Raw genomic sequence first — 113,324 nt, 5'->3', positions numbered from 1 at the left:
GATACTCCAGAACTTTTTGAAAACTGGTCAATCGCTATACCATGGGGACCAGAACGGCGCTATGCTGCTCCTGGGACGTGCACAAAAGAAAGTGCAGAAGACATTCTAAATGCCATAAGAGACAAAGAGCATGGCGTACTTTCCTGGATAAAGAGATATTGGTAATGGAACTTGGTAAATTCTTAATTAAGCTGGAAAAAATTGCTGGCCCTGTGCATCTATTGATGGTTGCAGGGAATAGCGCAGGAATGCAATCATTGAATCTTATTGTGAGTGCGAAAAAATTTAATGATATCCCCGTATCATCTGCGATTAAACAAATTACTGCGGCCCTACGCATACATGTAAAGTCAGAAGAGCTTAATAAACTTTCAAAAATAACGGTGCTTAAATCAACTGAGCCAGTTGTGCGTGCAATTAATTCCGCATTCCATATTGAGGGTGGATCAATTAACCTTCAGAACTGCGACATCAATGGTATCAATATAGAAAATGCAATCATATATCAATCAAAACATTGATATTCAATTTTAGCTCGTACACATCACAAGCCACAACTCGCTAACACCACCTCCAGTTCTAATTCATACTTCCGGCCGCGCGGCCAGTCCCGCGCCAGCGCGAGGATGATCTCGCCATCCGTTGCCTCAGGTGTTAGCTGGTCGAACTCATAGGGCGGCCGCTGCGGCATCGACTTTACACATGGTGTAAAGACGGGAATTTCGACCAACTGCGGCGCCAGCGGCGCGCTGCCGCAGCCGGCCAGCACCAATACAAGCATCCATTTCATCGCACGCCCTCCAGTAGCAGCCTGACGGCCGGCATAGCCTCGTCGCAGGTCGTGGCGCGCGCGCCAGCGATCTGCGCTAGGGCAGCGTCATACTTCTTGCCCTTGGCAGCGGCCGCCGCCTGTGCCGCCGCGCCACGCTCCTGCGCTGCAAGCGTTGCCTTTGCCATGCCATCGATGGCGCGGTTTTGCTCGCTGATCGAGGAGCGCAGCTGCGCGCTGGCGCCCTGCTCCTGCACCAGCGCCGCGCGCGCGGCGTCACGGTCGCCAGCGGCCAGCCACCAGCCGGTCGCGGTGGAGCTGGCCACCAACAGCAGCACGGCGACCAGCACGATGGCGGCCGCCTTCCAGATGCCGCTGACGGCGGCGCCCGCCAGCGTGCCCAGGGCGCTCATACGATGCCCGCCACGTAGCTGACGCCACCGCCGGCAAACTTGGCCGTCAGGACTTGGCGCCGCGGCGCGCCAGCCGACAGGGCGATGTGCACCCACGTGCCTTCGTAGATCAGCTGATCGAAGGCGATATCGCTTTGCCGGATCAGCTGGGCCAGCGCCTTGGGCGCCAGCTTGGCCGTGCTGATATCGGCGGCCAGGCCCAGCACGTGGGCGCTATTGGCCGCGCCTCCCACGGCCTTGTTCAGCGCCGGCGAGCGGTAGCCGCTGGAAATGGCGATGGGCGCACCGAGCAGCGCGCGCACCTGCTCGAGCAGCGCGGCCAAGCGCGTGAGGTTGGCGACGATGGCGGGCTCCGGCGCGTTGTCGATGCCCTTACGGGTGGCCACCTGCGAGGCGACCAGTTCGGCCAGCGAGAAATTTTTACTCAGTTGCATGACGATCCCTTCCAGAACGATGAGCGCCGGTTGACGCAGACTAGCGCAGCGATGCCACAATGGAGCAGCACCTCGGGCCAGGCCGGTGTCACGCCAAACAGCAGCACTGCGGCGGCGCCGGCCGTCAGCGCGATCCAGGTAATGCGGATTGCGTTGCTGGTGCAGGGCTGCATGTGGTTGAGCTCGGCGAACAGGCCGCGCGCCAGCACGATGGCGGCAGCCGCCATGTCGATGGAATACAGGAGGTTCATGGGATGTCTCCTTTTTTGCGGAGCCACGCGAACGCGGCCGGAATGATGACCTGGGCGCACAGGCCCAGCCCGGCGGCGGCGGCGATGCGAATGCCCGATTCTCCGGCTGCGCTGATGAATGGGAAATAATTGCCTGCGGTGACGCTGGCCACCGGCGCGAACCAGCCGGCGATCAGGGCCGATCCGGCCACGCTGCTGGCGATCCGCGACCAGCGCATGGGTGGCAGGTAGGACAGCGAAACTAGGCCGCCAGCCAGGCCGGCCAGCAGCGCGTCATACTGCACGCCCAGGATGGACCCGGTCAGGGTGATGGTGCCGGCGGCGATTGCGATGCCGACGGTGCTGCTTGCAGGTTCAGCCATATTGGCCTTTCGGGTTGGGTATGTGGGTGGATTGCTTTAGAGCAGCGGCTAGCGTTGACATTACGAGCATGGCTGTCTCATTTCTAGGGAAAGGTGAGACAGTATTTTTCTGATGGTGGAAATGAAAAAACCCGCCGAAGCGGGTTTGTGGTGGAGTGCTGCTGTGCTACACGGCCTTGACCATCACATAGGCCCGCCCATCCGGCTCGATGGCGATCACGCGCCCAACCGCGCGCAGGTACTGCTGCATGTTGATATCGTCCGCGTGCACGGCGATGCCCGTGATGCCGGCACCGTCCTGCACCGGCACGATGTAGTCGCCCGGCTGTGCGCCCAGCACGTTCACCGGCACGCGGCCGGCGATGGCAATACGGTCGACCTTCTGGCGCTCGACCTCCAGGGCAGCGTCGAAGGCGGCCATGGCCTCGGCATCCTGCCGCACGGCGGCGTCATGCGCGGCCAGGGCTGCAGCGTAGGCAGCCTGTTTGACCGCCAACGCGGCATCGGTATCGCCGGGAGTTACATCGTCCTCCTCGATCAGCTCGGGACGGCGCACTGGCGGCAGAGGGGCCGGGCCGGCCTTTGGCTCAGGGCGCGGTCCGAGGCTGCTGGCCCAGGTATCGCCGCCGACGAACGACGGCGCCGTTGATTTGATGGCGAACATGACGGCATCGGCCCAGCGGTCGGTGATGGTATTGCCGGCGGTAATACCGACAATAGTGCCCTTGGCAACCGGACCACAGCCCAAGCATTTATGCACGTATTCAGCATAATCGTTGCCTAGTGTATTGACCGTACCCAAGGTGGAAATGCCGCGATCAGTATTCGAGTTTTTCCCCAGGTACATCGTGGAGGCAGCAACTGGCAGTAATGCACCATTGCCAGCGCGCAGCACGAGTGTCTCTACGCTGCCCGACAGGCCAGCCCGGAGTAGCGCCGTCCCCTGAGCGCCAGTAGGAACAAACCCACCTGAGCCGGCCACCTGCATGAGGTCGACGGCATTGTCCGTCGTTGTGCCGACCAGCACGGAGCCGCGTTCTGTGATTCTCATACGCTCCAGATAACCAGACGGACCGTCACCAGTCTCAAATGACGTATATCCAGCGTACCCGACTGTGGGATCACCGCCACTGACGATGCGCGTGCCGTAGCCATCTGCGTAGTACCCCATTTTAATCACTGTTTTGGCAATACCGGTCGCGCCAGAGACGACACTCAGTTTTAGAACCTCCTGCCCCGCCACTCCGACGACGGCCGCATTGAGGCTGCCGGTTGCGGTGACTCGCGGTGCCGTCAGCGGTCCGGTCATCGTGCCGCCCGTCAGCGGCACCGCGTTATACGGCCCGGCCGCAAACGCCGCCCACATCTGGTTCAGCACCTCGAGCACGTTGGTCATGCCCGGAAAAAATTTTGATGCCATTTTTAAATCCCCTCAATTTCTAGTGGTGTGGAGTAGCCGTCGTAATACGGAGTGCTGACCGCGCCCAGGTTGGCGACGCGGCCGTAAATCATGTGGTCCTGCTCGAGCACCGAGTCCGCGTTCTCGGGGAACAGGCTGAACATCAGTGGCCGGGATGGGCCGCACGCACGCAGAATCTGCATCAGCCGCGCACGGTCCGGCGGCGTCAGGTGCTCCAGCTCCACGGACAGTTTTCTGCTGGCCGTGCCCGACGTCGTTTTCGTGGTGCCGGCGCTGGTGCGGTATGGCTCGCTGGTGTTCTGCAGCTGCACCGATGCGCCGTAGGACGCGTTGTATTCGGGCGTCCAGTAGTTGCCCACCACCAGGCGCGACATTTCGATATAGCCGCCAGGCGTATCGATGCCGGTCACCTCGATTACCAGCTGGCGCACCAGCACGGCGGCAAACCAGGCGACCAGGTCACTGCCGGCGCCGGCGCCCCAGTTATTTGCGCCGCCCCACGTATAAGCATTCCAGCCCAGCGGCAGCTCGCCGAATGGGTAGGTGCCCAGCGGCGCCTCGCGGCAGGGCTGCGTCCAGCCGGTATCGAGCACCGCCACAGCGTCGCCGGGCTGGGCATAGCCACGCACGCGCATACGGGCCGTGCTGGTCAGGTTGGTATAGAACAGCGCCACGCAGGCCATCACCTCCTGCGTGGGCCAGGTGGCCGTGATGGTCTGCGTGATGCCGGCGGCGCGCAGCACGGCTGATTTACGGTCCATCTGCAGGTTGGCCGGGCCGAGCGCTGCGACCTGGCTCGACGCTGTCAGCACAGCACGGTCGGCCACGTTGCTGTGGATAATGCGTAAATTTGTCATGTCATTCCATTGTCACAATGGTGGTGCGCTGGTCGTAGTCGCCTGTGATATCGAGGCCCGACGGCGCGCCCGGTTTTTTCGTGTACGTGAAATTCTGGAGCGTCACGGCCGCGACGAGCCGATAGGTGCGATTCAAATTTGACTGTACGGGATCGGTAAATGTGAATGAGCCGTTAATACTGCGCGTGGCGGTCGACTCGCTACCGATGCCCTCTGGATCGTACGAACCAAAATTATTAAATGTCTCGGAGCCAGCCAGGTAGAACGTATGGACTGCTGCCTCAGCGCCGCCTGCCAGCGTCCGGTACAGCGTGAAACTGCAGCCGGTAGTGCCGGTTCCATGCGAAAACGTGTAGCGGTTGGATTGCTCCTGCGAGTACAGTGCAATACTACCGATCACTGTAATCGCCCCGCCATTGCTGCCAAATGGCCCCGTGATCACCTGCTCGATTGGCCCGAATGTCGGATTTGTTACCGAGGTGCGCAGCATGCCAGCCGACAACGAACCGCCGAAATAGCCGGCACCGTTTCGTTTCAGGAAAAAAATAGCATTGGCGTCTGTTTTGGCGCCGCTACCGGCCCACATCGCATACACCGGGTCATCTGGCCCCTGCTCAATCCGGAATCCAGGGGCGACACCTGAGACCACATTGCCAGAAAACGTGGCCTTCCCGTCGATGATAGTAAAACCCGGGGCGATTACGTTGCCGTTGCCAGCCACCTCAAAATATTTACCGCTGGCATAGTTGCCCATACGAAACACATCCGGACCCAGGTAGTATCCGGTGCCGGCCGATGGCCAGTTGACGTCGACAAATGCACCGCCGAGCACGTAGCCCCGCGCCCGCAAATTATTAATCTCCATATTGCCACTGCGATACAGTCTCCAGCCGGACGCCCCAGCCACGAAATTGCTCGACCAGATATCGCCGCCGATTTTGGCATTGGTGATCGCGGCGTTCTGGATAAACGCGTTGGCGATATACACCCCGATGGGGATCGTCACGCCATCGATGACGGACTCGGTCGTGCGTACAATAAACGGTACGGCCGACGCAATGCCGCTGCCGGCCGGCGCCGCAATCGAGAACGTGCTGGCGCGCACGCCGAAGTCGATGCGGCCGCCGCCGCCGATCAGCTCAAAGCCGCCGGCCACACCGTTGACGTCCACCTGCACGCCATATTTCGCCTGCGCCTGGCCCATCGACTCGGCGGTGGCATCGGCCAGCACCTTGATGGCGGCGTACTTGTCGACCAGGCCCGTCACCGGGTCGCGCAGGGTTGCCTGTGCCTGCTGCAGGAACGAGGCGGCCGCCTGCGCGCTGCCGTCAGCATTGGCCTGCGAACTGGCCGCCTGCGCCGCGTACACGCCCGCATCCGCCGCCCGGGTCGTCGCCGTCGTGGCTGCATTATTTGCGGCAATGGCCCACTGACCCGCCTCGTTGGCCTTGGCGCTGGCCGTGCCGGCCGAGCCTGACGCCGCCTGTGCCGCGTTGGCGGCGCCGTCGCGCGCTGCCTCGGCGCTGACCTTCGCAGCGCTCGATGCGGCCGATGCCGTCTCGGCGGCGTTCGCGTAGCTGGCGGCGTTCTGCTTGCTGTCAGCGGCGGCAGCGGCGCTGACGCCGGCGCCTTGCGCCGACTGTGCAGCAGCCGCTTGGGATGCCTGGGCGGCCGATGCCGATTCATCCGCGCCGCTAGCCGCCTGGGATGCCTGGCCTGCCGAGGTGCTGGCGCGGCCCGCATCCGCATTGGCGGCCGTGGCTGACTGGCTGGCCTGGCTGGCGTACTGCCCGCCCTGGCCAGCTGCAGCCGCCGCCTGCTGCTTGGACAGCAAGGCCGCAGCAGCCGCCTCCGTGGCAGCGGCGGCCGACGCCGCCGCGCTGGCCGTATCCCCGTAGGCCTCGTCCAGCACGTCGATCAAGTCGATCTTGGCCCCCAGGTCGGCATGTAGCTGCGACTCGGTAATCTCGCCCGTCAGCACGCCTAGCAAGTGCTCGACTTCCGCATCGGACGAGCCGATGGTGCCGCTGCTGGCGTTGTACGGACCAGGGATGGCCGCGCGCGAGACGTAGCGTATCCAGTAATATCGGGTAACGCCCGGCCCCACCGGATCGACGTATTCGCGGCCATCGGCGCGGCCCGCCAGCGCCGCCTGGGCAAAGTTATTGACCGGCGCGCGCCACACCTCCGTGTGCGACAGGTTGCTGTAGTTGGCTGGCGACGCGTCCCATGCCAGCGTAATCGTCGCCGGATGCCCGGTGGTAGCCAGGCCCGTCGGCGCCGGCGGCGGGCGCAGGTCCAGCGCCTGCTGCTTGGCCACCGTCTGGCGGGCGACATAGGTCAGCCCATCGATGACCGTGGTGGCCGTCACCGTCACGATGCTGGCGGCCATGTCGGCAAACTTCAGCACGGCGTCGCCGTTGGCCACAGTCAGCGGCACGGTCGGATCGCTGGAAAACGTGATCTCGCCCACCGCGCCCAGCATCAGCGCCGAAAACGTGATCGCGGCCGGCGTCGGCGCGCCCGCCACCGACACCTCGAAGAGCGTGGCGCTGGGCGTGAGCAGCAATGCGCGGTCTATCGGTGCCGCATAGCGCGGCACGGTATTCATGATGAGTGTGTCGCGCGTGCCGCCCATGACGCTCATACCAGCACTCCCACGGTCACACGGCCCGTCAGCCAGAAGCGCGACAGCAGCACCACCACGCCCGGTGCGCCATCCTGCAGGCCATAGCGCGCATCCGTCAGGGTCACGGCCTGTCCCAGTTCCAGCAGCATCATTTCCGGCTCTCCGTCAAATTCATAAATGGTGCGCGGCACGCTGTTCAAGGCCAGGCGCCGCGCCGCTTCCGCATGCGCGTCGGCACGCGTTTTCAGGCAGGTGTCGTTCTGCACCGGGTCGTCGCTCAGCCGGTAGCGCGTGCGCACGGCCGCGTCGACCACCGTCTCCGTCAGCCACTCGGTGGCATACAGGTCGGCATGCTCCGGGGGGATGCTGGTCGTCAGGCCAGCCTGCACGGTCCAGTTTTTGTCGAAACCGATCTTCACGGCCGCCACGACAGGCAGGCACTGCACCGGGTGCAGCGAATGCTCCTTCATCTGGTCCGGGCCGATGTCCACGGGCACGCCGGTGCCCGGCAGCGCGATCTGCACCAGGCGCAACTGGCCGGCGCGCGACATGATCGCCTGGGCGCCCACGCTGGCCGCCAGCTGCTGGATAGCCTGCGCCTGGTTGCCCCGGTCCGCCAGATACAAGCCCACCAGCTGCGGGTGCGCCGCGTCGAAGGCGGCCAGGTTGACCAGATCCAGGTCGTCCAGGGTGAAGCGGTCCGCATCCTTGCCAAAGCCCGTGGCGATGCGCTGCACCAGCGGGGCGATGCGCGGCGCGTAGCCGGCGCCCTTGTCGCCCTGCACGCTGACGGTGATCACCTGGGCCTGCGGGTTGGTGATGGGCTGGAAGCGCCCGGTGGCGTTGTCGACGGTCACAGCGACCGGCTTGCCATTGGCGCGCACCTCGGCGATGGACTCCACGCTGCCGAGAAAGCCGTATTCCAGGGTGGCCGGATTGGTCAGCAGCGGCGACACGTTGTGGCATTCGCCAAACGGAATAGGCAGGATGGCGTCCTTGTTGGGCGACGCGCCGCCCAGCTTTGTTTCCGTGATCTGCGTATTCAGGCGCTGCAGCTTGTCGCGCAGCACCATGGTCAACGATTCGCGGCTGGTGCTGACCACGCTGTCGAGGATGCCATCGAAGACCAGACGGAAGTCCGCACGCGGCCAGGATGGGTCGCCGGTCCAGACCTTGATCGCGCGATTGCGCCACACGTCGGCCAGCCAGCCGTCGAGTGCGCCATCGGCATTGTCAAGCTCGATATCGCCGCCGGACAAGCCTGCCTCGCCCGACAGGCTGACCTGCTCGGTGAAAGCCAGGCCGCCGGTGGCCCACGGCATGTACTCGATGTTGGCTGGCACGTCGCCCTCCCCCGTAACGTAGGGCCGGGAGGAAAGGTAGCGGGTCGTTTCCTGGCCCGCCACGTTGACCTGCGCCTCGATCAGCACCATGCGCGCGGCAGTCGGGTGCTGCAGCCACTCCAAAAACTGCGTTTCCGTCATTTTTCATACTCCGGTTGTTTTACCCGGGCAGATGCCTTGGTGGATTTGTCAATGCCGGCGACCACGCGATTGGCGGCCTTATCGTTCGATTCGACGGTGGCGCGGATTGCGGCGCCAGTCTGCTTATCCTGGTCGGCACGCAAGCCTTTGACCTCCTCGCGCAGGCTCTTGATCTCGACTACCAGGGCATCGGTGTTGCCACCGCCCTGGCTTGGCGCGCCACCGAAATAGCGGCGCATGGCCGCCGCCGCTGGCGCGTCGACCACCACCTCGCCCCGGTGCAGCTCGGCCGCGTAGCCGTCAAACGGCACGCTGGCCAGGCCGCCAGCATGCGAGCCATCGAACCTGACGCCCAAGCCCGTGGCCGTGCCCATCGCCGCCTGCAGGTTGGCGATGGCCTGCGCCACCGTCAGCACGCTGTCGTTGATGGTGATCAGGCCCGACACCGACGCCGTAAGCGCATCCAGGCTGGCCTGCTGCACGTCAACCTGCGCCCCAGCCCAGCGTAGCGCCTCGTCATTGGCTGCCATCACGCGGGCGTAATCGGCCGCGTATTTGGCGTCCGACGCGTTGACCACCTGCGAAGCCGTCAGGAATGCTTGCTCGGCGGCCGACAGGCCAGACTGCGCCGCCGTGTCGCCTGCATTGGCCGCCGCCAGGGTCTTCTCGAACTGGGCCCGCGCCTCGGCATACTTCTGCTCTGGCGTCAGCGTCGACTGGGCGCCAAGAGCCAGGCTGGGGTTCAGCCCGTTGAGGGTGGACACCCACGACTTCGATTTATCCAGCGCGGTTTGGGTCGCTGCCGCCTCTCTGTCGTAGGCCTTGCCCAGTGCGTCCTTGGCCGAGACCACGGCCTTGGCGGCCTGCACCTGGTCGAACAGCGCGCGATTGACGGCGGCGATGCTGGAGCGCTGGATGGCCAGCAGTTCCGTGTCGCTGTTGGTCAACTCGTTGAGCTGCTTTTGCAGGTCCATATGCTCGCTGGCGATCTCGCTGGCCGACTTGACCACGGCGGCATAGTTGCCGGTCGCGGCGGCCAGCTGGTTGCTGTATTCGCTGGCGGCCTTGAATGCCGGCGCCAGGGCCAGCAGCTTGATGTACAACTCTTGATCCGCCGCGCTGGCCAGATTCAGGCCCAGCACCTTCTTCTTATAATCCTCCATGGTCGTGGTGCCCGCCATGCCCAGCTTGCCCAGCGTATCGGCCACGGTCGACAGTACCGGCGCCATCTGCTCCGCTTCCGTCAGGAAGTTTTCAGCAAAGAAGCTGGTCCCGCTGGTGAGCGAGTCCAGGCTGCCTGCCAACTTGATAAGGTTCTCGCGCGCGCCAATGGTGGCCACGCCCACGGTGCCAAAGGCGTCTTGGGACGTACGGCCGATCAGCTGCAGCGCCGCGTCGACGCCAGCGTAATCACCGGCCACGCGCTGCAGGGTCGTGCTCAGGTCTTCGTTGCCGACCTTGAACTGACCGAGACTCGGGACCAGTTCCAGCGCAATCGCATTGCCCACACCCTCAAAAAACTTGGTGACGGCGCCCAGCCTGTCCGCTTCCGTGGTGAGGCCGGTCAGGTTGATATTCAGCGCCTGGGCGCGCGTGGCCAGGCTGGCCGTGTCAACGCCGAGCGTATTAGCCAGCGTGGCCGAGACATTACGGATGGCGGCGTATGCTTCCACAAACGCATTGGACGTCGTGGCATCGACGGCTTTGCGGTCCGTATCTTTCTTGTCGCTGCGGAACCAGCCGCCTTTTTGCGTCCAATTGGCATACTCGTTGCCAGTGAATCCGCTGCCCGACAGCGTCCCGGTGATACCCGTTTCCCCATACTTCTTGTCGCCCATGCCGAAGGCGCGGTTTGCCAGGCCACCGATCACGCCACCGATGGCGCCACCAATGGCCGCGCCGATAGGGCCGCCCATAAATGCACCAGCGACGGCGCCAATACCGGTACCGGCATTCACCGTCGCGTTGCTGCCGTACTGGCCAGAAATTGCTCGCCCACCCAGCACGCCCGCTGCAATGCCTGCAGCCGCAGCAACCAGCGGCCCAGCCGCTGCACCGGCAGTCAGCGCCGAGCCGGTACCTGCCATACCCGCCGAACCATAGGCCGCCGCAGCAGTGCTGGCCTGCGCAGCGGTCAGACTCATGCCCGTACCGAACGCAGATACCGCCGATGAGCCGAAAAGATTACCCAAGGTGGCAATGCTGCCGCCGATCCCGGCGGCTACGCCGGAAAATCCCTGTGTGGCGATGGTGTAGGCCGTTTTGGCGCTCTGCGCCAAGCCGGCAACGCCACCCAGGCCGCCACCTGCCGCGCCACCAGTCAGGCCCAGGCCCTCGGCCGAAGCCAGGCCGGCTGCCCCGGTCCCGGACACTGATGCGCCGATATTCAGGATCCACTTCTTGATCGTCATCTGGTACAGCAGGTCGAGCAAGCCGTTTTTCAGGGTGTCGCGCAGGCGGTCGAAAGCCGACTTGCCCGAATCGAAGATGGACACGAACGTATCGTGTGCAGTCGTATCGATCGATTCCCACATCTTGCGGTTGGCTTCGATCTCGGGCTTGGCCAGCTGGTTGCTGTACCAGGTCGAGTATTGTTCCTGCAGGCGCTTCTGGGCCTCGGTACCATCACCTGCCATGGCAATGCGCTCTTGCCACATGGCGGCGTCGATTTTCAACAGCGCGGCAGCGCGCGCCTTTTCGTCAAACAGCGATTCGGCAGCAAAGCGGCGGTTCTCGTCGGCCAGCTGGGCGGCATAGCCCAGCGCCTTGGTCTGCGCCAGTGTGGCCTGCTCGACGCGCACGCGCGCGGCCGCCTCTTCCGTCAGGCGCTTGATCTGGTCATCGGTGACCGCCTTGCCGGCCAGTTTTTCCTGAAGCAGGAACTTTTCCAGCGCCGTCTGCTCGCGCACCGCCACCATGGCCAATTCACGTGCGTCGCTGGACTTGCCCATCATTTGGTATTCCACCGCCAGCGCCGCGGCGGAGTCCTGGCGCGCCAGCGTGCTTTCCTGAATGCGCGCGGATACGTCCTTTTCCGTGGCACGGGCCTTGGCGATCTTTTCCTCAGCTGCCAGCTCGTCCAGCGCCGCGCGCGCCACAACCAGGTGCGCGTCAGCCAGTTTCAGCTTGCCTGTCTTGATTTCCTCTTCCAGCTTGATGCGCAGCTTCTGGCTCTCGGTCGCATCGACGTCGGTGGCGTTCTCCAGGCGTCCGGCCTCGATCTTCTCGCGGATGCTGGCGATCAGGGTGGCATAGGCCTGCTCTTCTTTCTTCAGGCCTGCAGCAGCGCCCTTGTCGGCATACTTCAAATTGATGCGACCCAGGATGTCGGCGTACTGCTCCGCATTCAAATTACGCGATTTCAAGTCGGCGATCTCGGCGGCGCGCTGCTCTTCGCGGGTGGCGTAGGTCTTTTTCCACTCGTTATAGGCTTCAGCACCTGTGACTTTTGCAACATCGGCCGCGCCCTTGGTGGCTTTTGCTTGCTTTTCAATCAATTCGTTAACCTGTTTGTTCAACTCAATCCGCTTGAAAATCGCATCGTCGTTGCTGATTCCTGCAAAGTCACCGGTACGCGCATTAAGGTCGCCCATCCTTTTCGTTGCCGCCTCCAGTTGCTTGATGATGGGCAGTTCTTTTTCCGCCTGCTGATTGGTCAAGCCGAGATTTTTAAGCTGCAGCAGGTTTTTCTGCTTATCAATCTGGGTATCAAGGGCCTTGATAATGCGGGCGTGGGCCTCCTCAAAAGACTCGGCCGCTTGTTCGTTGGCTTCTTTGGCTGTGTTGCCAAAATGATGCCAGGCCAACGTCAGCGCCCCGATCAGCAGGATTGCCGCACCAAGTGGGCCACCAAGAAATGCTGTGGCCGCGCTGAGACCTCGCATGGCCCCCGCCAGTACACCGGTGGCCCCGGCGAGGCGCGCTTTTGCTGCCGCCTGCGTGGTATCCGCCACTGCAATCTGTTCGCTAATCCTTTTTTGTTGCACACCAAGAATGGCCAACTCTTTCAGCATGGCCGAACGGGCCGCTTCCGCTACAGCTAGTTCCGCCGTAGAAGTGCGCAGCACCATCAAAGCGTAGCTCTGTGCGCCAGCGGCTTCTGCTGCAACGATAGCGGCCTGGGCCGCACGAATATTTGCCTGAGCTTGGGACAGGCGCGCAATGGCTTCCGCGCGCGCTTCAACTATCGCCACCTGCGTGACGGCAAGTTGCGCCACTTTCGCGTCGGCTGCTACTACATCAGCCTGCATTTGCGCCACCGTTGCAGCACGCAGCGCAATGCTCGCCGAAACCTGCTGATACGTTTTAGTCACCCATGTTGTCAACCAGGTACCGATCTGGTACGCAGTCAAAGTCTTGAGGATAATGACCAAGCCGCCCAAATTCTCAGAAAGAAATCGAATGGCGCCAGTAATAAGCGCCACAGTACCGTTGGCCTGAGCCTGCATGCCGAAAAACTCCAGCATTTCGTTTTTGAGCACGGTAAAGGCGCCGGAAATCGTTTGAATATTCTTGCTTTCCTCGCGCAGCGACTCCAGCGCCTTCGGCAGCACCGTGGCCATGATAGTCGACGTGATCAGCCCCTCGCCGGCCATGGCCTTGAGCGCACCCACCGGCAGGCCCATGCCGTCAGCCAGCGCCTTCATCAGGCGCGGCGCCGCCTCGTTCACGGCGTTGAATTCCTCGCCACGCAACGTGCCCGATGCGAACGCCTGCGACAACTGCAGCTGGGCCGACGCCGACTCGGTCGCCGTGGCGCCACTCACGCGCAGCGCCAGGTTGACGGTCTCGGTAATCGCCGCCACCTGCTTTTGCGTGGTGCCGAGCTCACGCGTGCCATTGGCAATGCGGGCGTACAGCACCCCCGTGCTGGCCAGGTCCTGCTGCGAGGTTTTCGCAATGCGTTTGACGGCGTCGTACGACGCGGCATAGTCGGCGACCGACGTCGACGCCAGGCGCAGCTGCGCCGTGAACTTGGCGTATTCATCGGCCATCTTGATGATTTCGGCCAGTCCGGCGCCAATGCCGATGCCGGCCAGTGCCGTCTTCATGGCATTGGCGGCCGCGTTGATCTTGTCCTGGGTTTCCGTGACAGTACGGCGCGCCTGCGTCATGTCGGCCTGCAGCCGGGCAATATCTGCCCGCAGGCGAATTTCAAGATCACCGACGATCATCGCGTTTCCAATAAAAAAGCCACCTCATGGGCGGTAGACGAAAAAAAAGACCGCCACGTGGACGGTCTATGCAAGAAACAACTCAAGGGCGCGCGCTGCTGCGCGGTCATGGCTGACGCGCACGGCAACCGATCCACCCCACGGCGGCGAGCAATTCCTCTCGGTAGCGCGGTGCGATTCGGCCAGGTAGTCGACAGACAAGCGTCGCAGCAGGCGCGCCTCCCACGGTTCCAGTTCGAAGCCGCGCGCCGCTTGCCATGCGGCCATCTCGGCAAAGGTCACCGGCCCGGCGCCCATGCCGGCCGCTACGGTCGGGCCCAGCTCGTACAGGTAACCGATCAGGTATTCGCCGTCGTCAAAAGGCGGCATTTCGATCTCGCCGCCGTCACGCTCGATGCGCTCGCGGCGCGACAGCTTGGCGGCATCGGCGCGCGCGCCGGGCGCAGCCTCGGGCACGGCGCCGAGCCAGGCGCTGTGCCGCACGAACTGGCTTAGTTCGTCGCCGAGGCCTTCGTAAAATTTGCCCAGTCATTCAGGTGGGTATTGACCTGGGTGGCGATGAAACCGATGCTGGTATCGAGGTAGACGGCCCGGTGCAGCGCTTCGCCGGCCAGTGCGTCGTAGTTGATGTTTTCGAACGAATGCGTCAGCGCGGTCAGGGTGTCGGCGCTTTCCTGAGCCTTATCTTCGGCGGACTGGTCTTCCTTGCCCTTCTTCTTCAGGCGGGTGAACAGCTTGTTGTTGTTGGCCGCATGTACCTTGGCGTATTTCTTCGAGCCGGGGCCATACAGCTTGATGCGCATCGGCTTGCTGGTGTCGGGCTCGCCATCGGCGCCGTCGGCGTACATCAGCTCGTCATTGGCGTCTTTCAAGTGCAGGACGGCGGTTTCTTCTACTGCGAATTTGCGGATATCCATGGTGTACCTTTCGAGGGAAATAAAAATGCCCGTGCCAAGCCCGCCCGCCCCTCGAAGGGCGAAGCGGACCAGGTCGGTGCTGGGGCGGCCTGTGGCCGTGGTGGTTGCCGCTTACGCGGTGAGGGTGTCGGTCTGGCGCAGCAGGGTGAAGGCGCCCTTGACGGTGTCGTTACTGGTGCCCAGGTTTTCGATGAACTTGGAAACCTGCGCCGTGAAGTAGCGCACGCCGCCGCCCTGTTTTTCCACCTTGAAGGCGGGGACGGTGTAGTTGTTGGCCGCCGCTTCGATGATGATCTGGCCAGCGTCGTCTTCGACCCAGGCGCATTCCATTTCGGCGTTCGGCAGCTTGTAGCTGCCTTTTTTCTCGCGGTCGTGCGCACTGCCCACCGTCGCCAGTGTGGAGGTGCTGTATTCGCGGCCTTTTACGCCGCCAACACTGGTGATGTCACCGACTTCGACCCAGGCGAGCGCCGCGAAGGCGGCCACCGTATTGTCTGCCGGCCGGGTCGCGCAGACAAACAGCTTGGTGCCGGCGACTGTCTCAAAATCATTGGGAAATGCCATTTTGATACCTTTCAATAAAAAAGCCCGCACGCAGATTGCGATACGGGCGGGCTGGAAAACCTGTGGATCTGGCTAATTTTCTTCGACGTAGACCACCTTGAAGTCGCGCGACTGCTGGTAGATACTGGCATCGACGTCGCTCATGTCCGGGCCGACTGCATCGCGCATCACACTACGTACGGCAATGCCGGCGACATTGCCGGTGTGCGCGCCCGCGCCCAGCCTGGCCGCCTGCAGCACGGCTTTTTGATCCGGATAGGTGCCGGCGTGCACCGTGACCTGCACGCGTGCGGTAACCTGGACGGAGCGCTGGCCCAGCGACACGGTCGGTAGCTCGACCCGGCTGATTTCGGTCAGGCCGATGGCAGGCAGCGACGTGCCCTGCGGCACGGTACCGGCTACGATGCGCGCCGCCGGCACTAGGGCCAGCACCGGCGCATGCGCGACCAGCAGCGCGCGGATCACTTTGATGGCGCTCATTTCTTGGCGCGGGCCTTGCGGGCGAGCGCGGCCGGCGCCTGGTCGCTGGCGGTGGCGGCGTCGATGACTTCGGCGGCCTCGGCGCGGCGGATGTAGGCAGCAGCACGGCGCTGGCCGCGCGCGGCGTCGGTCATGGTGTATTCGGTACCGGCCTGCAGCTCGATCACGGTCACGCCGTCGATCGAGCCGGGAATGGTTTTCAGCATCTTGATTTTCATGGTGGTCCTAATCGGTTTCAGCCGCAGGCACGTTGATGCCCTCGGCAGTCAGGCGCTTGCGGATCTGCGCGCCCACGGCGGCGATGGCGGCGTCGGGCTTGGTATCGAATGCAGGCCGGATGAACGGATGCGGCTTGGCGCCCGGGTGGTCCACCACCATGGCACGCGTCTGGCCGATGACCAGGGCGCCCTTCTTCTTCGGCACGATCTTGTGCGGCTTGGTGCCGAACTCGACCATGTGGCCGTACCAGGCGCGCTTGTTTCCCACGCGCACGGATGCCGTAACCTGGCCGCCCTTTGCCTTGGTGACCACGCGCACGCTGCGGCGCAGCTCGCCGCTGTCGACGGGAATGTTTTCGCGCACCTCGGCCTTGAATACGTTGGCGCCTTGGCGCAGGGCCGAGCGCATGATGTTGCTCTCGATCTTGGCCGGCAGGGACTTGAGGAAGTCGTCCAGCGCCTTGCCGCCGGTGATGTTACGGTCGTCAGCCATCAATGCCCCTAGGTTGAATATTGCTCAATTGTCATTTCCAGCCATTCCCGGCGGCCAATCTCGGCCTGGCCGCCGACGATCTGGAAAAACTCGTCGATGTCACCATGCAGCGTGATGCGCATGTCGGAAGTGATGCCGCGCAGGTAGCGCATGCGCAATCGCGCCCGGCGCGTGGCCACGGCCAAGCCCTCTTGCACGGTTTCCGACTTGCTGGGCAAGACATCCTGCACCTGGACCGGCACGCGCACGGCGAACGGGACCCAGCCACCAGGCTGCGGGCCGTAGCCGTCACCGGCATCAGCCGATGTTGGCCGCTCGATGGTGATCCGGCTGTCCAGTTGGCCGGCGCGCATCAGACGCCATTCCCGATGCGGTGCGGGCGCAGCAGCTCTTTCGAGCTCAGCGGCAACCGCGCCACCGACACGGCCAGCACGCTGTCCTCGCGGTTTTCGTACATGTCGCCGAACAGCTTCAGGATGCCAAGCTTGATATCGTCCTCGATTACCATCGGAAACTCGCCGGCGGTACCGGCCGTGATGGCCGCATCCATGGCGGCAATGTTGACGAACACCTGGCGGTTCAGGTAGGCCAGCGCGGCGCGCTCAGCGGCCGAAAGGATCAGGCCGATCACTTCGTCCTCATCGTTGCCGACGATGCGCTGGTAGCCCTTGGCCAGTTCAGGTGTCAGGAACATGGATTACTTGTCCTTTTTCTTCGACTCGACCGGCTCAGGCACTTCGAGCACTTCCAGGCTCAGCGCCGCGTCGACCAGCTCTGGCGGGCATTCGTCACCTGGCTGGAACGTTTCGGGGTAGATTTCGCCGTCGCGCACGCCACGGAACTCTTTGCTGAAAATCATGGTGATTCCTTTCAGGGGTCGCACCGGGCCAGGCAGTCCCGGTGCTGGTGGTTTAGGCTGCGACCGTCAAGGCCTTGAGCACATCGGGGTTCATCAGGCCGCCGCCGACGCGCTTGGTGGTGTAAAAGTGCACGTACGGCTTATTGGTGAACGGATCGCGCAGCACGCGCACGCCGGTGCGGTCGACGATCATGTAGCCGCGTTTGAAGTCGCCAAACACGATCGGTTTGGAGTTGGCGGCGACGTCGGGCATGCCCGCCATCTCGGCAATGCCATAACCCAACACAGTCGCAGGGGCGCCCGCTTCGAAGGATGGCTGCCACAGGTAATTGCCTTGGCCGTCTTTCAGTTTGCGGATGGCCGCCTGCGTGTTGCGGTTCATCGCCGCACGTGCATTGGCCGTATACTCGCCCGGCAGGGCATACACCAGGTCGATCAGGCCGTCGGCCGTCAGCGCCGCTGCCGCGCCACTCTTGACGGTCTTGATGTCGCCCCAGGGGTGGGCCGCCGCGTTGGCGCCGCCGGTGATGTAGGTCAGCAGGCCGTTCGGCTTATTGGCGCCATTACCGGTCAGGAATGCAACACCTTCCTGAATCGAAAACTCGGTTTCGACTTCCGACGCCAGCCATGCTTCCAAGTTCACAGCGGAATCATCAAGCATCTGCTGTGTGGCGGCCGGGTTCGCGTACAGCTCGCCCGTGTTGTAGGCCAGGCTGCCCAGCGTCGGTCCGTTGGTTTCAGGACGTGGCGCCGTTTCGCCCACCCAACCAGAATTCGTGCCACGGTTGTTGAACAGCTTGCTGAAACCATTGGTGCTGATGTTCTGGATGAAGCACAGAGCGCGCATCGGCGAGACCACCAGCAGGCGATCGGTGATGGTGCGATCCCACTCGACCGGCGCCAGATAGCCGCCTTCGCTGGCCGTGCCCTTGTTCAGCGACGCCTGCACTTCGCCTTTTTTGAAGTGCGCACTGAAGGCTTCCGTGTATTCCTTATCTTTCAGCTGATTACCGCCGCCATTCATGGCGGCTGCCACCATGCGCTCATTGGCCACGTCGACCGATGCCTGCAGCTTGGCGATTTCTGCATTGATGTTATCGACTTTCAGCGCCTGCAGGGCGTCAGCATTGCCCTTTTTGATATCTGCCAGTTGCTGGGTGTGCTCTTCCTTGAAAGCGTGAAATGCCTTGTTCAGATCGGTGATCAGGGCATTCACGTCGCCGTCAGCGCGCACGGCGACGATGCCGCGCGGGATGGGTTGGCTGGCCTGGCCGGCGTGCGCCGCCAGGGCGCTGGCGATCATCGCCGTGGCGATGCTGGTCATCATTACTTTTTTCATTACTTGCCTTTCAGATTATTGATCAGGGTTTGCAGTGACGCTGCTACTTCTTTGGTGCCAGCGCTCGGCGTGGCGGTTTTTCCAGCAGCGCCCGGCATGCCAGAAAACAGGGACTTGATGGCTTCGCGGCGCACGGATCGGGAATGCCCCGCCCGGGCCATGGCCGCTTCCACCATCGCAAGATATTTCGTGTCGGCGCTGGCCTCGGGATCGTGACCCATCTGCTCGCGCGCCAGGATGCCGCTGGCGAAGCCCTGCTCGACGGCCTGGGCCGCGCCCAGCCAGCTTTCCTTGTCCATCATGGCCGCCGCTTCCGCCGCACTCAGCCCGGACCGGGCGGCGTAGACGGAGGCCATAGCGGCATCGAAGGGGGCCAGCTGCTCGGACGCCTTGATCATGTCGTGTCGGTTGCCGATCGCCATGGCCCAGGCGTTGTGGATCATCAGGAAGGCGCCATCGCCCATCAGGATCTCGTCGCCAGCCATGGCAATCACGGACGCGGCCGAGGCGGCGATGCCCATCACCTTGACTGTGACCTTGGCCTTGTGCTCGCGCAGCAGGTTGTAGATGGCCACGCCCTGGAAGAAGTCGCCGCCGGGCGAATTGACGTTCACCACTACGTCGCGCGCGCCGATATTGCGCAGCGCGGCGGAAATGCGCTTGGTGGTGACGCCCTCGCCGTCATACGACTCGCCGATGCGGTCGTAGATGGAAATGGTGGCGGCACCGTCGTCGGCCGCAGCGCGGATGCCCGGTTCCCAGCGCTCGAGCGCATCAGGGCGCATGTCGAACTGGATATTGCCCAGGCCCTGGGCGGCGTTGATCTCAGGCAGTTTTAACAGGGTCATTGGGTGTCTTCGCTTGGTTGGCGGGCGCGCGCAGTTCGTCGGCGCCCTTGTCATTGGAGCGGGCCAGATCTTGCAGCCCGCGCACTTCGTTTTGTGTCATCCATGGCGCGTGGCCGCCACTGCCCAGCGCCTTGGTGAAGAATTCGGCCTGGTCTTTCAGGGTCCCGCGCAGCAACGCGCGCTCATTGAACTTGGCGCGCAGCTTCTTGTTGTCGTCCTTCGACAACAGGGTGCGCTCGATGCCCTGCTCCCAGATCGTGAACCAGTGCTGCAGCGAGAACTGGATGAAAAGGATGGCCAGCTGCTCGATGCCGCTGCCCCAGGACGTGTCGTCCATCATCAGCAGCGGGCGCGGCACACCCATGGCGCGGGCGATTTCCTCGATCTGGTGATTGCGGTTTTCAAGGTGCTGGGAATCGGCGGCCGTGTTGGCAAACTGTTCGGCCTTCAAGCCCTCTTCGAGGATCATCCATTTGCCGGCATTCTCGGCGCCGGTTTTGTCGTTGATCGAGTCTTGCAGGCGGCCAAAGGCCTTGTCGGTGAGGGCGCCAGCCGCCGACAGCGCGCCGCCGGCCATCACGCCGTTTTTGAACAGGCGCGCGGCGGCCTTCTCGGCCTGCTGCGCGATGCCAATGGCTTCATGCGCCAGACGCACGCGGGACAGCCCCGTAACGCCGTCCTCCGACAGGTCGCGCAGGTGGAACACTTCTTCCGCCTTCAGCGGGACCTGGTTACCATCCTTGCGGGTGTATGTATAGACCATGTTCCAGCTGTCGTCCAACTCGGCCTTGACACGGCCCGGGCACATCGGGATCAGGCGCAGAACCTGGCCGCGCGACCAGATCACGCGGGCATAAGCATTGCCGTGCATCATGACGCGCAGCTGCATCAGCGCCTTGAATTCGTAGGCGGTCTGCCAGCTGTTCGGCTTGGCCTTCAAAATGTCGTACAGCGGGTGCTCGGTGGCATAGCGCTTTTCGTCCCCGCGCTCGACCAGGTTGAGCGGCAGCATGCCGATCGATTCCGAGATCAGCGTCACGCAGCGCAGCAAGGCCATGTTTTGCAGCGCCTTCGACGCATTGACATAGGCGCCCGACGCTGTGCCGCTACCGGTGCGCATGAAGGCCAGCAGGTCGGGGTCATCCAGGCCGGCAAACAGGTGTCCGGTCGACGCCTGGATACTCGGCGCCACCGGTGCTGCGGCGGCCGGCTCCGGGACTTCGCTCACATCGCTTGGGCGTGACTGTGCCTCCGGCGCTGCAGCTGGCCGGAAGAAATCTAAAATGCTCATGGGTTAAACAGTCCTTATGCCGCGCGATTCGTACACCGAGCCACATTGCGCCGGCGGATTCAGTTCCATCAGGGAGACGGCGTCGAATGTCGCCATCAGCGGGTCGATCTTGGCGGACCCAGACGCCTGCTTGGTAATCAAAATGGCATTGCCTCTCGGCTCAACCTTGGCATTGCCCACACACCAGGCCATCATCGGCTGGCCGCCGTGTTCGATCACTCCCTCGGCCAGCTTGCGCTCGGTGGTCTTGATCGCGCCGCCGAGGCGCCAGCCTTGTGAGATGGCAACGATCTTTTCCTGCGGCACGCCGGCTTCGACCATCGCATCGAGGATGGCGCCAATGCCGGCCGAGTCCGCTCCCACCTTGTCGAGTAGTCCGGATTGCTCCACTTGCAGCACGGCAGCCGCTACCTGCTCGACGTCCTCGCCGATACGCTCGACCAGTACCAGGTCGCCCTGCTTGGCGAAGTCTTCGAAGCGGGCGGCCTCGCTTTTTCGCCGCTCCATCACCGAGGGGTGCGCCCAAGCCCTGGTCCACAGCAGCCAGCGGCGCGTCTCGCGCTCGCGGCCGATCACCGCCAGGCCCAGCAGGTCGTCCAAGCCGCCGCCATCGATGCCGACGGTAGCCACTTCGCTGCGCGCCAGCAGATCGTCCAAGGTCAGCGCCGGGCGCAGGCCCTGCTGCTCCCAAAAATCGGCGCCCGGCCAGCGGTTCGACATCAGCGCCAGGCCGATCTGTACATTCAAGTGCTTGGCCAGGAAGCCGCGGAACTCCACTTCGCCCTTTTCCTGCGCCTGGCGGAAGCCGCGCGCGATGAATTCCTCATCGACCGATGTGCCCATGTTCGGGTTCGTCACATAAGCGTTCGCCACATCCCGATGCGCGCCAGCCTTGAGCATGTGCTCGGGAAATTCGTACAAGATCGGGTAATGCTGCGGGTCATGGATCCGCCCGTCGCGCACGCCGCGCGCATACAACAGCCGCGACAGGAACGCGCCGGCCGGCGGATCGTCCGACTGCGTCGTCGCAAAAATAACAAATCCCTCGGGCCGCGAGGCCAGGCCACCAGTCGCTTCCAGCAGCATGGCGTCGGCGCGCGGGTTTTTGCCGAACAGCCACAGCTCATCGATGAAAACTCCGATGGCCTTTTTCCCCGACACCGTCTCGCCGTCGGCAGCCACCACTTTGAGCGTGGCGTTGGTCGTCAGGTGAGTGATGGTGCGGATATGGTCCTGGACCTTCAGCATCGCGGCCAACTCATCGTCAGCCTTGATCATCGCCGCCATCGGCTTGTAGCTGTTGTCTGCAATCTCCTTCGTTGGCGCCAGGACGATGTACTCGCCCTCCAGACGCCAGTTCAGCAACAACGCCGTCAGCATGATCCCGGCGGCAATGGTCGACTTGCCGTTCTTCTTGCTGATCAGGAGCATAAACTCCTTGATCAGCCGGCGCCCGGTCTCGGCGTTGTAGGCGCCGAAGATGGCGGCTACAAAGTCCAGCACCCACTCGCGCACCACGTCGCCCATGCGCGGGCTGCCCGGCGCGTCGACCATGCGCAGCTCTTTGAAAATTGCCAGCGCCGCCTCGGCCTGGTCGGGATAGAGCGGCGGGCATGGCGTCAGCGGCAGGCCTGCAACAATGCGCGCCTCCCAGTCGTGGCATGCCGTGGTCCACTCCGGATACGGCGTCATTTACCGCCACCAGACACCAGGCGTGGCGGCGGTGGCGGCGCGCCGAAGCGGCCACCGGCGGCCTTCTGCGCTGCATCCAGTTTTTCCTCTTTCTTGCCGATCTCGCCGGGCTTCTTGTGCACGAAGGGCATCAGCGCCTTGGCGGCATCAATGCGCAGCTTCTCGCCCAGCTCGATATCGTTCATCGCCGCCATCAAGAACGTTTTCGGGTCCGTATGCTGCAGCGCGCGGTTCAGATCGAACGTTGGGCGCGCCGGCGGAGCAGCTGGCGGCAGGGCCGCCGGCGCGCCAGGGACGATGTTGGCACGCGCCGCCTTCAGGTACTCGGCCACGGCCGGGTCTTTAACAAGACGCGAGCCGGCGGCCGATGCCGTCGCCGGACTGTACCCGGCAACGATCGCCGCATCCTTATTGCTGCGGCCGGCCAAAACGGCATCGGCGAACGCACGCTTTTTGCCTGTTAAAGCCATTAACAAAATCCTCAGTGAGGGAAAAATTCTGCGCGTGGGAGAGGACGCGGTCTAGGTCGGCGAGGGGAGGGGAACTTTTCGCCCCCCCTCCCCTGATGTTGCTTTTCTGAAATGTTTCTTTTGATGCATGTTGTTATTTTGCAACATATGCAACATTTCCATTTTGAAACATTTCTTGATGTTGCTTTGGTGCCATCTATTCGCCGCGCCGTTGGGCCGCCTCTTCGCGCTGCTTGTCCGCGCTGTGGTGCGTGCCGCAAAGCGACTGCCAGTTGGCCTTATTCCAGAACAGCACTTGGTCGCCACGATGCGCCTCGATGTGGTCGACCACGGAGGCCATGGGCGCAGCCAAGCCCAACTCGGCACAGCGCAAAATGGCCGTGCTGGGCGCCATGTCACGGATGGCCGCATAGGCCGGATCACGCAGGCAGTACACGCACAGCGGGTGGCTGCGCAAATGGCCGGCGCGGGCCTTCTGCCAAGCGTAGCCGTAGCCGCGCTTGGTGCTGCTCATTTGATCGGTGCGCCAGGATCCAGGCTGCATCACTGGCGCACGGCTCATGGCCTGTTGTTGCAAGCGCGGCTTGAGTGCCTGAAGACGTGGCATCAAGGATTTTGCAACAGGTAAAGTGGTACCGCTTGGGCATCACACAATGCGTCAAACCTGCACGCAGCTAGGACGAATGCACCGCCGCCCGCGGCAAATTGGGGTACTCCTGCAGCATCAGACGAGCAGCCAACATGCTGGACCATCACACGCGCCCGTGTCGATACAGCCGGCACCAAGGCGGCCGTCGCACTGGCGGGCAAACCGGTCATGCCGTAGCCCTTGGCGCGCAGGATTTGCTTGGCACGCTCGGCATCGATGACGTGGCTAACGATCAGGTCGAGCGTTTCACCATCGGGCTCGCCCACTGCGCGGATGATCATGTCTCGGTAGTGGCGCGGGTTCATTGGAAACCTCAAATAAAAAAGCCGCCTGCGCAGTTATGCGCGGCGGCGAACGATGATCGAGAGGGGCGGCCCTGCTTGGATTTTATCCACCGTACTGGCTACTGGACTCCACCTCGCGATAAGGGCATCTCGTTGGAGACTGTTTCGATTGTTACTTTAAGTAAACGCTAAATGCTAAGATAAACGTCCACTCATATCGAAAGGAAACACTATGTCCTTCAATACAGATGAAGCACAGCGCGCAGCAACCGACATTTTGAAATCGGCCCTCAGCTCGGGAGCCTTGAAACTGCGCGGACCTGGGCATGACGAAGATGCAAATGAGTACAATTCCAAACTTGATGCAAAGTATCTGAACAACGTGTTCACAGAAATCGTGAAAAATATCGTTTCTCAATAACGTTAGAAGCAAAAAAGCCCGCAACTTGGCGGGCTTTTCCAAACTGATTAACCGCCTGACGCAGTTATCACGTGTATATAAAAAAGGACTATACCGGACACGTTTGTCCGACGCAAGCATCTTGCGCCAAATCGCCGCACATTCCCGACAACTGCGCATCGGCGGCGCGCTGGGCGCGGCCATCCAATTCCTTGAGGGCTTTGTGAATGCGTGCCTTCTGATCGTATGCAGTCGCCTTAGCCACATTTAATTCTTTTGCGGCGGCCGTGATCGATACGCCTCGCTCAAAGAACGACCGGATAATCGCGCCGCGCATATTCCTAATGGTCATGCCGGTGCAAACGCTGAGAGCCCATTCGGCCAGTTCGGCGATTGCTTCACGGTACTGCTCCGTCATCTTGTCTTTGTTCAAGCAGCAAGGGCACTCTTCGTAGCGAGGCGCATAGCGAGCGGTAATGCACGCCTGTTCCAATGCCGTCATCTGCGCCAGACGCGTCAAGATAATGCCGGACTGCCCGGCGCCATCCAGTGATACCAGGCCCTTACCAGTTCCAGCGCCGCCACCCTTCATCAACTTGGACATTGGCGACAACGCGTATTGCTGGGATGAATAGTTGTACGCGAACATCAGCGCATCATGTGTGTTTTTAAATAATTCGTGCATTTCAAACCCTTTGCGTTTGCTGTCCTAGTGGTACTTAATCTGGCTGTAACCGATGATTCACAATAATCATGAAAGTGAGGAAATATGCGGCGTTGCTGGGTTGTCTTCGCCACTTTCCCGCCAACGTTTTCGCTCAATTCCTCTTTATCGCCGTGGCGGCCGCTTGCGCCATCATGTGCAGCTTTGCGTTGAACCAGCGGCGAATGCAGTACGACCGCGCCACGCTGATCACCGTGTAGATCAGGCCTAGCAGTAGGTTATCGCGCGCAGTGATGTGAAAGCCAAACAGCGGGAAGAGCAGCATGTTGGCGGTGAAATTGATGGCGAAGCCGATCACCACGTTGATAATGGCCTCGATCAGCGAGCCGAGCCGGGTCTGATTCATGGCTGCAGTTCCTTTGTCGGGCGGTCGTCACCCTCTTGATAATTGGTCGCATAGAGCGTGAGCATGCGCAGATTGCACATCGCGTGCGCCAGGTGTGGCAGGCCCGATTCAGCATCGCACTCTTCGGCGGACTGCCAGGCTGCCATGTGCCGCATCAGGCAGGCAAACGGGATTGACCAGGCCATGCCCTTCGTCCAGTTCCAAGCCGCGTACTTTTCCTTGCCGTAGGCCCACACGCGCGCCTCGTCGGCCATGGTAGTGATCGGGATCAGCGAATAATCCGGTTTGCCGTAGTTGAAGCGTGCCCCGCTTCCTTTGGCCTGGCTGGTTACGTCGCCAATGCCGTGGGTAGTGCTCATGATGCCGCCTGCGCTGCTGGGGCGGCGGGTGACGCGGCGATCATGGCCCGAAATACTGCATTTCCAGTCCAGATTTTGTTAATGACGGTGGTGTCGATGCGTACTGCCTGCGCGCCAGCCGCCTGCATTGCGTCATTTGGCTCCGATGGCACCAACTTCCAGCCGTCAGGCACGGCCACGGGCTGTACCGGGGCGGCGATTTTCTCGATGTAGGCGATCAGATCGTCCACCAGTGGATCGCTGCCCTTTTTGTCATCGATCCACTTGGGGAGCTTGGCGGCCACTTGGGGCGCGGCGGCGGATTCGCCTGAGCGGTCGTGCTCGATCGCCTTCGCAGGATCTGCGGTTCGCCAGTCCGGCCATGCGCGGCCTTCGTTCTTGATTTGCTTGGCTACCAGCGCTTCGATGATCTGCGCTGGCGTGGCGCCGCAGCGCCAGGCCCCATCGAGTGCCAGTATCGCCACATCGATCCATTCCTTCAGATCACCAGGTGCGGCAGCCACTTCCACCAGCTCCTTGCGAATGTGGTCACAAATACCTTCCGTGCGGGCGCCGGGCCCAAAGGTGAGTGCTGAAAAGGCCGCCTGGCGGGCCAAATGCGCTTCAAAGTCGAACGCGGCGATATTCATTCTGCTTGCTCCATAAAAGTGATTTCGCTGGGCTGGCGCGGTGTCGCGTCGCCCATCAGGTAAATAATTGTCGAGATCCCGCCACCCTGCACCTGGGGATACATGCTGTGCAGGTGGTGCTGCTTGCCGGCGAACAGCACCGGCTGGCAGGTGTAGAGCGCGCGCAGCAAGGCCCTGTCGCGCTTGTACGCTGCCTCGGCCGGTGTTTCCTGCGCCGGTGCTGGCGTGCGCCCACTCATGACGTGGGCGGCTTCGGCGCCGGGGTAACTGCTTCGAGATAAGCTTTCCTTGCATCCAGCCGATCCTGATCGGACAAGGCGGCGGCAGCCATGCGCGCAGTGGGGCCGAGAGCCAGTAAAACCGCGCTTGGGACCATCAGCGCCCTCAATGCTTCGCGCACCCCTTCTTGAACCTGATCGATGCTTTTCAGGGCAATGTCGGGCGGACCGGTCAGCGTTGCGGGCAGGACGTAATCGTTTGGCTTCAATTTATTCTCCTGGGGTTGGTGCTGCAGGCGTCGAATCGGCGCCCGAATTGCCATCAACTGATGACTGATGATAATCATGAAGATGTGTATCCATGCGGGTTTGCGGAGCGCTTCCCGCCACTTTCTCGCCACGCCCAAAACCGATTTTCTCGGCTATATCGTTCTGCGCCTGCGCCGCCGTCTCCCGGTTTTTCTCCAGGTAGGCCATGGTGGTCATCGGCGACTTGTGGCGCATCACGGCCTGGATCGTCTGGATCGGCACGCCCTGCTCCGACAGCATGGTGGCGAACGTGCCGCGCAGCCTGTGCGGGGTGATCCCCTTGATCTTGCAGCTCAAGTTGGCGGACTTCATGGCCTTGCGCGCGAAGCCGGGCGGGTGCTGCTGGGCGCCGCCGCGCTTGCCAGCGATCAGGCCCTCCACCTGGCGGTGTGGCGCCAGCTGCTCGACCAGCCAGGCCGGAACAGGCACGGGCTCGGCCTCGCGGCCCTTGGTGATGCCGGGCGTGTAGGTGGCCCGCTGCCAGTCCAGCCATTCCCAGCGCGCGCCGGCCGCCTCTGACTCGCGCAGGCCCAGGCCGAACATCAGGCGGATGGCCGTGGCCACCGATGGGTCTGCGCGCGTGACCTGGTCAACCGCGGCAAACCATTCGGCCACGGCGGCGATAGGCAGGATCGAGCGTGGGCGCTTTTGCACCTTCAGCATGCGCACCTGCCAGGGGATCGACCTGATCAACTCGCGCTTCACGGCCCAGTTCGCGATCAGCTTGAGCACGCGCAGCCAGTGGTTTGCGCTGGCCGGCTTGTGGTCGACCAGGTGCAGGTTGCGCGCCAGCTCGACGTGGCTGGTGGTGATCTGGTTCAGCGGCAGGTCGCCCAGGTCGTAGAAGTGCAGCCGGGCGGTAGTCTCGACGCTGCGCTGGTGCGCGGCGCTGCTGATCGGGCCGTTCACCTCTAGCCACTCCTTCGCCATGACCGACAGCGTGGGCACCACCTTGCCGCCGTTGGTCAGGGTCAATGCCTCGTCGTACGCGCGCTGCGCCACCACGTTGGCCTTCGCCTTGCTGCTCTCGCGGGTGCTGCGCTGCACGCGCGCGCCTGCGATCTGGAAGCGGTAATGGTAATTCTTGGCCTTGCCGGCGCGGAACAGGTGAAAAGTCATTCGTATCTTTCAAATAATGCCAAGGGCGGTCTTGGCGTTGGTGATCTGCATGGCCTGCAGCGACTTGTCGCCCTTGGCCAAGCGCGCCATGATTTTTCGCGCCCACGTCTTGTGGTCGAAGTGCGTTGCTCGTGGCGACTTGGTCACGCCGCTGGCCTCCAGTTCGGCAAGCATGCGGGCCGCATCCTCGCGGGAGAGGCTGCCCTTGCCCGGCGCCGGCAGCGCTGGCGCAGGCGCCGGAATCTCGGCCCATTCGCCGCGCGCCAGTTGCGCGCTCAGCGTGGCCGCCCAGCGATCCTTGACCTGGCCGTACGACTGCATCATCAGGTCGCGCGCCAGCAGCGTCGCCGACCAGTAGACCGCCGGATGCGACCAGACGCCCCACTCGCCTTTGCGGCGCGCCTCGATGCCGACGATGGCCTCGTGGTACGCCGGTACCGGGTCTGCGAACGGCTTGCACGCCTGGATGAACTCGGCGCAGCTCGGCGGCTTCTGGTAGCGCAGACGGCAGGCCTTCAGGCCGACGGCGACGTCCTTGGGGGTGATGCCCTCGTCCTCGAAGGCCTCGACCCATGATTCGGCCCAGTTCCGCAGCGCGACTTCGCTGGCGAAATTGGATGCCCACCAGTGCGGGTATGCACCGTCCAGGCGGTTGTACAGGTGTTCGATCATCGACACCTTGAGGGTCGGATGCACCTCGAACCAGCGCGAGTCCGGCGCAGTGCTTGACTGGCCCAGAAAGCAGCTTTGGCTGGCAGCAGTTGCAAGAGCGCTCATGTCGGGCTCCCAGGTTGCGACCGGCTACGATTGACGAATTCGGTAGGGTCAAATTTCGCCGGGCGCCCTGCCGCTGCGCCGTGCGGTGCGCGCTCGTTACGCACCCAGTTGCGCCAGGTGGCCGGCCAATCTGCCTTGCGGCCCTTGACGCCTGGCTGGGCGATCCAGTAGTCGCGGAAGCGCTGCTCGGTCTGCACCGGCACCAGGTCGGGCCGCTCGGCTTTGCAAAATTCGATATCGTCAGCAGATGCAGCCCAGTCAGCAGGCAACCGCGTCGCGGTGGCATTCGCCTCTGCTCTTGACCTTGCTTTTGTAGTTATCTTCTCTTCTGCATCTGTATCTTTATCTGTATCTGGGCGTTTTTGTGCGTTCGGTTGCGTTTGGTTTTGTTCGCCTTCCGCTTTCAGGCGTTCTTTTTCGGCTTTTTGACGCTCGCGATACTCTTTTCCGCGTTCGGCCGAGCCGTCTTCACGCAATGGCTGACGTTTTTCCCATCCAGCAAGCCGCTCACCATTCAATACACGCCCCTGCATGGCGCTGAGAATTGCTGTCACGTTTTCCTCTTCAAGGTCGAGTGCGGTTGCCACGTCCTCACAAACGAACGACTGCGTTTGCCCGCGTTCGTCTGCGTTCGATGCGCACACCATCAGGTGCACATACACCGCCATCACGTCACCGATGCGCTGCCTCGAAACGCGCGCGATGGTGCGCCACTTCGGATCGTTTGGCATATCGGCCCATAACCGGCACCAGGGATTAGCCATCTCGCTTTCCCATCAGGTAGTTACTCAAATTCATCTCCAACCTTCCATCCAGCCGTGAATGGGGTCGGGGCGTGACCGGCGGGCTGGAATCGCCTGGTCGCAGCTGCGCAGCCGCTGCCCCGTTTGAAACTTGCTCCGGCCAAAAGGCCGGGAATTGGGCGGGCGGCTCCCCACGTGTTAAATTGCCAATTCCACTCAACAATTTGCGATAGGAACTACCCATGGACTACTCAGAAATGCTGTTCGCCTTTCATGTACGAGAACTGGCAGCACAGCGGCTCGTTATAGCCGCTAGAGAAGCAGGAATTGATCACAACGAATTCATAAAAAATCCCGGAATTGAGCAATACGTTCAAGGTGTAGTTACTGAACTCCGCGCTATTTCCGAAATGATCAGAGAGACGCCGTAACGAGCCGTTCTTGATTTTTGGCTTTGGCAAACTGAGAGAGCATTTCATTTGTCCGTTTGATCTCTTCCAGTATCAGTCCCAGCGTATAGATCAGCTGGGCCTGGCTATCCCGGTCAGCGCTTACGCAAATTTTCTCTTTCAGGTGCTCGACCTTAGCTATCGCTGCGTCGATCGATCTGGTATCGACCTCGATCGACAAGCTGGCGACCGAGGTCGAGACGGCGCTTGCTGGTGCCAACTCATCGCGCACGTCCGACGGATAAGGGAAGCGCTTCAGCTTTCCCATGAGGCGGCGGCAAGCTTCTTTCACTTGATCGTCGCTGTATGGTTCGAGCTGGTCGGACCAGGTCTTTACCAGCGCCAGGTAATCCTCGCGGCCATCAATACGGCCAGGCATTGGAAACACCCTGGCGAAATGCTGCAAAATTTCATCCATCAACGGAGTAGTAATTGCCATGACACATCCCTTAAAAAACATTTCAATGGTTGAACTTCAAATTGCCCTCTCGGATACGCTGCAGAAACTGACCAACAGGGCATGTGTAGTGACCGTCAACGACATCGACTACCAAGAATCTGGCGACCTGCCCGAGACAAAAAGCGCGCAGATTTCACTGCACCTTAGGTTTCCGCCTGATCTGCGGGACAGCGATATCCCATTCTGACTAAACCTTCTCCCTCGCCCCGCGCCCGGGATGCAGCACCCGCTGCAGCACGTCCTTGGTGCGGGACATTGCCTTGCGCGCGCCGGTGAGGATGCGCACGATGCGCGCCTTCTTCTCGGCCGCCCGTGCCGCCTTACGCAGCGCGATTTCGTAATTGGCTTGCGTGGGTGCGGCCACAACGGCCGCAAGCGACGCCATAGCGTCAGCGTCGGCGCTGGCCAGGTCGCAGATATCGCCCAGGCCCAGGCCACCCTCGTCTTGCGACTCGATGGCGCGCACGCACAAGCCGAAGCGGCGCAGCATGTCGTTCAGGCAGTGCACGCGCGCGTCGTCGGGCATGCCGGCGAGGATGGAAAAAACGAAGTTCGCCGGCAGGAAATTGGTGTCCTTGGTTTCGTCGTCGAGCCAACGCAGCACGCGGTCGCTGTTGTTTTTCATGCGCTGGAACTCGTCCGTGTGCGCATCGAAGCGGATACCGGTGACGGCCGGGCCGCCGACGTGTGCATGCGCCGCGACGATCATGTCGATTGCGCTTGCGCTTGACAGGCCAGCGGCGCGGCGCCAGTCGGCCACGTGCTCGCGCAGGATGCCGATCAGGGTTTTGTGCGACTCAATACGCATGATTTATTCCTCGGTGTGAGTTACTCTGGCTTCGGTTGAATGCTGGACACTTCGAGGGCCAATGTCCCCACCAGAAGCGGTGACGAGATCAGGCCAAATCAGGCTCCAATCGTTAGGTCGCAGCTCCTGCCTGGTTACCTGCTTGTTAGTCAAACCTTCGATTGCGGCGCAGTACCGAATTGAAATAGGTCGAATCCCCTTCAGCCACTGGTGAAGCACTGCTGGGGAAATTTTGAGAAGCCGGGCGAAGTCAGCCTTTCGGATCTTCGAGTCTGCCAAGTAGGTTGAGAGGTTCATGCCGCAATAATAGCATTGCTATTGCACAAGTCAATAGCAATGCTCGTTGCTCTATTAAATAGCATTGCTATACTTTGAACATGAAAAAAGAAACAAAGACACTTGAGCATTGGCAACTTGAGGACGCCGCGCGGCTGAAGGAGTTGTTCGCTACGCGTGAGCCGAAAGTGTCGCAAGCAGAATTTGGCGCCCAGCACGGACTTGGGTCTCAAAGCATGGTTTGGCAGTACCTGTCAGGCCACCGACCTTTAAACATAAAGGCGGCCACAGCCTTTGCGCGCGGGCTTGGTGTGCAAGTGCATGCATTCAGCCCTACTCTTGCTTCTCAGATCGACTATGTTTCGCAATCGGCGACATTAGCGCCTCAACCTGACGTGCGGGAATTGGCTGGCGAGTACCAAGACGTAATTTTGGCTGATCCAAATAATCCGGATTTTTACCAGATCCCGAAGGTCCAGCTGCGACTATCAGCAGGCGTAACTGGCTTTCAAACAGTTCCTGAGATCTACGACGGTAGCAAATTGAGCGTAAGTAAAAACTGGGTGGACAGGAACGGCTTCAACCCTGGCAAACTGATAGCAATGTCGGTAAAAGGTGAGAGTATGGAACCGAACCTGTATGCCGACGATCTAGTGATTGTCAATACGGCCGACACAAAAATCACTGATGGCAAGGTCTACGCAGTAAATTATGAAGGTGAGGCTGTGATTAAGCGCTTCATGCGTGAGTCTGGCGAATGGTGGCTTACATCTGACAATCCAGACCAGCAGAAGTATCGACGGAAACGCTGTAGTAACAGTGATTGCCTGGTAGTCGGTAGGGTCGTCAAAAGGGAAACGGAGCGGATATGAAATTAGCAGGAATTTTGATACTTGTAGCAGGGCTAATTCTAGCAACTTTCAGTCTTTTTATGGACACGACTGTTGGTGTTTCCGCGAGGGATTACGGATATGGCGTAACCTCACCTGACATGCGGGTGTCCAATATAGACCTGATCGCAAAACGCCAGAGCTTTCTGATTTTTTCCGGAATACTTTCAGTTGTCGGAGCAATTTTAGTGGGTTTTTCGTCGCTTTCGAAACCCAAAAATAATGAGTCACTCCCAGTCGAGCAAGAGCAATCCGAGACAGGGCTGAGTGATTCCGGCGCTACAAGCAAATCTGTGTCAATCTGCCGAAACTGTCACCACATGGGCGCGGGCGACGCGCATGAGTGTCGCCGTTGCGGCGAGCCATTCCCCACATAAGCCTAAAATCTGAACAAGCAAAAGCCCGCCATTGTGCGGGCTTTTTTATTTCTCATAAAAATATTAACTTTAAATAGCATTGCTATTGCATTGAAAAAATAGCAGTGCTACTATCCTTCCATCGACGCACCACCTCAACCGATGGAGAGAAAATGTCACACGCCGCCAGCAGCACACCAGAACCCAGCGCCACCGTCAAAATCCCCTACCTCGCCTGCGCTGAATGCAACGCAATCATCCAGGCCAATGCCAGCGAGCAGCCTGGCGCAAAGCCAGCATCAGCCATCGACCTGATCGCCGACAACCTGCTCGACGCCGAACTGTGGCCCGCGGACAGCGAGCTCGTCGCCGAGATCCGCGCCATGTTCATGCACAACTGGGGCATGAATCAGGCCCAGGCCGACGCGCGCATGTCCCGCTTCAACTTCAAGGCCGCCCTCGCGGCGCTGGAAGGCGGTGCAGCATGAAATTCAAGTTCAACATCTACCTGATCATCGCCGTGGCCATCATCGGCGCTATCACCGGCAGCCTGGCCATGAGCCTGGGCGAAATCGAACCAGCGGCCAGCGCCGCCATCATCCTGGTGTCCGTGCTGGTCCTGGGCTGGGGCGCCGGCACCATGTCCTCGCAAGCCGAGATCGAGCGCCTGACCGGCATCGAGTCGGCCCGCCGCATCCAGGCCAGCTGCCTGGTCAATACCCGGAACCGGCTGGAGCGCGAACTGGAGCAGCTGCACGAAGTCGTCGCGCCCGCCACCACAAACGGAGGCGGCCATGCTGCATAAGATCGTGATCGAGATCGACACCGATGCTGACGCGCTGTCGAGCCTGTCCAACAGCCACCTGGCGAACCTCTGGCATGTCGCCCAGACAAACCCGGCCGCCTACGGCGACCGCGACGCCAGCCAGCTGGTCAAAGCCCTGGGCGACGAGATCGTGCGCCGCTGGCTGGCCGACGTGCCGGCCGACCGCTTCGTCCACCAGGCCGAAGACCAATACCGCAACCGCCTCGCAAAACTCCATCACCTCGAAAGCGCAGCATGAAGCGCCTGCCCCTTCCAAAGCCAGGCAGCCGCTCGTACGCCCTGCTGCAGGCGCTGATCGCCGGCCCTGGCACCTTCTACCATATCGCCGAGCGTGCCGGCTTCGATATCGAGGAAGCTGGGGTTGAACACCGTCTGCGCATGATCTTCGCGCGCGGCATCCAGGGCCACGTGCGCGTGTCCGGCATCCTGTACGAGCTCAAGGACGCGTCACGCGCCGCCATGCTGGGCATCAAGCCACCGCTGCAGGGCCAAGTGGCCGCGCCGCACTTCCGCGGCGTGGCGGGCGCCATGCCGGTGCTGGTAGTGCGCCGATCGACAACGGCAATGCGAGGTGTCGCATGATGACCATTGGCCGCATCAATCGCGCTGGCAATATCATTTTTGGCGATGCCTCCCTGAGCATCTGGGAAGAAGGCATTCGCGCCGCCGGCAACTACCAGGCGGAGAAAGCCTGGAATCGCCAGTTCAAGCGCGAGGTCTTCGCTCGCATCGTGCAGACCCTGCACCGGATCGGCTGGACCGTCGGGCCTTGGGACAAGGCCGATCAGTTCAAGGCGATCGCGCTCGGTCACCGCACTTGCAGCAAGGGCGACCTCAAGGGCGAGCTCGGCGTGTCCGGCCGCTGTATCAAATTCGAGATGTGGCAGGACGTCACGCCGTCCGAGAATAGCAACGGTGGGCGCTATGACTTCAGCAAGGAAGCTCGCATGCCCTATCTTCTGCGCATCGAAATGGAGCGCACACGCCGCCGCATCCGCGACTACCTGCTCAATGTGCTGACCGATTACGAGTTCAAGCCATCGAACCCGAAGTTGGGCATCAACGGAGCCACGGCAATCGAGGTTGCCGCGCACGCCCGCCGCACAAGCTGCCACTACGTCAAGGCACTTGATCGGGCAAATATCAGCAACAAGGAGCAAGGATTCTCGGCCGATGGTGTGGCACTGGAGAACGGCAGTAATGTCTTTGCATTCGACCGCGCCGGCCGCGTGATTTGCGGCACCGCCTTCTATAGCCTCAACGGCAACTGGCAGATCGTCACCGGCCGCTACGGCCTGACGTATGCATGGCACACGGAAGTCTATGCCGAATGCCCGGGCGACCCGCGCGTGAAGCGCAATAGCGATCAGCGCCGCCGAAGGCTGGAAGGTGAACTGGCCAAGGCGATCAAAGCGATGAACTTCGAGCGCGCCGCTTTGCTGCGCGACATTCTGTTTCCGGGCAAGCCCGCCCTATTCGCCATCTGGAACGCGCAGCACAGCCTGTATCACCGCGCCGGCACACGTGGCTATACGAGCGACCTGTCGCAGGCTGGCAAATTCACCGCCGACGAAGTGCGCGGCTGGGACTGCGCGCCCAACAAGGTGATTCAGATCACCAGCGATGAAGTGGTAGCGGCATGAAGCGCGACCTCTTCTCCATGGCGCTCGACCTGGGCAACGAACTGATCATCGACAACTTCGCCGGCGGCGGCGGGACCAGCACCGGCCTGGAGCAGGCATTCGGTCGCCCGGTCGATATCGCCATCAATCACGACCCGGAAGCGCTGGCCATGCACGCGGCGAATCACCCGCATACCACGCACCTGTGCGAGAGCGTGTGGGACGTCGACCCGATCAAGGTCACGAACAATCGTCCGGTCGGTCTGGTCTGGCTGTCGCCAGACTGCAAGCATTTCAGCAAGGCCAAGGGCGGCAAGCCCGTCGAGAAGCGCATCCGAGGCCTGGCCTGGGTGACGCTGCGCTGGGCGGCCAAGTGCAAGCCGCGCGTGATCATGCTGGAAAACGTCGAGGAATTCAAAACGTGGGGCCCGCTGCTGGTTGCGGCGGACGGCAGCGCCAAGCCGGATCCGGCGAAGAAGGGCAAGACCTTCGATAGTTTCATTCGCCAGCTGCGCGGGCACGGCTATACCGTCGACTACCGCGAAATGCGCGGCTGCGACCACGACACGCCCACCATCCGCAAACGCTTCTTCCTGGTGGCGCGCCGTGACGGAATCGCCATCAGGTGGCCAGAGCCGACCCACGGCGCGCCTGACAGCATCGGCGTGCGCGCGGGCAAGCTGCTGCCGTACCGTACGGCGGCCGAGTGCATCGACTTCAGCTTGCCGTGCCCGTCGATCTTCGAGCGCGACCGGCCGCTGGCGCCAGCGACGCTGCGCCGGATCGCCAAGGGCATCATGCGCTACGTGGTTGACGCGGAAGAGCCGTACATCGTGAACGTCGCGAACAGCAAGACTAGCGGCAGGGCTCCGAACGTGTGGCCAATGGGTGAGCCGCTGCGGACGATTACCAGTGCGCCAGGCTTCGCGATGGTGGCGCCGACTATCGTCCCGGTCACCCACCAGGGCGGCGACCGTACCGAATCCATCGGCGAACCATTCCGCACCATTACTGGCGCGCACCGCGGAGAGAAGGCGCTGGGCGTGGCCACGCTGGTGCAGGTGGGTTACGGCGAACGCGAGGGCCAGGCACCGCGTGCGCTGGATATCGAGAAGCCGCTGGGCACGGTGGTGGGCGAGAGCAAGCATGCGCTGGTAGAGGCTGAGCTTGCGCCATTCATCATGACCAATACCACCGGTCACTCTGGCGCGGCCGCCGACATGCCGGTACCGACCATCACCGCGGCTGGAAATCAGGCGTTGGTGTCAGCTGTGCTGGTCGATGCAGCGCACGGCGAGGTGTCGCCCGGCGGCGTGAAGCGCTGGGGCACAGGTGCGCACGACGTCGAGGCGCCGCTGGGCACCGTGACGGCCAGCGGCAACAAGGCCGTGGCCACGGCCTTCCTGGCCAAGCATTACACCGGCGTTGTGGGTTCCGACCTGGCCGACCCTATCGGCACGGTCACCGCATGCGACCACCACAGTCTAGTGACGGCATTCCTGACCGAGCACGCCAACGCAAGCAACCAGCGAGTGCTGCCTGCCGACGAGCCGCTGCGCACAATTTGCGCCCAGGTCAAAGGTGGCCATTTCAGTATGGTCACCAGCAACATGATCAAGCTGCGCGGCACCAGCACGGCGGCCGGTACCAACGAGCCGCTGGGCACGGTCAGCGCCGGCGGCCAGCACCACGCCGAGGTGCGCGCGTTCCTGCTCAGCTACTACGGCACGGACCAGGCACCCGAGATCGACGGGCCACTGGCCACCGTCACGAGCCGTGACCGCTTCGGCCTGGTGACGATCCACGGCCAGGACTATCAGATCGTGGACATTGGCTTGCGCATGCTGCAGCCGCGCGAGCTGTTCCGGGCCCAGGGCTTTCCCGACGACTACATCATCGGCGACAACCCGGCCCAGGGATTGAAGCTGACCAAGAGCGCCCAGGTGCGCATGTGCGGCAACTCGGTCTGCCCGCCCATGGCCAAGGCGCTGATCCTCGCCAACTTCGCGCATGAGCGCGAGATTGCGAGGGTCGCATGATGTACGACCTCGCCCGCGTCGAACGCCAGCACCAGGCAAACAACAAGGGGCCGGTGTATTCGCTAATCCGCAAGCGCTGCGCCTGCGGCAAGGCCAGTACCGCGCGCCAGCTGGCGCAGTACGGGCGCTGCGTCAAGTGTGCCAAGGTGGCGTCATGACGACAGTGATCAATCCTGCGCTTCGGTACCACGGCGCCAAATTTCGGCTTGCACCTTGGATCCTGTCGTTCTTTCCTGAGCACATATGCTATGTCGAGCCATTCGGCGGTGCGGCCGGTGTGCTGCTGCAGAAGCCCCGCGTGTACGCCGAGGTGTACAACGATCTCGATTCGGCAGTGGTGAATTTTTTTGTCGTGCTGCGCGATCCGATGCTGCGCCAGCAACTGATCGAAGCTCTGGTGTGCACGCCGTACGCGCGCGCCGAGTTCGAGCAGGCGTGGCTACCGACAGCCGACCAGGTCGAACTGGCGCGGCGGCTTTGTATCCGGGCTCAGATGGGCTTCGGCAGCGCCGGCGCCACCAAGGGCCATACCGGGTTCCGCATCGACACCAAACGCGAGTACGGTACCGCGCAGCACCTGTGGGCCACCTATCCCGCGTCGATCGCAGCAGCTGGCGAGCGAATGTCCGGCGTGCTTATTGAAAACAGGCCGGCGCTGGACGTAATGCAGCAGCATGACAGCCCGGGCACGCTGCATTTCGTCGACCCGCCTTACATGCACGAAACCAGGGTGATGACCGGCAGCCGGCGTACCTACAACCACGAGTTGACGAACCTTGACCATGTCGAGCTGCTCGAAGGCCTGCTCCAGCTGGAAGGTTTCGTGGTCCTCAGCGGCTACGGCTCGCAGCTGTATCACGACCGTCTCGATGGCTGGATCTGCCACACAACGAAGGCGCGCATCAGCGCCGGGCGCGGAACGGCCATCCGCGAGGAAATGGTCTGGTTGAATCCCCGTTGCGCCGCCGCTCTCAACCATGAAGCAGTGCAAGGGAGGATGTTCGCATGACCAAGTGCATAACCAGTGACAAATGGCGCGGTGACCGTGATGAACCGGTCAACCCGTCGACCGTGCGCTTCAAAGCGCAGGAAGCGAACGCGCCCAGCTGCGAGGGCTGCCTGTTCGAGCGCTCCGTAGGCGTGTGCTCGACGGCCGCGGCGCTGGCCGCAGCCAACGACCAGCCGGACTGCGACGACCGCTCGCCAGGCGGCATGACCTACATCTACGTGCTGGACCGCAGCGACCCGCGCCAGCTCGACCTTATCAAGACCCTGCAACCAACAGAAAGCAAATTATGAGCACCATGAACGAAGTCCAAAAATTCCTTAGACTGCCAGCAGTAATCGAAGTCACAGGCAGGTCGCGCAGCACCATTCTTCGGGGCGCGAAAGATGGCAGTTTCCCATCACCAGTCCATATCGGCCCGCGGGCCATTGCATGGATTTCCGCCGAAGTAGCCGAGTGGCAGAAAAAATGCATCGACGCTAGCAAAGGAAGACTTGAGGTTTCAGGCGATGCCGCTAGGGGTAACGTGAGTCCGTAGAACTGTAGGGGTAATTGTAGGGGTAAAAATCGACAGAAAAGAAAAAGGCCAATCCGAAGATTGGCCTAAGTCTTTGATTCTTATGGTCGGGACGGGAAGATTCGAACTTCCGACCCCATGCACCCCATGCATGTACGCTACCAGGCTGCGCTACGCCCCGACGAGGTGAGAATTATAGCAGAGGCTTTTAGGTTTTTGCCATGCTTTGCGCATGATTCATAGCGAACTGCGCAAACTTTTTTTCAGCCTGGCGGCACAGCGTGCTACTCGCCCAGCAGCAATGCCGTCAGGACGATGCGGAAACCGGCGATCAAGGGTTCGACCTTCATGTCCGGATTGTGCACCGCCCGCACGGGCAAGCCCTGGTACATGGCGATCATGGTATTGAGCCGCCCTTCCAGCATCTCTTCGTCGGCCGGCAAGCCGCGCTTGATGCGCGCATCCCGGATGATGGAGAGAAACAGCTTGCGCGAGCGCACGTCCGCGCAATGCAACATTTCAGCAATCACGGGATTGCGCGACGCTTCGGCAAAAATTTCCAGCGGCATCACCCAGGTTTTCGGGTCCAGGCTTTCCAGCACATGCTCGCCAGCATTGTCGACCACGGCCTGCAGCGGATCGTCGCGCTGCGCCAGGTCCTGCATCAGGTTGGTGACCCGCTCCATGTTCTTCATGACGAAGCCGGCGATGATCGCATCCTTGCTGTCAAAATAATTATAGATGTGGCCCGCGCTCATGCCGGCCGCCTTGGAGATCTCGGCCATGCTGGCGCCGTGGAAGCCGCGGCGGCTGAAACAACTTTCGGCCGCATCGAGCACCTGCTTGCGCCGCGTGTTGGCGCGCTCGGGATCCGGATGCTTCTTTTCAACTTGGTTCATGATTTTCCAGTAGCGCGCCGGCCCTGCCCCTGCGGGCAAGGCCGGCGTCGGCGTCCCCGTGATTATTGGACGCTGCCAGCCGCCGCGACGGCTGTCTGCTCAGGTTGCCAACCGCCGCCCAGCACCTTGTACAAAGTCACCAGGTTGGTCGACTTGGCCAGGCGCGCCGTGATCAGGCTTTGCTGCGCCGTGTACAGCGCGCGCTGGGCCACCAGGGCGTTCAGGTAGGACTCGGCGCCCTGCTTGTAGCGCGCATCGTGGATGGTGTAGCTCTTCGTCGACGCCTCGACCAGCGAGACCTGCGATTGCAGGCGCTCGTCGATGGTGCCGCGCTGGGCCAGCGCATCGGACACTTCACGGAAGGCGACCTGGATCGCCTTTTCGTATTGCGCCACGGAGATTTCACGCTGCACCTTGGCGATATCGAGGTTGGCGCGGTTCACGCCGCCATCGAAGATCGGCAAGCTGATCTGCGGAATGAAACTCCACGTGCCGCTGCCCGCCTTGAACAGGCCCGACAGGTTGTCGCTCAGCGAACCGGCCGTGGCCGTCAGCGAAATGCGCGGGAAGAAGGCCGCGCGCGCCGCGCCGATGTTGGCGTTGGCCGCGCGCAAGGTGCGCTCGGCCGCCAGCACGTCGGGACGGCGTTGCAGCACGTCCGACGGCACGCCGGACGGGATGTCCGCCAGCGCCGTCACGGCGCCGAACTCGGCTGGCGGCAGCAGATCGGCCGGCACGGGGCCGCCCACCAGCAGGACCAGCGCGTTCTGATCCAGCGCCACCTGGCTCGTGTAGACGGCCACGTCGGAACGGGCCGACTCGACGCTGGTCTGGGCATCGTACTTGTCCAGGCCGGAAGTGGCGCCGGCACTGAAGCGGCGCACGGCCAGGTCATACGACGACTGCTGGCTCTTCAAGGTGTCTTGCGCCACGCGCAGGCGCTGCTGGTCGGCCACCAGGTTCAGATACGTGCTGGCCACTTCGGCCACCAGACTGATCTGCTGCGCACGGCGCGCTTCTTCCGTGCCCAGGTATTGTTCCAGCGCGCTGTCGGACAGGCTGCGCACGCGGCCGAAGAAGTCCAGCTCGTAGGCCGACACGCCCAGGTTCGCCGTGTACTGGCGATTGATGGACGCTTCGCCGTTGGCGCTGGCGTTCTTCGGCACGCGGCTGGCCGACTGGCCGCCCGACGCCGACAAGGTCGGGATCAACGCGGCGCGTTCGATGCCATACGTGGCGCGCGCCTTCTCGATGTTGAGGATCGAGACGCGCAGGTCGCGGTTGTTGGCCAGCGCCAGTTCCAGTACCTGGCGCAGGCGCGCATCGGCAAAGAACTCGCGCCAGGCGACGTCCGCCACCGGCTTGGCGTCGGCGGCGGCCGCATCGGCCTTGTAGGAAGGACCGGTCGGCCAGCTGGTGGGCGCCGGCGCTGCCGGACGCTCGTACGTGGGAGCCAGGCTGCAACCGGCCAGCAAGGCCAGCGCCGCCATGGAGAGTAGCGATTTTTTCATATTAATGTGCATCCTTGGAAAGCGTGACGGCTGGCGAGCCAGGCGTCGCCGGCGTGGCGGGCGCGTCCGGCTTCGAGAAGAAGCCGCGCACCAGCACGAAGAACACCGGCACGAAGAAGATACCGAGGAAAGTGGCCGTCAACATACCGCCCAGCACGCCGATACCGATGGCGTTCTGGCTGCCGGAACCGGCGCCGCTGGAGATAGCCAGTGGCAACACACCGAGGCCGAAGGCAATCGAGGTCATCAGAATCGGACGCAGACGCAGACGCACCGCATGCAAGGTCGCGTCCAGCAGCGACATGCCCGATTCCTGCATTTCCTTGGCAAACTCGACGATCAGAATCGCGTTCTTCGCCGACAGCCCCACCACCGTGAGCAAGCCCACCTGGAAGTACACGTCATTCGACAGGCCGAACATCCACGTACCGAGCACGGCGCCGATCACGCCCAGCGGCACGACCAGCAGCACGGAGAACGGAATCGACCAGCTTTCATACAGCGCGGCCAGGCACAGGAACACGATCAGCAGGGACAGCGCATACAGCTGCGGTGTCTGCGAACCGGATTCGCGCTCTTCCAGCGACACACCGGTCCAGCTCATGCCGATGCCAGGCGGCAGCTTGGCCACCATTTCTTCCATCGCGTTCATGGCGGCGCCCGTGCTCTGGCCCGGCGCCGGCGTACCGAGGATCTCGACCGACGGCAAGCCTTCGTAGCGTTCCAGGCGTGGCGATGCGTAGATCCACTTGCCGGTGGCAAAGGCCGAGAACGGCACCATCTGGCCGGCGGCATTGCGCACGAACCACTTGTTCAAGTCTTCCGGCAGCATGCGCGAACTGGCATCGCCCTGGATGAACACTTTCTTCACGCGACCACGGTCGAGGAAGTCGTTGACATACGAACTACCCCAGCCCACGCTCAGCACGCGGTTGATTTCCGAGAGCTGCAAGCCCAGCGCGGTGGCTTTCTGCTGGTCGATGTCGATCTTGTACTGCGGCGTATCTTCCTGGCCGTTCGGGCGCACGCCCACCATGATGGGGTTTTGCGAAGCCATGCCCAGCAGCTGGTTACGTGCCGCCATCAGGGCGTCATGTCCGACACCGCCGATATCTTGCAGTTGCATGTCGAAACCGGTGGCGTTACCCAGTTCCAGCACGGCAGGCGGGGCGAACGTAAACACCATCGCATCCTTGATCTGCAACAACTTGCCCATGGCGCGACCGGCCACGGCAGGCGCTTTCTGTGACACGTCCTTGCGCAACGCCCAGTCCTTCAGACGCACGAAGGCGATACCCGTGTTCTGGCCGTTACCGCCGAAGCTGAAACCGGCCACGGCAAATACGGAAGCGACGTTGTCTTTCTCGCTGTTCATGAAGTGGTCTTCGACCTGTTCGATCACTTTCAGGGTGCGCTCTTGCGTGGCGCCCGTCGGCAATTGAATCTGCGTAAACAGGATGCCCTGGTCTTCTTCCGGCAGGAAGGAGGTTGGCAGGCGCATGAAGACGAATACCAGGCCGGCCAGCAAGATGACATACAACAGCATCGAACGGCCGCGGTGACGGATCATGCTGCCAACCAGGCTCTGGTACTTGTTGCTGCTGCTGTCGAAGCTGCGGTTGAACCAGCCGAAGAAACCCTTGTTGGTGGCATGGTGGCCCTTCTCGACCGGTTTCAGCAAGGTGGCGCACAAGGCTGGCGTAAACACCAGCGCGACGACCACCGACAACACCATCGACGAGACGATCGTGATCGAGAACTGGCGGTAAATCACGCCCGTCGAACCGCCGAAGAAGGCCATCGGGACGAACACGGCCGACAGCACCATGGCGATACCGACCAGCGCGCCCGTGATCTGCGTCATGGACTTGCGCGTCGCTTCCAGCGGCGACAAGCCCTCTTCGCTCATCACGCGTTCGACGTTTTCCACCACCACGATCGCATCATCGACCAGCAGGCCAATGGCCAGCACCATGGCGAACATGGTCAAGGTGTTGATCGAATAACCGAACGCGTTCAGGATGCCGAAGGTACCGAGCAGCACGACCGGCACGGCCATGGTCGGGATCAGGGTGGCGCGGAAGTTCTGCAGGAACAGATACATCACCAGGAACACCAGGATGACCGCTTCGACCAGGGTTTTGACCACTTCTTCGATCGACAGTTTCACGAACGGGGTCGTGTCGAACGCCACCTGGTAAGTCATGCCTTCAGGGAATTGCTTGCTCAATTTGCTCAGCATGGCTTTCGCCGCGTTGGCCGTGTCGAGCGCGTTGGCGCCGGTCGCCAGCTTGATCGCCACGCCGGTGGCCGCATGGCCGTTGTAGCGGGCCACGGTGTTGTAGTTCTCGCGGCCCAGTTCCATGGTGGCCACGTCCTTCAGGTACACCATGGCACCGTTGGTCGTGGTTTTCAGCAAGATGGCGCCGAACTGCTCCACCGTCTGCAGACGGCTCTGGGCCGACACGGTCGCGTTCAGCTGCTGGCCCTTGACGGACGGCGTGCCGCCCAGTTCACCGGCCGACACTTCGGCATTTTGCGCCTGCACGGCCGTGATCACGTCCGCCGGGGTCAGGTTGAAGCTTTGCAGCTTGGCCGGATTGAGCCAGATGCGCATGGCGTACTGCGAACCGAACAGGGTCACATCGCCCACGCCGGCAGCACGGCTGAGCGGATCGACGACGTTGGCGGCCACATAGTCGCTCAAGTCGGTCTGGTCCATCTTGCCGTTTTCGGAAATGAAGCCGAACACCATCAGGAAGTTCTTCGTCGCTTTCGACACGACGAGACCCTGTTGCGTGACAGCCGTCGGCAGCAGTGGCGTGGCCAGCTGCAGCTTGTTCTGTACCTGCACCTGGGCGATGTCGGGATTGGTGCCGCTGCTAAACGTCAGCGTGATGCTGATGCCGCCAGTGGCATCGCTCGACGAGGCCATGTAGCGCAAGCCGTCGATACCCTTCATCTTTTGTTCGATGACCTGGGTGACGGCGTCTTCCACGGTCTTGGCGGAAGCGCCAGGGTAGGAGCCGCTGATCGAAATCGACGGCGGAGCGATGCTCGGGTACTGCGCGATCGGCAGGCTGAGGATCGAAATCACGCCGGCAAGCATGATGACGATCGCGACCACCCAGGCAAAAATCGGGCGGTCAATGAAAAAACGGGCCATTAATATTCTCCTGAATTAGTGGGCGCTGGCAGCCGATGCGGCGGCAGAAGCGGCAGGCGCAGGAGCAGCTTCGGCCTTGGCCGGCACGGCAACGGCTGGCGCGCCTGGCTTGACTTTTTGCAAGCCTTCCACGATCACGCGGTCGCCTGCGGCCAGGCCGGACGTCACCAGCCAGTTGGTGCCGACGGTGCCGCTGGTGGTCAGCACGCGCTGCTCGACCTTGTTTTCCTTGTTCAGGATCAGGGCAGTCGCCTGGCCCTTCTGGTTGCGCGTCACGCCCACTTGCGGCACGGTGATGGCTTTTTCGTCGATGCCCGTTTCCAGCTGCGCACGCACGTACATGCCTGGCAGCAATTCGCCTTTCGGGTTCGGGAACAGCGCGCGCAAGATCACGTTGCCGGTGGTCGGATCGACCGTCACGCCGGCGAACTGCAGCTTGCCCGATTCGCTGTACTTGCTGCCGTCCGGCAAGATCAAATCGACCTTGGCCTGGCCTTCGCCCACTTTCTTCAGCGAGCCGTCGGCCATCTGGCGTTTCAGGCGCAGCAGGTCGGTGCTCGACTGGGTCACGTCGACATACATCGGATCGAGTTGCTGCACCGAGGTCAGCGCTTCGGCCTGGCCCGCCGTGACCAGCGCGCCGGCCGTCACGGTCGAGCGGCTGGTGCGGCCGCTGATCGGCGCCGTCACGGTACTGTACTTCAGGTTGATATTCGCCGACTCCAGCGCCGCGGTGGCGGACTCGACGTCGGCCTTGGCTTGCTCGAACGCGGCGATGGCATCATCGTATTCCTGGCGGCTCACACCTTCGATGGCAACCAGTTCCTTGTAGCGAGAGGCTTTCGGACCGGCCGTCAGCAGGTTGGCCTTGGCTTTCGACAGCGCGGCCTTGGCCGAATTATAGGCAGCCTGGTAGGTGGCGGAATCGATCTGGTACAGGGCCGTGCCGGCTTTCACATCGCTACCCTCGACGAACAGGCGCTTCTGGATCAAACCACCGACTTGCGGGCGCACATCGGCGACCTGGTAGGCATTCGTACGGCCGGGCAATTCGGCGCTCATCGGCAACGCGGCCGGATTAACAGTAAACACGACCACCTGTGGCGCTTGCTGCGCGTGAGGTGCTTCCTGTTTTTTACTGCAGCCGGCCATGATTACAGTGGCGCACAGAACGGCAATAGCGCCGCTCGTACGCGGCGACGTCAATGAAAAGGTTGGTTGCATCTTGGACTTTCTGAAAAAGAAGCTGGCTAGTGTCGTTAGAAATGACTAAATTTATTAACGCAGATCAAAGAATGAACGATCATTCTAAAATCGTCAAGCATCGTTACAATTGAAACATAGCAACTATCAAGCAAATTAAATTATCAATGAGGCAATAAAATGAGGACGGCGACAGCATCGGCACGTCAGCAAAGTCAGCTACAAACCTGGCGGACGGCGGCAAAAACGGCAATGCGTAAAGGTGGATTGAGTGAATACTGTAGCAGGGTCAAGATTTCTTTGCAGAACGGAACGACAAGGGTGCAACACTGGCCGCCAGGCAAGCGTCGAAAAATAATTCTTTACTAAAGGTATCGAAAAGACATGTCGTGGCAGACGCGCTACTATATTGAACACAGTGTGGTGGAACGGAGGCGCGATGATGACGGCACAGGCGCAGGGAGCGACGTGGCATGGTGGCGTGAGCGGCCCGGACACGCCGCCACTGCTGTCGACCGGCGTCGCCGGCCTCGACACCATCCTGACGGGCGGCTTGCTGGCCGAGCGTCTGTACCTGATCGAAGGCTTGCCCGGCACGGGCAAGACCACCCTGGCGCTGCAATTTCTGGCCGAAGGGGCGCGCAGCGGCGCGTCCGTGCTGTATATAGCCCTGGCCGAATCCGAGATCGAGCTGCGCGGCGCGGCCCTGTCGCATGGCTGGGACCTGGCCGGCATCGCCATCGAAGAGGTGGCGCCCAGCGACGACATGCTCGACCCCGAGCGCCAGTACACCATCTTCCATCCGTCGGAAATCGAACTGGCCTCGACCAACCAGCGCATCGTCGCCGCCATCGAAAAGCACCGTCCGGCGCGCCTGGTGCTCGACTCGCTGTCCGAACTGCAGTTGCTGGCGGAAAACCCCCTGCGCTACCGGCGCCAAGTGATCGCATTGAAGCAATATCTGGCCAGCCGCCACTGCACCACCCTCCTGATCGACGACCGTTCCGCCCTCGATGACGGCTTGCAAGTGCGTAGCGTGGCCCATGGCGTGATCGCGCTGGAGCTGCAACACCAGGCGTATGGCAATGACCGGCGCCGCGTGCGGGTGGTGAAATACCGGGGCGTGTCGTTTCGCAGCGGCACGCACGACTACAGGATCGCCGACGAGGGCCTGATCGTCTATCCGCGCCTGGTGGCGGCCGATACGCGCCGCGATGGCAACCATCGACGCCTGTCGAGCGGCGTGCCTGAGCTTGACGCGATGACAGGCGGCGGCCTGGAAGAAGGCATGAGCACCCTCATTTCCGGCCCGGCCGGCAGCGGCAAGTCCACCCTGGCGGCGCAATTCGTGCATGCGGCCACGATGCGCGGCGAGCCGTGCGCCATGTTCCTGTTCGAAGAAGCGCGCAGCAAGCTGCTGAACCGGGCCGACAACGTGGGCATGCGCCTGCAGGCGGCGCTCGACACAGGCTTGCTGAGCGTGCAGCAGATCGATCCGGCCGAGCTGACCCCCGGCGAGTTCGCCCAGGCCGTGGTCGACGCGGCGGAACAGGGCGCCCGGGTCATCGTCATCGATAGCCTGAACGGCTACATGCACGCCGTGCCCGACGAGCGCTTCCAGAGCACCTACCTGCATGAACTGCTCAATTACCTGGGCCAGCGCGGCGTGGCCACCCTGCTCGTCGGCGTGCAGCAAAACATGCTGGGCACCGCGATGACGACCGCGGCCGACGCCAGCTACCTGGCCGACGGCGTCATCATGCTGCGCTACTACGAAACGGAAGGCGAAGTGCGGCAAGCCATTTCCGTCTTCAAGAAGCGCGGCAGCGCGCACGAGCGCAGCATCCGCCCCTTCCAGATCAGCTCCCAGGGCATCCGCATCGGTCCGCCCCTGGCAGGCTTTCACGGCATTCTGTCGGGTTTGCCCACCATCGGTGGCACGCCCTTCCCCTAGGAATGATCATGGAGCAGCGCATCCTGATCTACACGCCTGGCGGCCAGGACGCCGCCCTGGCCACCAGGCTGCTCGCCAGCGAAGGCATCGCCTGCCACGCCTGCCGCTCCGCCAACGAGCTGGCCGAACAGCTGGCGCTGGGCGTCGGCGGCGTGCTGACGGTGGAGGAAGCCCTGCCCGCAGGCGTCTACTCCGTGCTCGACGCCTACGCCCGCCAGCAGCCGGACTGGTCCGATTTGCCCATCATCCTGCTGACGCACGCGGGACTCGATTCCCTGCCCTTGCGGCAAGCCGTCGCCACCCTGGGCAACCTGACCCTGCTGGAGCGCCCCGTGCACATCTTGACCCTGATCACCTCGGCCCAGGCCATGCTGCGCGCGCGCCAGCGCCAGTACCAGATGCGCGAGACGCAGCGGCGCAAGGACGAATTCCTTGCCAGCCTCGGGCATGAACTGCGCAATCCGCTGGCCCCCATCAAGACCTCGGTGGCCCTGCTCAAGCACCTGTATCCGGCATCGGAGCAGGTCGGCAAGGTGAGCGACGTGATCGAGCGCCAGGTGACGCACCTGACGCGGCTGGTGGATGACTTGCTCGACGTGGCGCGCATCACCAGCGGCAAGGTCATGCTGCAACGCAAGGAGTTCACCTTCCAGCAAGTGCTCGACCACGTGATCGAGTTGTGCCAGCCCGCGGCCGGCAGCCGGCACATCCGCATCACGCAGGACCTGCCGCCGCATGCCGTGACCTTGCACGCCGACTATGCGAGGGTGGTGCAGATCTTCGCCAATATCGTCTCGAATGCCGTGAAGTTCACGCCGGACGGCGGGCACATCCACATTACGGCGCGCCAGGTGCAGGGCCAGCTGCAGGTGGTCATCGAAGACAATGGCATCGGCATCGAGCCGGACGCCATCGCGCGCATCTTTTCCATGTTCGAACAGGGGCCCACGGTGGCGGGCCAGATGGCCGCCGGTCTGGGCATCGGCCTCAGCCTGGCGCGCCAATTTGCCGAGATGCATGGCGGCAACATCAAGGCCTATAGCGACGGCCCCGGGCGTGGCAGCCGCTTCATCGTCACCTTGCCGGCCTGCGCCGACGACGCCCAAATAGCCACCCCGGCCACGCCGGCCGCCGCCGGGAGCGAGTCGCCCGCCAGCGCAGGCCAGCCGGTGCAAGTGCTGGTGGTGGACGACAACCGCGACGCGGCCGATACCTTGCAAAGCCTGTTTCAGCTCGAGGGCTATGCCGCCAGCGCCGCGTATGGCGGCGCGCAGGCGCTGGCGGCGGTCGACAGGACCTGGCCGCAACTGGTCGTGATGGACCTGGGCATGCCGGACATGGATGGCTACGCAGCGGCACGCCAGATCCGCCAGCGCGCGCACGGGCGCGACGTGCTGCTGATCGCCGTGACGGGCTGGGGGCAGGGCGAAGCGCGCTCACGCACGGAGCAGGCCGGTTTCGACCATCACCTGACGAAACCGGTGGATTTCGCCGCCATCACCGCCCTGCTGAAACAGCACCTGGCGCGGCGCGCAGGCGCAGCTACGCGAGCGCGGTAGCGCTTATTTCCACTTGCCGCGCAATTCCTGCACCTTTTGCTGCAACAGTTCCGGCGTGGCGGCCTCGGGCGGCACGGGCATGCCCACGGCCAGCGACAGGCGCGAGCGCAAGCCTGCCTTGAAGGCGCGCTCGAACAAATGGCCATTGCGGTGGCTCAACAGATGGCCCCACAAGCCGCGCAGCGCCAGCGGAATCACGGGCACCTTGCTGCGCTCGACGATCTTGGCGATGCCGCCCTTGAATTCGCTGATCTGGCCCGTGCGCGTCAGTTTGCCTTCAGGGAAGATGCACACCAGTTCGCCTTCGTGCAGCGCTTGCGCGATATCGATGAAGGCCTTTTCCATCAGGAAAGGATCTTCCTTGGCCGGCGCGATGGGAATCGCCTTGGCGGTGCGGAAGATCCAGCCCATCAGCGGCATCTTGAAGATGCGGTGATCCATGACGAAGCGGATCGGGCGCGGGCTGGCCGCCATGATGACGATGGCGTCCACATAGCTGACGTGATTGCACACCAGCACCGCCGCGCCTTCCGTGGGGATGCGATCGCCATCGACGACTTTCACGCGATGCACGGTCTGGATGAGTATCCACGCCAGGAAGCGCATGAGGAACTCCGGCACCAGCGAGAAGATGTAGGCGGCCACCAGCACGTTCAGGATGGCCGTGACGAGGAACAGCTGCGGAATCGTGAAACCCTGGCCCAGCAGCACGATGGCCACGCCGGCCGCCGCCACCATGAACAGGGCGTTCAGGATATTCATGCCGGCGATCGTGCGCGAAATGTGTTTCGGGTCGCAGCGCGTCTGGATCAGCGCGAACAGGGGCACGATGAAGAAGCCGCCGAACACGCCGATCATGACGATGTCAATCAAAATGCGCGGCACGCCCGCCTGGCCCACGAAAGCCAGCGCGTCGACCACTTGCGTATTCACATACGCATTGCTGGCGAAATACAGGTCGATGCCGAACAGCGACAGGCCGATGGAGCCGAACGGCACCAGGCCGATCTCGATCTTGTGGCCAGACAAGCGTTCGCACAGCAAGGACCCGGTGCCGATGCCGACGGAAAACACCGTCAGCAACAGTACGAAGACGCTGTGGTCGCCATGCAGGAAATCCTTCGAGTACACGGGGAACTGCGCCAGGATCAGGGCGCCGTAAAACCAGAACCAGGAGTTGCCCAGCATGGCCAGGAAGACGGGACGGTTCTTGCGCGAAAAATTCAGGTTGCGGAACGATTCGGCGACAAAGTTCAGGCTCACCTTCAAGTCCGGCTCGGGCGCGGGGGTGCGCGGCACGCGGTAGCTGGCGATCAGCCCGAAGACAGCCACGGCAATCGTCGCGCCGGCCACCAGTTCCACGCCCAGCGGCTTGTGCACGATCAGGACGGCGCCGAGGATTTCGCCCAATAAAATGCCGACGAAGGTGCCCATCTCGATCAGGCCATTGCCGCCGACCAATTCCTCGGGTTTCAGCTGCTGCGGCAGATACGCATATTTGACGGGGCCGAACAGGGTCGAATGCACGCCCATGCCCACCACGGCGGCCACCAGCAGCCACAGGGTGTGCGTCATCCAGCCTGCGGCGGCCACGGCCATGATGGCCAGCTCCATCCATTTCACGAACCGCGCCAGGCCCGCCTTTTCAAACTTGTCGGCCAACTGGCCCGCCGTGGCCGAAAACACGACGTAGGGCAGGATGAACAGGCCGGGGATCAGGTTGGTGATGGTGGACGGGTCGAGCGTGGTCCAGCTCAGCGCGTCATAGGCGAGGATCACCATCAGCGCCGTCTTGAACAGATTGTCGTTGAAGGCGCCAAAGAACTGGGTCCAGAAGAAGGGCCCGAAACGGCGCTGCGACAATAAGGAAAACTGGCTGCTTTGACTCATGGCATGGGGAACTGGCAATTAAGGAATTGCTAAAATACAGCACTATCTTGCGCACGACAATCTGAATGTCGTCATCTTGCTTGGCATCAATACGGAAAGCGCCGCACCGCGCCATGCTGGCCCCGCACCTGACTCCTTTCCCCGGCACTACAAAAATCGCCTGTTTCTTGATAATAAGGTAATGTGCGCATACATCGGGCGCCTTCGCCCAGACCATCCACGAAAGCTGCCCCCATGTTTGGATTGATATCGCTGATCATATTTGGCTTGCTGATCACCGCCTTCGTGCAGGTGCTGCAGTACCGCAGGAAAGTCGCCGATCTGGAGTTGCTGACGGCGCGCCTGCGCAAGGACATCGACAGCGTGCAGGCGCGCCTGCGCGCGCTGGAAGGCCAGGCCGAAGCACCAGCTGACGCACCCGCCGTGAAGAGTGCAGCGCCGGTGCCGGTGCCAGTGCCGGCGCCTGTTTCCGTGCCTGCACCGGCGCCGGTGCTGGTGCCGGTGTCGAAGGCGGCCCGGATCGAGCCGGTCGAGCTGGCAAAGGTCGCGCCGGCCGCGCCCCTGCCCCCCAAGCCTGTCTCGCCCATCGAGTCGATTCCAGCCCAACCGGCCCCCGCCGCTCCCAACACCCCATCCTGGATCGCCCACCCGGACGGCCTCGTTGCCAAGGCGAAGAACTGGTTATTTACCGGCAACCTGGTTGCCAAGCTGGGCTTGCTGATCCTCTTCCTCGGCGTCAGCTTCCTGCTCAAGTATGTGTCGGCGCAGGTCACGCTGCCCATCGAGCTGCGCCTGGCCGGCATCGCGCTGGCCGACATCGCGCTGCTGGCCTGGGCCTGGCGCATCCGCATCAAACGCCCTGGCATCAGCTTGCCGCTGCAGGGCACGGCGCTGGCGATCTTGATGCTGGTGACGTTTGGCGCCTTCCGCCTGTATGAACTGATCCCGGCGGGCCTGGCGTTTGCCGTGCTGTTCGTGCTGACGGCGTTCACCTGCCTGCTGGCCGTGCTGCAAAACGCCGTCTGGCTGGCCGTCTTCGGCATCGTCGGCGGTTTTGCCGTGCCCTTGCTCGTGTCGACGGGCAGCGGCAACCATATCGGCCTGTTCAGCTATTACGCGCTGCTCAACGCGGGCGTCTTCGCCATCGCCCTGAAACGCGCCTGGCGCGTGCTCAATGTGCTGAGCTTTGGCTTCACCTTCGTCGTCGCCACCACCTGGGGCCTGCTGCGCTACACGCCCGAGCACTACCTGTCGACGCAGCTGTTTTTGATCCTCTTCGTGCTGTTCTATATCGGCATCGCGATTGCCTACTGCGCACGCCAGGCGCCGCGCCTGAAACACTATGTGGATGGCACCCTCGTGTTCGGCACGCCGCTGGCGGCCATGGGCCTGCAATACGGACTGGTGCGGCACGTTGAATTTGGCCTGGCGTTTTCCGCGCTGCTTGCCGGTTTGACCTACACGGGAATGGCCGTGGCGCTCTGGCGCCGCGTTGGCTTCCGCCTGCTGGCCGAAGCCTTCCTGGCGCTGGGCATCGTCTTTGGCACCTTGGCCATCCCGTTCGCCCTCGACGGCCGCTGGACGTCGGCCGCCTGGGCGCTGGAAGGCGCGGGCATCGTCTGGGTCGGCTTGCGCCAGCGCCAGACGCTGGCCTGGGCCTTCGGCCTGCTGGTGCAGGCGGCAGCCTGGATCGCCTTCCTCGTCGCCATGCAAGGACTCGATACGGCCGCGGCCATGCAGGCCAACATCTGGCTCGGCTGCGCGCTGCTGGCCGCCGCCGCGCTGGTGATGGCCTACAATTTCCGCCGCCATGCCAGCCATCTGCATCCTGAGTTCATGCGCAGCCTGTCCGTGCTGTTCCTGGCGGCCGCCACGGCCTGGCTGTTGGGTGGCCTGTGGAGCGAAATCCTGCTGCGCACGGATGCTGCCACGCAACTGAACCTGCTCACCGTCAGCGCCCTGGGCGTGGCCGCCCTGCTGGCGGTGCTGGCGCGGCGCGAACAATGGCATGCGCCGCGCGCCCTGCTGCTGGCCGTGCAGGTGCTGGCCGGCATGGTCATGCTGAGCCGCGCCAGCTGGGCCTGGGACCAGCATCCTGCCAGCCTGTTCGACGGCTCCTTCCTCAGCGCCCTGCTGCTGGGCGCCGCCGCCTTTGCCAGCGCCCGTTTCCTGGCGCTGCGCGCACGCGGCGGCGACGAACTGCTGGCCCTGGTCGCACGGCCCCTGCTGGTCTGGAGCGGCTTGCTGTGGTTTGCCGCCATCCTCGTGCCCTTCACCAGCTGGCTGCTGCGCCTGACCGACGGCGACCTCGCCATGCAGCCGCATGCGGGCGAGCACTGGCTGGCGCTGTACCTGATTGCCGTGTGCGTCACGACGCCCGTATTCGCCATCCTGGCGCGGCGCCTGGAGTGGCCGCAGTTACGCTGGTTCAGCGTGGCTGCCTGGCTCGGCCTGGGCCTGTGGAGCGCCAACCTGCTGCTGGCGCTGTACCTGCGCGATTACCTGCCGACGGGCTTGAGCTGGCTGGCCCTGGCCGGTGCCCTGGCGGCCGGCGAATACCTGCTGAGGGTCTGGCCGCAAGCGGGCTGGCAACTCGACGTGCGGGTGCAGCGCCTGCTGCATACGCTGCGCACGGCCGCGCCCTGGCTGATGCTGTGGCCCGTGGGCGCCATGCACGTCAGCGCCTGGCTGGCACAGCATGAAGAGCGCGTCAGCCCCGCCTGGGCCCGCTATTTGCCAGCCTGGGTCATGATGCTGGTCCTGGCCTGGCTGATCCGCCGTTGCCGCGCCGGCGCCTGGCCGGTGGCGCCGATCGCCGCGTGGTACCAGCGCACCTTGATACCGCTGGGCGCGCTGTGGTCGCTGCTGCTGATCGCCACGTGGAATATTGTCGACGACGGCACCATGGCGCCGCTGCCCTATTTGCCACTGCTCAATCCGCTGGACCTGAGCACAGGCTTTGCCATCCTGCTGGCCATCGCCAGCTACCGTTTATTCCCGGCCGGCCAGATCCCGCTGCCCGCCCTGTGGCAAGCGCGCTTGCCGGCCGTGGCCGCCTGCTGCGTGTATGGCTGGTTCAACCTGATGCTGCTGCGCACGGTCTCGCACTATCTGGGCGTGCCGTACACCTTTGACGCCATGCTGGCCTCGCAGTTCGTGCAGGCGATGCTGTCGCTGGTGTGGAGCGTCACGGCCCTGCTGCTGATGCGCCACGCGGCGCGCCAGCAGCGGCGCCAGCAGTGGAGCCTCGGCGCCGTGCTGCTGGGGCTGGTCGTGCTGAAACTGTTCCTGATCGACCTGTCGAACGTGGGCGGTATCGAACGCATCGTGTCCTTCGTGGGCGTCGGCTTGCTGATGGTCTTGATCGGCTACCTGGCACCCTTCCCCAAGGCTGCCGCGCCAGCGCCGGCCGAACCGCAACAAGGAGCCGCATGAAAGCCTCATTGATCTGCTGCAGTCTGCTGGTGGCAGGCGCCGCGCTGGCCGCGCCTGGCCAGGACCGGCCACAGGACTATCGCTGGAGCATCGCGTTGACGCCGCAGCCCGGTGCCGGCCTGAGCCGCATAAGCGTGCCCACCGACGTATACCTGCACGCGCGCTCGGCCAGCCTGGCCGACGTACGCCTGTTCGACAGTACCGGCAAGCCGCTGGCCTTCGCCCTGACGGCCCCGCCCGCGCAATCGCGCACGCAGCGCGACACGCTTGCCATGCGCATTTTCCCCGTCACCGGAAAAAACATCGGCTACTACGAATTGGACAACGTGGATATCCGTACCGGCAATGACGGCCGCCTGTTGTCCGTGACGGCGCGTGGCGGCAGTGCGCACGATGCACCGCCGGGCTTGCAGGGGCTGATCCTCGACGCGGGTCCGCCCGCCAAGGACAGCCGTATCGACGCCCTGCGTTTTACCTTGCCACCGGGAACCGACAACTACAATGCGCAAGTGCTGCTGGAAGTAAGCGACGACTTGAAGCAGTGGGACGCCATCGCCACCACCACCCTGAACTGGCTGCGCAACAGCGACACGCAAACCCTGGCCAACGACCGCATCGAATTCTCCCCGCGTAGCTTCCGCTATGCGCGGCTGAGCTGGCAATATGGCGACCCCATCACTTTCGCCAGCATCGCCGCGCAGCAAGTCAGTGTCACGGCCATTGTCCCGCCGCGCGCCACCATCGCACTGAAGGGAACGACAGGCAAGAGCCTGGACGAGCGCCTGTATGCCACGCCGATCGCCATTCCCGCCGACAGCATCGGTTTGCAGCTGGATGAGGGCAACACCTCCATGCCCGTCACCCTGGGCGTGTATCACCCGGCCAGCGAAGCGCCGCGCCATCGCCTGCACCTGCGACCGCAGGCACGCGCCACGCAAGCGGCCTACTTCGAGCCACTGCTCAATACCACCTTCTACCGCATCAGCATGGATGGCAAGGAACGCGTGTCCGGCGACCTGTCCATGCCCGTCGTACAAACGGCGCAATGGGTGCTGCGCCCGCAATATCAAAGCGGCACGAACCCGAACCTCAACTCCGTCCTGCGCCTGGGCTGGACACCTGCCAGCCTGGTGTTCCTGACCAGCGGCAAGGGCCCATATCAACTGGTTTTCGGCAAGAATGGCGCGACCTCGGCAGCGCTGCCCCTGTCGCAGGTGGCGCCCGGCTTCACGCACGAAGAATTGCTGGCGCTGCCTGTCGCCACGGCAGCCAAAGTAGTGGCGCTGACCAGCGACGCCCCCGTCGAGAAAACCCCCGACGGCGCAGGCTTGCGCCTGACCGCACTATGGGCCGCACTGCTGCTGGGCGTGGCCGTGCTGGGCTTTTTTGCCTGGCGCTTGCTGTCGCAGATGAAAGAGGAACAAGGCAGTACCGACAAGCACGGGCATTAGCCCGGCCGCGACATCGCCACCGCTACTGCCGCAGCAGCGCCTTGAACGTCTGCGGCATCCACGGCCGTGCCGCCAGCATGAAGCTGATGGCCAGGCGCTCATCGCCGGGCAGGCGCGCGTCTTCCTGATGCTGCTGCGAGAATTCCACCGCCACTTGCTTCAGGCGCTCCAGCAAGGCGGCCGTGGATTTTTTCGACAGCATCACGTTCACCAGACGCAGCAATTCTGTCTCGCCATCGAATTGCGAATTCAAATAGTCGCCATACGCTTCCTTTTTGAAATAGGTATGAATCGGGCCATTCGGTATCCACGCAAACGTGCGTGCCACCAGCAGTTTGACCCGGTTGTTCGGCAGCAGTTCCAGGAAACCGATCTTGTCGAGGCGCAGCAAATATTTGACGGCTTGCGCTTCGCTGATGTCATAGATGGCGATGATCTGCTCCAGCGGCAACAGGTTCAGGGCGGACACGGCCACCACGAACAGCCGGGTGTCGTCGATGATTTCCTTTTCCTGGGCATACGTCAGCCCGGTGATCAGGGTGGGCGCGGCCTGGGCCGACTGCACGGCCAGCGCCAGCTGCTGGAAATCGCTGCCGATGGCGACCAGGATCTGGTCCAGCCGCTGCAGCGTAAATTGCTTCTGCGAAAACATCCGCTTGACGCTCGCTTCGGACACGCCGATGCGCTGGGCCAGCTCGGCATACGTGACGGCGCGCGCCTTCAACAGACGTTTCAAGGCTTCGATCAGGGCGTGGGTTTGCGGCATGCACTTCCTTTATAAAAATGGCATCGGTTGTGGCGGCAAAAAAGTAGCGCAATACGCTACCTGCGGTATGCCTGCCCGCTACGAGTAGCGTTTTCATTGACCAATTGCCCTCAGTCTACAATGATGGCGTTGCCACTTGGCACACTTGAAGGAGAAACACATGAAACGCCTGCTGCCCCTCTGCCTGTCCCTGTCGCTGTTGACGCTCTCCGTGGCCGCGCCCGGCCTGGCCCATGCCGCCGCCTCGGAGAACCTGTCGAAAGGCTCGCAAAACCTCAGCCAGGGCTCCGCCGTCGTCGTCGCAGGTTCCATGTCGATGCTGGTCGCTTCCGGCCAGGTTGTCGTCGCCAGCGTGGAAACGGTGGGCGAAGGCATCGTCATCGTGCTCAAAGGCGCTTCCGAAGCGGGCGGCGCTTCCATCCAGATGAGCACGCAAGCGGCCCAGGGCCTGTCGCTGGCAGCCGGCACCGTGGTCAATGTGGTGGCGCTGTCCACCGGCCATATGCTGGTGCTGTCCGGCAAGGCCATCGCCTTTATCCCGAACGAACTGGGCAAGGCCCTGCTGCACCACTCCAAAGTGTAAATCAGCCATGCAAAACCACCATCCCATGAAACAGTTGCTCGCCATCGCCGTGCTGTGCGCCGCCAGCCTGACGGCCCAGGCCGCCAACTCCGACACCACCAACGCCTCCGACAACGCCAGCATGGCCTCGGCCATCGTGCTGGTTGGCTCCATGTCGGTGATGGCCGCCGCCGGTGAGATCGTCATCGACAAGGTGGAAGACGTGGCCGACGGCAGCGTCCTGGTGCTGAAAAGCGCGGCCAGGGGCGCATCTTCCGCCGCCACGGCCTCCGTCAAGCTGAGCCAGAAAGCCACGCAAGGCCTGTCGCTGGCGGCCGGCACGGTGGTCAAGGTGGTGGCCGTCTCGACGGGCCACATGCTGACGCTGTCGGGCAAGGCCATCGCCTATGTGCCGAACGCGGCCGGCAATGCCATCCTCCACCATTCGAAAGCGTAAACCCATGAAACGCCTGACCGTGATGATCATCAGCCTGGCCCTGGCCGGCGCCGCCCATGCGGGGCGCTCGTGCGAGGAAAAGCCAACGGATGCGAGCACCCTCGTCAAATCGATGGAGCTGGCGCAAAAAACCCTGCAGGCGCTCGATGCCTCCGGCGCGCAAGTGGCGCTGGTGGCGCGCGCCGGGCAAGACTTGTCGAAGTACCATTTGCGCTACTCGCACATGGCGCTGGCCTGGCGCGACCACCCGAAGGGACGCTGGCTGGTGGTGCATGAACTCAATGAGTGCGGCACGGCGCAGTCGTCGCTGTACAACGAAGGCTTGGGCAATTTCTTCATGGACGATGTGTTCATGTATGAAACGCTGATCCTGATTCCCGGCCAGGATACGCAGCAGCAACTGGCGCGCCTGCTGACCAGCAACACACCCAAGCGTCTGCATGAGCCGCACTACAATATGCTGGCCTACCCGTTTTCCACCAAGTACCAGAACTCGAACCAATGGGTGCTGGAAACCCTGGCCGCGGCCAGCAACGAGCCGGGCAAGATCGAGACGCGCGCCGAAGCGCAAGGCTGGCTGCGCAGCGCCAGCTACGCGCCGCAAACGCTCAGCATCCCCGCCGCCACGCGCCTGGGCGCGCGCATGTTCCGCGCCAATATCGCCTTTGACGATCACCCGTTCGAGCGCCGCATGACGCGCCAGATCGACGTCGTCAGCGTCGACTCCATCGTGCGCTTCATGCGCCAGCGCGAACCGCAGGCGCAGGAAATCGTGGTGCGGGGAAATTAAGGGCGCTGCAGCAGGCGGAACAGCGGCCCGATCGCCAGCACCAGCACCACCATGCGCGCCACGTGGAAAGCCGTGACGATGGGCACGCCCAGATGCAGGGCCTTGGCCGTCAGCGACATTTCCGCGATGCCGCCGGGCGACGTGGCCAGGATGGCCGTGCCGGGGTGAATCTCGAGCCAGTGCGCCAGCCCCAGTCCGAAGGCGGCCGCCAGCAGCAGCATCAGGAAGCTGCACAGGGCCACGCCGGCCAAGTAGCGCGGGGCCGCATGCAGGAAGGCGGGGCTGAAGCGTGTGCCCAGGGCGATGCCGATAAAGAGCTGGCCCGCGCGTATCATCCATTCGGGCAGGCGCGACAGATGGATGCCGCAGGCCGTCAACAGCAGGGCCGCCAGCAGCGGGCCGATGACCCAGGCATTGGGCAGCTGGCCCCGTTTCAATGCGAGGGCCGCCAGCACCGTGATGCCGACCAGTAGCGCCAGCCCGCCGTAGTCGACCAGCGCGGCGCCGGGCACGAAGCTTTCATGCCCCAGTGCCAGGCCATGGCTGCCCCAGTAGCGCACGCCGAACGGAATCGTCGCCACCACCAGCATCATGCGCAGGCTGTGCGCGGCCGCCACCTTGCCCACGTCGGCGCCATGGCGCTCGCTCTGCACGGCCATCTCCGACGCGCCGCCCACCGCCATGGCAAAGAAGGCGGTGGCATGGTCGACGCCGGAGAGGCGCCGCAACAGCATGGCGCCAGCAGCGCCCAGCGCCAGCGCGAACAGCACGGCGCCGGCGATCCACGGCGTATAGACAGTCAGGACGGCCAGCACGGGCGCCGTGAAGTACAGGCCCAGGGCCGTGCCGATGGCCCACTGGCCCGCCTCGCGCACGCGCACGGGGCAAGCCAGCTCGCGCCCCGCCAGGCGCAGCGCGGCCGTGGCGAACAGGGGGCCGATCATCCACGGCAGCGGCGTGTGCAGCCACAGGCAGATGGCGGCGCCCGCCAGCCCGGCGGCCAGCGCGGCGCCGACGGCGCGCCAGCGTGGCCACCACGGCACCGTTAAAACACCCAGAGTTTATCGGCCGGCATGTGCAGCCAGTACTTGCCCGCTTCGAGCTTGTGGCGCGAATACGCGCGCAGGCTGATATTTTCGACACCGCCGCGCTCGAACAGGCATTCCCAGCGGTCACCCAGGTACATGCAGGTCAGCAGCGGCAGTTCGATGGCGTTGTCGACCTGCGTGGCGCTGATCTTCACCTCCTCGACGCGGATCATGGTGGTCACGTCCGTGCCCACGTTGGCGCCGCGCGCCACGCCCTGCATGGAGGCGCCGTCGATCAGCAAGCGCACCTGATTGCCATCGCGCTGCACCACCTTGCCTGGCAGGCGGTTGTTACTGCCCATGAATTCGGCCGTAAACAGGGTGTCGGGCGTTTCATACATGCTTTGCGGCGTGCCCTGCTGCTCGATCTTGCCGTTATTCAGCAGCAGGATGCGGTCCGAAATGGCCATCGCCTCGCCCTGGTCATGCGTCACCATCAGGGCCGACAGGCCCAGGCGCACGATCAGTTCGCGCAGGAAGGCGCGCGCTTCCTCGCGCAGCTTGGCGTCCAGGTTCGACAGCGGTTCGTCGAGCAGGATCACGGGCGGGTTGTACACCAGTGCGCGGGCGATCGCCACGCGCTGCTGCTGGCCGCCTGACAGCTGATGCGGATAACGTTCGCCCAGGTGCCCCAGGCCCAGCTGCGTCAGCACTTCCTTGATGCGCGCGGCGATCTCCGTGCTGCCCATCTTGCGCAACTTGAGGCCGTAGGCGACGTTGTCGAACACGGTCTTGTGCGGCCACAGCGCGTACGACTGGAACACCAGGCCCAGGTTGCGATGCTCGGCCGGCATCTCGAAGTGTTTCGCGCCATCGTAGACATTGCGCTCGCCGATCTCGATGGTGCCCGCCTTCGGGCTTTCCAGCCCGGCGACGGCGCGCAGCAAGGTGGTCTTGCCGCTGCCCGAAGGCCCCAGCAAGGCGACCACTTCGCCTTTTTTCAGGTGCATCGAAACACCCTTCAGTATCTGGTTGGCGGATGCGCCCGTGCCGTAGTCCAGGTGTAATTCATTGACGGTCAGTTCATTCATGATGTGGTCTCAGTCTTTGTATTTAGTTATGCAACTTCACGCCGAAGCGCAGCGCGATGCCCAGGCCGATGGCCACCAGGGTGATGTTGATGAAGGACAGTGCCGCCACCAGGTCGGTCGAACCGCCCGCCCACAGCGATACCAGCATGGCGCCGATCACTTCCGTGCCCGGCGAGAGCAGGTACACGCCCGTCGAATATTCGCGCTCGAAGATCAGGAAGACCATCAGCCAGGCGCCCAGCAAGCCGTATTTGATCAGCGGCAGGGTGACGTCACGCGTCACCTGGCCGCGGTTGGCGCCGACGGCGCGCGCCGCCTCTTCCAGTTCCGGCCCCACCTGCAGCAGCGCGGTGGAAATGAGGCGCATGCCATAGGCCATCCACACCACCGAATACGCCAGCCACAGGGCGAAGATGGTCGAACGCACTTCGCGCAGCACGGGGATCACATGGCCGCTCAGCCACAGGGCCACGCCGTTGTCCATGCCCTTCAGCATGCCGTCCAGCCAGGCCGGCACGAACAGGAACACCCACAGGAAGGACAGGCCGGCCAGCAGGCCCGGCACGGCGCGTGGCACCAGCACGCTGTAGTCGAGCAGGCGCGTGATGCCGTCCTGCTTGCGGTGCATGGCCAGCGCGATGAAGCTGTAGCAACCCACGGCCAGCGCGCCGCCGACGACGCCGATCAGGATGGTGTTGACGATGCCGCGCACCAGCGATGGCTGGTCGAAAATGTCGCGAAAATGCTGCAAGGTCAATACGTCGGCCAGGTGCACGCCTTCGCCCCAGTACTGCACGAAGGAGCGCAGCACGATGCCCGTCAACGGCAGGATGATGGTGAAAATCAGCCAGCCCGCCAGCAAGGCAAAGGCCAGCCACTTCCAGCGGCCCAGCGGCATGGCCTTGCTGCGCGCGCCCTTGCCCTTGATCGACACATACTTGTTGGCGGACTTGAGCAGCCAGCGCTGTATCATCACCAGCGGCATCGTCACCATCACCAGGCAAACGGCGACGGCGGCCATCAGGTGGTACGACGGCGTACCGAGCTTGTTCGTCAGCTTGTACAGATAGGTCGGCAGCACCAGGTGGCCTTCCGGATCGCCGAGCACCAGCACCAGGCCGAACACTTCGAAGCCGAGGAAAAACACCAGCACGCCCGCATACGCGAGCGCCGGCATGATCATCGGCAGCGACACATTGAGCATCACCTGGATCGGCGAGGCGCCCGCCACGCGGGCCGCTTCCTCGACATCGGAACCGAGGCTTTTCAGTGCCGACGAGGCATACAGGTAGACGTGCGGCACGTGCGTCAGGCCGGCGATGATGACGATGCTGGTGAAGGAGTAAATATTCCAGGGCACGAAGCCGAGCAGCTCCTTGGCCCAGATCGAGTAAAAGCCCACGGGCCCCATCGAGACGACATAGCCAAAGCCCATCACCATCGGCGACACAAAAATGGGCACCAGCAGCATGGGCGCCACCCAGCCGCGTCCCGGCAAGTCGGTGCGCACCATCAGGAAGGCCAGCATGCCGCCCAGCGGCACGGCGATGACGGTCAAGCCGAAGGCCAGCATCAGGCCATTCTTGAAGGCCATGGCGAAATCGGGATCATCGAAGATGAAGCGGTAAGAGTCAAAGCCGAATTCGCGCACCGGCATGAAGAAAGGCGCGTTCAAAAAGCTCTGGTAAAAAATCAGGAACAGCGGCAGGAAAATGGCGATCAGCGTGATCGTCACGACCACGCCGCGCGACCAGTTCAGGCGCGACAAGGGAGAGCGCGACCGTGCAGGCAGCGGCAAGATGGCAGTTTGCATGATGAATCCAATGAATGAAGGGTGCGGCATCCGTCCGCGGGCATGCGCCTGCGGACGGCCAGGACGGCATTATTTTTTGCCGGCTGTCTCTTTCCATTGTTTCAGGAAGGCCATGCGCTTGGCCGGTCCCAGAAATTGCAGGATGATCGGGTGCACGGGAATCGGCTTGACGTTGGCAGCGCCGATTTGCTTGATCAGGTCAGCCGACGTGGTTTCGCCCGTGACGTCGGCGCGGATGGCGAACAGCTTGGCGCCGTTGGCGATGATGGTCTGGCCGCGATGCGACAGGATGTAATCGAGCCACAGCTTGCTGGCGTTGACGTTCTTCGCGTTCTTGTTGATGAACTGCACGCGCGACAGGATCAGCGTGTAATCCTTCGGCAGCACCACGCCGATCGACGGGTCGGTCTTGGCGCGCACCAGGGCATACGAGCCCAGCACGTTGTAACCGATCAGGTTTTCACCCGACGAGATACGCTCCATCATGGTGCCCGTCGACGACTGCACGCGCACCTTGGCGGTACCAAACGCATTTTCCAGCGCCAGGAATTGCGGATACTCCTTGGCATCCTGCGCCATGAACATGAAGCCCACGCCCGACTTTTCGATGTCGTAGGTGGTGACCTTGTCCTTGAATTTCGGCGTGGCGATCAGCTTGACGAAGTCATCGTGGTTCTTCGGCACCTCCTTCGGGTCGAGCAAACGCTTGTTGTAGACGATGGCGGCCGGCTCGAACGTGGTGCCATAAGCCTGGTCATCCCACATGGCCCAGCCTGGAATTTTCGCCGCTTCGACGGATTTGTACTTGAGCGCGTAGCCATCGGAGGCCAGGCGCATCTGCAAGTCCATCGCGGACGACCACATCACGTCGGCCGTGTTGCCGCCCGCCGCCACTTCGGAAATGAAGCGGTTGTACACCTCGGTGGAATTCATGTCGTTGTATTCGACCGAGATGCCCGGATACAGGGCGCTGAAGTCCTTGATCAGCGGCGCGGCGGCCTTGCTGTCGGTGGCGCTGTAGATCACCACCTTGCCTTCCTTCTTGGCGGCGTCGACGATCTTCTGGTAATCGGCCGGATAGCCGGGCGGCACTTGCGCAACAGCGGCGCCGGCCAGGCTGGCAAACGCGGTGGCAAGGGCGGCTTGAAGCAGGGTCTTGGTTTGCATGGGGTTGTCTCCGTCTGTGAAATAGTTTTTTTAAATGGGATGCCGTTCAGCGCATCAGGCCAAGCTCATTCGCCTGCCTCGCATACTCGTCGACCGCCTTCCTGACATACGCGGTCAGCTTCGGCCCCGTCAGGGCGAACGGGTACAGGCCTGCCTGCGCGCGCCATTCGGCGAACTGCGGCGTGGCCATGGCACGCTCAAAGGTGGCCACCCAGCGCTGGTAGTCCGCCTCGGGCACCTGCGGGCCCATCCACACGCCGCGGATGATGGGCCAGACCACGTCGACGCCCTGCTCGCGCGCCGTCGGCACACCGGCCAGCACGCCGGGCAGGCGTTTTTCCGACAGCACCGCCAGCACGCGCGCATGGTTGGCGCTGGCGTTCAGGGTGGCCTCGGACGTGTCGCCCGAGACCACCTGCACATAGTCGGCCTGCATCGCCGTAAACACTTCGCCGCCGCCTTCGAGGGCGACGAAGCGCAGCACTTTCGGGTCGATGCCGGCATGGCGCGCCACCAGCGCCATCTTCAGCCAGTCCTGGCTGCCGATGGTGCCGGAGACGCCGATCAGCACCTTGTCCGGATGCTGGCGCAATGCCGCGATCAGGTCGCCCAGCGTCTTGTAGGGCGAATCGCTGCGCACGGCGATCATGCCGTAGTCGGCGCCCAGCGCCGCCACCCAGCGCACGTCGCCCGCCTTGGCATTGCCGAACTTGCCCTGCGCCAGATTGAGCAGCGAGCCGCCCGAAAAGGCTACCAGGGTGTTCGCTTCCGCGCGGCGGCGCTGCGAGCCCATCGAATGCCAGGCCACCGCGCCAATGCCGCCGGGCAGGTAGCTGATGCGCAGGGGACCTGCCGCAGCTGCCACGCCCTCCTGCGCCAGGCCTTTTTTCGCCAGCTTGCACGTCAGGTCCATGGCGCCGCCCGGCTTGGACGGCACCACGCACTCGACCGGCGCGGACGCCTGCGCCCCCGCCACGGAAGGCAGCAGGCACAGCAAGGACAGGAACAGGGAGCGCAGCATGGTCATGGCTTAGAAGCGGTGCTGGATGCCGGCGATCAGGCCGCGCTGCGTATCGCCGAAACCGGCGTCGTCACGCGACAGGCTGACCAGCTGGTTGTGCTTGGCCTTGGCATAGGCGCCTGCCACGTACAGGTCGGTGCGCTTGGACAGCGCATAGCGCACGCGCGCCACGTACATGATCGGATCGGCATCGAGGTTGGCGGCCACGTTTTTCACGTCCTGATAGTAGATCACGCCCGTCAGGGTGATGACCGGCGTGGTCTTGTAGCTGACACCGCCCCAGTACAGGGTGCCGCGCACGTCGGCCTTGCCGGCGGCTGCCGGATCGAGCTTGTAGTCGCGCGCCGCCGCCTGCACTTTCCACGGGCCGTCGTCATACATGGCGCCCAGGTGATACACGGTGGTCTTGTCGCGCGCGCCGCCGGCGATGGTATTGCCGTTCACCTGCTCATACGTGGCCAGCAGGCTGACAGGGCCGGTCTTGTAGGTGACGGCCGTCGACAGCTTGGCGCTGTCCGAATTGCCCGTCGACTGTTCGCCGAAGCCGTACGATGCGCCGTAGCTGAAGTCGCCCGTCTTGCCCGAGTACTTGACCATGTTGTCGAAGGCCGTCGTCATGCCGTATTTGCTCGGGCCGGTCGCGTTGGCCGAGGTGGCCCACGAGTAGAACGGCGCATAGGCCATCGGATCGAACGGCAGCACGAAGTCATACACGGTGGTAAACGAGCGTCCCAGCACGACGCGGCCAAACGCGCCTTCCAGGCCCACATTGGCCTGGCGCTTGAACAGCGCGCCGTCGGCCGCGCCCGTATCGACCAGGATCCCGCCTTCCAGATTGAACACGGCTTTCAGGCCACCACCGAGGTCTTCACTGCCCAGGATGCCCCAGCGCGAGGTGTTCATGCCACCCGAACTGACTTGCGTCATCGAGCTTTTGTTCGGACCGGCGTTGCTGGTATTGCTGATGCCGGCGTCCAGGCGGCCGTACAGGGTGACGTTCGACTGGGCGTGGGCACTGCCGGCAGCGGCGAGCACCGCCATGGCGGCCAGCGAGAATGCAGTTTTGTTCATGTAAAGTGTCTCCCTTAGATATAGTTATTGGTGATATGCCTGATTCATTTCGTGAATCAGGATCACACTATATGAGCGCCATCCTTTCAATTGGCTTTCAGCATGACAGGTGTCGCCGGCCAGCCACAAGGGGCACAAACATATTCATCGCCGCCCCTGCCGCCAGGCTTACACTGCATCATTTCAACGAATGGCGGAGACCATGCGCATATTATTAGTGGAAGACCATCTGGAGCTGTCGCACTGGCTGGCAAAGGCCCTGCGCGACGCGCACCTGACGGTGGAGACCGCCCACAACGGCGCCGATGCCGACGCCCTGCTGCACACGCAGGAATACTCGCTGGTGCTGCTCGACCTGACCCTGCCGAAGATGGACGGCCTGGACGTGCTGCGCCGCCTGCGCGCGCGCGGCGGCACGCGCGGCAAGACTCCCGTCATGATACTCACGGCGCGCGGCGGCCTCGATGACAAGGTACAGGGCCTGAACCTGGGCGCCGACGACTACATGGCCAAGCCGTTCGAGCTGGCCGAACTGGAAGCGCGCGTCAAAGCCCTGCTGCGCCGCAGCCAGGGCAACGAGGCGCTGGTGCACACCTGCGGCGCGCTCAGTTTCGACACCGTCACGCGCATGTTCAGCTATGCCGGCGCCCCTTTTCCCCTGACGCCGCGCGAACACGCGGTGCTCGAGGCGCTGATCACGCGCTCGGGGCGCGCCGTGTCGAAGGAAAAGCTGTTCGACGAAGTCTTCGCGCTGGCCGACGACGTCAACCTCGACGCCATCGAACTGTACATCCACAGGGTACGTAAAAAACTTGAAAACGGCGTGGAAGCCGGCTCGCCCGACGGCGCCGTCATCACCACCCTGCGCGGCATCGGCTACCTGCTGCAGCCGCGCAGCGCCATGGCGCCGGCTACGCCAAAATGACCGCGCACGCCCCACGCCAGCCCCTGTTCGAGCGCCTGCGCCGGCGCTGGGCGCAGGGCCGGCCGCTGGGCAGCCTGCGCAGCCAGCTGCTGCGCTGGCTGCTCATTCCGCTGGTGATGCTGGTGCTGCTCGATGCCGTTTTTGTGTATCGTAACGCGCTCGACGCGGCCGACATGGCCTACGACCGCTCCTTGCTGGCGTCGACGCGGGCGCTGGCCGAGCGCGTCTCCATCGTCGGCGGCAAGGTGGTGGCCGAAGTGCCCTACGTGGCGCTCGACAGTTTCGAGACAGATACCCTGGGCCGCATCTACTACAAGGTCACGGGCATCAACGGCGAACTGGTGTCGGGCTATGGCGACTTGCCGCCCGTGCCGAAGAACGTGCCCCGCTCGCAGAATTATCCGGCCCTGGTGCGCTTCTACCACGCCGATTACCACGGCAAGCCGATCCGCATCGCCGCCCTGCTGCAACCCGTGTACGACGACTCGATGCGCGGCATCGCCCTGATCCAGGTGGCCGAAACGCTGGACGCGCGGCGCGGCCTGTCGAACCAGATCCTGTTCGATACCCTGAGCTGGCAAGCGGCGATGATACTGGTGATGGGCGCGCTCGTATGGTTTGCCGTGCGCCTGGTGCTGCGGCCGCTGATGCGCCTGAAAACGGAAGTCGAGACGCGCACCCTGTCCGACCTGTCCGACGTCGATCCCGCGCTGGTGCACAAGGAAATGCGCCCGCTGGTGAGCGCCATGAACGGCGCCATGTCGCGCCTGCAGCAACTGATCGCCAGCCAGCGCCGTTTCATCGCCGACGCCTCGCACCAGCTGCGCACGCCGTTGACGGTGCTGAAAACCCAGGCCGAACTGGCCATGCGCGAATGCGACCGCCAGGCCGGCACGCCGTCCGACATGGCCGCCCTGCGCGACATCGTGCGCTCGATCGCCGCCACCACCGATTCGACAGTGCTGCTGGCGAACCGCCTGCTGACCCTGGCGCGCATCGAGCATGGCAGCGACAGCCTGGCCATGGATACCGTCGCGCTGCGTGACGTGGCGCAGCAGGTAGGGCTGGAAATGGCCATGGCCGCCGTCGGCAAGCATATCGATTTATCGCTGGAAGCGCCCGACGAGGCGCCCGTGCATGGGCAGGCCTTGCTGCTGCACGAACTGCTGGCCAACCTGGTCGACAATGCGCTGCGCTACACGCCGCAGGGTGGCAACGTGATCCTGCGCGTGCACGCTGCACAAGCGGGGCGCGGCGCGGTACTGGAAGTGGAGGACAGCGGTGCCGGCATCGCGCCGGCGGAACGCGAACGCGTGCTGACGCCGTTCTACCGGGTCGGCGCGGCACTCGAGAGTAACCCTGGCGGCGCGGGGCTGGGCCTGGCCATCGTGCGCGACATCGCTGCCCTGCATGGGGCACGGCTGGAACTGGCCACGGCGGCGAATGGGCACGGATTGAAGGTCGGCGTGTATTTCGCGCCCGGCGCCAGTCGATGCTAAGATCGCGCCCTGAGATTTTAATGAAGGCCCACTGCCATGATGACCAAAGAAGATGTGACCGAACTGTTTGCCAATATCGCCGAAAACGCGCCGTGGGACCTGTCCCAGCCGCTGCTGTGGGGCTATTACTTCACCAACCCCACTTCCGAGCCGCTGGAGCAGGCCGCCACCTTGCTGGCGCTGCAGGGCTACCGCCCGGTGGAACTGTACCAGCCCGAACTGGACGACCCGGCCGCCGCCCCCGTGTGGGTGCTGCACGTGGAAAAGGCCGAAGTGCACGGCGTCGACAGCCTGCACGCGCGCAATGGCGAACTGATGGCGTTTGCCCAGGACAACCAGCTGGCCAGCTATGACGGCATGGATGTCGGTCCCGTCGGTACCGCAGCGTAGGTCGGATCAGGTCCGAAGGACCGTCATCCGACAACATTGTTGGCATGGCCGGTGGTGGCGTCGGATTACGCGGCGTGCCGCCGCTAATCCGACCTACGTCACAAACGCAAAACGGCGCCCGCGGGCGCCGTTTTGCGTGGATCGCTGAAAACGCTCAGCTGAGGTTTTCCAGGCGGATCTTGGTGACCGTGCCCACCACGCTATTCAACGCTTCCATCTTTTCGATGGCGGCCGTGACGTTCTTTTCCTGCGTCTGGTGCGTCAGCATGATGATGTCCGTATGCGTCTCGCCCTCGGCCGGCTCTTTTTGCAGCATGGCGTCGATCGAGATGCCGCGTTCGGCCAGGATGCGCGTCAGGTCGGCCAGCACGCCCGGCTGGTCGGCCACGTGCATGCGCAGGTAGTAGCTGGTGGTGATTTCCGACATCGGCAAGATCGCGATATCGGTCATCGCGTTCGGCTGGAACGCCAGGTGCGGCACGCGGTGTTCCGGGTCGGCCGTGGCCAGGCGCGTGATGTCGACCAGGTCGGCGATCACCGACGAGGCGGTCGGCTCGGCGCCCGCGCCGCGGCCCGAGTACAGGCTGGCGCCGACGGCGTCGCCATGCACCAGCACCGCATTCATGGCGCCTTCCACATTGGCGATCAGGCGCTTGGCCGGAATCAGGGTCGGATGCACGCGCAGCTCGATGCCTTCCACGCCGTTGACGGTGGCGCGCTTGGTGATGCCCAGCAGCTTGATGCGGTAGCCCAGCTGCTCGGCGTAGCGGATGTCGACGGCATTGAGGTTGCTGATGCCTTCCACGTAGGCCTTGTCAAACTGCACCGGGATGCCGAAGGCGATGGCCGACATGATGGTGGCCTTGTGCGCGGCATCGACGCCCTCGATGTCGAAGGTGGGGTCGGCTTCCGCGTAACCGAGTTCCTGCGCCTGTTTCAGCACCGTGGCGAAATCGAGGCCCTTGTCGCGCATTTCGGACAGGATGAAATTGGTGGTGCCGTTGATGATGCCGGCGATCCATTCGATGCGGTTGGCCGTCAAGCCTTCGCGCAGCGCCTTGATGATGGGGATGCCGCCGGCGACGGCCGCTTCGAAGGCCACCATCACGCCCTTGTCCTGGGCGGCGGCGAAGATTTCGTTGCCGTGCACGGCCAGCAGGGCCTTGTTGGCCGTCACCACGTGCTTGCCGTTGGCAATCGCCTGCAGCACCAAGGTTTTCGACAGGTCGTAGCCGCCGATCAGTTCGACGACGATGTCGATCTCGGGATCGTTGACGATGAGCATCGGGTCATTGACGACCTTGCAGGCGCCGGCGACCAGCGCTTCGGCGCGCGCCACGTCGCGCACGGCGACGGCGACGACTTCAATGCCGCGGCCCGCGCGGCGCTTGATTTCTTCCTGGTTGCGTTTCAGGACGCTGAACGTGCCGTAACCGACATTGCCCAGGCCCAGCAGGCCGATCTTGATGGATTTCATAGTTGTGCTTGACTGCTCATAAGTGGCGCCCCCTTGGGCGGCGCCAGGTTGATCGAGATTGCTGCTGCTGGCTGCTTCAGCCCTTGCCGTGACGCTTGCGGTAACCTTCGAGGAAGCGCGCGATGCGCCCCATGGCCTCGGTCAGGTCATCGGAATTGGGCAGGAAGACGACGCGGAAATGGTCGGGCGCAATCCAGTTGAAGCCCGTGCCCTGCACGATCAGGACCTTCGCTTCGGCCAGTAATTCATAGGCAAACTGCTGGTCGTCGGCGATCGGGTAGATCTCCGGGTCCAGGCGCGGGAACATGTACAGCGCGGCCTTCGGCTTGACACAGGTGACGCCCGGAATATCGGTCAGCAGCTTGTGCGCCAGGTCGCGCTGTTTCAACAGGCGCCCGCCGGGCCCCACCAGGTCTTGTATGCTCTGGTAGCCGCCAAGTGCCGTCTGGATGGCAAACTGCCCCGGCGCATTGGCGCATAGCCGCATCGAGGCCAGCATGTTGAGGCCCTCGATGTAATCTTTTGCGTGGCGCTTTTCGCCCGAGACCACCATCCAGCCGGAACGGTAGCCGCAGGAGCGGTAATTCTTCGACAGGCCGTTCATGGTGATGAACAGCACGTCGTCGGCCAGCGAGGCGATCGACACGTGCTCGGCTTCGTCGTACAGCACCTTGTCGTAGATCTCGTCGGCGAAAATGATCAATTGGTGCTGGCGCGCCAGGTCGACGATCTGCTGCAGCACGGAAACCGGGTACAGCGCGCCGGTGGGATTGTTCGGGTTGATGACGACGATGGCTTTCGTGTGCGGCGTGATCTTGCGGCGCATGTCCTCGATGTCGGGATACCACTCGTTCTGCTCGTCGCACACATAATGCACGGGATTGCCGCCCGACAGGCTGACGGCGGCCGTCCACAGCGGATAGTCGGGCGCCGGCACCAGCACTTCGTCACCACTGTTGAGCAGGGCGTTCATCGACATGACGATCAGTTCCGAGGCGCCGTTGCCCAGGTAAATGTCATCGATGGTCACGCCGGCGATATTCTTGCCCTGCGTGTAATGCATGACGGCCTTGCGCGGCGCGAACATGCCTTTCGAATCCGTATAGCCGGCCGCATTCTGCAGATTGAGCATCATGTCGCGCACGATTTCATCGGGCGGATCGAAGCCGAACACGGCCAGATTGCCGATATTGAGCTTGGTGATCTTGTGGCCTTCTTCTTCCATTTGCCTGGATTTTTCCAGGACCGGGCCGCGGATGTCGTAGCAGACGTCCGCCAATTTATTCGATTTCTGAATCGGTCGCAAAATAAATCCCTGTCGTGATGCGGCGCGGCCGGCCTACGCTTGCAGCATGAAAGCCGCGCCAGAACTGTGAACCCGTGAGACTGCAATGCGAAAACAACCATTCTCGCCGAAAGCAGGCCATTTTATCAAATTAAACATGGCAAATTGCAGCATTTCTCGCCGTTTATGCCACGCTGCCCGGCACGCGCGTGCTTTTCCCAGCGGACGCTCTTCATCTTCTCTTAATCTTCGCCTACTACTATGGCAAGCACCGCATGCCACTGTTGCGCCAAAAAATTGTCCATAGATTGCAAATTGGAAAGGATGTTGCTTTTCAGTCGCTCTTTTCTGTCATTTATGGCATGCTTACGCCCTTGGCCGCAGCGCGCATCCGGACAGCGCGCGCACCGATCAACCGACACGAACAGCCCCGACATCGCCATGAAACTGCATGCCAGCAGCACCCAACAATACCAAACCGTCACAGGCTACGATGAAAATGGCGTGGAGATCAATGCCCAGCCGTACAACTACAGCCTGATCGTCATGCCGGAAACGCCGCCACGCGCGTGGGAGGTGGACAGTTTCGAGCAGCTGAGCGAGGCGCATTTCGCGCAAATCCTGGCCGACGCGCCCGACGTGGTCATCCTCGGCACGGGCGAGCGCCAGCGTTTCGTGCATCCGAAGCTGACGGCCGCGCTGACCATGCGCCGCATCGGCGTCGAGTGCATGGATAGCCAGGCCGCCTGCCGCACCTACAACATCCTGATGGGCGAAGGCCGCAAAGTCACCCTGGCCCTGATCCTGGCTCCCGGCGCAGGCAGCGCCACATGAAAATCAATGTCAATGAACTGCACAGCTCGCGGCTGCTGATGTGGTCCCTGCTGGGCATCTTCATCGTCGTCACCCTGTATGCGCTGGGCGTGCGTACCCTGGTGCCGCCCGACGAGGGCCGCTACGCCGAGATGGCACGCGAAATGTTCGTCACGGGCGACTGGATCACCACGCGCCTGAACGGCATCAAGTATTTTGAAAAGCCGCCGCTGCAAACGTGGATGAATGCACTCAGCTTTGCCGCCTTCGGCCTGGGCGAATGGCAGGCGCGCCTGTGGACGGGCCTGTGCGGCATCATCGGCGTGTGCATGACGGCCTATGCCGGCAAGAAAGTCTTTGGGCCGCGCGTGGGCTTGTATGCCGGCCTGGTGCTGGCGTCGAGCCTGTTCTGGCTCGCTTCCGGCCAGATCAATTCGCTGGACATGGGCCTGTCGGGCATGATGACCATCGTGCTGATGAGCCTCTTGATCGCCCAGCGCGACGAGGCCGCCCCCACCGAACGGCGCAACTGGATGCTGCTGTGCTGGGCAGGCATGGCGCTGGCCGTGCTGGCCAAGGGGCTGATCGGCGTCGTGCTGCCGGGCGCCGTGCTGGTGCTGTATTCGCTGTGCGCGCGCGACTGGCGCATCTGGACCCGCTTGCATCTGGTCAAGGGCTTGCTGGTGTTTTTCGCCATCGCCACGCCATGGTTCGTGCTGGTGGCCCTGCGCAATCCGGAGCAACCGCATTTCTTCTTCATCCACGAGCATTTCCAGCGTTTCCTGATGAAGGGGCACAAGCGCGAAGGCGCCTGGTACTACTTCCTGGTCCTGCTCATTCCCGGCATCCTGCCATGGCTAGGCGTGCTGCCGCAAAGCATCGCTGCCGCCTTCAAGCGCCAGGAAGGCACCTTCCAGCCCCGTTTGATGGTGCTGATCTGGGCCGTGTTCATCACTTTCTTCTTCAGCTACTCGACCTCGAAGCTGCCTGGCTACATCGTGCCCATCTTCCCCGCGCTGGCGCTGCTGATTGCGCTATTCCTGGAGTCGGCCTCGCGCCGCCAGCGCATGCTGGCCGCCGGCCTGCTGTGCGTGCTGGGCGTCGCCATCCTGATCGGCGCGCCGATCGGCTTCAATCACGCCAGCGCACGCGATCCGGCAGAGCTGACGGCGCTGAAAGGCTACCAGCCGTGGCTGATGGCTGCCGGCTTCTTCGCCCTGGCAGGCGGCGCCCTGGCCTTGCTGCATGCGCGCCAGCTGCGCCGCGACATGACCGTGCTGACCATCGCCGGCGCCGGCTTCCTGGCCACGCACTGCATCCTGGCCGGCTCCGAACTGTATGGCCAGAACCGCGCGGGCACCGACATGCTGCCGCAGATCCAGGCCGAACTGACGGCCGATACCAAGCTCTATTCGGTCGGCATCTATGAACAGTCGCTGACGTATTATCTGCAGCGGCCCGTGATCCTCGTCGATTACTGGGATGAGTTCACGTTTGGCCTGAAACAGCAGCCGGAACTGTCCATTCCGAGCATCGAGCCTTTCATCACGCAGTGGACGAACGATGCCAACGCCGGCGTGCACGACATGGCCATTATCAGCCTGAACCGTTACAAGGAATTGCAACAACGTGGCGTACCCATGCGTGTGATTGCCGAAGATGCGCGCCGCATGGTGGTTGCCAATAAATAAATGTTTAAAGGGGCGCGAGGCAGCACGGATCGCGCCCCCGGCCAGCCTGCCCCGCCCCCGCATCAGCAGGATTTTTCACCGCTGAATGGGCTGCGCCGCCATACTGAGAAGATAAAATAGCCATGCCTGCCGGCGGCCTTTGACCGCATTGGCAGCCTCGGCGACGCCGATACCCTGACAGAATACAGACCCAAGAACCGCGCCCATGACCTCTACCCTGCCCTTTTTGCCCTTTTCCAAACCCACCATCGACGAAGCGACCATCGCCGCCGTCGGCGAGGTGCTGCGCTCGGGCTGGATCACCAGCGGCCCGAAAGTACAAGCCTTCGAAGCCCAGCTGTCCGAATACTTCGGCGGACGCCCCGTGCGCACCTTCAATTCGGGCACCTGCACCATGGAAATCGCGCTGCGCATCGCCGGCATCGGTGCGGGCGACGAAGTCATCACGACGCCCGTGTCGTGGGTAGCGACGGCCAACGTCATCATCGAAGTGGGTGCCACGCCCGTGTTTGCCGATATCGACCCCGTCACGCGCAATATCGACCTCGACAAGCTCGAAGCGGCCATCACGCCACGCACCCGCGCCATCATCCCCGTCTACCTGTCCGGCCTGCCCGTTGACATGGACCGCCTGTACGCGATCGCTGAAAAGTACAATTTAAGGGTGGTGGAAGACGCGGCGCAAGCGTTTGGCTCCAGCTGGAAGGGCAAGCGCATCGGTTCCTTTGGCGATTTCGTCTCGTTCAGCTTCCAGGCCAACAAGAACATCACCACGGGCGAAGGCGGCTGCCTCGTCCTCAACAACCTGGAAGAAGCAAAACTGGCCGAGAAATACCGGCTGCAGGGCGTCACGCGCAGCGGCGTCGACGGCATCGACGTCGATGTGCTGGGCGGCAAATACAACATGAGCGACATCATGGCCGCCATCGGCCTGGGCCAGTTCGCCAATATCGACGCCATCACGGCCCACCGCCGCGCGCTGGCGCGCCACTATTTCGCGCAATTCGGCAGCGACTTCGAAGCGCGGAGCGGCGCCCAGCTGCCGGTACAGGATTTTGAAAACAGCAACTGGCATTTGTTCCAGATCATCCTGCCCGACAATGGCCCCGGCACGCGCGCCGCGTTCATGCAGCAAATGGCGCAGCAAAACGTGGGAACGGGCTATCATTACGCACCGATCCACTTGTTTACCATGTACCGCGAACGCGGCTTTACCGAGGGCATGTTCCCCGTCTCGGAAAAGATCGGCCGCCTGACCGTGACCTTGCCGATGTTTTACGCCATGACGACACAGGACGTGGAACGCGCCGTCGCCACCGTCAAATCCATTCTCATCAAGTGAGCAGCGCGCCGATGAAACCTGAACTGTCCATTATCATTCCGATCTACAACGAGCAGGATGGCCTGGCCAGCCTGTTCGCCCGCCTGTATCCGGCCCTCGATGCCCTGCAGACGAGCTACGAGATCATCTTCATCAACGACGGCAGCCGCGACAACTCGGTGGCCATCTTGGCGGAACAATTCCGCCAGCGCCCCGACGTCACGCGCGTCATCCTGTTCAACGGCAATTATGGCCAGCACATGGCCATCCTGGCCGGTTTTGAAGCATCGCGCGGGCAAATCATGATCACGCTCGACGCCGACCTGCAGAATCCGCCAGAGGAAATCGGCAACCTGGTGGCAAAGATGCGCGAAGGCTACGATTACGTGGGCTCGATCCGGCGCAAGCGGCAAGATTCCGCCTGGCGCACCCTGGCGTCAAAAATGATGAACCGCCTGCGTGAAAAGATCACGAATATCAAAATTACCGACCAGGGCAACATGCTGCGCGCGTATGGCCGCAATGTGATCGACCTGGTCAACCAGTGCGCCGAAGTCAACACCTTCGTGCCCGCCCTGGCCTACACGTTTGCCCGCAAGCCCACGGAAATTACCGTCGAGCATGAGGAACGCTCGGCCGGCGAGTCGAAATACTCGCTGTACAGCCTGATCCGCCTCAACTTCGACCTGGTCACCGGCTTTTCGCTGATTCCCCTGCAAATCTTTTCCATGCTGGGCATGCTGCTGTCCTTCAGTTCGGCCGTGCTGGTGATCTATTTGCTGGCGCGCCGCTTCCTGTTCGGCGCCGAGGCGCAGGGTGTGTTCACCCTGTTCGCCATCGCCTTCTTCCTGATGGGCGTGATCCTGTTCGGCATCGGCCTGGTGGGCGAATACGTGGGACGCATCTTCCAGCAGGTGCGTGCCCGTCCACGCTACGTGGTGCAGACCATCTTGCAGGATGGCATGGTCCAGGCGGAAGCCGAGGCGCCATCGTATGTGCGCCTGGAAAAGCGCCAGGTGGGCCGCTGATGGGCGCCCCACGCGCCGTCGTCTTCGGCTACCACAATGTGGGCGTGCGCTGCATCAAGGTGCTGCTCGCCGGCGGCGTCGATATCGCCCTCGTCGTCACGCACGAAGACAGCCCCACGGAAAACCTGTGGTTCGAATCCGTCGCCAGCCTGTGCCAGGCCGAAGGCATCCCGTACATCACGCCTCCGGACGCGCGCGCGCCCGAGTTGCTGGCGCAGGTGCAGGCAGCACAGCCGGACATGCTGTTCAGCTTTTACTACCGTCACATGTTGCCGGCCAGCATTCTGGAGGTGGCGCCCGCCTACAATATGCACGGCTCGCTGCTGCCGCAGTTCCGCGGCCGCGCGCCCGTCAACTGGGCCGTGCTGCATGGCGCCACGCAGACGGGCGCCACCCTGCATGAAATGACGGTCAAGCCCGACGCCGGCGCCATCGTGGCGCAAACGGCCGTGCCCATCCTGCCCGACGACACGGCCTTCGAAGTGTTCGGCAAGGTCACCGTGGCGGCGGAACAAACGCTGTGGGGCGTGCTGCCGGCCTTGCTGGACGGCACGGCGCCGCGCCAGCTCAACGATTTGCGCCAGGGCGGCTATTTTGGCGGGCGCAAGCCGGAAGACGGCCGCATCGACTGGAAGTTACCCGCGCAACAGGTATACAACCTGCACCGGGCCGTGGCGCCGCCCTATCCCGGCGCCTTCACCGAAGTCAACAATGTCATTTACACCATCGAAAAAGCCCGTTTGAGCAAGCTTTCCGCAGGAAGTTTGCCAGCGGGCTTGGCGGTAGTGGATAATTGCATCTTTGGCGTCTGCGGAGACGGCCGCATGCTGGCCATTTCCGCGCTGAGGGCTGCCGGGGAGCCGATTTCGGCTCAGCAATTGCAAGCAAGTCTGACCACCCGCGTCAGCACACACTGATATCACTCAAGAGAATCTCACATGAAAAAAGTCCTCATCTTAGGCGTCAACGGCTTCATCGGCCACCACCTGTCCAAGCGCATCCTGGAAACCACCGACTGGCATGTCTACGGCATGGACATGAACACGGACCGCATCACGGAATTGCTGGAAGATGACAACTACAAGTCGCGCATGCACTTCTTCGAAGGCGACATCACGATCAACAAGGAATGGGTCGAATACCACGTCAAGAAATGCGACGTGATCCTGCCCCTGGTCGCCATCGCCACGCCATCGACCTACGTCAAGCAGCCGCTGCGCGTGTTCGAACTGGACTTCGAAGCCAACCTGCCGATCGTCCGTTCGGCCGCCAAGTACGGCAAGCACCTGGTGTTCCCGTCGACCTCGGAAGTGTATGGCATGTGCCACGACGAGGAATTCGATCCGGAAAACTCGGAACTGATCTGCGGCCCGATCAACAAGCCGCGCTGGATCTATTCGAACGCCAAGCAATTGATGGACCGCGTGATCTGGGGCTACGGCATGGAAGGCTTGAACTTTACGCTGTTCCGTCCATTCAACTGGATCGGCGCCGGCCTGGACTCGATCCACACGCCAAAAGAAGGTTCCTCGCGCGTGGTGACGCAATTCTTCGGCCACATCGTGCGCGGCGAGAATATCTCGCTGGTCGACGGCGGCGCGCAGAAACGCGCGTTCACCTACATCGATGACGGCATCGATGCGCTGATGCGCATCATCGCCAACAAGAACGGCATCGCCAGCGGCAAGATCTACAACATTGGCAATCCGACCAATAACTATTCGATCCGCGACCTGGCCGGCATGATGCTGACCCTGGCTGCCGAGTATCCTGAATACGCCGAAGGCGCGAAACACGTGAACATCGTGGAAACGACCTCGGGCGCCTACTACGGCGCCGGCTACCAGGACGTGCAAAACCGCGTGCCGAAAATCACGAATACCTGCGAAGAACTGGGCTGGGCGCCAAGCACCACCATGGCCGATTCCCTGCGCAATATCTTCGACGCCTACCGCAGCCAGGTAGCCCAAGCCAAAGCCCTGATGGATTAATGTTGAGCAAGCCGTTCCTGACCCTGAAAATCGACGTCGATACCTATCGCGGCACCCGTGAAGGCATGGGCAATCTGGTGCGCATGCTGGCCGCGCACCAGGCCAAGGCCACCTTTCTGTTCTCGCTGGGCCCCGACCACACGGGCTGGGCCCTGCGCCGCGCCTTGCGGCCCGGCTTTTTCAGCAAGGTCTCGCGCACCTCGGTGGTCGAGCACTACGGCTTGAAAACATTGATGTACGGCACCTTGCTGCCGGGACCCGATATCGGCAAGCAATGCGCGGCGCAATTGCGCGCCGTGCGCGATGCCGGTTTCGAGTGCGGCATCCACACCTGGGATCACACCCTGTGGCAAGACAACGTGGCCAAGCGCAACGCCGCCTGGACCATCACCATGATGCGCAAGGCCGCCAACCGCTACGAACAGGTGTTTGGCACCAAGCCGCACACGCACGGCGCGGCCGGCTGGCAAATGAATGTCAGCGCCTTTGTCGAACACGACACGGCCGGCTACCGCTTTGCCTCCGATGGCCGCGCCATGCTCGACGCGCGCGGCGCCATGGCGCAGCCGTCGCAAGGCCCGCACCGCGTGCGCAACGGCAACACCATCCTGCAATGCGTGCAACTGCCCACCACCCTGCCCACGCTGGATGAATTGCTGGGCTGCGAAATCGACGGCAAGCTGATCACGACCGGCAATGTTGCCGCGCATATATTGTCGCTGACGGCGGACAATCCGCGCGACCACGTGTATACCTTGCACGCGGAACTTGAAGGACAGAAACTCGCCCCCATTTTCGAACAACTGCTGGCTGGCTGGAAAGCCCAGGGCTACCAGTTCGCGGCGATGGGCGATTATTATGAAAAGATAAAAAATACGGACTTGCCCGTTTGCCCGATCACCTGGGATGAGTTGCCCGGACGTTCGGGACGCCTGATTGTGCAGGGCAAAGCGGCCTGAATGCTGTATTGTTGCACCTGGATGCGTTGCCAGATTAAAAAAACAGCGCTGATGATCACCGTTCAGGAGAGAACCTGTGGCTGATAGCCAATCCCTCGTTAGCATACCCGACTTTAGTGCCGCCATGACCAGCGGCAAGACCTTTCAGTTGCTGGGCCGTCCGGCCAAGGCCACGGTACTGTTTTTCTATCCTAAGGACAACACCCCCGGCTGCACCACGGAAAACATCGCCTTCCGCGATGCGTATCCGCAATTCGTCGCCGCCGGCGTGGAAATCTACGGCATCAGCCGCGATTCCCTGCGCTCGCACGAAAGCTTCAAAGCCAAGCTGGAACTACCATTCGAGCTCATTTCCGACCCGGACGAAGCCGTTTGCCTGCTGTTTAACGTCATGAAGATGAAACAGATGTATGGCAAGACGGTCCGTGGCGTCGAACGCAGCACGTTTGTGATTGACGCCCAGGGCCGATTGGTGAAAGAATGGAGAGGCGTGAAGGTCGCAACTCACGTGGAAGAAGTGCTGGAATTCGTAGCGCATCTGAATTGATCGTCCATGTTGATCCAATGCGCGTTGTCGGCTTCCAGCAAGCCTGGTTCAACCGCAGTTCAGTTCACGGTACCTATCGCCATTTTGAGTCAACGAAGCGCCTCCATCCACTCCGCCAGGCGGGCCTGCAGCCCGCCGATGGCGTCCATGACCGGCCACGCTGCCGGCCTTCCGGCAGTTATTCGTCCTGTAGCATTGTTGTCCCCCCGCATCCACCCCATGAGAAGTGCCGCCAGAAGCTGGCTGCCCATGGGCGATTCATTCCAGAAATTTTTTGATTGAGATCCTGATGCCACTGCCAAAATTACCGAGCAAGCCAGCCACCATCCTGGCCACCCAAGATTACCCAACCGCAGGCGCGGCGCGCCCGGCCACCAAAACCCCGGCAGCCAAGAAAGTGGCTGCACCGATCATTGAAGCGGCGATCGCCGAAGTTGCCAAGCCGGTCCGCAATGCGGCCACGAAGATCAAGCAAGTGGCGGCCCTGATGGTCGCCAAGCCGGCACAGGCGCCCGCTCCGGCGCCGGTTGCGGCCGCGCCGGTCGCCGTTGCCGCCCCCGCGGCGAAAGCCAGGCCGGCGGCGAAAGGCAAGGTCACGCCGATCAAGCCCGTCCAGCAAGCCGAGCAGCCACATCCGGCCAAGCACAAGGCGGTCGAAGTGCAGCTCAAGTCGTCCGCCAGCCGCGCCGCCGACCAGCGCGGCATCAGCAAGCTGTTCGTGCTCGACACGAACGTGCTGATGCACGATCCATCGTCGCTGTTCCGCTTCGAGGAACACGATGTGTACCTGCCGATGATGACCCTGGAAGAGCTGGACAACCACAAAAAGGGCATGACGGAAGTGGCGCGCAACGCACGCCAGGTCTCGCGCACGCTCGACGCCCTGATCAGCAACACGGATGACGACGCCATCGAGCACGGCATCTTGCTGTCCAAGCTGGGCAACAAGGACGCCAAGGGCCGTCTGTTCTTCCAGACGCGCCTGCAAAGCGCCGACTTGCCGGCAGGCTTGCCAGTGGGCAAGGCCGACAACCAGATCCTGGCCGTCGTGCGCTCGCTGGAATCGGAACAGGAAGGCCGCCCCGTGGTGCTGGTGTCGAAAGACATCAACATGCGCATCAAGGCGCGCGCCCTGGGCTTGCCGGCCGAAGATTACTTCAACGACCATGTGCTGGAAGACACGGACTTGCTGTACTCGGGCATCGTGCAATTGCCGGACGACTTCTGGAACAAGCACGGCAAGGACATGGAATCGTGGCAGGAAAGCAAGAATGGCTACAGCTCGACGTTCTATCGCGTGACGGGCCCGTTCATCCCATCGCTGCTGGTCAACCAGTTCATCTACCTGGAACCGAAAAACGGCGAAACGCCGTTCTACGGCCAGGTGAAACAGATCAACGGCAAGACGGCCGTGCTGCAAACCCTGCGCGACTTCAGCCACACGAAGAACAATGTGTGGGGCGTGACGGCGCGCAACCGCGAGCAGAACTTCGCGCTGAACCTGCTGATGAATCCGGAATGCGACTTCGTCACCCTGCTGGGCCAGGCCGGTACCGGCAAGACCCTGCTGGCCCTGGCCGCCGGCCTGGCGCAAGTGCTGGAAACCAAGCTCTACAATGAAATCATCGTCACCCGCGTGACGGTGCCGGTCGGCGAAGACATCGGTTTCCTGCCAGGCACGGAAGAGGAAAAGATGTCGCCATGGATGGGTGCCTTCGACGACAACCTGGAAGTGCTGAACAAGTCCGACTCCGATGGCGGCGAATGGGGCCGTGCGGCAACGCAAGACCTGATCCGTTCGCGCATCAAGATCAAGTCGCTCAACTTCATGCGCGGCCGCACGTTTGTGAACAAGTTCCTCATCATCGATGAAGCACAGAACTTGACGCCGAAACAGGTCAAGACCCTGGTCACGCGCGCCGGTCCCGGCACGAAGATCCTGTGCCTGGGCAACATCGCGCAGATCGACACGCCGTACCTGACGGAAGGCTCGAGCGGCCTGACCTACGTGGTCGACCGCTTCAAGGGCTGGACCCACAGCGGCCACGTCACCCTGGCCCGCGGCGAGCGGTCGCGCCTGGCCGACCACGCCAGCGAAGTGCTGTAAGTAATAGCGGGCGGCGCAAGCTGCCCCAGTCATTCGAAGCCCCGTCTGCAGCGATGCAGGCGGGGCTTTTTCTTGCTGAAAAGCTTATATGCTGTCTTGCGGCTTGAGCTCGAACACCTCACCATTTTTCTGCAGCAAGCCGCGCAGCAGCAGATCATCGATGCGCGCACGGATGGTGTCGCGCAACTGCGGGCTGGTGGCCTTGAAACCAAACAGGCGCGCCACGTACTGGGCAATTTCGACCAATCCTGCGCCATAGTTTTTCTGTAGCGTATCAAGGATCGCCACGTCGATTTCCTGCGGCGGCAGCATGTCGGGTTTACGCAGGGTATCGGACAGCACGGCGCCTCGGTCACGGATGCTGATGATGGTATCGGCCATACTCAAAAAGCGCTCCGTCATGATCATGCCATCGAAGCGGACGGCGGCATGGATGGCGCGTTCCACCGCGGCCTGGATGCGCGCGCCGGTCCGTTTCAAGCCCCACGCAGCGCGCAGGCGCACCACGACTTCATCGACGTGCACGGGACCTTCCAGGGTGACGATCTGCTTGACCAAGTCGCTCAAGGCTGCTACCGGCATCTCATGCAACTCGTCGGCATAGGCAGGTTTGGCAGGGATCGCTTCGACATAGGCCGACGGCCTGTTTGGTCCATTCCTTTCCAGGCCAATCTCTGCATGATCCTCTCGCTCCACGGTCACTACAGACACACCCGGCTTGTGCTCCTGCCTCCCATGGAGTTCAGCGCGCGCTGCCAGCTCGGTCTTGGCGGCATCAATGGCCATCAGCAGGCGCTGCAACTCATTATTGGGCCTCTGAAACCAATCGAGTCCCCAAATACGGTGGATGATCCAGCCATGGTCTTCCAACACGGCCTGGCGCAAGCGATCGCGATCGCGCGCCGAGCGCGAGCTATGGTAGGACTCGCCATCGCACTCAATGCCCAGCAGATAGCGGCCCGGATGCTGGGCGTCGGCAATACCCAGGTCGATAAAAAAACCGGCGATGCCAACTTGTGGATGGACTTCGTACCCGCAGGCCTTAACGGCATCGGCCACCTGTACTTCAAACGGACTGTCATATTCGCGCCCAGATACGCGCGACAAGCCCAGCCTGCCCGTACGCGCGAAATGCAGGAATAGCTTGAAGGCCACTACACCCCGTCCCTTGGCACGTTCAAGATCGATATCTTCATCGGTAATTGAGGCAAACACTTCGCAACGGCGCTTGGCGCGACTGATCAGCACATTGAGGCGCCGCTCACCGCCTTCGGCACTCAATGGGCCGAAGCGCATGGCCATGTAGCCGAGCTTGTTGCGACCGTAGCCAACCGAGATAAAAATCACATCACGTTCATCGCCCTGCACGTTTTCCAGGTTCTTGATGAAAAACGGCTCGCTGGCATGCTGCTGAAAAAAGGGCTCCACATCCTGATGCTCGCGGCGTAACAACTCCAGTTCATCCTGGATGGCTCGCCGCTGCTTGACCGAAAAAGTCGCCACGCCCAACGAGTGTTCCGGTGAGTTGCGCGCATGGTCGATAATGGCCCTGGCAATGACCCTAGCCTCTTCCACATTGGTGCCAGTGTTACCGGAATCAAAGACGCCGTTAGAGACGTGATGAAACTGCAAGCCCATGCCCGCCTCTTGGGTGTAGGGACTGGGCACGATAAACAGCTTGTTTTCATAGAACTGGCTGTTCGACACGGCGATCAAGGATTGATGCCGGCTGCGGTAATGCCAGCGCAGCATGCGCTGCGGCAAGCCACGCGCAGTAAACAACCCCAGGATGCTCTCAATATCGGAGACTTGCGCATCATCGTCGCCATCGTCATCGGGCTCAACGCTGGTCATCTTGGAAAAGAACTTGGTTGGTGGCAATTGCCGCTCGTCCCCCACAACAACCACTTGGCGCGAGCGTGCAATGGCCCCCAGCGCGTCCACAGGCTGGATCTGGCTGGCCTCGTCCATCACCAGCAAATCAAAACTGAGTTGCCCTGGAGGAAGGAACTGGGCTACCGATAACGGACTCATCATAAATACCGGCTTGAGCGCCTGGATGGCGGGTGCAGCGCGTTGCATCAGGCGGCGTATCGGCATATGCCCCTTACGTTTGGCCATTTCGCCGCGCAGCACGCCCAAGGGGCCGATCGCACCGCCTCCCTGCGGGATACGGCGGTGGTGTGCTTGCACCACTTCCAGACTGGATGCCGCAATGCGCTGGCGGTCCATCTGCCCAAAATCTGCCGCCAGGCGGCTATGGAGGTGACCGTCAAAATGGGCCAGCGCCTCGTCGCTGCGTACTTGATCAGCAAAAATCGCTTCGAAATACGCCATTGTGAACGTGCGCATGGCATCCCTAGGGATCAGCGCGCCAGCTTCCAGTTGCGTGACAATTTCACCGATACCCAGCTGGCGTGCCTTGGAGCAGCGGTCGCGGTAGATCACCCATTTCGACAACTCTTCGGAAAACTCAATCCACACCGCCATGCGTCCAAGCAAGGCAAAGGCGGGCAAATCCAAGATAGCCGGCACCTGAAACAGCTTATCGTTATTGGTGCACAACTCGCTATAAAGTTCGTCGAGTTCCCTCACGAACTTGTCCTGCGCAGCTTCAAGCTCCAATGCGCAATGTAGCGGCGCGGCACGATTATCGTGGCGCGCGACCATATGGCGAAGGCTAGACTTGGACGCCATCCACACTGAGCTGGTGCGCAAATTCTCCCAGTCGGACAATGGCCCCTGCCAATGCGTGCCAAACGCAACTCGGCCCAGCTCGCTACTCGCATCAATGCGCCGGCGCAGTTGCTGCGCTTCGATCAACAAGTCGAGGCGCCCGATCTTATCTGAAAGGTCAAGCGGCACATGTTGCATCACAGCCTGGCAGCCGGCCTGGCAAAATGCAAGCCGGGACACTTGCCCGGCCACCGTCTCAAGGGCGGCGGCCTCCACGCTAGCCCACTCGCGAAATGCGGGTTCGTCTTTCCAGCCGTTGAACCACATCGCGTCTAGCAGAGGCCGGATCTCCTGCAACAGACTCTCCAGCAGTGCAGCCCGACGGCAGATTTCCGAGCGGTCCGGCAACTTGCTGGCGATAATGCGTGGCTGCGCTCCCAGGCCACGCAAGCTGCGCATCCATTCCACCAGCGCCAGCATGGGCGCCGCGCGCGATTGCCCTCCCTTCCAGTCGGCACCAAACGCCCCACTACCAAATGTGTTGTTTGACTCAATCCGCTCCAGCAGTTTTCTCGCTTCGCCCAAATGGTCGAGAATTTCAAGCTGTTCGGGCAACGCTGTGTCCGGGTTACGCAACAGGCCCTTGACCTGCTTGCTAGCCGCGCGCCACTCGCTGCTGACTAAACGCAGCAGGCTGTCGCCGTGGGCGGCCAACGTCTGGCGCGCACCAGACAGATCAAGCTGCCAGGCATCGCTGCTGATTTTTCCTTCCAGCCGCGCGTGTAAGGCCTCCAGCGCCACCACGCATTGCGCCAGGTCGGCAGCCTGTTCCACGCCATGATCCCATACCGTCGAAATAAACACGTCGGGACTGACATCAGGCGCTGTCGCCACTTTCTGCGCCGTCAACACCAGGCGGTTGATCTCGTTGTAGCTTGTCATTTGGCTGCTGGCATCGACACCGAGAAGTCGGCTGAGCAAAGCAACCTCGCCATCGAGCCTGTTAAACAGCGTTTGCAAGGTCTGCGCCCGTTCGAATGCCTGTGCGTTTGCATGCTGCGGCAAGCCGACCAGTTGCTGACGCAAGTCAAGCACATCAATCTCCCACGCGTCTGCGTGGATTTCGCCCGCCAGAGCGGCCTGCACACGCTGCAATTGGATGCCATCGTCAATCAAAGTCTTCAGGGCGTTCGCCTGCTCACTCCACTCTGGCGCCCGCAGGGCTTCGTTGGCAAGCGTGGGCGCCGCAGCAACGTCACGCGCCAGCGCCACCAAATAGGTAAAGTCACGCAGCACCGCCGGCGCCACCGTATCGAGCGACATGGCCAGCTCTGCCTGTTGTTCAGCAAGCTCCTTGCAGCGCGCCCGCATGACCATGATGCGCGACACCAGGCGCTCCACGTCATTGGGAAGTATCATCTTGAGCGCCACGCCGCGCCATGGATGGTCGCCCGGCTCTCCAATGTCAACGATGCGCTGGGCCAATTCCTCAACCACTGCCAGGCGCTGCTGCACCTCGTCCGGCGACCAGCTTTCAGGCTGTTGCAAACGGATGTCCACCGGCTTGACATGCTCCAGGCGCAACTTGCTCAATTCTCCGATCACTTGATAAGGCGTGAGCTTGGCGACCGAGTGCCGCAGGTGCAAGCGCGCACTGTGTGCGTTGAGTTGATCGCGCGCCACCAGCAAACGGCTATTCAAGGTCGTGGCCGCATCGCCCTTGGGTGAACCTAGTTCAGACGTGCGGCGCAGTTCATCGAGAAACATTTTCTTGTTAGCTTTATTACTGTGCAATTCAATGCAGGCATCGCCAACGCCAGCTTGGTCCAATCGCCGCTTGACCACCTCGAGGGCGGCCATTTTCTCCGCTACGAACAGTACCGTCTTGCCATCGGCAATCGCCGACGCGATGACATTAGCAATGGTTTGAGATTTGCCAGTACCAGGCGGCCCCTGGATAACCAGGTTACGGCCAGCGCGCACATCGTGCACGGCCAGCGTTTGCGAACTGTCGCAATCGACGATATGCAGCAACTCGGCCGGCGCGATATAGTCGTCCAGGTTGGCGTCTTCGGGAATGGTCGATGCACCGGCAGCAAAACCATCGGATAACAAACCGCGCATCAAGGGTTGATTCGTCAGCCCGCCTTCCGGCCACATGGCGGGATCGAGGTCGCGGTACATCAGGAATTTGGAAAATGAAAAGAAACCAAGCACGATATCGTCGGCATCGACCACCCAGCCTTCTTTCGACTGCACAGCATCCCTGACGGCGTCGATGTAGGCCATGGGATCAAATTCATCGCCCGCTTCATATGCGGGCATTTTTAAATGGTGCACGCGCTCCAGAAAGGCTTCCAGCGACAGATTCGATGAATGCTCTTCCTGACGCCATTTCAATTTGAATTGCTCGGCGGCATTGCCCCTTTCCAAGCTGACGGGAATCAGGATCAGCGGCGCGTATCGCACATTCTTCGCATTCAATGGATCAAGCCATTTTAAGGTACCGAGCGCCAAGAACAAGATATTAACACCCTGCTCTTCTTCCAAGGTACGGGCATCGAGATACATGTCGAGCAGGCGCTTTTGCAGTCCCTTGACAGTCAGCCTGGTTTGCAGGCGTGTATCTGCATGCCTGTTTAGAACACCGCGCGCGTCGACAGTGTCATCATCAGCTGGCGCCAATTCCGCGATTTCATCAGCGCTAGTGTTAGCATCCGTATTATCAAGCTCAATCTTGCTTGCTGCCCTTCCAGGCAAGAAGTTAAATGGACGACTTTCGGATACCATCAACCGAAATATCTCGCTCGACTTTTCATCGACCACATCAATGGTACGTGCGGTGGTAGATGAGCGTGGAATATTCAGCAAGCGGTTGCGTGCAGTCAGGTCCAGCAACTCCGTACGAGCGCGCTCAAGCTTTGCGTCTGCAGACAGACTACCTTGCAGAAAATCTGATTCAAAAACTGGAGTTACCATGTCCGAGTCATTCATTATTGCCTCGCTACTTCATCATTAATCTTGGACTACTGCATTTTCACGCACAACTTTACTCCCTAAAGGTCATATACGAGCTTAAAGCAGCCGGAATAGTACTGAATTTACGTCAAGTCAATAAATATAGTTGCCAGCTAGACACGATTGAAGTTATTTCCAACATCTATCAAAGGATAAATTTAAGACTATCGAACGTATTGATTTTTTCTGGCATGTTCTAATATCGCCCCCTGTCCTTCAAAATATCAACGATGTCTGCTGCCATTCAATTCTTCCTAGCTGCTGCCCTCTTCATGCTCCTCCACATTTCCGTCATGGCCCTGTGCGCTCGCGTATGTGGCATCACCGTGCGCAGCATCAGCTACGGCGTGGGTCCGACCTTGCTGAGCTGGGGAAAAGTGCGCGTCAAGCTGCTGCCCCTGGCCGGCAATGTGGTGCTGAAAGATACGCGTGAAGAAACGCTGTATGACGACGACCCCTGCCTTGACGCCTATAATTTCCAGCCGCTGTGGAAGCAATGCGTGTTGCCGCTGAGCGGCGTGGTCGTCTTGCTGGCCTTGTCGCTGGGCATCATGGGAGCTTCGGGCTGGGAACGCTTTGGCGCCGCCTTCGGACAAATCTTCCGTGGCGCGCTGGCGCCGCTGTCGACGGCGCAGGAATTGCTGGGTAATGGAGAGGCGTTTGCGCGTACACACGGCTTTGCGCTGGTGTTCGCCCTGTTCTCGTTGAAACTGTGCGCCTTCAACCTGCTGCCGTTCGCCGGCTTGAACGGCGGACAGGCGCTGCTGGCCATCGCGCGCGGCGGACGCGCTTGTGTGGCGTGGGAAGAAACGCTGACGAAATGGATGCTGTTGCCGGGACTGGCGATCTTGCTGGCGTGGGCGGCGGCGTTCGGCTGGTATGGCTGGCAAGCGCTGGGGGCCTAAGGCAGCGCCCCCAAGGTCGCCCGGTCAGCCGACCAGCACCAGCTTGCGGTTGACGAATTCCATGATGCCCAGATCGGACAATTCGCGGCCATAACCCGAATGTTTCACGCCGCCAAATGGCAGGTCCGGCGCCGTGATGGCCGGCGAATTGATGAACACCATGCCCGTGTCGATGCGGCTGGCAAGGCGTTTTCCGCGTGTAACGTCTGCCGTGATGATGGTGCCGCCCAGGCCGAACGGCGAATCGTTGGCCAGGGTGATCGCCGCGTCGTCATCCTTGACGCGGAAGATCATGGCGACGGGGGCAAAGAACTCCTGGTAGTAGACGGGATTGCTTGGCGTCACCTCGGTGAGGATGGTCGCCGCCATGAAGTAGCCGGCGCGCTCGATGCGCTTTCCGCCCAGCAATAATTTCGCACCGCCCTCCACGGCTTGGCCGACTTGCTTGACGGCCAAGTCCAACGCCGATTTGCTCGACAGCGGCGCCAGGGTAGTGGCGGCATCCATGGGGTCACCTGCCTGCAGCTTGGCCAGTTCTGCCTGGAAGCGTTCGACGAAGGTATCGGCAATGCTGTCGACCAGAATAAAGCGTTTCGAGCCGTCGCATACCTGACCCGCATTCTGGATACGGCCGATGACGGCCAGCTTGACGGCCAGGTCCATGTCGGCATCGTCCAGCACGATGAAGGCGTCGCTGCCACCCAATTCCATCGTGGTTTTTTTCAGGGCCTTGCCGGCCGTGGCCGCCACGGAGGCGCCGGCGCGCTCGCTGCCCGTCAGCGCCACGCCCTGCACGCGGGGATCGGCAATGGCCGTGGCCACTTGCTCGCTGGAAAAGAATGCATTCGTGTAGGCGCCTGCTGGCGCACCCGCGTCGAGGAACAGCTTTTCAAAGGCCAGTGCGCACTGGGGCACGTTGGACGCGTGTTTCACGACCAAGGTATTGCCCGCCATCAAATTCGGACCCGCGACCCTGGCCAGCTGGTAGTACGGGAAATTCCACGGCTCGACGCAGAAGATCACGCCCAGCGGCGCAATTTCCACGCTGGCCGCGCCGCGCTTGACATCAAGTTGCTTGGGCGCAAGGAATTGCTCGGCATTATCGGCGTAGTAGTCGAGGATTTGCACGCACAGCGACACTTCCTGCTGCGCTTCCTGGAACAGCTTACCCATTTCCACGGTGATCAATTTGGCGAAGCGATCGCGTTGTTCTTTCAGTAGCATGGCCGCTTTCTTGACCACCACCTTGCGCTCGGCAACGCTGCGCTGGCGCCAGTCGCTCTCGAAGGTGGTGGCGGCCTGGGCCAATATACTGTCCATTTGCGCATCGCTATGCGGCGTGAAGGTCTGCTCGATCTGTTCGCTGTAGGGATTCGTGGTCTGATAGCTCATCTGGTTTCCTTGGTCGTGGCGCCCCGGGATTGCGTGGGGTAGCTGGGCAGTATGCTGGAGGACTGGCAGCGCGACCGTACGCACGCGAACATAACGGTCAATGACAACAGGCACCTTGCGGCGCCTGTGCACGGATGGAAAATCAAGCAGGGAAACTCAGTTCACGCGTTTGGCCGGCATGTCCTGCCCCTCCTGACGCAGCACCAGTTGTTGCGTCTTGCCATCGGCATCCTTGCTGAAGCGCACTTCCGCATCGACTTCATTCGAGAAGAATGCCGTCTCGCTCATCGGCAGCATGGCCAGCTTGCGGAAACCCGTCACCTGGGCGAAGAATTTATCGCCTTCGCGCGTCACTTCCAGGTAGACCTCGGGCGCCAGCGCATACTTGCCCACGTAGGCATCGAATTGCGCCGTCGTCATGGCAACCACCGTACGCGCCGGTTTGGCGGCGCTGGCGCGCTCGTGCACCGACTTCGATTCGCCGCCATCGTTGAGAATCAGCTGCGCCTCGCCCTTCGGTCCCCGCTCGAATTCGGCCGTGGTGAGCGTATTTTCAATCAAGAAACCATTTGGCGAATACGCCAGCATGCGTTGCGCCGGGCGCCCCGTGCGCTGCAGCAGCAAGTTGCCCTCGAAGTTGCGGATCGTGTAGCCGGCCTTGTCGTTGATGGCGTACACGCCCGCATAGGCGTCCAGGATGGCGGGCTTGAGCGTCATGACCTTGATCTCGGGATACGGCCGGCCCACGGCCACGGCGGCCGCCTTGCGCGCCACCACATCGGGGTCGACCAGGCCCGTGTCCGCATTTTCCAGCACGGCCACGTAGACTTTTTCCTTCGGCAAGCGCATCGCATACGTGGCAAAGCCATTGATGCCGCCGCCATGGTGGATGACGGGCGTGTTTTGCCAGGTGCCCAGCATCCAGCCATAGCCATAGCGGGTGGCCTTGCCATCGTTCAGTTTTACCGGCGTGAACGCCAGCTGCCAGGTGGCGGCCTTGAGCAGCTTGCCGTCCGAAATGGCCGCATCCCAGCGCGCCAGGTCGTCCACGGTGGAGACGAGCGCGCCTGCCGCATACGGCTGCGTCATGCTCAGGGGCAGGTTTGGCACATACGCCTCGCCCGAACGGATATGTCCGGCCGCGCGCTTGCCCGGCTGGCGCTCGTGGCCTTCATAAGCCGTATCGTTCATGCCCAGCGGCACGAATATCTGCTGTTCCACAAACGTGGCATAGGGCTGGCCCGCAGCCTTTTCAATGATGGCGCCCAGCAGGAAATAGCCGGAGCTGCTGTAGCGCCACTGCGTGCCCGGCTCAAAATCGAGCGGATCGTTCTTGAAGAAATCGATCATCTGCGCCACGCTCAAGTCTTTCGTGCTGTTGGGCACGAATTCAGGCTTGACCGTATAGTCGTGGATGCCGGAGGTGTGCGCGAGCAGCTGCGCGATCGTGATTTTCCTGCCGTGGGTCGGATAATCGGGCAGGAATGTCGTGATGTCATCGGTGACGGCCAGCTTGCCCTGGTCGGCCAGCAGCAGGATGGCGACGGCCGTGAACTGTTTGGAAATGGAGCCCAGGCGCAGCGACATGTCGGGCGTCAGCGGCTGGCCATCCCGCACGCTGGCCAGGCCATACGCCTTGCGCAACAGGGGCTGGCCATCCTTGACGACGATGACCACGGCACCCGGTTCGGTGGACTTGTAATACGGCGCGATGCTGGCATCGATGTGCGCTGCCAGCGCCTGCTGCCGGGCACTCAGTGGAGCGGGCTGGCCGGCCCAGCTGGCAGGTGTTTGCAACAGGATCAAGGTGGCGAGACAGATGCTGGAGACTTTAAACATGCAAATCACTTTCGTAGGAAGGATACACAAGCTGGCCATGCCCCTGGCGGCGGCTATCGGGATGGTGGATTTACCATAGGAAATATTTCCATTTAGCTCACTCAGCCTAACAGACGCCCCTGCCGCAAATCTCTCCCTTTGTCACACGTCGCCATGCACGCCAGTTTGCCGCTATGATTTTTTGGCTACCTATCGTATGCTCGACTCAGTGCCGCACTGACATTCACACTTACAAATGAAATATTCATTCATGAAATGAATAACCCCTATCGCTACTGTGAATTGGCTGGAAACAGGTCTGCGGCCTATACTCAAGCCGTCTCCCCTACATTGTTTCCCATGCACACCCTGCTCAGCCCGCACACACAGCGGGCTTTTTGTTCCCGGCCTTTGCCATTCTGTCTTTTCCCCCTTGCCGATCACCAGCCCCACACCGGGAGCACAGCATGATCGTGCGCGAGCGTCCGTCGGCGCTACGGCTGTTCCTGGTGGTGCGCGGCTCCGTCCTGCCGCGCATCCGCACCACCCTCATCGTCAACACCCTGATCGCCACCCTGGTCACCTGGTGCCACGGCACCCTGTTCGACCACAAGGTCATCCTCACCACCATACCGTTTACCCTGATCGGCTTGCCGCTGGCCATCTTCCTGGGCTTTCGCAACACGGCCGCCTACGACCGCTACTGGGAAGCGCGCAAGCTGTGGGGCGAACTGGTGCTGCGTAGCCGTAATTTCTCGCGCCAGTGCCAGACCATGATCCGCAGCGATACGCCCGCCCACGCCCGGCTGGGCCTGGACGATGTGCGCGTGCGCATGATCTACCGCACCATCGCCTTTTGCCACGCCCTGCGCCACCAGTTGCGCGACACGCGCGGACCGGACGACTTGCAGCCGCTGCTGCGCCCGGCTGAATGGGAAGCGGCCTGCAAGGCCTCGAACCCGTCCGACTACCTGATGCTGCAGATGGGTCATGATCTGGCCGACTGCGTCCGTCAAGGCCGCATCGACAGCATCCTCACCGCACAGATCGATAACACGGTTTCGGCCATGGTAGCGGCAGGCGCCTCGTGCGAACGCATCCGCAGCACGCCGATTCCCTTCTCGTATTCGCTGCTGCTGCACCGCACGGCTTATCTGTACTGTTTCCTGCTGCCTTTCGGTCTGGTCGATTCGCTGGGTTTCATGACGCCGTTCGTCGTCGCCATCGTCGCCTACACCTTCTTTGGCCTCGATGCCCTGGGCGACGAGATCGAGGAACCGTTCGGCGAAGATGCCAACGATTTGCCGCTGTCGGCCATGTGCCGCGCCATCGAAATCAGCTTGCGCGAATCCGTGCAGGACGAGAACGTGCCACTCCCCATGCAAGCTGACGATTTTCTGCTGAATTGATCCACACGCCGGCTTTCCCCTTGACCTTACCATCGGGGGAAGGCTTACAGTGGGAACACTTAATCATTCAAGGAGTGCTTGCATGTATCAGTTACAAGTTGAAAACATGAGCTGCGGCCATTGCGTCGGCTCGGTCACGAAAGCGGTGCAAGGCGTCGATCCGCAAGCCCAGGTGCAGATCGACCTGGCCAGCAAGCGCGTCACGGTGGAATCGCCCGCCGAACTGGGCGCCATCAGCGCGGCCATCGTGGAGGCGGGCTATCCCGTCACCAGCGCACAATAAGCGACACGCACACAGAACAGCCGGCCCTTGCGCCGGCTGTTTTTTTATCCGTCCAGCTCGGGATAGTGGCGGAAGATGCCTTCCTCATTGAACGCAATTCTGCGCTTCGAGCGCAGATAAGGGGCGATGTTCGGCCGCGCCGCCACCGTATCGTGCAATTCCTGCAAGGCAGGATAGGCGGGCGCCAGACGCGCCATGGCTTGCGGAAACGCATAATGCAGGCCGGCCAGCATCTGGAACAGCGACAGGTCGCCATACGTGAGTCTTGCGCCCAGCAGATACCGGCCGCGGCTGTTCAGCAAGACCTGGGTGAAATAATCGAGGAATTTGGGCAACCGCGTGGCGCGGAAATCGGCGCTGCGCAACAGGGCCGCCTGCTGTTGCTCTACATAATATTGGTTCACCGACAGCGGATGGTGCGTGTCGTGCACTTCCGTCAGCCAGTCGGCCAGCGTCAGCTGCAGCTGGTTCAGCCACAGGCGGCCGCTTTCCGCGCGCGGCGCCAGGCCCAGGCGCCGGCCCAGGTACAACAGGATATTCGTGGTCTGGCCGATCAGCACGTCACCATCGCGCAGCACGGGCGGCGCGTAGGCCGCGTGTGGCGTGCTGTCGCCATCGAGGCAGGCCAGCATGGCGGGCATGCCCTGCCCATGGCGTTCGGGCAAGCGGGCGATGTCGCGGTAATCGGCGCCCGCCTCTTCCAGGGCCAGGCGAATAAATTCGCCGCGTCCCTGTATCGTGGGCCAGTAGTAGAGTTCATACGCCATACGCACCTCCGTTGATTTACATCAATGGCAACATGCTTTCGCTTCCGTGTCACCGGCCAGCCCCAGGCTTTGCAGGATGGGGCAATCGGGCCTGTCATCGCCATGACACGATTGCGCCAGGTGGGCCAGGGTGTCGCGCATTTCCGTCAGTTCATCGATGCGCTTGTTGAGCTCGGCGACGTGCGCCAGGGCGATGCCTTTCACGTCCGCGCTGGCGCGCTGGTCGTTTTGCCACAGCGACAGCAGTTCGCGGATCTGCTCCAGCGAAAACCCCAGCCCCCGCCCGCGCTTGATAAAACGCAAGGCGTGCAAGTCGTTCGGCGTGTAGATGCGGTAGCCCGCGTCGCTGCGCGCGCTGGGTTTAAGCAAGGTAATGCTTTCGTAGTAGCGTATCATTTTTGCCGATACGCCCGTTTCACTGGCTGCCTGGCCGATATTCATGCTATGACTCCTTGGTATGCGCACTGCGGGCTTTCCAGCGGCGCAGCAACAGGGCATTGCTGATCACGCTGACGGAACTGAAGGCCATCGCCGCGCCCGCCACCATGGGGTTGAGCAGGCCGAAGGCGGCCAGCGGAATGCCGATCATATTGTAGATAAATGCCCAGAACAGATTCTGCCGTATCTTGCTGTAAGTGCGGCGCGAGATATCGATGGCATCGGCCACCAGGGCCGGATCGCCACGCATCAGCGTGATGCCGGCCGCATGCATGGCCACATCCGTGCCCGTCGACATGGCGATGCCCACGTCGGCTGCCGCCAGCGCAGGCGCATCGTTGATGCCGTCGCCCACCATGGCCACCCTGGCGCCCGCGTCTTTCAATGCGGTGATTTTAGCGGTTTTATCGGCCGGCAGCATTTTCGCCGCCACCGTATCGATGCCCAGCAGCTTGCCGACGGCGTCGGCGCTGCCCTGGTTATCCCCCGTCAACATCACCGTGCGGATGCCCAGGCTGTGCAGATGGGCAATGGCCGCCTGCGCATTCGGCTTGACCTGGTCGCTGAAGGCGAACAGCCCCAGCAACTGCGTACCCGAGGCCAGCCAGGAAATCGTGTTGCCCGTGTTTTCCAGAGACACCGCCTGTGCCGCCAATGGCGCCATATCCACGTTTAACTCCTGCATCAGGCGCGTGCTGCCCAGTTTCAGGTCCAGGCCGTCGACATTCGCCGCCAGCCCGCGGCCCGGCAAGGCCGACAGGCCCGTGGCCGGCAAGGGTTCGATATGGCGCGCGCTGGCCGCATCCAGCACGGCGGTGGCCAGGCTGTGCTCGCTACCGCGCTGGATGCTGGCCGCCAGTTGCAGCAGCCGTGCATCGTCGATGCCATGCGCATGCAGGGCCGCCAAGGCAGGTTTGCCCACCGTCAGGGTGCCCGTCTTGTCGAACACGACGGTATTGACGGCGTGCGCCACTTCCAGCGCTTCCGCATCCTTGATCAGGATACCGTAGCGGGCCGCCACGCCCGTGCCGGCCATGATGGCCGTCGGCGTGGCCAGGCCCAGCGCGCACGGGCAGGCGATGACCAGCACGGCCACGGCATTGATGATGGCGTTTTCCAGCTCGCCGGTCGCGAACCACCAGCCCAGCATGGTCAGCAGCGCCAACAGCAGCACCACGGGAACAAAAATCGCGCTGACCTTGTCGACCAGATGCTGGATGGGCGCCTTGGCCGCCTGCGCGTCTTCCACCAGGCGGATGATGCGCGACAGGGTCGTCTCGCCGCCCACGGCTTGCGTGCGCACCAGCAACAAACCATCGGCATTGATGGCGCCGCCCGTGACCTTGTCGCCCGGATGCTTATCGACCGGCAAGCTTTCACCGGTGATCAGCGATTCGTTGACTTGGCTGGCGCCTTCCACCACCACGCCATCGACGGCCACCCGTTCACCGGGGCGTATCACCACCAAGTCGCCCACTTTCACCTGTTCCACGGGCAAGTCGATCTCGACGCCGTCGCGGCGCACGCGGGCCGATTCCGGACGCAATACTTGCAGCGCGCGGATGGCCGAGGCCGTTTGGCGCTTGGCGCGGCTTTCCAGCCATTTGCCCAGCAACACCAGCGTGATGACGACGGCTGACGCTTCGAAGTACAGGTGCGGCAGCATCTCGCCCGCCGTCAGCCATTGATAGACGGACAAGCCATACGCGGCGCTCGTGCCCAGTGCCACCAGCAGATCCATATTGCCGCTGCCGGCGCGCGCCGCTTTCCAGCCCGCCTTGTAGAAACGCGCGCCAAAGTAAAACTGCACGGGCGTGGCCAATGCGAATTGCAGAGCGCCGGGCAGCATCAGATGGATGCCGGCCCATTCCAGCAGCATGGGCAGCATCAGGGGGAAGGCCAGCAGGCCGGCAAATACCACCTTGATGCCGTCACGCGATGGCGCTGGCGCACTGGCTACGCCCCCGGCTGGCGCTGGCACGCTGGCCTGGTAGCCGGCAGCGGTGACTGCCGCCACCAGGGTCGAGGCTTCCACGCCGCTGACCGTCACGCGCGCGCTTTCGGTGGCCAGGTTGACGCTGGCGGCAAGCACGCCCGGTACTTTCAGCAGGGCTTTTTCCACCCGGCCCACGCACGAGGCGCACGTCATGTCGGCGATATTCAGGTCGATCTCGCGCTGCGCCACCGCATAGCCGGCCTTGTCCACGGCCGCCTGCAAAGTGGCCAGCGCAACGTTCTGGCTGGACGCCACCCTGGCCGTATCGGTGGCCAGGTTGATGCTGGCGCTGGTCACGCCCGGCACGGCCGCCAGCGCTTTTTCAACACGGGCCACGCACGAGGCGCAGGTCATGCCTTCGACCGTGAACGATTGCAAATAAGGGGAAGCTGGCTGCATGGCGCGGATCCTGTAGACGAGAGATGATGTCTACAGGATCGTCCCTACCATGATGGGAAGGTCAAGCGAAACTTAGCGTACTACGCAGTCGACGTTGTTCGACTTGCCCGGCGTGGGATTGCTGGCGCTCTGGCCCGTGCTGGCATTGAATACCGGCGGCAGCGTAAACGGAATGCCCGGATTGGTCGGCAGCAGCACCGGTGGCTGCCTGAAACTCGGCGTGAAACCGAACTGGCCGGCGGCGATATCGAGCGTGCCGCCTGGATTGCTGACCACGATTTGTCCGGTGGTCACCGACGTGTACAGCCCTGGCGCAAGGGTCGGCCCTGCCGGCGATCCCGCTTTGGGTAGCGACGAGCCTGGTGCCGCATAGCCACCGGCACCGATATATTCGGCAGTGAAATAAGTGCCGCGAATGCCGATGGTGGCGACCGGCGTCTTCAGGGAAAACTTTTCCTTGCTGCGCTTGCCCAGCAGGCCCGACAGCGAACGCAAACCTCCCTTGACCAGGTTGAACGAGGCCCGGTCGCCCTCGGGCTGCTCGGCCTGGTAAGCGAACTGCTCGACAACGAAGGTGGTACCAGGCTTCAGGGTGATCTCGCTGTTGTCGATGAATTTCACCAGGGCATAGGTGTTTTTCTCCGTCACCAGCGTATCGCCCGCCTCCACCTCGGACTTGAGCGACAATATCTTGACCTTGCCGTCGGTCTTTTTCGCCAGCATCGGCCCGCTCAACTGCGTCACCGTGCCCGCCACCTGGGCGAACGCATGCAGGCTCATGCTCATCAGCACCAGCCACAGCATGGCGCCGGCCAGCATCGGCCTAGTTGCAATAGGTCTTCTTGATACTTTTTTGAAGTTCATCTGGTGCTTCCTTCGTCGATTCTTTGGATGTGGCTCTCGCCAGCGGTGGCGTGCCCACGTTGTTGGGCTTAGTGAGCTGGTTGAGCGGATTGTATTGCTCACTGAACGCCGGCAAGGTATTGCCGGCGCTGATGATGGTGCTTGGCGGCACCACGGGCGTCGTCACCGGCTGGGCCACCAGCACCGAGGCCGGCACGTTGACCCGGCCATTCGGCGCCAGCAGCGACACGGGCGCACCGCGGCTGTTGATGCGCACGGTCCCGGCGGCGGTCAGGTCGCCGTTTTTCGCCAGCACATTGATAGCGCCCGTGGCCTGCACATCGAGGGTGGCTGCGCCGGCAAAAGTGACGCCGGTGCCGGCCGTGACCGCGATGGCGCGCGCCGCATTGACGCGCGCGCCATCGCCGAAGGCCACGTCCGTGCTGGCGTCGACGGTCACGTCGTTGCCGTTGATGGCGCCCTGCACGGTGACGGGGCTGTGTGCGATCAGGCTCACATTGCCGCTATTGGTATTGATCGCATGGCTTTCGATGCCGCCCGTGCTTTCGATGCGCACATCACCGGCGCCGGTCGCCAGGCGACCCAGCACCAGCATGTCAGGCGCGCTGGTGCTGGTCAAGGCAATGCCGCCGGCGCCGCTGTTGCCGGCGCTGAAGTTCTTGACACGGTTGCCGGCGTCGTTCAGCACGGTACCGGTTTGCGATTGCGTGGCCAGGCTGCCGGCAACCACGGCGCCGCTCTGGCTGATGGCGCCCGCGCCAGCGTTCAGGCTGATGGCATTGGCGGTCAAGGCCGCGAAACGCAGGTCGCCGGTGGCCTGGGTCACGGCCAGGTTGCCGCCGATATGGATGGCGCCGGCGCTCTGGCTGAAGCTGTTGCTGACCGTCATATTGCCCAGGCCACCCAGCAAGCCGCCGGTCTGCGCATAGTTGGCCACCGTCAGCGCATTGTTGACCAGCAGGCTGCCGCCGGTGAGGTTCAGGCCGCCGCGCGAGCTCAAGCGATCAAGCACGGTGTCGCCGGCCGCCGCCGTGTACACCACGTTGCCGGTGCTGGCCGCGAAATCGGCCGCCAGCACATTGGCGCCGCTTGGCGCCACGCCGCCTTCCCAGTTGGCGGCGTCGCTCCACAAGCCACCGGCCGCGCCGATCCAGGTCGACAGGGCGCGCTGGGCAATGCTGGCCTGAGCCACGCCGCCGGTCGAGTTCAAAGCGTAGTTGCCGGCATCCGCGCCCGACAGGCCAAAGCCGCTGACATTGACCGTCTTGCCGCTGCCATAGTTGCGGTCGGCAAACGTGCCGCTGCCGCCCACCAGGCTGACGGCATCCTGGCCGATCACGCCCGCCACGGTAGCGCTGACATTGGCCAATTGCGTGCCGTCGTACACCTTGTCGCTGGCGCTGACGCTGGCCAGGGTCAATGCCGCGCGGGCAATAGTGGCCGTGGTCGCACCAGTCGTGTTGGCCAGGCGGTAGTTACCAGCATCGTTACCGGACAGGCTGGCATTCTGTACCGTGATCGTCTTGCCGCTGCCGGCATTCTTGTCGGCAAACGCCGCGCTGGCCGATGCGCTCAGCACATCGCCGGCGATGCGGTCGTCGCTGATCGCCACCTGCGCGCCGGTCACGCCGTCATACACCTTGTCGACACCCGTATAGCCCAGGTTCAGCGCACGCTGCGCGATGCTGGCCATTGCCGTGCCACCGGTCGTGCCCAAGGTGTAATTGCTTGCGTCAAGGCCGGACAGGCTGGCGTTCTGCACCGTCACGACTTTGTTGCTGCCGGCATTCTTGTCGGCAAATGCGCCGCTGGCCGTTGCCGTCAGCACGTCGTTGGCGATACGGTTGTCGGTGATGGCGAGCGTGGCGGCGGTATTGCCGTCGTAGGTCTTGCCGGCGGCCGCAAAGCCCAGCGCCAGTTCGCGCTGGGTGATGGCGGCGCTGGTGGCGCCGGTGCTCGAGGTGAGCACATAGTTGGCGGCATCGGTGCCGGACAGGCTGGCGTTTTGTACCGTCACAACCTTGTTGCTGCCGGCATTCTTGTCAGCAAATGCACCGGACGCCGTTGCCGTCAGCACGTCGTTGGCAATACGGTTGTCGGTGATGGCGAGCGTGGCGGCGGTGTTGCCGTCATAGGTCTTGCCCGCTGCCGCAAAGCCCAATGCCAGTTCGCGTTGCGTGATGGTGGCGCTGCTGGCGCCGGTGGTCGAGGCCAGCACATAGTTGGCGGCATCGGTGCCGGACAGGCTGGCGTTTTGCACCGTCACGACTTTGTTGCTGCCGGCATTCTTGTCGGCAAATGCACCGGACGCTGTTGCCGTCAGCACGTCGTTGGCGATACGGTTGTCGGTAATCGTCAATGACGCGGCGGTGTTGCCGTCATAGGTCTTGCCCGCTGCCGCAAAGCCCAATGCCAGTTCGCGCTGGGTGATGGCGGCGCTGGTGGCGCCGGTGCTCGAGGCCAGCACATAGTTGGCGGCATCGGTGCCGGACAGGCTGGCGTTGCGCACCGTCACGACCTTGTTGCTGCCGGCATTCTTGTCGGCGAATGCACCGGACGCCGTTGCCGTCAGCACGTCGTTGGCGATACGGTTGTCGGTGATGGCGAGCGTGGCGGCGGTGTTGCCGTCATAGGTCTTGCCTGCTGCCGCAAAGCCCAATGCCAGTTCGCGCTGGGTGATGGCGGCGCTGGTGGCGCCGGTGCTCGAGGTGAGCACATAGTTGGCGGCATCGGCACCGGACAGGCTGGCGTTCTGCACCGTCACGACTTTGTTGCTGCCCGCATTCTTGTCGGCGAATGCACCGGACGCCGTTGCCGTCAGCACGTCGTTGGCGATACGATTATCGGTAATCGTCAGTGACGCGGCGGTGTTGCCGTCATAGGTCTTGCCGGCGGCCGCAAAGCCCAATGCCAGTTCGCGCTGGGTGATGGCGGCGCTGGTGGCGCCGGTGCTCGAGGTGAGCACATAGTTGGCGGCATCCGCACCGGACAGCCTGGCGTCTTGCACCGTCACGACTTTGTTGCTGCCCGCATTCTTGTCGGCAAATGCACCGGACGCCGTTGCCGTCAGCACGTCGTTGGCGATACGGTTATCGGTAATCGTCAATGACGCGGCGGTATTGCCGTCATAGGTCTTGCCCGCGGCCGCAAAGCCCAGCGCCAGTTCGCGTTGCGTGATGGTGGCGCTGGTGGCGCCGGTGGTCGAGGCCAGCACATAGTTGGCGGCATCGGTGCCGGACAGGCTGGCGTTGCGCACCGTCACGACCTTGTTGCTGCCGGCATTCTTGTCGGCAAATGCACCGGACGCTGTTGCCGTCAGCACGTCGTTGGCGATACGGTTGTCGGTGATGGCGAGCGTGGCGGCGGTGTTGCCGTCATAGGTCTTGCCCGCTGCCGCAAAGCCCAGCGCCAGTTCGCGTTGCGTGATGGTGGCGCTGGTGGCGCCGGTGGTCGAGGTGAGCACATAGTTGGCGGCATCGGTGCCGGACAGGCTGGCGTCTTGCACCGTCACGACTTTGTTGCTGCCCGCATTCTTGTCGGCAAATGTGCCGCTGGCCGTTGCCGTCAGCACGTCGTTGGCGATACGGTTGTCGGTGATGGCGAGCGTGGCGGCGGTGTTGCCGTCATAGGTCTTGCCCGCGGCAGTGAAGCCCAATGCCAGTTCGCGTTGCGTGATGGCGGCGCTGGCGGCGCCGGTGGTCGAGGCCAGCACATAGTTGGCGGCATCGGTGCCGGACAGGCTGGCGTTTTGCACCGTCACGACTTTGTTGCCGCCGGCATTCTTGTCGGCAAATGCACCGGACGCTGTTGCCGTCAGCACGTCGCCGGCAATACGGTTGTCGGTGATGGCGAGCGTGGCGGCGGTGTTACCGTCATAGGTCTTGCCGGCGGCCGCAAAGCCCAGCGCCAGTTCGCGTTGCGTAATGGTGGCGCTGCTGGCGCCGGTGGTCGAGGCCAGCACATAGTTGGCCGCATCGGTGCCGGACAGGCTGGCGTTTTGCACCGTCACGACTTTGTTGCTGCCGGCATTCTTGTCGGCAAATGCACCGGACGCTGTTGCCGTCAGCACGTCGTTGGCGATACGATTATCGGTAATCGTCAATGACGCGGCGGTGCCACCGTCATAGGTCTTGCCCGCGGCAGTGAAGCCCAGCGCCAGTTCGCGTTGCGTGATGGTGGCGCTGGTGGCGCCGGTGGTCGAGGCGAGCACATAGTTGGCGGCATCGGTGCCGGACAGGCTGGCGTTTTGCACCGTCACGACTTTGTTGCTGCCGGCATTCTTGTCGGCAAATGCACCGGACGCTGTTGCCGTCAGCACGTCGTTGGCGATACGGTTATCGGTAATCGTCAATGACGCGGCGGTATTGCCGTCATAGGTCTTGCCGGCTGCCGCAAAGCCCAATGCCAGTTCGCGCTGGGTGATGGTGGCGCTGGTGGCGCCGGTGGTCGAGGCCAGCACATAGTTGGCCGCATCGGTGCCGGACAGGCTGGCGTTCTGTACCGTCACGACTTTGTTGCCGCCGGCATTCTTGTCAGCGAATGCGCCGCTGGCCGTTGCCGTCAGCACGTCGTTGGCGATACGATTATCGGTAATCGTCAATGACGCGGCGGTGTTGCCGTCATAGGTCTTGCCCGCGGCCGCAAAGCCCAGCGCCAGTTCGCGCTGGGTAATGGTGGCGCTGCTGGCGCCGGTGCTCGAGGCCAGCACATAGTTGGCCGCATCGGTGCCGGACAGGCTGGCGTTCTGTACCGTCACGACTTTGTTGCTGCCGGCATTCTTGTCGGCGAATGCACCGGACGCCGTTGCCGTCAGCACGTCGTTGGCGATACGGTTGTCGGTGATGGCGAGCGTGGCGGCGGTGTTGCCGTCGTAGACTTTATTGGCGCCGGCAAAGGCCAGGTTCAAGGCACGTTGCGTGATCTCGGCCGTGCCGATGGCGGTGGCAGCCAGGCTGTAGTTGCCCATCGCGCTGCCGGACAAGGTCAGTTCGCTGACATTGACGGCCTTGTCGCTGCCGGCGTTCTTGTCGACGAACTGCGCGCTGCCGGTCACGCCCACGGTATCGCCGCTGACCGTGTTACCCAGGCTGAAGGTCGCGTTGGCAAAACCGAGCTGACCGTCATACACCTTGCTGCCGCCCACGCTGACCGTCAACGCGCGCGGCGTGATGGCCAGGGTGGTCGTGCCGCCCAGACTGATGTCGTACTTGGTCGACCACAGGCCAGTCACATCGTAGTTGCCCACATTGCGCGCCGACTGAAAGCCCAGGCTGCCGTTGGCCGCCGTGTCGCCATCGAGCAAGCCCAGATAGGCGAGCGTGCCGTTGAAGCTGGCGAACTGTCCATCGTAGACCTGGCTGGCAGGCTGGCCCTCCGCCGTCACTTGCAGCGGCTTCAGAAAAGCCTTCAGCATCGGCGTCGTGTAGCCGTCATAGATGCGCCAGATGGGCGAGGCGCCGAAGGCAAAACCGTCAAAGCTCGACCGGCGCGACATCTGCGCCGCCGTGCGGCCGATGCTGGTACCGCCATCGCCCGCCTGGCCGGAGCTGTCGATATTCCAGTAGGTGCTCGCCAAGGCGCCGCTATTGCTGCCGACCAAGCCGCCCACCGCACTGAAGCCCCCGCCAGCGATGGCGCCGCTGGCATAGGCATTGCTGATGCTGCCCGTGTTTTCGCCAGCCAGGCCGCCGATATGCTCGCGCGTGATCCCGGCATCCGCATTGCCGGCCGCCCCGACCGCGCCGGTCGCGTAGACATCAGCCAGCGTACCCTGGTTGCTGCCCACCAGGCCGCCCAGATTGCGTGCGCCGCTGACGCCGCCGCTGGCGTACGACACGGCAATGCGGCCCTGGTTGATGCCCGCCAGGCCGCCGACGCCATCCTGGCCGGTCACGCTCATGCTGCTTTGCACCTGCTCTATCGTGCCGCCCGCAGCGACCACACCGGCCACGGCGCCCACATTGTTGTTGCCGCTGGCATTGCCACCCAGCAGACTCAACTGGCGCACCGTGCCTGTCGTGCCGTTACCCAGCTTGCCGAAAAGACCGGTGTTCAGATTGCCGTTCGGCGCGCTCTCGCCGTGGATCTGCAAGCCGCTGACGGCATAGCCGGCGCCGTCCAGCACCCCGGAAAAACCGCCCGAATCGCTATGCGCGATGGGACGAAAACCGGCGCCGTCATTCCAGGCGCCCGTGCCGCTGGCGTCGATATTGCCGGCCAGGCGATAACTGTTACTCAGGTCCAGGCTGGCGATGCCTTGCAAGCCATACACGTCGGCGATGACATACGGTGCGCCCGCGCTGCCGTCACCGTTTGTAGCGCGCAAAAAACTGGCGCCGGGAGCGATGATGAAATTGCCTGCTAAAAAGGCTGGCAGGCCGGTCGTATTTTGCGTCCAGGTGCCGCTGCCCAACCTGAAGGTCGCCCCCACATTGACGGCGCCCGCGGCACTCACTGTCGATCCCGCAGTGAGGCTCAGGCTACCGGCCACAGCTAGCGCATGCTCGATCGCGATGGCGCCGCCCGTCACCAGCTGCAAGGTAGCCGGCCCCGTGGCGCCGCTCGCCACCGTCACCGCCTGGTCGACGCCGATGGCGCCTGTCATGGCGGCATGGCCGAGCGTGAGGTTCGCTGCGGAAATGGCATTCAGGTCGGCGCTGGACAGGCTGAGTTTGCCAACCGCCTTGCTGCCGAGATTGATTTCACGGTTGGCCGACTGCGCGCGCAAGGTCACCGCAGCGCCGCCCGCCTCACCGCCGTAGGCCACGCCGCCCTGCAAATTCATGTTATCAGCCTGCAACAGCAATGTCTGCCCCACCGCCGTGCCGACGATCTGTCCGCCGCTGCCATTGAGGACGATGCGTCCGTCGAATTTATTGGCGCGCAGTTCCGCATTGCCGCCGCCGACATCCAAGCTGCCCGCCACGCCGAAGACGATATCGGCGCCCGTCAGCGCAACGCGGCCGCCCTGGCTGGAGAGGGCAGCATCGACATGCAAGACGGCCGAGCTGCCTTGTGCCGTGGCGCCGCCATTGTCGTTGGCCGACAGGATCAGCGCGCCGCCGTTGGTGGTAATGGCCTGGTTGACGTTGATGCTGTTGCCAGCCTGCGCCGTGAGTTCCACGCCGGCCTCGGTGATGGCGACGGCTGCATTGAAGTTGATGTCGTGCTGCGCCTGCAGCAGCACATTGCTGGCGGCCGCCGAAATCAGGCCGGCGCCGATAGTGGTGGTGCCCGTCGTCGGCGCAGCCGCAAAATCATTGACGCCGCTCAGCGCGCCGCCATTGCCGGTGACCACGTCGATGTCATACGGATCGAGCAGCCAGTCGCCCGTCTTGCCGCGCGCCGCGCGGGCGCGCGTATCGACCCTGGCGCCATCGACAGCCAGGTAATGACCTGACGTTTCCACCAGGCCGCCATTGCCGCCGGCCGCGCCGCCGCGCGCCGAAATGCTGCCGAACACGCGCGCCGTCTCGTTGCCCCAGACGATGACCTTGCCGCCGTCGCCGCGTTGAATCGCGTCGGCGGCGATGGTGGCATCCTTGCTGACCGCCACCTGGCGCGCATTGGCAATCGCCAGGTTCTTGCCCTGGTAGTCGCCGCCCAGCAGCACCGTGCCGCCGCCCGTGGCGCCGCTGGCGTCCACTCTGGCGTTGCCTTGCATGCCGACCTGGTCGCCCAGCACCGTAATCTCGCCGCCCTTGCCCGCCGCACTGGTGGCGCTGGTGACGCTGCCATTTTCCAGCAATGTTTTGCCGGTGGCCTTCAGCACGATCTTGCCATTCTCTCCCACCACCGCGCTATTGGCGTTGAGCACGCCACGCTGGTTCAGCAGCGCGCCGGCCATGCCGATGCGCCCGCCCTGCGCCACGATCTGGCCCACATTGATGGCCTGGTCCGCGGGGGCCGATAGCACCACGCGCAAGTCGGGGTTGGCGGCGTCGGCCAGTTGCACGCTGTGGCCGGCGGCCAGCAGCACGTCACCGTTCGGCGCGGTGATGATGCCGCTGTTTTCCACGTTCGGCGCGATCAGCAGAATCTGCCCGCCGCTGCCGGCATGGATGGTTCCCTGGTTGATGACGGCGCCGGCCTGCTCGCCGGCATTGAAATGCATCTTGCCGGCCAGGAAATCCTGGTTCGACAGCGCCAGGCTGGACGCAACCAGGCCCGCCACGTCGACCCGCGCATCGCGGCCGAACAGCACGCCGTTCGGATTGATCAGGAAGACCTTGCCGTTCGATTCCAGGGAGCCAAGGATCTTGCTGGGGTCTTGTCCCGTAATGCGGTTGAGTACGCTACTACCGGCGTTTTGCTGGAGAAAACGCGTGATTTCGCCCGGATTGACGGAAAAGCTTTGCCAGTTGATGATGGTATTGGGCGTGTTCGTGATCGTAAACAGATTGCCGTGCTGGTTGAACGTGGCCTGGCCATGCACCACTTGCGGCAAGACCGGATTGGCGTGGGCGGCGCTGAAACAGGCGGCGATCAGGAGCGCCAGCGCGGTGCGGCGCAGCGGCGGCTCGACAGGGCCGCCGGCAGGCACGCTGCGCAATGGTTTTTGTTGGGTCATGGTGTTTTATCCTTGGAACTCAATACATCAGTACGACAGCGCAACTCTGAAATGCAGGCGGTTGGCGTCGCGGCGCCCCGTCTGGCCGGGGTTGACCACATGCGCATAGTCCAGTTGCAGGTTGGCGTAGCGGTTCAGCAGGATGCGCAGGCCCAGGCCCGCCGAGCCGATCGCCATGCTGTCGATTTCGCCGGGCAAGCCGTGATTGCGGCGCACCCAGGCCGTGTCATAAAACGCCAGCGCGCGGCACTGGTAGCCGCCATCGCCGCACCAGTTCGGCGTGTACAGTTCCAGATTCAGGTTGGCGCCGGAATCGTTCGCCACTTCGCGTTCCAGGAAGCCGCGCACGGTGGCCGCGCCGCCGACGCCGAACTGCTCGCCCGGCACCAGCGCATCGGGCGTGTACTGGCCGTTGAACAACGCGCGCCATTGCCAGTCGTTGTCCAGCACCTGGGCATGACTGGCGCTCAGGCGCAAGGTGCTGTAGCCGGCCTTGGCGCCAAAACGTGCCAGCGTAAAATCCGGCTGGCTGCCATTCTTGCCGCCGGGAATATTGCGCGCCAGGGTCAGGCCCACGCTGGCCTCGCCACGTGGCAAGCTCCAGGCGCCGATATAGGCGATGCTGACGGGGTGCACCGTCACGTTGGTGCCCAGCTCCATGCCGAAGAACTGCAGGCTGTTGCGGTAGGCCTTGAAGTCCAGGCCATACACCAGCTTGGGTTCATAGTTGTCGCGCTTGCCGAAGTTCTGGTTGTAGCGCGCGCCGGCGGTGGTGCCGCGGCCGCTGACGGCCAGGTCGAAGATACCGGCCGCGACGCTGCCCGAATCGACGTTCGAATAACTGGCAAAAAAGTCCAGCGAGTCGCCCAGCGCATACAGCGGCACGTGGTAGCCGAGGCCGTACACACCGACCTGATTGGCGTGCTCGAGCGAGGTGGTGTATTGCAGGCTGGCTACATGATCGCGGCCCCACAGGTTGGCATGCTGCAGCACCACGCTGGCGTGGGTCTTGCCGGAGTCCTTGCTGCCGGTATTGTCGAGGTTGAGCGTGGCTTTCCAGGCGCGTTCGTCCGCCACCGCGATGCTGGCGTCGACCGTGCCGTCGGCCTCGCCGGTAGCCAGCTTGACTTCGAGCTTGCGGGCCGGATTTTCATTCGCCAGCTTCAGGCTTTGCCCCAGGGCCGGCATGTTCGGCGTCTGCCCTTCGACCAGGGCCGGCAAGGCGCGCCGTACATTGGCGTCATCGACATACCGGTTGCCGCTGATGACCACCTTGCCAACCCGCGTCTGCACCACTTCCAGACGCACGGCGCCATGCGCCAGCTCCTGTTCCGGCAAGGCCACCTGCACCAGGGTGTAGCCGCGCGCGCGGTAGGCGTTTTCCAGCGCCTCGACGGCTTGCTGAATGGCGCCAAAGTCGCGCTGCGGGCCGGCGAACGGCGCCACCAGCGATTGCACCAGTTGCGGCCCCAGCAGGGTGTCGCCGCTGACCTCGTAGCTGGCGATATCAAACAGCGGAACGGCCATGTCGGCGGCGGGGGTTTGGGCGTTTGCGCATGCCGCGCAGAACAACAGCGCGGAACCTGCAAGCAGGCGCACCAGACGATAATTCATGAGAGAGAGTTCTTGTGGTTGCATGGCCAGCCAGGCGCGGCTGGGCCATCAATTAATTAAAAGCAAAGTTTAGACGGATTTTGATTTCCAGTCAGAAATATCTCCGCTGGCGATGCTTACTTGGTCTGGAAGTTGGTCACACCATCCCAGTCTTCGCCAGGCGGCGTTGCGCGATACTGGCGCAGGCGTCCGGCGTACAGCCGGCGCAGCCCATCGTCTGGCAGTTCCGATAAAATTGCCTCTGCGCCATCCCAATCCAGCGCACGCAGCAGTTCCAGCACGCGCGACCAACGCGCCAGGAGCGCCAGTTCGCCGGCATCGGCTTCGGCCAGCAGGCAGCGCGGCTCGAAAATGGCCACCGGTTCGGTCTTGCCCTTGACCCGCACGCGGTCCAGTTCGCGGTAGGCGAATTGCGGCGCCTGCGCACGCGTGAATTCGCTCACGGCGATGCCCACGCCATACACCTTGGTCATGCCTTCCAGGCGCGCGCCCAGGTTGACGGCGTCGCCCATCACGGTATACGCGCGGCGGATGCGCGAGCCCATGTCGCCCACATGCATCAGGCCACTGTTGAGGCCGATGCCGATCTGCAGCGGCGGCCAGCCGCGCGCCTGGAATTGCTGGTTCAAACGACCTGCGCTGCGCTGCATCAGCAGGGCGCTGGCCACGGCACGGCCCGCATGGTCGGGAAACGCCACCGGCGCCCCCCAGAACGCCATCACGGCGTCGCCGATATATTTGTCCAGCGTGCCACCGTGGCTGTCGCGGATGTCTTCCGACATGGCCGTCAGGTACAGGTTGATATATTCACGCAACTGCTGCGGCGTCATCTGTTCCGAAATGGCCGTAAAGCCGCGCACGTCGGCAAACAACACCGTCAGTTCGCGGCTCTCGCCCTCCATGCTGTAGCGGTCGGGATTGTCGGCCATCTGCGCCACCAGTTCCGGCGCCACGTACTGGCCGAAGCGCGCCACCAGCGCCCTGCCCTTGCGCACTTCGAAAAAATAGCCCCAGGCCAGATTGGCGACGAACAGCGCCGCGATCAACAACAGCAACACGGCAACATCGAGCGCCGCGTCGAAGTAGCGATACAAGCACCAGTTCAAGCCCAGCGCGCCGGCCAGCGCCGCGCCGGCCAGCAACACGGCCGCCGCCGGCGTGGCCAGCGCCAGTGCGCCGCCGAGCAGCAAGCCCACCAGCACCACCTGGCCGAACTCGATCGCCAGCGCATAGTCGGGACGCGACTTGAAATGGCCGTCAAGGATGGATTTGATCAGGTTGGCGTGCACTTCCACACCGGGAAACTCGGCGTTGACGGGCGTGGCGCGAATATCGTTCAGGCCGGCGGCTGTGGTGCCCACCAGCACGATGGCGCCGTGCAGCACGTCCGTCGGCACCGCCCCCGTCAGCACGTCGGCCGCCGACACATAGCGGAAGGCGCCACCGTCCGGGCCGCCCTTGCCGCGAAACTCGATGGTGGTGGTCAAGGCTTCGCCGACCGGGATATCGAGGCGTCCGCGCGGCGTAAATACGGCGATGCGGTCCAGGCCGCCGTGCTCGCGCTCGGCCTCGGACAACGTGTCGGCGGTCTGGCCGAACACGGGCGCGATCGCGCGCGCCTTCAGGTACACGCTGGCCGTGGCCAGCGACAGCGACGGGTAATACGCGTCGCCGATGCGCGCAAGCAGGGTCGATGAGCGCAGCACGCCGTCGCTGTCGGTCAGGGCCGTGAAGATGCCGGCCCCTTGCGCCGCCTGTTGCAGCTGCGCCAGGTTGGCTGCATAGCCGGGCGACGTAAACGCCGTCACCGTGCGCCCGTTCAGGTCGGCTAGCGTAAAGGCAGGCTTGGGCAGCATGCCTTTCTTTTGCCGGTCCGACACGCTATAGCCCAGCACCACCGGCTGGCCGCGCATCGCCTCGGCAAACAGGGCGTCGTAATCCATCTGCGGTTTCAGGCGTTCCAGCTGCTCGCTCAAGCCCGGCACGCCGGCCAGTTCGCCCTTGGCCAGGTCGGCCAGCACGCCATAGCCGGAACTGCTGTCGGGTTCGGGAAACGAGATATCGAAGCCGACCGCGGCCACGCCATAGCGGCCCGTCAATTGCGTCACCAGCCGCGCCTGCACGTCGCGGCCCCACGGATAGCGGCCGATCTGGTTCAGGCTTTTTTCATCGATATCGACGATCACGATGCGCTTGTCGAGCTGCGGCGCTTCGGCACGCATGCGCATGTCGCCCAGCATGGCGTCCAGCCGGCCCAGGGTATCGACGCCGAACAGGCCGATGCTGGCGCAGGCGGCCAGCAGCGTCAACAGCGCGCCCAGCAACAGCCGCGCGCCATGCTTTTTCATTGCCGCAAGCCAGCGCATCAGGGCACGTAACCGGGAATGGCCGCCTCGTCGATGGCGTCGATCTGTTCGGGATGCATGTGCTGCCGGGCAAACGCCAGGTACACCTTGCTGCGAATAAAGACATCGAACAGATCGGGATCGATATGGCCGTTCAGGCTGAAGTGGCCCAGGATGCGCAGCGACTCGGACAGCGACTTGCCCTTTTTATAGGGACGGTCGCGCGCCGTCAGCGCCTCGAAAATATCGGCGATCGCCATCAGCCGCGCCGGCACCGACATCTGCTCGCGCGTCAACCCGCGCGGATAGCCGTTGCCGTCCATGCGTTCATGGTGGCCGCCCGCGTATTCCGGCACCTTTTGCAAATGCTTGGGCCACGGCAATGCTTCGAGCATGCGGATCGACACCGCAATATGGTTGTTGATGATCTTGCGCTCGGCATCGGTCAGGGTGCCGAAACGGATCGTCAGATTCTCCAGCTCATTGGCGTCAAGGAAATCGCGCTCGACACCGTCGGGGCCAGTCCAGCGCCGCGCCGCGATCGTGCGTACCCGTTCCTGGTCGGCCGGCGACATGCCTTCGCCGCCGATATTGGCATGGCGTAAGAAGTCGCGCTCTTCGCGCAGCACCATTTGCTGCTGGTGCAATGCTTGCGCGATCTCCGGCTGGCGTTCGGGAGCGGCCAGTTGTTCTCTTAATGCGGCAATTTCCACGTCGCGCAGCAGTACTTCGAAGCGCGTGTCGACCAGGTGAATGCGGTCATGGATGGTTTCCAGCTTGGTGGCCTTGTCGACCACGTGCACCGGGGTGGTGATCTTGCCGCAATCGTGCAAGAGGCCAGCGAGCCACAGCTGCTTGCGTTCGTTCTCGCTCAGCTTGAAATCGGCCATCGGCCCCGTATCGACCGCATGCACGGCGTCGGCCAGCATCATGGTCAGTTGCGGCACGAACTGGCAATGGCGGCCCGTGTACGGCGACTTTTCATCGATGCCGATATTGATCAGGTTGACCAACGATTCCAGCAACTGTTCCAGCTGGCGCAGCAGCAATTGATTGGTCAGCGCCACCGCCGCCTGCGCCGCCAGCGCCTCGATAAAGCGCTGGTCGGTGGCGGAAAACGCCTGCACCGCGCCGGTCGCGCGATCCTGGGCATTGATCAATTGCAGCACGCCGATCAGCTCACCTTCATGATCGCTCATCGGCACCGTCAGGAAGGACGTGGAACGGTAGCCATAATGGCCGTCAAAGGCGCGCATGCCCGAGAAATTGAAATCGCCCGACTGGTACACATCGTCGATATTGACCGACACGCGGCGATGCGCGGCATACGCCGCCACCGATGCCAGGTTGGGCGCGCCGTCTTCCAGCCACAGCGCCACGCCCGGCACGCCGACCGCCACGCCGGCGCTGGCGCCCTGGCGCAGCCCCAGGCTGTCGTTGATACTGATATGAAATTCCAGGCTGTGCCCATCGGCGCTGGGACGGTACAAGGTGCCGCCGTCGGCGCCCGTCATGTCCTTGGCGACCAGCACGATGCGTTCGAGCAGGGGCGTGATATCGCCGCCGTGCAGCATGCCTGCCGCCGCGCCACGGCCCAGTTCGACGCTCAGTTCAGTCAGCTGGTCGAGCCGCTGGGCGATTTGCTCGGGGTGCAGCTGGAGCATGATGGAGGACTGGGGAAGTGGCAACAACCGCAAGTGTACCGTTGCCAGCTGCCGGCTGTACATTACAAAAAGGCAACAACTGAAAAAAGATTTCCGAAACACAACAACTATTAAAAATGCCGTTTCTTGCCCGACAATTAGAATAGAATCAACAATCGTTACACTATAACAAGGCAGCGATGAAATTCACCTTCAGGGGCGTGCGCGGTTCGATCCCCTCGCCCGGCCCGCACACGGTGCGCTACGGCGGCAACACGACCTGCATCGAAGTACGCACGGCCAGCGGCGCCCTGCTGGTACTCGATGGCGGCAGCGGCATCTTTGCCCTGGCCGGCGCACTGCCGCCAGGACCCGCCACGGCCCACATCCTGATCACCCACAGCCACTGGGATCATATTCACGGCCTGCCCATGTTCGCCCCGCTGTTCATCCGCGGCAGCCGCGTGCGCCTGTATGGCGCGGCGGACGCGGCCGGCAATGGCATCGAACACGTGATGGCCACGCAGCTGCAGAACAATTACTTTCCCGTCAGCGAAGCGGCCATGGCGGCCGAGATCGACTACCGCACCCTGGCCGTCGGCGAGCGCGCGGACGTGGCCGACGCAGTGGTGACGAATGCCAGAATGAACCACCCGGTGATCAACCTCGGCTACCGCATCGAGTCCGGCGGCGCCTCGCTGTTTTTCAGCGGCGACCATGAACCGTTCGACAATCCGCATGCCAGCGGCTCGCCCGCCCATGCGGCCTGCCAGTCCATGATCGCGCAGCGCCAGGCCGCCATCGACCAGACCATTGCCGGCGTCGATGCGCTGATCATGGACTGCTCGTACACGCGCGACGAATACGAAGCCAAGCGCGGCTGGGGCCACGGCACCTTCGACGGCGCGTTTGAACTGGCCCTGCGCTGCGGCGCCAAACGGCTGTATTGCACCCACCATGAACCGGGCCGCAGCGACGATCAATTGGAAGCGGCTTTTACCGACGTGATGGCGCGCTTTGCCGGGCGGCTGGGGGCGTTGCAGGTGTTCCTGGCGGCCGAGGGTATGACCGTAGAGCTGGGCTAAAAGCCTATCCCAGTAGGGAGCGTCTTCTGCTGGCAGTTCATCAGGAGTGCGGACAAGGCGTGAGGAGGACGCGTGGCGAGCCACGCGACGACGATCAACGCAGTCCCCGCTTCTGAGGGGCGCCAGCAGGGGATGTATTCATCTACTGGGACAGGCTCTAAGGCCTGGGTATGTTGGGTAGCGAACGGTGAAGCCGGCGCAAGCGCAGCATGATGACTGCTTGTTTATTCAAGGAGAGTGCCATGACCCAGCAAAGCGAAAAAGCGCGCGAACAGCAGCAGCGCGAGGATCAGCAAGCCCAGCATGAAGCGAACAAGAGCCGCCAGCAGGCCGAGCAGGACAAGGGTGCGATCCGTCAGAATGACGGCCTGAAACCGCACCAGGGTGGCGACAAGGGTCCGCGCGGCCAGTAATTCTGACCACCGGACAGATAAAAAAAGGGAGCCTGGAAGGCTCCCTTTTCAAT

General features: G+C 62.7%; 104 protein-coding genes and 1 tRNA gene (1 of these 105 cut by a window edge). 41 read left to right on the top strand and 64 right to left on the bottom strand.

The features are described 5' to 3' along the window. Together ACP7DW_RS14135 and ACP7DW_RS14130 are read left to right on the top strand one after the other, a co-directional pair. Positions 1-165, top strand: the final stretch of a protein-coding gene (locus tag ACP7DW_RS14135; protein ID WP_426057083.1) for a hypothetical protein. 258 nt of this gene lie to the left of the window's left edge; the window shows 165 of its 423 coding nt (coding positions 259-423); the start codon falls outside the window, past its left edge; it ends in the stop codon at positions 163-165. Then, entirely contained in the window at positions 165-521 is a 357-nt protein-coding gene (locus ACP7DW_RS14130) for a hypothetical protein (RefSeq protein ID WP_426057084.1), read from the top strand. Before ACP7DW_RS14135 ends, ACP7DW_RS14130 begins: the two co-directional genes overlap by 1 nt. Positions 522-544: 23 nt before the next feature. Here the strand turns inward: ACP7DW_RS14130 and ACP7DW_RS14125 are convergent, their stop codons facing one another. The 26 genes from ACP7DW_RS14125 to ACP7DW_RS14000 form a co-directional block, all read right to left on the bottom strand. Further along, a complete protein-coding gene (locus tag ACP7DW_RS14125; protein ID WP_426057085.1) occupies positions 545-790 on the bottom strand; it encodes a hypothetical protein in 246 nt (81 codons plus the stop codon). Then, positions 787-1,182, bottom strand: coding sequence for a hypothetical protein (locus ACP7DW_RS14120; RefSeq protein WP_426057086.1), 396 nt, complete (start codon positions 1,180-1,182; stop codon positions 787-789). Before ACP7DW_RS14120 ends, ACP7DW_RS14125 begins: the two co-directional genes overlap by 4 nt. Further along, positions 1,179-1,616, bottom strand: a complete 438-nt coding sequence (locus tag ACP7DW_RS14115) for a D-Ala-D-Ala carboxypeptidase family metallohydrolase (RefSeq protein ID WP_426057087.1) — start codon at positions 1,614-1,616, stop codon at positions 1,179-1,181. Before ACP7DW_RS14115 ends, ACP7DW_RS14120 begins: the two co-directional genes overlap by 4 nt. Next, positions 1,607-1,867, bottom strand: a complete 261-nt coding sequence (locus ACP7DW_RS14110; RefSeq protein WP_426057088.1) for a hypothetical protein — start codon at positions 1,865-1,867, stop codon at positions 1,607-1,609. Before ACP7DW_RS14110 ends, ACP7DW_RS14115 begins: the two co-directional genes overlap by 10 nt. Then, the gene (locus tag ACP7DW_RS14105) at positions 1,864-2,229 is read right to left on the bottom strand and encodes a restriction endonuclease (RefSeq protein ID WP_426057089.1); all 366 of its coding nucleotides are present in this window, start codon (positions 2,227-2,229) and stop codon (positions 1,864-1,866) included. Before ACP7DW_RS14105 ends, ACP7DW_RS14110 begins: the two co-directional genes overlap by 4 nt. 166 nt (positions 2,230-2,395) lie before the next feature. Continuing rightward, positions 2,396-3,649: a hypothetical protein gene (locus tag ACP7DW_RS14100; RefSeq protein WP_426057090.1), complete on the bottom strand. Its 1,254-nt coding sequence runs from the start codon at positions 3,647-3,649 to the stop codon at positions 2,396-2,398. 2 nt (positions 3,650-3,651) lie between these two features. Further along, positions 3,652-4,506: a hypothetical protein gene (locus tag ACP7DW_RS14095; RefSeq protein WP_426057091.1), complete on the bottom strand. Its 855-nt coding sequence runs from the start codon at positions 4,504-4,506 to the stop codon at positions 3,652-3,654. Position 4,507: 1 nt separating this feature from the next. Then, on the bottom strand, positions 4,508-7,153 hold the full coding sequence (locus ACP7DW_RS14090; protein ID WP_426057092.1) for a phage tail tip fiber protein: 2,646 nt from the start codon (positions 7,151-7,153) through the stop codon (positions 4,508-4,510). Continuing rightward, entirely contained in the window at positions 7,150-8,619 is a 1,470-nt protein-coding gene (locus tag ACP7DW_RS14085; RefSeq protein ID WP_426057093.1) for a hypothetical protein, read from the bottom strand. The genes ACP7DW_RS14090 and ACP7DW_RS14085 overlap by 4 nt, the downstream gene beginning before the upstream one ends. Then, positions 8,616-13,793 (bottom strand): tape measure protein, encoded by a 5,178-nt coding sequence (locus tag ACP7DW_RS14080; protein WP_426057094.1) that lies wholly within the window; start codon positions 13,791-13,793, stop codon positions 8,616-8,618. Before ACP7DW_RS14080 ends, ACP7DW_RS14085 begins: the two co-directional genes overlap by 4 nt. A 66-nt stretch (positions 13,794-13,859) precedes the next feature. Further along, the gene (locus ACP7DW_RS14075) at positions 13,860-14,276 is read right to left on the bottom strand and encodes a hypothetical protein (protein WP_426057095.1); all 417 of its coding nucleotides are present in this window, start codon (positions 14,274-14,276) and stop codon (positions 13,860-13,862) included. Between the two features lie 8 nt (positions 14,277-14,284). Beyond that, positions 14,285-14,710 carry a hypothetical protein gene (locus ACP7DW_RS14070; protein ID WP_426057096.1) on the bottom strand — a complete coding sequence of 142 codons (426 nt, stop codon included), beginning with the start codon at positions 14,708-14,710 and terminating at the stop codon, positions 14,285-14,287. A gap of 111 nt (positions 14,711-14,821) precedes the next feature. Beyond that, positions 14,822-15,274 carry a hypothetical protein gene (locus tag ACP7DW_RS14065; RefSeq protein WP_289953307.1) on the bottom strand — a complete coding sequence of 151 codons (453 nt, stop codon included), beginning with the start codon at positions 15,272-15,274 and terminating at the stop codon, positions 14,822-14,824. 72 nt (positions 15,275-15,346) lie between these two features. Further along, positions 15,347-15,754: a tail completion protein gp17 gene (gene gp17 / locus ACP7DW_RS14060; RefSeq protein WP_426057097.1), complete on the bottom strand. Its 408-nt coding sequence runs from the start codon at positions 15,752-15,754 to the stop codon at positions 15,347-15,349. After that, the gene (locus ACP7DW_RS14055) at positions 15,751-15,972 is read right to left on the bottom strand and encodes a hypothetical protein (protein ID WP_426057098.1); all 222 of its coding nucleotides are present in this window, start codon (positions 15,970-15,972) and stop codon (positions 15,751-15,753) included. The genes gp17 and ACP7DW_RS14055 overlap by 4 nt, the downstream gene beginning before the upstream one ends. 7 nt (positions 15,973-15,979) lie before the next feature. After that, the gene (locus tag ACP7DW_RS14050) at positions 15,980-16,465 is read right to left on the bottom strand and encodes an HK97-gp10 family putative phage morphogenesis protein (RefSeq protein ID WP_426057099.1); all 486 of its coding nucleotides are present in this window, start codon (positions 16,463-16,465) and stop codon (positions 15,980-15,982) included. A gap of 8 nt (positions 16,466-16,473) precedes the next feature. Beyond that, complete coding sequence (locus ACP7DW_RS14045) at positions 16,474-16,818, bottom strand: head-tail adaptor protein (RefSeq protein ID WP_426057100.1); 345 nt, start codon at positions 16,816-16,818, stop codon at positions 16,474-16,476. After that, complete coding sequence (locus ACP7DW_RS14040) at positions 16,818-17,159, bottom strand: head-tail connector protein (protein ID WP_426057101.1); 342 nt, start codon at positions 17,157-17,159, stop codon at positions 16,818-16,820. The genes ACP7DW_RS14045 and ACP7DW_RS14040 overlap by 1 nt, the downstream gene beginning before the upstream one ends. Before the next feature lie 3 nt (positions 17,160-17,162). Then, entirely contained in the window at positions 17,163-17,324 is a 162-nt protein-coding gene (locus ACP7DW_RS14035; RefSeq protein WP_219114958.1) for a hypothetical protein, read from the bottom strand. Between the two features lie 52 nt (positions 17,325-17,376). Beyond that, a complete protein-coding gene (locus tag ACP7DW_RS14030) occupies positions 17,377-18,663 on the bottom strand; it encodes a phage major capsid protein (RefSeq protein ID WP_426057102.1) in 1,287 nt (428 codons plus the stop codon). Further along, positions 18,663-19,511 carry a head maturation protease, ClpP-related gene (locus ACP7DW_RS14025; RefSeq protein ID WP_426057103.1) on the bottom strand — a complete coding sequence of 283 codons (849 nt, stop codon included), beginning with the start codon at positions 19,509-19,511 and terminating at the stop codon, positions 18,663-18,665. The genes ACP7DW_RS14030 and ACP7DW_RS14025 overlap by 1 nt, the downstream gene beginning before the upstream one ends. Next, complete coding sequence (locus ACP7DW_RS14020; protein WP_426057104.1) at positions 19,489-20,739, bottom strand: phage portal protein; 1,251 nt, start codon at positions 20,737-20,739, stop codon at positions 19,489-19,491. The genes ACP7DW_RS14025 and ACP7DW_RS14020 overlap by 23 nt, the downstream gene beginning before the upstream one ends. Before the next feature lie 66 nt (positions 20,740-20,805). Next, positions 20,806-22,494, bottom strand: a complete 1,689-nt coding sequence (locus tag ACP7DW_RS14015; RefSeq protein WP_426057105.1) for a terminase large subunit — start codon at positions 22,492-22,494, stop codon at positions 20,806-20,808. Next, complete coding sequence (locus ACP7DW_RS14010; protein ID WP_101484400.1) at positions 22,491-22,964, bottom strand: terminase small subunit; 474 nt, start codon at positions 22,962-22,964, stop codon at positions 22,491-22,493. Before ACP7DW_RS14010 ends, ACP7DW_RS14015 begins: the two co-directional genes overlap by 4 nt. Positions 22,965-23,160: 196 nt before the next feature. Beyond that, on the bottom strand, positions 23,161-23,571 hold the full coding sequence (locus ACP7DW_RS14005) for an HNH endonuclease (RefSeq protein WP_426085216.1): 411 nt from the start codon (positions 23,569-23,571) through the stop codon (positions 23,161-23,163). Continuing rightward, positions 23,571-23,918, bottom strand: coding sequence for a hypothetical protein (locus ACP7DW_RS14000; protein ID WP_426057107.1), 348 nt, complete (start codon positions 23,916-23,918; stop codon positions 23,571-23,573). Before ACP7DW_RS14000 ends, ACP7DW_RS14005 begins: the two co-directional genes overlap by 1 nt. A gap of 211 nt (positions 23,919-24,129) precedes the next feature. Here ACP7DW_RS14000 and ACP7DW_RS13995 point away from each other — a divergent pair, with 211 nt between their 5' ends. Continuing rightward, positions 24,130-24,318, top strand: a complete 189-nt coding sequence (locus tag ACP7DW_RS13995; RefSeq protein WP_426057108.1) for a hypothetical protein — start codon at positions 24,130-24,132, stop codon at positions 24,316-24,318. A gap of 88 nt (positions 24,319-24,406) precedes the next feature. Here ACP7DW_RS13995 and ACP7DW_RS13990 read toward each other — a convergent pair whose 3' ends face one another. From ACP7DW_RS13990 to ACP7DW_RS13950, 9 genes are all read right to left on the bottom strand, one after another. Continuing rightward, positions 24,407-24,982 (bottom strand): hypothetical protein, encoded by a 576-nt coding sequence (locus ACP7DW_RS13990; protein WP_426057109.1) that lies wholly within the window; start codon positions 24,980-24,982, stop codon positions 24,407-24,409. Between the two features lie 133 nt (positions 24,983-25,115). Next, on the bottom strand, positions 25,116-25,367 hold the full coding sequence (locus ACP7DW_RS13985) for a DUF7220 family protein (RefSeq protein ID WP_426057110.1): 252 nt from the start codon (positions 25,365-25,367) through the stop codon (positions 25,116-25,118). Further along, positions 25,364-25,726 (bottom strand): dATP/dGTP diphosphohydrolase domain-containing protein, encoded by a 363-nt coding sequence (locus ACP7DW_RS13980; protein ID WP_426057111.1) that lies wholly within the window; start codon positions 25,724-25,726, stop codon positions 25,364-25,366. The genes ACP7DW_RS13985 and ACP7DW_RS13980 overlap by 4 nt, the downstream gene beginning before the upstream one ends. Next, positions 25,723-26,355, bottom strand: coding sequence for a dATP/dGTP pyrophosphohydrolase domain-containing protein (locus ACP7DW_RS13975; protein ID WP_426057112.1), 633 nt, complete (start codon positions 26,353-26,355; stop codon positions 25,723-25,725). Before ACP7DW_RS13975 ends, ACP7DW_RS13980 begins: the two co-directional genes overlap by 4 nt. Then, entirely contained in the window at positions 26,352-26,594 is a 243-nt protein-coding gene (locus ACP7DW_RS13970; protein WP_426057113.1) for a hypothetical protein, read from the bottom strand. The genes ACP7DW_RS13975 and ACP7DW_RS13970 overlap by 4 nt, the downstream gene beginning before the upstream one ends. After that, on the bottom strand, positions 26,591-26,842 hold the full coding sequence (locus ACP7DW_RS13965; RefSeq protein ID WP_426057114.1) for a hypothetical protein: 252 nt from the start codon (positions 26,840-26,842) through the stop codon (positions 26,591-26,593). Before ACP7DW_RS13965 ends, ACP7DW_RS13970 begins: the two co-directional genes overlap by 4 nt. A 1-nt stretch (position 26,843) precedes the next feature. Continuing rightward, positions 26,844-28,001, bottom strand: a complete 1,158-nt coding sequence (locus ACP7DW_RS13960) for a tyrosine-type recombinase/integrase (protein ID WP_426057115.1) — start codon at positions 27,999-28,001, stop codon at positions 26,844-26,846. Positions 28,002-28,010: 9 nt separating this feature from the next. After that, on the bottom strand, positions 28,011-28,778 hold the full coding sequence (locus ACP7DW_RS13955; RefSeq protein ID WP_426057116.1) for a replication protein P: 768 nt from the start codon (positions 28,776-28,778) through the stop codon (positions 28,011-28,013). After that, positions 28,775-29,542, bottom strand: a complete 768-nt coding sequence (locus ACP7DW_RS13950; RefSeq protein WP_426057117.1) for a hypothetical protein — start codon at positions 29,540-29,542, stop codon at positions 28,775-28,777. The genes ACP7DW_RS13955 and ACP7DW_RS13950 overlap by 4 nt, the downstream gene beginning before the upstream one ends. Positions 29,543-29,763: 221 nt before the next feature. On the opposite strand from ACP7DW_RS13950, the gene ACP7DW_RS13945 reads away from it, so the two are divergent. Then, positions 29,764-29,952 (top strand): hypothetical protein, encoded by a 189-nt coding sequence (locus ACP7DW_RS13945; RefSeq protein WP_426057118.1) that lies wholly within the window; start codon positions 29,764-29,766, stop codon positions 29,950-29,952. On the opposite strand, the gene ACP7DW_RS13940 is transcribed toward ACP7DW_RS13945, so the two are convergent. After that, the gene (locus ACP7DW_RS13940; protein WP_426057119.1) at positions 29,936-30,409 is read right to left on the bottom strand and encodes a hypothetical protein; all 474 of its coding nucleotides are present in this window, start codon (positions 30,407-30,409) and stop codon (positions 29,936-29,938) included. The two genes, ACP7DW_RS13945 and ACP7DW_RS13940, sit on opposite strands and share 17 nt — an antisense overlap. On the opposite strand from ACP7DW_RS13940, the gene ACP7DW_RS13935 reads away from it, so the two are divergent. Beyond that, positions 30,408-30,617, top strand: a complete 210-nt coding sequence (locus tag ACP7DW_RS13935; protein WP_426057120.1) for a hypothetical protein — start codon at positions 30,408-30,410, stop codon at positions 30,615-30,617. The two genes, ACP7DW_RS13940 and ACP7DW_RS13935, sit on opposite strands and share 2 nt — an antisense overlap. On the opposite strand, the gene ACP7DW_RS13930 is transcribed toward ACP7DW_RS13935, so the two are convergent. Both ACP7DW_RS13930 and ACP7DW_RS13925 read right to left on the bottom strand, forming a co-directional pair. Continuing rightward, positions 30,618-31,238: a hypothetical protein gene (locus ACP7DW_RS13930; RefSeq protein ID WP_426057121.1), complete on the bottom strand. Its 621-nt coding sequence runs from the start codon at positions 31,236-31,238 to the stop codon at positions 30,618-30,620. It abuts the gene before it with no gap. A gap of 3 nt (positions 31,239-31,241) precedes the next feature. Beyond that, complete coding sequence (locus ACP7DW_RS13925) at positions 31,242-31,535, bottom strand: transcriptional regulator (protein ID WP_426057122.1); 294 nt, start codon at positions 31,533-31,535, stop codon at positions 31,242-31,244. 80 nt (positions 31,536-31,615) lie between these two features. On the opposite strand from ACP7DW_RS13925, the gene ACP7DW_RS13920 reads away from it, so the two are divergent. From ACP7DW_RS13920 to ACP7DW_RS13865, 12 genes are all read left to right on the top strand, one after another. Continuing rightward, a complete protein-coding gene (locus ACP7DW_RS13920) occupies positions 31,616-32,386 on the top strand; it encodes a LexA family transcriptional regulator (protein WP_257572547.1) in 771 nt (256 codons plus the stop codon). Next, positions 32,383-32,781 carry a hypothetical protein gene (locus ACP7DW_RS13915; RefSeq protein ID WP_426057123.1) on the top strand — a complete coding sequence of 133 codons (399 nt, stop codon included), beginning with the start codon at positions 32,383-32,385 and terminating at the stop codon, positions 32,779-32,781. The genes ACP7DW_RS13920 and ACP7DW_RS13915 overlap by 4 nt, the downstream gene beginning before the upstream one ends. 152 nt (positions 32,782-32,933) lie before the next feature. Further along, entirely contained in the window at positions 32,934-33,248 is a 315-nt protein-coding gene (locus tag ACP7DW_RS13910) for a hypothetical protein (RefSeq protein WP_426057124.1), read from the top strand. Next, positions 33,245-33,565, top strand: a complete 321-nt coding sequence (locus ACP7DW_RS13905) for a hypothetical protein (protein ID WP_426057125.1) — start codon at positions 33,245-33,247, stop codon at positions 33,563-33,565. The genes ACP7DW_RS13910 and ACP7DW_RS13905 overlap by 4 nt, the downstream gene beginning before the upstream one ends. Further along, entirely contained in the window at positions 33,555-33,824 is a 270-nt protein-coding gene (locus ACP7DW_RS13900) for a hypothetical protein (RefSeq protein WP_426057126.1), read from the top strand. The genes ACP7DW_RS13905 and ACP7DW_RS13900 overlap by 11 nt, the downstream gene beginning before the upstream one ends. Further along, a complete protein-coding gene (locus ACP7DW_RS13895; RefSeq protein WP_426057127.1) occupies positions 33,821-34,168 on the top strand; it encodes a hypothetical protein in 348 nt (115 codons plus the stop codon). Before ACP7DW_RS13900 ends, ACP7DW_RS13895 begins: the two co-directional genes overlap by 4 nt. After that, entirely contained in the window at positions 34,165-35,229 is a 1,065-nt protein-coding gene (locus ACP7DW_RS13890; protein WP_426057128.1) for a UvrB/UvrC motif-containing protein, read from the top strand. Before ACP7DW_RS13895 ends, ACP7DW_RS13890 begins: the two co-directional genes overlap by 4 nt. Further along, positions 35,226-37,247, top strand: coding sequence for a DNA cytosine methyltransferase (locus ACP7DW_RS13885; protein WP_426057129.1), 2,022 nt, complete (start codon positions 35,226-35,228; stop codon positions 37,245-37,247). The genes ACP7DW_RS13890 and ACP7DW_RS13885 overlap by 4 nt, the downstream gene beginning before the upstream one ends. Further along, positions 37,244-37,405 (top strand): hypothetical protein, encoded by a 162-nt coding sequence (locus ACP7DW_RS13880; protein ID WP_180338604.1) that lies wholly within the window; start codon positions 37,244-37,246, stop codon positions 37,403-37,405. The genes ACP7DW_RS13885 and ACP7DW_RS13880 overlap by 4 nt, the downstream gene beginning before the upstream one ends. Next, positions 37,402-38,256, top strand: coding sequence for a DNA adenine methylase (locus ACP7DW_RS13875; protein ID WP_426057130.1), 855 nt, complete (start codon positions 37,402-37,404; stop codon positions 38,254-38,256). The genes ACP7DW_RS13880 and ACP7DW_RS13875 overlap by 4 nt, the downstream gene beginning before the upstream one ends. Next, the gene (locus ACP7DW_RS13870; protein WP_426057131.1) at positions 38,253-38,546 is read left to right on the top strand and encodes a hypothetical protein; all 294 of its coding nucleotides are present in this window, start codon (positions 38,253-38,255) and stop codon (positions 38,544-38,546) included. Before ACP7DW_RS13875 ends, ACP7DW_RS13870 begins: the two co-directional genes overlap by 4 nt. Beyond that, on the top strand, positions 38,543-38,791 hold the full coding sequence (locus tag ACP7DW_RS13865) for a helix-turn-helix transcriptional regulator (protein WP_426085154.1): 249 nt from the start codon (positions 38,543-38,545) through the stop codon (positions 38,789-38,791). The genes ACP7DW_RS13870 and ACP7DW_RS13865 overlap by 4 nt, the downstream gene beginning before the upstream one ends. Before the next feature lie 83 nt (positions 38,792-38,874). On the opposite strand, the gene ACP7DW_RS13860 is transcribed toward ACP7DW_RS13865, so the two are convergent. The 5 genes from ACP7DW_RS13860 to ACP7DW_RS13840 all read right to left on the bottom strand — a co-directional run bounded on the left by ACP7DW_RS13860 (position 38,875) and on the right by ACP7DW_RS13840 (position 45,570). Next, positions 38,875-38,951: transfer RNA gene (locus tag ACP7DW_RS13860), tRNA-Pro, on the bottom strand. Positions 38,952-39,054: 103 nt separating this feature from the next. After that, positions 39,055-39,669 carry a TetR/AcrR family transcriptional regulator gene (locus ACP7DW_RS13855; protein WP_426057133.1) on the bottom strand — a complete coding sequence of 205 codons (615 nt, stop codon included), beginning with the start codon at positions 39,667-39,669 and terminating at the stop codon, positions 39,055-39,057. Between the two features lie 62 nt (positions 39,670-39,731). Next, the gene (gene adeC, locus ACP7DW_RS13850; RefSeq protein WP_426057134.1) at positions 39,732-41,180 is read right to left on the bottom strand and encodes an AdeC/AdeK/OprM family multidrug efflux complex outer membrane factor; all 1,449 of its coding nucleotides are present in this window, start codon (positions 41,178-41,180) and stop codon (positions 39,732-39,734) included. Position 41,181: 1 nt separating this feature from the next. After that, a complete protein-coding gene (locus ACP7DW_RS13845) occupies positions 41,182-44,346 on the bottom strand; it encodes an efflux RND transporter permease subunit (protein ID WP_426057135.1) in 3,165 nt (1,054 codons plus the stop codon). 15 nt (positions 44,347-44,361) lie between these two features. Further along, a complete protein-coding gene (locus ACP7DW_RS13840; protein WP_426057136.1) occupies positions 44,362-45,570 on the bottom strand; it encodes an efflux RND transporter periplasmic adaptor subunit in 1,209 nt (402 codons plus the stop codon). A gap of 418 nt (positions 45,571-45,988) precedes the next feature. On the opposite strand from ACP7DW_RS13840, the gene ACP7DW_RS13835 reads away from it, so the two are divergent. Continuing rightward, positions 45,989-47,503 carry an ATPase domain-containing protein gene (locus ACP7DW_RS13835; protein ID WP_426057137.1) on the top strand — a complete coding sequence of 505 codons (1,515 nt, stop codon included), beginning with the start codon at positions 45,989-45,991 and terminating at the stop codon, positions 47,501-47,503. Positions 47,504-47,511: 8 nt separating this feature from the next. After that, a complete protein-coding gene (locus ACP7DW_RS13830; RefSeq protein ID WP_426057138.1) occupies positions 47,512-49,062 on the top strand; it encodes a hybrid sensor histidine kinase/response regulator in 1,551 nt (516 codons plus the stop codon). 3 nt (positions 49,063-49,065) lie between these two features. Here ACP7DW_RS13830 and ACP7DW_RS13825 read toward each other — a convergent pair whose 3' ends face one another. Further along, positions 49,066-50,952, bottom strand: a complete 1,887-nt coding sequence (locus ACP7DW_RS13825) for an MFS transporter (protein WP_426057139.1) — start codon at positions 50,950-50,952, stop codon at positions 49,066-49,068. A gap of 234 nt (positions 50,953-51,186) precedes the next feature. Here ACP7DW_RS13825 and ACP7DW_RS13820 point away from each other — a divergent pair, with 234 nt between their 5' ends. Continuing rightward, entirely contained in the window at positions 51,187-54,387 is a 3,201-nt protein-coding gene (locus ACP7DW_RS13820; protein ID WP_426057140.1) for a DUF2339 domain-containing protein, read from the top strand. After that, entirely contained in the window at positions 54,384-55,838 is a 1,455-nt protein-coding gene (locus tag ACP7DW_RS13815) for a DUF3999 family protein (RefSeq protein ID WP_426057141.1), read from the top strand. The genes ACP7DW_RS13820 and ACP7DW_RS13815 overlap by 4 nt, the downstream gene beginning before the upstream one ends. Before the next feature lie 22 nt (positions 55,839-55,860). Here ACP7DW_RS13815 and ACP7DW_RS13810 read toward each other — a convergent pair whose 3' ends face one another. Then, the gene (locus ACP7DW_RS13810) at positions 55,861-56,604 is read right to left on the bottom strand and encodes a helix-turn-helix domain-containing protein (protein WP_426057142.1); all 744 of its coding nucleotides are present in this window, start codon (positions 56,602-56,604) and stop codon (positions 55,861-55,863) included. 160 nt (positions 56,605-56,764) lie between these two features. Between ACP7DW_RS13810 and ACP7DW_RS13805 the strand changes: the two genes are divergently transcribed. Genes ACP7DW_RS13805 through ACP7DW_RS13795 form a run of 3 tightly spaced genes read left to right on the top strand, consistent with a single transcriptional unit; the run spans position 56,765 to position 58,413 of the window. After that, positions 56,765-57,187: a hypothetical protein gene (locus ACP7DW_RS13805; protein WP_298408661.1), complete on the top strand. Its 423-nt coding sequence runs from the start codon at positions 56,765-56,767 to the stop codon at positions 57,185-57,187. Positions 57,188-57,212: 25 nt separating this feature from the next. Next, positions 57,213-57,623: a hypothetical protein gene (locus tag ACP7DW_RS13800; protein WP_426057143.1), complete on the top strand. Its 411-nt coding sequence runs from the start codon at positions 57,213-57,215 to the stop codon at positions 57,621-57,623. Positions 57,624-57,627: 4 nt separating this feature from the next. Continuing rightward, a complete protein-coding gene (locus ACP7DW_RS13795; protein WP_426057144.1) occupies positions 57,628-58,413 on the top strand; it encodes a DUF2145 domain-containing protein in 786 nt (261 codons plus the stop codon). Here ACP7DW_RS13795 and ACP7DW_RS13790 read toward each other — a convergent pair. The 6 genes from ACP7DW_RS13790 to ACP7DW_RS13765 form a co-directional block, all read right to left on the bottom strand. Then, complete coding sequence (locus ACP7DW_RS13790) at positions 58,410-59,456, bottom strand: AbrB family transcriptional regulator (RefSeq protein ID WP_426057145.1); 1,047 nt, start codon at positions 59,454-59,456, stop codon at positions 58,410-58,412. The genes ACP7DW_RS13795 and ACP7DW_RS13790 overlap by 4 nt on opposite strands. Before the next feature lie 2 nt (positions 59,457-59,458). Continuing rightward, positions 59,459-60,532 carry an ABC transporter ATP-binding protein gene (locus ACP7DW_RS13785; RefSeq protein ID WP_426057146.1) on the bottom strand — a complete coding sequence of 358 codons (1,074 nt, stop codon included), beginning with the start codon at positions 60,530-60,532 and terminating at the stop codon, positions 59,459-59,461. A gap of 22 nt (positions 60,533-60,554) precedes the next feature. Further along, positions 60,555-62,345, bottom strand: coding sequence for an ABC transporter permease (locus tag ACP7DW_RS13780; RefSeq protein WP_096237142.1), 1,791 nt, complete (start codon positions 62,343-62,345; stop codon positions 60,555-60,557). Positions 62,346-62,414: 69 nt separating this feature from the next. After that, positions 62,415-63,512 (bottom strand): ABC transporter substrate-binding protein, encoded by a 1,098-nt coding sequence (locus ACP7DW_RS13775; protein WP_298408641.1) that lies wholly within the window; start codon positions 63,510-63,512, stop codon positions 62,415-62,417. A 46-nt stretch (positions 63,513-63,558) separates the two neighbouring features. Then, positions 63,559-64,539 carry a Bug family tripartite tricarboxylate transporter substrate binding protein gene (locus ACP7DW_RS13770; protein WP_426057147.1) on the bottom strand — a complete coding sequence of 327 codons (981 nt, stop codon included), beginning with the start codon at positions 64,537-64,539 and terminating at the stop codon, positions 63,559-63,561. Positions 64,540-64,542: 3 nt separating this feature from the next. Further along, positions 64,543-65,604, bottom strand: coding sequence for a porin (locus tag ACP7DW_RS13765; RefSeq protein ID WP_426057148.1), 1,062 nt, complete (start codon positions 65,602-65,604; stop codon positions 64,543-64,545). Positions 65,605-65,806: 202 nt separating this feature from the next. Here ACP7DW_RS13765 and ACP7DW_RS13760 point away from each other — a divergent pair, with 202 nt between their 5' ends. The 3 genes from ACP7DW_RS13760 to ACP7DW_RS13750 are packed head-to-tail and all read left to right on the top strand — an operon-like array spanning position 65,807 to position 68,418. Then, positions 65,807-66,529 (top strand): response regulator, encoded by a 723-nt coding sequence (locus tag ACP7DW_RS13760; protein ID WP_096238615.1) that lies wholly within the window; start codon positions 65,807-65,809, stop codon positions 66,527-66,529. Then, a complete protein-coding gene (locus tag ACP7DW_RS13755; RefSeq protein ID WP_426057149.1) occupies positions 66,526-68,028 on the top strand; it encodes a sensor histidine kinase in 1,503 nt (500 codons plus the stop codon). The genes ACP7DW_RS13760 and ACP7DW_RS13755 overlap by 4 nt, the downstream gene beginning before the upstream one ends. A gap of 36 nt (positions 68,029-68,064) precedes the next feature. Further along, entirely contained in the window at positions 68,065-68,418 is a 354-nt protein-coding gene (locus ACP7DW_RS13750; RefSeq protein WP_298408628.1) for a ribonuclease E inhibitor RraB, read from the top strand. A 154-nt stretch (positions 68,419-68,572) separates the two neighbouring features. On the opposite strand, the gene ACP7DW_RS13745 is transcribed toward ACP7DW_RS13750, so the two are convergent. Continuing rightward, positions 68,573-69,895: a homoserine dehydrogenase gene (locus tag ACP7DW_RS13745; protein ID WP_099762880.1), complete on the bottom strand. Its 1,323-nt coding sequence runs from the start codon at positions 69,893-69,895 to the stop codon at positions 68,573-68,575. Positions 69,896-69,971: 76 nt separating this feature from the next. Further along, positions 69,972-71,201, bottom strand: a complete 1,230-nt coding sequence (locus ACP7DW_RS13740) for a pyridoxal phosphate-dependent aminotransferase (RefSeq protein ID WP_426057150.1) — start codon at positions 71,199-71,201, stop codon at positions 69,972-69,974. 420 nt (positions 71,202-71,621) lie between these two features. Here ACP7DW_RS13740 and ACP7DW_RS13735 point away from each other — a divergent pair, with 420 nt between their 5' ends. From ACP7DW_RS13735 to ACP7DW_RS13695, 9 genes are all read left to right on the top strand, one after another. Continuing rightward, positions 71,622-72,014: an Mth938-like domain-containing protein gene (locus tag ACP7DW_RS13735; RefSeq protein ID WP_071076138.1), complete on the top strand. Its 393-nt coding sequence runs from the start codon at positions 71,622-71,624 to the stop codon at positions 72,012-72,014. Beyond that, complete coding sequence (locus ACP7DW_RS13730; RefSeq protein ID WP_426057151.1) at positions 72,011-73,684, top strand: glycosyltransferase family 39 protein; 1,674 nt, start codon at positions 72,011-72,013, stop codon at positions 73,682-73,684. The genes ACP7DW_RS13735 and ACP7DW_RS13730 overlap by 4 nt, the downstream gene beginning before the upstream one ends. 205 nt (positions 73,685-73,889) lie before the next feature. Further along, positions 73,890-75,026 (top strand): DegT/DnrJ/EryC1/StrS family aminotransferase, encoded by a 1,137-nt coding sequence (locus tag ACP7DW_RS13725; RefSeq protein ID WP_426057152.1) that lies wholly within the window; start codon positions 73,890-73,892, stop codon positions 75,024-75,026. An 11-nt stretch (positions 75,027-75,037) separates the two neighbouring features. Beyond that, on the top strand, positions 75,038-76,033 hold the full coding sequence (locus tag ACP7DW_RS13720; protein WP_096238618.1) for a glycosyltransferase: 996 nt from the start codon (positions 75,038-75,040) through the stop codon (positions 76,031-76,033). Next, a complete protein-coding gene (locus ACP7DW_RS13715; protein ID WP_426057153.1) occupies positions 76,033-76,950 on the top strand; it encodes a formyltransferase in 918 nt (305 codons plus the stop codon). Before ACP7DW_RS13720 ends, ACP7DW_RS13715 begins: the two co-directional genes overlap by 1 nt. A gap of 21 nt (positions 76,951-76,971) precedes the next feature. Next, positions 76,972-78,024, top strand: a complete 1,053-nt coding sequence (locus ACP7DW_RS13710; RefSeq protein ID WP_426057154.1) for a bifunctional UDP-4-keto-pentose/UDP-xylose synthase — start codon at positions 76,972-76,974, stop codon at positions 78,022-78,024. Next, positions 78,024-78,983 carry a polysaccharide deacetylase family protein gene (locus ACP7DW_RS13705; RefSeq protein WP_426057155.1) on the top strand — a complete coding sequence of 320 codons (960 nt, stop codon included), beginning with the start codon at positions 78,024-78,026 and terminating at the stop codon, positions 78,981-78,983. Before ACP7DW_RS13710 ends, ACP7DW_RS13705 begins: the two co-directional genes overlap by 1 nt. 76 nt (positions 78,984-79,059) lie before the next feature. After that, complete coding sequence (locus tag ACP7DW_RS13700; protein WP_034750445.1) at positions 79,060-79,530, top strand: peroxiredoxin; 471 nt, start codon at positions 79,060-79,062, stop codon at positions 79,528-79,530. A 289-nt stretch (positions 79,531-79,819) separates the two neighbouring features. After that, positions 79,820-81,637, top strand: a complete 1,818-nt coding sequence (locus ACP7DW_RS13695; RefSeq protein ID WP_426057156.1) for a PhoH family protein — start codon at positions 79,820-79,822, stop codon at positions 81,635-81,637. A gap of 84 nt (positions 81,638-81,721) precedes the next feature. On the opposite strand, the gene ACP7DW_RS13690 is transcribed toward ACP7DW_RS13695, so the two are convergent. Continuing rightward, positions 81,722-87,307 carry a DUF3320 domain-containing protein gene (locus ACP7DW_RS13690; RefSeq protein WP_426057157.1) on the bottom strand — a complete coding sequence of 1,862 codons (5,586 nt, stop codon included), beginning with the start codon at positions 87,305-87,307 and terminating at the stop codon, positions 81,722-81,724. A gap of 296 nt (positions 87,308-87,603) precedes the next feature. Here ACP7DW_RS13690 and ACP7DW_RS13685 point away from each other — a divergent pair, with 296 nt between their 5' ends. Next, positions 87,604-88,236 carry a site-2 protease family protein gene (locus tag ACP7DW_RS13685; RefSeq protein ID WP_426057158.1) on the top strand — a complete coding sequence of 211 codons (633 nt, stop codon included), beginning with the start codon at positions 87,604-87,606 and terminating at the stop codon, positions 88,234-88,236. Positions 88,237-88,260: 24 nt separating this feature from the next. Here ACP7DW_RS13685 and ACP7DW_RS13680 read toward each other — a convergent pair whose 3' ends face one another. After that, on the bottom strand, positions 88,261-89,628 hold the full coding sequence (locus ACP7DW_RS13680) for an NAD-dependent succinate-semialdehyde dehydrogenase (protein ID WP_426057159.1): 1,368 nt from the start codon (positions 89,626-89,628) through the stop codon (positions 88,261-88,263). A 156-nt stretch (positions 89,629-89,784) separates the two neighbouring features. Beyond that, positions 89,785-91,467 (bottom strand): serine hydrolase, encoded by a 1,683-nt coding sequence (locus tag ACP7DW_RS13675; protein WP_426057160.1) that lies wholly within the window; start codon positions 91,465-91,467, stop codon positions 89,785-89,787. 446 nt (positions 91,468-91,913) lie between these two features. On the opposite strand from ACP7DW_RS13675, the gene ACP7DW_RS13670 reads away from it, so the two are divergent. Both ACP7DW_RS13670 and ACP7DW_RS13665 read left to right on the top strand, forming a co-directional pair. Next, the gene (locus ACP7DW_RS13670; RefSeq protein ID WP_071076127.1) at positions 91,914-92,855 is read left to right on the top strand and encodes a bestrophin family protein; all 942 of its coding nucleotides are present in this window, start codon (positions 91,914-91,916) and stop codon (positions 92,853-92,855) included. 82 nt (positions 92,856-92,937) lie between these two features. Beyond that, positions 92,938-93,138 (top strand): heavy-metal-associated domain-containing protein, encoded by a 201-nt coding sequence (locus ACP7DW_RS13665; protein WP_077407505.1) that lies wholly within the window; start codon positions 92,938-92,940, stop codon positions 93,136-93,138. A gap of 44 nt (positions 93,139-93,182) precedes the next feature. On the opposite strand, the gene ACP7DW_RS13660 is transcribed toward ACP7DW_RS13665, so the two are convergent. The 8 genes from ACP7DW_RS13660 to ACP7DW_RS13625 all read right to left on the bottom strand — a co-directional run bounded on the left by ACP7DW_RS13660 (position 93,183) and on the right by ACP7DW_RS13625 (position 111,794). After that, a complete protein-coding gene (locus ACP7DW_RS13660; RefSeq protein WP_426057161.1) occupies positions 93,183-93,905 on the bottom strand; it encodes a glutathione S-transferase in 723 nt (240 codons plus the stop codon). Between the two features lie 21 nt (positions 93,906-93,926). Next, the gene (cueR, locus tag ACP7DW_RS13655; protein WP_426057162.1) at positions 93,927-94,346 is read right to left on the bottom strand and encodes a Cu(I)-responsive transcriptional regulator; all 420 of its coding nucleotides are present in this window, start codon (positions 94,344-94,346) and stop codon (positions 93,927-93,929) included. Between the two features lies 1 nt (position 94,347). Then, complete coding sequence (locus ACP7DW_RS13650) at positions 94,348-96,738, bottom strand: heavy metal translocating P-type ATPase (RefSeq protein WP_426057163.1); 2,391 nt, start codon at positions 96,736-96,738, stop codon at positions 94,348-94,350. A gap of 72 nt (positions 96,739-96,810) precedes the next feature. Then, on the bottom strand, positions 96,811-97,557 hold the full coding sequence (locus ACP7DW_RS13645) for a FecR family protein (RefSeq protein ID WP_426085213.1): 747 nt from the start codon (positions 97,555-97,557) through the stop codon (positions 96,811-96,813). A gap of 4 nt (positions 97,558-97,561) precedes the next feature. Further along, entirely contained in the window at positions 97,562-106,171 is an 8,610-nt protein-coding gene (locus ACP7DW_RS13640; protein ID WP_426085153.1) for a YDG domain-containing protein, read from the bottom strand. 27 nt (positions 106,172-106,198) lie between these two features. Beyond that, positions 106,199-107,785 (bottom strand): ShlB/FhaC/HecB family hemolysin secretion/activation protein, encoded by a 1,587-nt coding sequence (locus ACP7DW_RS13635; RefSeq protein ID WP_426055516.1) that lies wholly within the window; start codon positions 107,783-107,785, stop codon positions 106,199-106,201. 116 nt (positions 107,786-107,901) lie between these two features. Then, positions 107,902-110,133: a CHASE2 domain-containing protein gene (locus tag ACP7DW_RS13630; protein WP_426055517.1), complete on the bottom strand. Its 2,232-nt coding sequence runs from the start codon at positions 110,131-110,133 to the stop codon at positions 107,902-107,904. A gap of 17 nt (positions 110,134-110,150) precedes the next feature. Beyond that, positions 110,151-111,794, bottom strand: a complete 1,644-nt coding sequence (locus ACP7DW_RS13625; protein WP_426055518.1) for an HD domain-containing phosphohydrolase — start codon at positions 111,792-111,794, stop codon at positions 110,151-110,153. Between the two features lie 179 nt (positions 111,795-111,973). Here ACP7DW_RS13625 and ACP7DW_RS13620 point away from each other — a divergent pair, with 179 nt between their 5' ends. Next, a complete protein-coding gene (locus ACP7DW_RS13620) occupies positions 111,974-112,858 on the top strand; it encodes an MBL fold metallo-hydrolase (RefSeq protein ID WP_426055519.1) in 885 nt (294 codons plus the stop codon). A 242-nt stretch (positions 112,859-113,100) separates the two neighbouring features. Then, positions 113,101-113,271 carry a hypothetical protein gene (locus tag ACP7DW_RS13615; RefSeq protein ID WP_165829518.1) on the top strand — a complete coding sequence of 57 codons (171 nt, stop codon included), beginning with the start codon at positions 113,101-113,103 and terminating at the stop codon, positions 113,269-113,271. Positions 113,272-113,324 lie beyond the last annotated feature (53 nt).

Source organism: Janthinobacterium sp. PSRC1-1 (genome assembly GCF_049897525.1).
Taxonomy (GTDB): Bacteria; Pseudomonadota; Gammaproteobacteria; order Burkholderiales; family Burkholderiaceae_D; genus Janthinobacterium; species Janthinobacterium tructae.
This window is presented reverse-complemented; position numbering and strand designations above follow the sequence as displayed.

Bases quoted from the DNA above. Each gene is read 5' to 3' on its own strand.
- ACP7DW_RS14130 (WP_426057084.1), top strand. From the start codon at position 165: ATGGAACTTGGTAAATTCTTAATTAAGCTGGAAAAAATTGCTGGCCCT.
- ACP7DW_RS14125 (WP_426057085.1), bottom strand. From the start codon at position 790: ATGAAATGGATGCTTGTATTGGTGCTGGCCGGCTGCGGCAGCGCGCCG.
- ACP7DW_RS14120 (WP_426057086.1), bottom strand. From the start codon at position 1,182: ATGAGCGCCCTGGGCACGCTGGCGGGCGCCGCCGTCAGCGGCATCTGG.
- ACP7DW_RS14115 (WP_426057087.1), bottom strand. From the start codon at position 1,616: ATGCAACTGAGTAAAAATTTCTCGCTGGCCGAACTGGTCGCCTCGCAG.
- ACP7DW_RS14110 (WP_426057088.1), bottom strand. From the start codon at position 1,867: ATGAACCTCCTGTATTCCATCGACATGGCGGCTGCCGCCATCGTGCTG.
- ACP7DW_RS14105 (WP_426057089.1), bottom strand. From the start codon at position 2,229: ATGGCTGAACCTGCAAGCAGCACCGTCGGCATCGCAATCGCCGCCGGC.
- ACP7DW_RS14100 (WP_426057090.1), bottom strand. From the start codon at position 3,649: ATGGCATCAAAATTTTTTCCGGGCATGACCAACGTGCTCGAGGTGCTG.
- ACP7DW_RS14095 (WP_426057091.1), bottom strand. From the start codon at position 4,506: ATGACAAATTTACGCATTATCCACAGCAACGTGGCCGACCGTGCTGTG.
- ACP7DW_RS14090 (WP_426057092.1), bottom strand. From the start codon at position 7,153: ATGAGCGTCATGGGCGGCACGCGCGACACACTCATCATGAATACCGTG.
- ACP7DW_RS14085 (WP_426057093.1), bottom strand. From the start codon at position 8,619: ATGACGGAAACGCAGTTTTTGGAGTGGCTGCAGCACCCGACTGCCGCG.
- ACP7DW_RS14080 (WP_426057094.1), bottom strand. From the start codon at position 13,793: ATGATCGTCGGTGATCTTGAAATTCGCCTGCGGGCAGATATTGCCCGG.
- ACP7DW_RS14070 (WP_426057096.1), bottom strand. From the start codon at position 14,710: ATGGATATCCGCAAATTCGCAGTAGAAGAAACCGCCGTCCTGCACTTG.
- ACP7DW_RS14065 (WP_289953307.1), bottom strand. From the start codon at position 15,274: ATGGCATTTCCCAATGATTTTGAGACAGTCGCCGGCACCAAGCTGTTT.
- gp17 (WP_426057097.1), bottom strand. From the start codon at position 15,754: ATGAGCGCCATCAAAGTGATCCGCGCGCTGCTGGTCGCGCATGCGCCG.
- ACP7DW_RS14055 (WP_426057098.1), bottom strand. From the start codon at position 15,972: ATGAAAATCAAGATGCTGAAAACCATTCCCGGCTCGATCGACGGCGTG.
- ACP7DW_RS14050 (WP_426057099.1), bottom strand. From the start codon at position 16,465: ATGGCTGACGACCGTAACATCACCGGCGGCAAGGCGCTGGACGACTTC.
- ACP7DW_RS14045 (WP_426057100.1), bottom strand. From the start codon at position 16,818: ATGCGCGCCGGCCAACTGGACAGCCGGATCACCATCGAGCGGCCAACA.
- ACP7DW_RS14040 (WP_426057101.1), bottom strand. From the start codon at position 17,159: ATGTTCCTGACACCTGAACTGGCCAAGGGCTACCAGCGCATCGTCGGC.
- ACP7DW_RS14035 (WP_219114958.1), bottom strand. From the start codon at position 17,324: ATGATTTTCAGCAAAGAGTTCCGTGGCGTGCGCGACGGCGAAATCTAC.
- ACP7DW_RS14030 (WP_426057102.1), bottom strand. From the start codon at position 18,663: ATGAAAAAAGTAATGATGACCAGCATCGCCACGGCGATGATCGCCAGC.
- ACP7DW_RS14025 (WP_426057103.1), bottom strand. From the start codon at position 19,511: ATGACCCTGTTAAAACTGCCTGAGATCAACGCCGCCCAGGGCCTGGGC.
- ACP7DW_RS14015 (WP_426057105.1), bottom strand. From the start codon at position 22,494: ATGACGCCGTATCCGGAGTGGACCACGGCATGCCACGACTGGGAGGCG.
- ACP7DW_RS14010 (WP_101484400.1), bottom strand. From the start codon at position 22,964: ATGGCTTTAACAGGCAAAAAGCGTGCGTTCGCCGATGCCGTTTTGGCC.
- ACP7DW_RS14005 (WP_426085216.1), bottom strand. From the start codon at position 23,571: ATGCCACGTCTTCAGGCACTCAAGCCGCGCTTGCAACAACAGGCCATG.
- ACP7DW_RS14000 (WP_426057107.1), bottom strand. From the start codon at position 23,918: ATGAACCCGCGCCACTACCGAGACATGATCATCCGCGCAGTGGGCGAG.
- ACP7DW_RS13995 (WP_426057108.1), top strand. From the start codon at position 24,130: ATGTCCTTCAATACAGATGAAGCACAGCGCGCAGCAACCGACATTTTG.
- ACP7DW_RS13990 (WP_426057109.1), bottom strand. From the start codon at position 24,982: ATGCACGAATTATTTAAAAACACACATGATGCGCTGATGTTCGCGTAC.
- ACP7DW_RS13985 (WP_426057110.1), bottom strand. From the start codon at position 25,367: ATGAATCAGACCCGGCTCGGCTCGCTGATCGAGGCCATTATCAACGTG.
- ACP7DW_RS13980 (WP_426057111.1), bottom strand. From the start codon at position 25,726: ATGAGCACTACCCACGGCATTGGCGACGTAACCAGCCAGGCCAAAGGA.
- ACP7DW_RS13975 (WP_426057112.1), bottom strand. From the start codon at position 26,355: ATGAATATCGCCGCGTTCGACTTTGAAGCGCATTTGGCCCGCCAGGCG.
- ACP7DW_RS13970 (WP_426057113.1), bottom strand. From the start codon at position 26,594: ATGAGTGGGCGCACGCCAGCACCGGCGCAGGAAACACCGGCCGAGGCA.
- ACP7DW_RS13960 (WP_426057115.1), bottom strand. From the start codon at position 28,001: ATGACTTTTCACCTGTTCCGCGCCGGCAAGGCCAAGAATTACCATTAC.
- ACP7DW_RS13955 (WP_426057116.1), bottom strand. From the start codon at position 28,778: ATGAGCGCTCTTGCAACTGCTGCCAGCCAAAGCTGCTTTCTGGGCCAG.
- ACP7DW_RS13950 (WP_426057117.1), bottom strand. From the start codon at position 29,542: ATGGCTAATCCCTGGTGCCGGTTATGGGCCGATATGCCAAACGATCCG.
- ACP7DW_RS13945 (WP_426057118.1), top strand. From the start codon at position 29,764: ATGGACTACTCAGAAATGCTGTTCGCCTTTCATGTACGAGAACTGGCA.
- ACP7DW_RS13935 (WP_426057120.1), top strand. From the start codon at position 30,408: ATGACACATCCCTTAAAAAACATTTCAATGGTTGAACTTCAAATTGCC.
- ACP7DW_RS13940 (WP_426057119.1), bottom strand. From the start codon at position 30,409: ATGGCAATTACTACTCCGTTGATGGATGAAATTTTGCAGCATTTCGCC.
- ACP7DW_RS13930 (WP_426057121.1), bottom strand. From the start codon at position 31,238: ATGCGTATTGAGTCGCACAAAACCCTGATCGGCATCCTGCGCGAGCAC.
- ACP7DW_RS13925 (WP_426057122.1), bottom strand. From the start codon at position 31,535: ATGAACCTCTCAACCTACTTGGCAGACTCGAAGATCCGAAAGGCTGAC.
- ACP7DW_RS13920 (WP_257572547.1), top strand. From the start codon at position 31,616: ATGAAAAAAGAAACAAAGACACTTGAGCATTGGCAACTTGAGGACGCC.
- ACP7DW_RS13915 (WP_426057123.1), top strand. From the start codon at position 32,383: ATGAAATTAGCAGGAATTTTGATACTTGTAGCAGGGCTAATTCTAGCA.
- ACP7DW_RS13910 (WP_426057124.1), top strand. From the start codon at position 32,934: ATGTCACACGCCGCCAGCAGCACACCAGAACCCAGCGCCACCGTCAAA.
- ACP7DW_RS13905 (WP_426057125.1), top strand. From the start codon at position 33,245: ATGAAATTCAAGTTCAACATCTACCTGATCATCGCCGTGGCCATCATC.
- ACP7DW_RS13900 (WP_426057126.1), top strand. From the start codon at position 33,555: ATGCTGCATAAGATCGTGATCGAGATCGACACCGATGCTGACGCGCTG.
- ACP7DW_RS13895 (WP_426057127.1), top strand. From the start codon at position 33,821: ATGAAGCGCCTGCCCCTTCCAAAGCCAGGCAGCCGCTCGTACGCCCTG.
- ACP7DW_RS13890 (WP_426057128.1), top strand. From the start codon at position 34,165: ATGATGACCATTGGCCGCATCAATCGCGCTGGCAATATCATTTTTGGC.
- ACP7DW_RS13885 (WP_426057129.1), top strand. From the start codon at position 35,226: ATGAAGCGCGACCTCTTCTCCATGGCGCTCGACCTGGGCAACGAACTG.
- ACP7DW_RS13880 (WP_180338604.1), top strand. From the start codon at position 37,244: ATGATGTACGACCTCGCCCGCGTCGAACGCCAGCACCAGGCAAACAAC.
- ACP7DW_RS13875 (WP_426057130.1), top strand. From the start codon at position 37,402: ATGACGACAGTGATCAATCCTGCGCTTCGGTACCACGGCGCCAAATTT.
- ACP7DW_RS13870 (WP_426057131.1), top strand. From the start codon at position 38,253: ATGACCAAGTGCATAACCAGTGACAAATGGCGCGGTGACCGTGATGAA.
- ACP7DW_RS13865 (WP_426085154.1), top strand. From the start codon at position 38,543: ATGAGCACCATGAACGAAGTCCAAAAATTCCTTAGACTGCCAGCAGTA.
- ACP7DW_RS13855 (WP_426057133.1), bottom strand. From the start codon at position 39,669: ATGAACCAAGTTGAAAAGAAGCATCCGGATCCCGAGCGCGCCAACACG.
- adeC (WP_426057134.1), bottom strand. From the start codon at position 41,180: ATGAAAAAATCGCTACTCTCCATGGCGGCGCTGGCCTTGCTGGCCGGT.
- ACP7DW_RS13845 (WP_426057135.1), bottom strand. From the start codon at position 44,346: ATGGCCCGTTTTTTCATTGACCGCCCGATTTTTGCCTGGGTGGTCGCG.
- ACP7DW_RS13840 (WP_426057136.1), bottom strand. From the start codon at position 45,570: ATGCAACCAACCTTTTCATTGACGTCGCCGCGTACGAGCGGCGCTATT.
- ACP7DW_RS13835 (WP_426057137.1), top strand. From the start codon at position 45,989: ATGATGACGGCACAGGCGCAGGGAGCGACGTGGCATGGTGGCGTGAGC.
- ACP7DW_RS13830 (WP_426057138.1), top strand. From the start codon at position 47,512: ATGGAGCAGCGCATCCTGATCTACACGCCTGGCGGCCAGGACGCCGCC.
- ACP7DW_RS13825 (WP_426057139.1), bottom strand. From the start codon at position 50,952: ATGAGTCAAAGCAGCCAGTTTTCCTTATTGTCGCAGCGCCGTTTCGGG.
- ACP7DW_RS13820 (WP_426057140.1), top strand. From the start codon at position 51,187: ATGTTTGGATTGATATCGCTGATCATATTTGGCTTGCTGATCACCGCC.
- ACP7DW_RS13815 (WP_426057141.1), top strand. From the start codon at position 54,384: ATGAAAGCCTCATTGATCTGCTGCAGTCTGCTGGTGGCAGGCGCCGCG.
- ACP7DW_RS13810 (WP_426057142.1), bottom strand. From the start codon at position 56,604: ATGCCGCAAACCCACGCCCTGATCGAAGCCTTGAAACGTCTGTTGAAG.
- ACP7DW_RS13805 (WP_298408661.1), top strand. From the start codon at position 56,765: ATGAAACGCCTGCTGCCCCTCTGCCTGTCCCTGTCGCTGTTGACGCTC.
- ACP7DW_RS13800 (WP_426057143.1), top strand. From the start codon at position 57,213: ATGAAACAGTTGCTCGCCATCGCCGTGCTGTGCGCCGCCAGCCTGACG.
- ACP7DW_RS13795 (WP_426057144.1), top strand. From the start codon at position 57,628: ATGAAACGCCTGACCGTGATGATCATCAGCCTGGCCCTGGCCGGCGCC.
- ACP7DW_RS13785 (WP_426057146.1), bottom strand. From the start codon at position 60,532: ATGAATGAACTGACCGTCAATGAATTACACCTGGACTACGGCACGGGC.
- ACP7DW_RS13780 (WP_096237142.1), bottom strand. From the start codon at position 62,345: ATGCAAACTGCCATCTTGCCGCTGCCTGCACGGTCGCGCTCTCCCTTG.
- ACP7DW_RS13775 (WP_298408641.1), bottom strand. From the start codon at position 63,512: ATGCAAACCAAGACCCTGCTTCAAGCCGCCCTTGCCACCGCGTTTGCC.
- ACP7DW_RS13770 (WP_426057147.1), bottom strand. From the start codon at position 64,539: ATGACCATGCTGCGCTCCCTGTTCCTGTCCTTGCTGTGCCTGCTGCCT.
- ACP7DW_RS13765 (WP_426057148.1), bottom strand. From the start codon at position 65,604: ATGAACAAAACTGCATTCTCGCTGGCCGCCATGGCGGTGCTCGCCGCT.
- ACP7DW_RS13760 (WP_096238615.1), top strand. From the start codon at position 65,807: ATGCGCATATTATTAGTGGAAGACCATCTGGAGCTGTCGCACTGGCTG.
- ACP7DW_RS13755 (WP_426057149.1), top strand. From the start codon at position 66,526: ATGACCGCGCACGCCCCACGCCAGCCCCTGTTCGAGCGCCTGCGCCGG.
- ACP7DW_RS13750 (WP_298408628.1), top strand. From the start codon at position 68,065: ATGATGACCAAAGAAGATGTGACCGAACTGTTTGCCAATATCGCCGAA.
- ACP7DW_RS13745 (WP_099762880.1), bottom strand. From the start codon at position 69,895: ATGAAATCCATCAAGATCGGCCTGCTGGGCCTGGGCAATGTCGGTTAC.
- ACP7DW_RS13735 (WP_071076138.1), top strand. From the start codon at position 71,622: ATGAAACTGCATGCCAGCAGCACCCAACAATACCAAACCGTCACAGGC.
- ACP7DW_RS13730 (WP_426057151.1), top strand. From the start codon at position 72,011: ATGAAAATCAATGTCAATGAACTGCACAGCTCGCGGCTGCTGATGTGG.
- ACP7DW_RS13725 (WP_426057152.1), top strand. From the start codon at position 73,890: ATGACCTCTACCCTGCCCTTTTTGCCCTTTTCCAAACCCACCATCGAC.
- ACP7DW_RS13720 (WP_096238618.1), top strand. From the start codon at position 75,038: ATGAAACCTGAACTGTCCATTATCATTCCGATCTACAACGAGCAGGAT.
- ACP7DW_RS13715 (WP_426057153.1), top strand. From the start codon at position 76,033: ATGGGCGCCCCACGCGCCGTCGTCTTCGGCTACCACAATGTGGGCGTG.
- ACP7DW_RS13710 (WP_426057154.1), top strand. From the start codon at position 76,972: ATGAAAAAAGTCCTCATCTTAGGCGTCAACGGCTTCATCGGCCACCAC.
- ACP7DW_RS13705 (WP_426057155.1), top strand. From the start codon at position 78,024: ATGTTGAGCAAGCCGTTCCTGACCCTGAAAATCGACGTCGATACCTAT.
- ACP7DW_RS13695 (WP_426057156.1), top strand. From the start codon at position 79,820: ATGCCACTGCCAAAATTACCGAGCAAGCCAGCCACCATCCTGGCCACC.
- ACP7DW_RS13690 (WP_426057157.1), bottom strand. From the start codon at position 87,307: ATGAATGACTCGGACATGGTAACTCCAGTTTTTGAATCAGATTTTCTG.
- ACP7DW_RS13685 (WP_426057158.1), top strand. From the start codon at position 87,604: ATGCTCCTCCACATTTCCGTCATGGCCCTGTGCGCTCGCGTATGTGGC.
- ACP7DW_RS13680 (WP_426057159.1), bottom strand. From the start codon at position 89,628: ATGAGCTATCAGACCACGAATCCCTACAGCGAACAGATCGAGCAGACC.
- ACP7DW_RS13675 (WP_426057160.1), bottom strand. From the start codon at position 91,467: ATGTTTAAAGTCTCCAGCATCTGTCTCGCCACCTTGATCCTGTTGCAA.
- ACP7DW_RS13670 (WP_071076127.1), top strand. From the start codon at position 91,914: ATGATCGTGCGCGAGCGTCCGTCGGCGCTACGGCTGTTCCTGGTGGTG.
- ACP7DW_RS13665 (WP_077407505.1), top strand. From the start codon at position 92,938: ATGTATCAGTTACAAGTTGAAAACATGAGCTGCGGCCATTGCGTCGGC.
- ACP7DW_RS13660 (WP_426057161.1), bottom strand. From the start codon at position 93,905: ATGGCGTATGAACTCTACTACTGGCCCACGATACAGGGACGCGGCGAA.
- cueR (WP_426057162.1), bottom strand. From the start codon at position 94,346: ATGAATATCGGCCAGGCAGCCAGTGAAACGGGCGTATCGGCAAAAATG.
- ACP7DW_RS13650 (WP_426057163.1), bottom strand. From the start codon at position 96,738: ATGCAGCCAGCTTCCCCTTATTTGCAATCGTTCACGGTCGAAGGCATG.
- ACP7DW_RS13645 (WP_426085213.1), bottom strand. From the start codon at position 97,557: ATGCTGGCCGGCGCCATGCTGTGGCTGGTGCTGATGAGCATGAGCCTG.
- ACP7DW_RS13640 (WP_426085153.1), bottom strand. From the start codon at position 106,171: ATGACCCAACAAAAACCATTGCGCAGCGTGCCTGCCGGCGGCCCTGTC.
- ACP7DW_RS13635 (WP_426055516.1), bottom strand. From the start codon at position 107,785: ATGAATTATCGTCTGGTGCGCCTGCTTGCAGGTTCCGCGCTGTTGTTC.
- ACP7DW_RS13630 (WP_426055517.1), bottom strand. From the start codon at position 110,133: ATGAAAAAGCATGGCGCGCGGCTGTTGCTGGGCGCGCTGTTGACGCTG.
- ACP7DW_RS13625 (WP_426055518.1), bottom strand. From the start codon at position 111,794: ATGCTCCAGCTGCACCCCGAGCAAATCGCCCAGCGGCTCGACCAGCTG.
- ACP7DW_RS13620 (WP_426055519.1), top strand. From the start codon at position 111,974: ATGAAATTCACCTTCAGGGGCGTGCGCGGTTCGATCCCCTCGCCCGGC.
- ACP7DW_RS13615 (WP_165829518.1), top strand. From the start codon at position 113,101: ATGACCCAGCAAAGCGAAAAAGCGCGCGAACAGCAGCAGCGCGAGGAT.